At 72.9% G+C, this 109,750-nt stretch carries 107 protein-coding genes, 1 pseudogene and 1 riboswitch; of the genes and pseudogenes, 40 read left to right on the top strand and 68 right to left on the bottom strand.

Annotated features, from left to right (window positions below; all coding sequences use genetic code 11):
* Both L6E12_RS00790 and L6E12_RS00785 read right to left on the bottom strand, forming a co-directional pair.
* On the bottom strand, positions 1-734 hold a 734-nt coding region (locus L6E12_RS00790; RefSeq protein WP_374201817.1), incomplete at its 3' end, for a WXG100 family type VII secretion target.
* Between the two features lie 80 nt (positions 735-814).
* Complete coding sequence (locus L6E12_RS00785; RefSeq protein ID WP_236225904.1) at positions 815-3,139, bottom strand: helix-turn-helix domain-containing protein; 2,325 nt, start codon at positions 3,137-3,139, stop codon at positions 815-817.
* Positions 3,140-3,351: 212 nt separating this feature from the next.
* Here L6E12_RS00785 and L6E12_RS00780 point away from each other — a divergent pair, with 212 nt between their 5' ends.
* Positions 3,352-4,251, top strand: coding sequence for a dienelactone hydrolase family protein (locus tag L6E12_RS00780; RefSeq protein WP_236225903.1), 900 nt, complete (start codon positions 3,352-3,354; stop codon positions 4,249-4,251).
* A gap of 1 nt (position 4,252) precedes the next feature.
* Here the strand turns inward: L6E12_RS00780 and L6E12_RS00775 are convergent, their stop codons facing one another.
* Together L6E12_RS00775 and L6E12_RS00770 are read right to left on the bottom strand one after the other, a co-directional pair.
* Positions 4,253-4,993, bottom strand: coding sequence for a dienelactone hydrolase family protein (locus L6E12_RS00775; protein WP_236225902.1), 741 nt, complete (start codon positions 4,991-4,993; stop codon positions 4,253-4,255).
* Between the two features lie 148 nt (positions 4,994-5,141).
* On the bottom strand, positions 5,142-5,729 hold the full coding sequence (locus L6E12_RS00770; RefSeq protein ID WP_236225901.1) for a short chain dehydrogenase: 588 nt from the start codon (positions 5,727-5,729) through the stop codon (positions 5,142-5,144).
* Positions 5,730-5,884: 155 nt separating this feature from the next.
* On the opposite strand from L6E12_RS00770, the gene L6E12_RS00765 reads away from it, so the two are divergent.
* Positions 5,885-6,787 carry a helix-turn-helix transcriptional regulator gene (locus L6E12_RS00765; RefSeq protein WP_236225900.1) on the top strand — a complete coding sequence of 301 codons (903 nt, stop codon included), beginning with the start codon at positions 5,885-5,887 and terminating at the stop codon, positions 6,785-6,787.
* A 111-nt stretch (positions 6,788-6,898) separates the two neighbouring features.
* Here the strand turns inward: L6E12_RS00765 and L6E12_RS00760 are convergent, their stop codons facing one another.
* The gene (locus tag L6E12_RS00760; RefSeq protein WP_236225899.1) at positions 6,899-7,471 is read right to left on the bottom strand and encodes a MarR family winged helix-turn-helix transcriptional regulator; all 573 of its coding nucleotides are present in this window, start codon (positions 7,469-7,471) and stop codon (positions 6,899-6,901) included.
* A gap of 417 nt (positions 7,472-7,888) precedes the next feature.
* On the bottom strand, positions 7,889-8,029 hold the full coding sequence (locus L6E12_RS00755; RefSeq protein WP_236225898.1) for a hypothetical protein: 141 nt from the start codon (positions 8,027-8,029) through the stop codon (positions 7,889-7,891).
* A 174-nt stretch (positions 8,030-8,203) separates the two neighbouring features.
* Between L6E12_RS00755 and L6E12_RS00750 the strand changes: the two genes are divergently transcribed.
* The gene (locus L6E12_RS00750; protein WP_236225897.1) at positions 8,204-8,509 is read left to right on the top strand and encodes a GNAT family N-acetyltransferase; all 306 of its coding nucleotides are present in this window, start codon (positions 8,204-8,206) and stop codon (positions 8,507-8,509) included.
* Positions 8,510-8,659: 150 nt separating this feature from the next.
* On the opposite strand, the gene L6E12_RS00745 is transcribed toward L6E12_RS00750, so the two are convergent.
* A complete protein-coding gene (locus L6E12_RS00745) occupies positions 8,660-8,800 on the bottom strand; it encodes a hypothetical protein (protein WP_236225896.1) in 141 nt (46 codons plus the stop codon).
* 136 nt (positions 8,801-8,936) lie between these two features.
* On the opposite strand from L6E12_RS00745, the gene L6E12_RS00740 reads away from it, so the two are divergent.
* The gene (locus tag L6E12_RS00740; RefSeq protein WP_236225895.1) at positions 8,937-9,128 is read left to right on the top strand and encodes a hypothetical protein; all 192 of its coding nucleotides are present in this window, start codon (positions 8,937-8,939) and stop codon (positions 9,126-9,128) included.
* A 51-nt stretch (positions 9,129-9,179) separates the two neighbouring features.
* Here the strand turns inward: L6E12_RS00740 and L6E12_RS00735 are convergent, their stop codons facing one another.
* A complete protein-coding gene (locus L6E12_RS00735; RefSeq protein ID WP_308073911.1) occupies positions 9,180-11,276 on the bottom strand; it encodes a catalase in 2,097 nt (698 codons plus the stop codon).
* 342 nt (positions 11,277-11,618) lie between these two features.
* Between L6E12_RS00735 and L6E12_RS00730 the strand changes: the two genes are divergently transcribed.
* Positions 11,619-12,236, top strand: coding sequence for an HSP18 transcriptional regulator (locus tag L6E12_RS00730; protein WP_236225894.1), 618 nt, complete (start codon positions 11,619-11,621; stop codon positions 12,234-12,236).
* Between the two features lie 38 nt (positions 12,237-12,274).
* Here the strand turns inward: L6E12_RS00730 and L6E12_RS00725 are convergent, their stop codons facing one another.
* From L6E12_RS00725 to L6E12_RS00675, 11 genes are all read right to left on the bottom strand, one after another.
* A complete protein-coding gene (locus tag L6E12_RS00725; RefSeq protein WP_236225893.1) occupies positions 12,275-12,457 on the bottom strand; it encodes a hypothetical protein in 183 nt (60 codons plus the stop codon).
* Between the two features lie 128 nt (positions 12,458-12,585).
* A complete protein-coding gene (locus tag L6E12_RS00720) occupies positions 12,586-12,930 on the bottom strand; it encodes a MerR family transcriptional regulator (RefSeq protein WP_236225892.1) in 345 nt (114 codons plus the stop codon).
* 638 nt (positions 12,931-13,568) lie between these two features.
* Positions 13,569-14,453 (bottom strand): alpha/beta fold hydrolase, encoded by an 885-nt coding sequence (locus tag L6E12_RS00715; protein WP_236225891.1) that lies wholly within the window; start codon positions 14,451-14,453, stop codon positions 13,569-13,571.
* Positions 14,454-14,564: 111 nt separating this feature from the next.
* Positions 14,565-15,527 (bottom strand): TAXI family TRAP transporter solute-binding subunit, encoded by a 963-nt coding sequence (locus L6E12_RS00710; protein WP_236225890.1) that lies wholly within the window; start codon positions 15,525-15,527, stop codon positions 14,565-14,567.
* Complete coding sequence (locus L6E12_RS00705) at positions 15,524-16,921, bottom strand: HAMP domain-containing sensor histidine kinase (protein ID WP_236225889.1); 1,398 nt, start codon at positions 16,919-16,921, stop codon at positions 15,524-15,526. Before L6E12_RS00705 ends, L6E12_RS00710 begins: the two co-directional genes overlap by 4 nt.
* A gap of 74 nt (positions 16,922-16,995) precedes the next feature.
* Positions 16,996-18,336, bottom strand: coding sequence for an Nramp family divalent metal transporter (locus L6E12_RS00700; protein WP_236225888.1), 1,341 nt, complete (start codon positions 18,334-18,336; stop codon positions 16,996-16,998).
* Between the two features lie 651 nt (positions 18,337-18,987).
* Positions 18,988-19,644: a response regulator transcription factor gene (locus L6E12_RS00695; protein ID WP_236225887.1), complete on the bottom strand. Its 657-nt coding sequence runs from the start codon at positions 19,642-19,644 to the stop codon at positions 18,988-18,990.
* A 63-nt stretch (positions 19,645-19,707) separates the two neighbouring features.
* A complete protein-coding gene (locus L6E12_RS00690) occupies positions 19,708-22,800 on the bottom strand; it encodes an ATP-binding protein (RefSeq protein WP_236225886.1) in 3,093 nt (1,030 codons plus the stop codon).
* Entirely contained in the window at positions 22,800-23,432 is a 633-nt protein-coding gene (locus L6E12_RS00685; RefSeq protein WP_236225885.1) for a hypothetical protein, read from the bottom strand. The genes L6E12_RS00690 and L6E12_RS00685 overlap by 1 nt, the downstream gene beginning before the upstream one ends.
* A 33-nt stretch (positions 23,433-23,465) precedes the next feature.
* Positions 23,466-25,109, bottom strand: coding sequence for a CATRA system-associated protein (locus L6E12_RS00680; protein ID WP_236225884.1), 1,644 nt, complete (start codon positions 25,107-25,109; stop codon positions 23,466-23,468).
* Between the two features lie 4 nt (positions 25,110-25,113).
* The gene (locus L6E12_RS00675; protein WP_236225883.1) at positions 25,114-25,725 is read right to left on the bottom strand and encodes a TIR domain-containing protein; all 612 of its coding nucleotides are present in this window, start codon (positions 25,723-25,725) and stop codon (positions 25,114-25,116) included.
* 260 nt (positions 25,726-25,985) lie between these two features.
* On the opposite strand from L6E12_RS00675, the gene L6E12_RS00670 reads away from it, so the two are divergent.
* Complete coding sequence (locus L6E12_RS00670; RefSeq protein WP_236225882.1) at positions 25,986-27,041, top strand: SEFIR domain-containing protein; 1,056 nt, start codon at positions 25,986-25,988, stop codon at positions 27,039-27,041.
* A gap of 90 nt (positions 27,042-27,131) precedes the next feature.
* On the opposite strand, the gene L6E12_RS00665 is transcribed toward L6E12_RS00670, so the two are convergent.
* From L6E12_RS00665 to L6E12_RS00655, 3 genes are all read right to left on the bottom strand, one after another.
* Positions 27,132-27,455 (bottom strand): putative quinol monooxygenase, encoded by a 324-nt coding sequence (locus tag L6E12_RS00665; RefSeq protein ID WP_236225881.1) that lies wholly within the window; start codon positions 27,453-27,455, stop codon positions 27,132-27,134.
* Between the two features lie 78 nt (positions 27,456-27,533).
* A complete protein-coding gene (locus L6E12_RS00660) occupies positions 27,534-28,658 on the bottom strand; it encodes a HAMP domain-containing sensor histidine kinase (RefSeq protein WP_236225880.1) in 1,125 nt (374 codons plus the stop codon).
* Positions 28,655-29,326 carry a response regulator transcription factor gene (locus L6E12_RS00655; RefSeq protein ID WP_236225879.1) on the bottom strand — a complete coding sequence of 224 codons (672 nt, stop codon included), beginning with the start codon at positions 29,324-29,326 and terminating at the stop codon, positions 28,655-28,657. Before L6E12_RS00655 ends, L6E12_RS00660 begins: the two co-directional genes overlap by 4 nt.
* A 116-nt stretch (positions 29,327-29,442) precedes the next feature.
* On the opposite strand from L6E12_RS00655, the gene L6E12_RS00650 reads away from it, so the two are divergent.
* Genes L6E12_RS00650 through L6E12_RS00635 form a run of 4 tightly spaced genes read left to right on the top strand, consistent with a single transcriptional unit; the run spans position 29,443 to position 32,913 of the window.
* On the top strand, positions 29,443-29,991 hold the full coding sequence (locus L6E12_RS00650) for a hypothetical protein (protein WP_236225878.1): 549 nt from the start codon (positions 29,443-29,445) through the stop codon (positions 29,989-29,991).
* The gene (locus L6E12_RS34195; RefSeq protein WP_236225877.1) at positions 29,988-31,034 is read left to right on the top strand and encodes a peptidoglycan-binding protein; all 1,047 of its coding nucleotides are present in this window, start codon (positions 29,988-29,990) and stop codon (positions 31,032-31,034) included. The genes L6E12_RS00650 and L6E12_RS34195 overlap by 4 nt, the downstream gene beginning before the upstream one ends.
* Positions 31,031-31,705 (top strand): ABC transporter ATP-binding protein, encoded by a 675-nt coding sequence (locus L6E12_RS00640; protein WP_236225876.1) that lies wholly within the window; start codon positions 31,031-31,033, stop codon positions 31,703-31,705. The genes L6E12_RS34195 and L6E12_RS00640 overlap by 4 nt, the downstream gene beginning before the upstream one ends.
* Positions 31,702-32,913 carry an ABC transporter permease gene (locus tag L6E12_RS00635; protein ID WP_236225875.1) on the top strand — a complete coding sequence of 404 codons (1,212 nt, stop codon included), beginning with the start codon at positions 31,702-31,704 and terminating at the stop codon, positions 32,911-32,913. Before L6E12_RS00640 ends, L6E12_RS00635 begins: the two co-directional genes overlap by 4 nt.
* 60 nt (positions 32,914-32,973) lie before the next feature.
* On the opposite strand, the gene L6E12_RS00630 is transcribed toward L6E12_RS00635, so the two are convergent.
* Positions 32,974-33,303 (bottom strand): hypothetical protein, encoded by a 330-nt coding sequence (locus L6E12_RS00630; protein WP_236225874.1) that lies wholly within the window; start codon positions 33,301-33,303, stop codon positions 32,974-32,976.
* Between the two features lie 362 nt (positions 33,304-33,665).
* Here L6E12_RS00630 and L6E12_RS00625 point away from each other — a divergent pair, with 362 nt between their 5' ends.
* The 3 genes from L6E12_RS00625 to yidC all read left to right on the top strand — a co-directional run bounded on the left by L6E12_RS00625 (position 33,666) and on the right by yidC (position 35,949).
* Positions 33,666-34,328, top strand: coding sequence for a MerR family transcriptional regulator (locus L6E12_RS00625; protein WP_236225873.1), 663 nt, complete (start codon positions 33,666-33,668; stop codon positions 34,326-34,328).
* Positions 34,329-34,721: 393 nt separating this feature from the next.
* Complete coding sequence (locus L6E12_RS00620) at positions 34,722-35,027, top strand: DUF6412 domain-containing protein (RefSeq protein WP_236225872.1); 306 nt, start codon at positions 34,722-34,724, stop codon at positions 35,025-35,027.
* Positions 35,028-35,097: 70 nt separating this feature from the next.
* Positions 35,098-35,949, top strand: a complete 852-nt coding sequence (gene yidC, locus L6E12_RS00615) for a membrane protein insertase YidC (RefSeq protein ID WP_236225871.1) — start codon at positions 35,098-35,100, stop codon at positions 35,947-35,949.
* A gap of 54 nt (positions 35,950-36,003) precedes the next feature.
* On the opposite strand, the gene L6E12_RS00610 is transcribed toward yidC, so the two are convergent.
* From L6E12_RS00610 to L6E12_RS00545, 14 genes are all read right to left on the bottom strand, one after another.
* Complete coding sequence (locus L6E12_RS00610) at positions 36,004-36,183, bottom strand: DUF5302 family protein (protein ID WP_236225870.1); 180 nt, start codon at positions 36,181-36,183, stop codon at positions 36,004-36,006.
* 352 nt (positions 36,184-36,535) lie between these two features.
* Positions 36,536-37,525 carry a P1 family peptidase gene (locus tag L6E12_RS00605; RefSeq protein WP_236225869.1) on the bottom strand — a complete coding sequence of 330 codons (990 nt, stop codon included), beginning with the start codon at positions 37,523-37,525 and terminating at the stop codon, positions 36,536-36,538.
* A 4-nt stretch (positions 37,526-37,529) separates the two neighbouring features.
* On the bottom strand, positions 37,530-38,303 hold the full coding sequence (locus tag L6E12_RS00600; protein WP_236225868.1) for an ABC transporter ATP-binding protein: 774 nt from the start codon (positions 38,301-38,303) through the stop codon (positions 37,530-37,532).
* A complete protein-coding gene (locus L6E12_RS00595) occupies positions 38,303-39,088 on the bottom strand; it encodes an ABC transporter ATP-binding protein (RefSeq protein WP_236225867.1) in 786 nt (261 codons plus the stop codon). Before L6E12_RS00595 ends, L6E12_RS00600 begins: the two co-directional genes overlap by 1 nt.
* Positions 39,085-39,930: an ABC transporter permease gene (locus L6E12_RS00590; RefSeq protein WP_236225866.1), complete on the bottom strand. Its 846-nt coding sequence runs from the start codon at positions 39,928-39,930 to the stop codon at positions 39,085-39,087. Before L6E12_RS00590 ends, L6E12_RS00595 begins: the two co-directional genes overlap by 4 nt.
* Positions 39,927-40,877, bottom strand: a complete 951-nt coding sequence (locus tag L6E12_RS00585) for an ABC transporter permease (protein ID WP_236225865.1) — start codon at positions 40,875-40,877, stop codon at positions 39,927-39,929. Before L6E12_RS00585 ends, L6E12_RS00590 begins: the two co-directional genes overlap by 4 nt.
* A complete protein-coding gene (locus tag L6E12_RS00580; protein WP_236225864.1) occupies positions 40,874-42,421 on the bottom strand; it encodes an ABC transporter substrate-binding protein in 1,548 nt (515 codons plus the stop codon). The genes L6E12_RS00585 and L6E12_RS00580 overlap by 4 nt, the downstream gene beginning before the upstream one ends.
* Positions 42,422-42,435: 14 nt before the next feature.
* The gene (locus tag L6E12_RS00575; RefSeq protein WP_236225863.1) at positions 42,436-43,737 is read right to left on the bottom strand and encodes a PLP-dependent transferase; all 1,302 of its coding nucleotides are present in this window, start codon (positions 43,735-43,737) and stop codon (positions 42,436-42,438) included.
* Positions 43,707-44,723 carry an isopenicillin N synthase family oxygenase gene (locus L6E12_RS00570; protein WP_236225862.1) on the bottom strand — a complete coding sequence of 339 codons (1,017 nt, stop codon included), beginning with the start codon at positions 44,721-44,723 and terminating at the stop codon, positions 43,707-43,709. The genes L6E12_RS00575 and L6E12_RS00570 overlap by 31 nt, the downstream gene beginning before the upstream one ends.
* Before the next feature lie 133 nt (positions 44,724-44,856).
* Entirely contained in the window at positions 44,857-45,969 is a 1,113-nt protein-coding gene (locus L6E12_RS00565; RefSeq protein ID WP_236225861.1) for a DNA alkylation repair protein, read from the bottom strand.
* A gap of 60 nt (positions 45,970-46,029) precedes the next feature.
* A complete protein-coding gene (locus tag L6E12_RS00560) occupies positions 46,030-46,650 on the bottom strand; it encodes a TetR/AcrR family transcriptional regulator (protein ID WP_236225860.1) in 621 nt (206 codons plus the stop codon).
* Positions 46,651-46,784: 134 nt separating this feature from the next.
* Positions 46,785-46,997 (bottom strand): 50S ribosomal protein L31, encoded by a 213-nt coding sequence (gene rpmE, locus L6E12_RS00555; RefSeq protein ID WP_035285903.1) that lies wholly within the window; start codon positions 46,995-46,997, stop codon positions 46,785-46,787.
* Between the two features lie 13 nt (positions 46,998-47,010).
* Complete coding sequence (locus L6E12_RS00550) at positions 47,011-48,381, bottom strand: MFS transporter (RefSeq protein WP_236225859.1); 1,371 nt, start codon at positions 48,379-48,381, stop codon at positions 47,011-47,013.
* Positions 48,382-48,507: 126 nt separating this feature from the next.
* Complete coding sequence (locus L6E12_RS00545; RefSeq protein ID WP_236225858.1) at positions 48,508-48,888, bottom strand: YchJ family metal-binding protein; 381 nt, start codon at positions 48,886-48,888, stop codon at positions 48,508-48,510.
* A 693-nt stretch (positions 48,889-49,581) separates the two neighbouring features.
* Here L6E12_RS00545 and L6E12_RS00540 point away from each other — a divergent pair.
* Positions 49,582-50,433, top strand: coding sequence for an MEDS domain-containing protein (locus L6E12_RS00540; RefSeq protein WP_236225857.1), 852 nt, complete (start codon positions 49,582-49,584; stop codon positions 50,431-50,433).
* Entirely contained in the window at positions 50,430-51,362 is a 933-nt protein-coding gene (locus L6E12_RS00535; protein WP_236225856.1) for an anti-sigma factor RsbA family regulatory protein, read from the top strand. Before L6E12_RS00540 ends, L6E12_RS00535 begins: the two co-directional genes overlap by 4 nt.
* Positions 51,363-51,374: 12 nt before the next feature.
* Here the strand turns inward: L6E12_RS00535 and L6E12_RS00530 are convergent, their stop codons facing one another.
* Positions 51,375-52,511, bottom strand: a complete 1,137-nt coding sequence (locus L6E12_RS00530; protein WP_236225855.1) for a CdaR family transcriptional regulator — start codon at positions 52,509-52,511, stop codon at positions 51,375-51,377.
* A gap of 94 nt (positions 52,512-52,605) precedes the next feature.
* Positions 52,606-53,511 (bottom strand): dienelactone hydrolase family protein, encoded by a 906-nt coding sequence (locus L6E12_RS00525; RefSeq protein ID WP_236225854.1) that lies wholly within the window; start codon positions 53,509-53,511, stop codon positions 52,606-52,608.
* A gap of 357 nt (positions 53,512-53,868) precedes the next feature.
* Here L6E12_RS00525 and L6E12_RS00520 point away from each other — a divergent pair, with 357 nt between their 5' ends.
* From L6E12_RS00520 to L6E12_RS00495, 6 genes are all read left to right on the top strand, one after another.
* On the top strand, positions 53,869-54,849 hold the full coding sequence (locus L6E12_RS00520) for a DNA polymerase domain-containing protein (RefSeq protein ID WP_236225853.1): 981 nt from the start codon (positions 53,869-53,871) through the stop codon (positions 54,847-54,849).
* A gap of 173 nt (positions 54,850-55,022) precedes the next feature.
* Positions 55,023-56,282 carry a family 16 glycosylhydrolase gene (locus L6E12_RS00515; protein ID WP_374201816.1) on the top strand — a complete coding sequence of 420 codons (1,260 nt, stop codon included), beginning with the start codon at positions 55,023-55,025 and terminating at the stop codon, positions 56,280-56,282.
* A gap of 357 nt (positions 56,283-56,639) precedes the next feature.
* Positions 56,640-58,484: a DNA helicase RecQ gene (recQ, locus tag L6E12_RS00510; RefSeq protein ID WP_236225908.1), complete on the top strand. Its 1,845-nt coding sequence runs from the start codon at positions 56,640-56,642 to the stop codon at positions 58,482-58,484.
* Positions 58,485-58,562: 78 nt separating this feature from the next.
* Positions 58,563-59,312, top strand: a complete 750-nt coding sequence (locus L6E12_RS00505; protein ID WP_236225852.1) for a MerR family transcriptional regulator — start codon at positions 58,563-58,565, stop codon at positions 59,310-59,312.
* Positions 59,313-59,397: 85 nt separating this feature from the next.
* Complete coding sequence (locus L6E12_RS00500; protein ID WP_236225851.1) at positions 59,398-59,694, top strand: helix-turn-helix transcriptional regulator; 297 nt, start codon at positions 59,398-59,400, stop codon at positions 59,692-59,694.
* Positions 59,691-60,080 (top strand): VOC family protein, encoded by a 390-nt coding sequence (locus tag L6E12_RS00495; RefSeq protein WP_308073887.1) that lies wholly within the window; start codon positions 59,691-59,693, stop codon positions 60,078-60,080. The genes L6E12_RS00500 and L6E12_RS00495 overlap by 4 nt, the downstream gene beginning before the upstream one ends.
* 52 nt (positions 60,081-60,132) lie before the next feature.
* Here L6E12_RS00495 and L6E12_RS00490 read toward each other — a convergent pair whose 3' ends face one another.
* The 3 genes from L6E12_RS00490 to L6E12_RS00480 form a co-directional block, all read right to left on the bottom strand.
* Entirely contained in the window at positions 60,133-60,537 is a 405-nt protein-coding gene (locus L6E12_RS00490; protein ID WP_236225850.1) for an SRPBCC family protein, read from the bottom strand.
* 28 nt (positions 60,538-60,565) lie between these two features.
* On the bottom strand, positions 60,566-61,033 hold the full coding sequence (locus L6E12_RS00485; RefSeq protein ID WP_236225849.1) for a hypothetical protein: 468 nt from the start codon (positions 61,031-61,033) through the stop codon (positions 60,566-60,568).
* Positions 61,034-61,104: 71 nt separating this feature from the next.
* On the bottom strand, positions 61,105-62,055 hold the full coding sequence (locus L6E12_RS00480; RefSeq protein ID WP_236225848.1) for a sensor histidine kinase: 951 nt from the start codon (positions 62,053-62,055) through the stop codon (positions 61,105-61,107).
* Between the two features lie 140 nt (positions 62,056-62,195).
* On the opposite strand from L6E12_RS00480, the gene L6E12_RS00475 reads away from it, so the two are divergent.
* Entirely contained in the window at positions 62,196-65,945 is a 3,750-nt protein-coding gene (locus L6E12_RS00475) for a SpoIIE family protein phosphatase (RefSeq protein ID WP_236225847.1), read from the top strand.
* Between the two features lie 496 nt (positions 65,946-66,441).
* Here L6E12_RS00475 and L6E12_RS00470 read toward each other — a convergent pair whose 3' ends face one another.
* Complete coding sequence (locus L6E12_RS00470) at positions 66,442-66,810, bottom strand: STAS domain-containing protein (protein ID WP_236225846.1); 369 nt, start codon at positions 66,808-66,810, stop codon at positions 66,442-66,444.
* A gap of 207 nt (positions 66,811-67,017) precedes the next feature.
* Between L6E12_RS00470 and L6E12_RS00465 the strand changes: the two genes are divergently transcribed.
* The 3 genes from L6E12_RS00465 (at position 67,018) to L6E12_RS00455 (ending at position 70,271) form a co-directional block, all read left to right on the top strand.
* Positions 67,018-67,407, top strand: coding sequence for an ATP-binding protein (locus tag L6E12_RS00465; RefSeq protein WP_236225845.1), 390 nt, complete (start codon positions 67,018-67,020; stop codon positions 67,405-67,407).
* Positions 67,408-67,601: 194 nt separating this feature from the next.
* The gene (locus tag L6E12_RS00460) at positions 67,602-69,800 is read left to right on the top strand and encodes a xanthine dehydrogenase family protein molybdopterin-binding subunit (protein ID WP_236225844.1); all 2,199 of its coding nucleotides are present in this window, start codon (positions 67,602-67,604) and stop codon (positions 69,798-69,800) included.
* Positions 69,801-69,806: 6 nt separating this feature from the next.
* The gene (locus L6E12_RS00455) at positions 69,807-70,271 is read left to right on the top strand and encodes a (2Fe-2S)-binding protein (protein WP_236225843.1); all 465 of its coding nucleotides are present in this window, start codon (positions 69,807-69,809) and stop codon (positions 70,269-70,271) included.
* Between the two features lie 315 nt (positions 70,272-70,586).
* On the opposite strand, the gene L6E12_RS00450 is transcribed toward L6E12_RS00455, so the two are convergent.
* On the bottom strand, positions 70,587-71,285 hold the full coding sequence (locus L6E12_RS00450; protein WP_236225842.1) for an alpha/beta fold hydrolase: 699 nt from the start codon (positions 71,283-71,285) through the stop codon (positions 70,587-70,589).
* Between the two features lie 118 nt (positions 71,286-71,403).
* Here L6E12_RS00450 and L6E12_RS34645 point away from each other — a divergent pair, with 118 nt between their 5' ends.
* The 5 genes from L6E12_RS34645 to L6E12_RS00425 all read left to right on the top strand — a co-directional run bounded on the left by L6E12_RS34645 (position 71,404) and on the right by L6E12_RS00425 (position 76,752).
* Positions 71,404-71,742: a winged helix-turn-helix transcriptional regulator gene (locus L6E12_RS34645; RefSeq protein WP_374201819.1), complete on the top strand. Its 339-nt coding sequence runs from the start codon at positions 71,404-71,406 to the stop codon at positions 71,740-71,742.
* A 107-nt stretch (positions 71,743-71,849) separates the two neighbouring features.
* The gene (locus L6E12_RS00440; RefSeq protein ID WP_236225906.1) at positions 71,850-72,674 is read left to right on the top strand and encodes a metallophosphoesterase; all 825 of its coding nucleotides are present in this window, start codon (positions 71,850-71,852) and stop codon (positions 72,672-72,674) included.
* A gap of 179 nt (positions 72,675-72,853) precedes the next feature.
* On the top strand, positions 72,854-73,312 hold the full coding sequence (locus tag L6E12_RS00435) for a hypothetical protein (protein ID WP_236225840.1): 459 nt from the start codon (positions 72,854-72,856) through the stop codon (positions 73,310-73,312).
* Between the two features lie 88 nt (positions 73,313-73,400).
* Positions 73,401-75,902 (top strand): RNA helicase, encoded by a 2,502-nt coding sequence (locus tag L6E12_RS00430; RefSeq protein WP_236225839.1) that lies wholly within the window; start codon positions 73,401-73,403, stop codon positions 75,900-75,902.
* Between the two features lie 4 nt (positions 75,903-75,906).
* Positions 75,907-76,752, top strand: coding sequence for an NUDIX domain-containing protein (locus L6E12_RS00425; RefSeq protein WP_236225838.1), 846 nt, complete (start codon positions 75,907-75,909; stop codon positions 76,750-76,752).
* A 137-nt stretch (positions 76,753-76,889) separates the two neighbouring features.
* On the opposite strand, the gene L6E12_RS00420 is transcribed toward L6E12_RS00425, so the two are convergent.
* Positions 76,890-77,420: a superoxide dismutase gene (locus tag L6E12_RS00420; RefSeq protein WP_236225837.1), complete on the bottom strand. Its 531-nt coding sequence runs from the start codon at positions 77,418-77,420 to the stop codon at positions 76,890-76,892.
* Positions 77,421-77,491: 71 nt separating this feature from the next.
* On the bottom strand, positions 77,492-77,989 hold the full coding sequence (locus L6E12_RS00415; protein ID WP_236225836.1) for an FxsA family protein: 498 nt from the start codon (positions 77,987-77,989) through the stop codon (positions 77,492-77,494).
* Between the two features lie 514 nt (positions 77,990-78,503).
* On the opposite strand from L6E12_RS00415, the gene gltB reads away from it, so the two are divergent.
* The 4 genes from gltB to L6E12_RS34975 all read left to right on the top strand — a co-directional run bounded on the left by gltB (position 78,504) and on the right by L6E12_RS34975 (position 86,950).
* Entirely contained in the window at positions 78,504-83,048 is a 4,545-nt protein-coding gene (gene gltB / locus L6E12_RS00410; protein WP_374201815.1) for a glutamate synthase large subunit, read from the top strand.
* Positions 83,041-84,510 (top strand): glutamate synthase subunit beta, encoded by a 1,470-nt coding sequence (locus tag L6E12_RS00405; protein ID WP_236225834.1) that lies wholly within the window; start codon positions 83,041-83,043, stop codon positions 84,508-84,510. Before gltB ends, L6E12_RS00405 begins: the two co-directional genes overlap by 8 nt.
* 93 nt (positions 84,511-84,603) lie before the next feature.
* Complete coding sequence (locus L6E12_RS00400) at positions 84,604-85,413, top strand: alpha/beta fold hydrolase (RefSeq protein ID WP_236225833.1); 810 nt, start codon at positions 84,604-84,606, stop codon at positions 85,411-85,413.
* 589 nt (positions 85,414-86,002) lie between these two features.
* Positions 86,003-86,950, top strand: a complete 948-nt coding sequence (locus L6E12_RS34975; RefSeq protein WP_304523838.1) for a cold shock domain-containing protein — start codon at positions 86,003-86,005, stop codon at positions 86,948-86,950.
* A 180-nt stretch (positions 86,951-87,130) separates the two neighbouring features.
* Here L6E12_RS34975 and L6E12_RS00380 read toward each other — a convergent pair.
* From L6E12_RS00380 to L6E12_RS00355, 6 genes and pseudogenes are all read right to left on the bottom strand, one after another.
* Positions 87,131-87,361, bottom strand: a pseudogene (locus L6E12_RS00380) (transposase); the annotation flags it as partial.
* Positions 87,362-87,431: 70 nt separating this feature from the next.
* Positions 87,432-87,884, bottom strand: a complete 453-nt coding sequence (locus L6E12_RS00375; RefSeq protein ID WP_236225832.1) for a MarR family winged helix-turn-helix transcriptional regulator — start codon at positions 87,882-87,884, stop codon at positions 87,432-87,434.
* Positions 87,885-87,897: 13 nt separating this feature from the next.
* On the bottom strand, positions 87,898-88,317 hold the full coding sequence (locus L6E12_RS00370) for an organic hydroperoxide resistance protein (protein WP_236225831.1): 420 nt from the start codon (positions 88,315-88,317) through the stop codon (positions 87,898-87,900).
* Positions 88,318-88,456: 139 nt separating this feature from the next.
* Complete coding sequence (lpdA, locus tag L6E12_RS00365; RefSeq protein ID WP_236225830.1) at positions 88,457-89,857, bottom strand: dihydrolipoyl dehydrogenase; 1,401 nt, start codon at positions 89,855-89,857, stop codon at positions 88,457-88,459.
* 45 nt (positions 89,858-89,902) lie between these two features.
* Positions 89,903-90,463 carry a hypothetical protein gene (locus L6E12_RS00360; protein ID WP_236225829.1) on the bottom strand — a complete coding sequence of 187 codons (561 nt, stop codon included), beginning with the start codon at positions 90,461-90,463 and terminating at the stop codon, positions 89,903-89,905.
* Between the two features lie 112 nt (positions 90,464-90,575).
* Positions 90,576-90,881, bottom strand: a complete 306-nt coding sequence (locus tag L6E12_RS00355) for a hypothetical protein (protein ID WP_035283112.1) — start codon at positions 90,879-90,881, stop codon at positions 90,576-90,578.
* Positions 90,882-91,305: 424 nt separating this feature from the next.
* Between L6E12_RS00355 and L6E12_RS00350 the strand changes: the two genes are divergently transcribed.
* From L6E12_RS00350 to L6E12_RS00340, 3 genes are all read left to right on the top strand, one after another.
* Positions 91,306-91,782, top strand: a complete 477-nt coding sequence (locus L6E12_RS00350; RefSeq protein WP_236225828.1) for an ANTAR domain-containing protein — start codon at positions 91,306-91,308, stop codon at positions 91,780-91,782.
* Between the two features lie 104 nt (positions 91,783-91,886).
* Entirely contained in the window at positions 91,887-92,366 is a 480-nt protein-coding gene (locus L6E12_RS00345) for an ATP-binding protein (RefSeq protein ID WP_236225827.1), read from the top strand.
* Positions 92,363-93,169, top strand: coding sequence for a SigB/SigF/SigG family RNA polymerase sigma factor (locus L6E12_RS00340; RefSeq protein WP_236225826.1), 807 nt, complete (start codon positions 92,363-92,365; stop codon positions 93,167-93,169). The genes L6E12_RS00345 and L6E12_RS00340 overlap by 4 nt, the downstream gene beginning before the upstream one ends.
* A gap of 66 nt (positions 93,170-93,235) precedes the next feature.
* Here L6E12_RS00340 and L6E12_RS00335 read toward each other — a convergent pair whose 3' ends face one another.
* On the bottom strand, positions 93,236-93,541 hold the full coding sequence (locus tag L6E12_RS00335; RefSeq protein WP_236225825.1) for a WhiB family transcriptional regulator: 306 nt from the start codon (positions 93,539-93,541) through the stop codon (positions 93,236-93,238).
* A gap of 160 nt (positions 93,542-93,701) precedes the next feature.
* On the opposite strand from L6E12_RS00335, the gene L6E12_RS00330 reads away from it, so the two are divergent.
* Positions 93,702-94,679, top strand: a complete 978-nt coding sequence (locus tag L6E12_RS00330) for a Ku protein (RefSeq protein ID WP_236225824.1) — start codon at positions 93,702-93,704, stop codon at positions 94,677-94,679.
* A 33-nt stretch (positions 94,680-94,712) separates the two neighbouring features.
* Here the strand turns inward: L6E12_RS00330 and L6E12_RS00325 are convergent, their stop codons facing one another.
* From L6E12_RS00325 to L6E12_RS00290, 8 genes are all read right to left on the bottom strand, one after another.
* Entirely contained in the window at positions 94,713-96,086 is a 1,374-nt protein-coding gene (locus L6E12_RS00325) for an L-serine ammonia-lyase (protein ID WP_236225823.1), read from the bottom strand.
* A 238-nt stretch (positions 96,087-96,324) separates the two neighbouring features.
* Positions 96,325-97,596, bottom strand: a complete 1,272-nt coding sequence (gene glyA / locus L6E12_RS00320) for a serine hydroxymethyltransferase (protein ID WP_236225822.1) — start codon at positions 97,594-97,596, stop codon at positions 96,325-96,327.
* An 11-nt stretch (positions 97,597-97,607) separates the two neighbouring features.
* Entirely contained in the window at positions 97,608-97,985 is a 378-nt protein-coding gene (gene gcvH, locus L6E12_RS00315) for a glycine cleavage system protein GcvH (RefSeq protein ID WP_236225821.1), read from the bottom strand.
* Positions 97,986-98,003: 18 nt separating this feature from the next.
* Entirely contained in the window at positions 98,004-99,101 is a 1,098-nt protein-coding gene (gene gcvT, locus L6E12_RS00310; RefSeq protein ID WP_236225820.1) for a glycine cleavage system aminomethyltransferase GcvT, read from the bottom strand.
* A 213-nt stretch (positions 99,102-99,314) separates the two neighbouring features.
* Positions 99,315-99,412, bottom strand: a riboswitch (glycine riboswitch).
* 142 nt (positions 99,413-99,554) lie between these two features.
* Positions 99,555-100,331: an energy-coupling factor ABC transporter ATP-binding protein gene (locus tag L6E12_RS00305; protein ID WP_236225819.1), complete on the bottom strand. Its 777-nt coding sequence runs from the start codon at positions 100,329-100,331 to the stop codon at positions 99,555-99,557.
* Positions 100,331-101,089 carry a cobalt ECF transporter T component CbiQ gene (gene cbiQ, locus L6E12_RS00300; protein WP_236225818.1) on the bottom strand — a complete coding sequence of 253 codons (759 nt, stop codon included), beginning with the start codon at positions 101,087-101,089 and terminating at the stop codon, positions 100,331-100,333. Before cbiQ ends, L6E12_RS00305 begins: the two co-directional genes overlap by 1 nt.
* A 2-nt stretch (positions 101,090-101,091) precedes the next feature.
* The gene (locus L6E12_RS00295; protein ID WP_236225817.1) at positions 101,092-101,442 is read right to left on the bottom strand and encodes a PDGLE domain-containing protein; all 351 of its coding nucleotides are present in this window, start codon (positions 101,440-101,442) and stop codon (positions 101,092-101,094) included.
* The gene (locus L6E12_RS00290) at positions 101,439-102,140 is read right to left on the bottom strand and encodes an energy-coupling factor ABC transporter permease (RefSeq protein ID WP_236225816.1); all 702 of its coding nucleotides are present in this window, start codon (positions 102,138-102,140) and stop codon (positions 101,439-101,441) included. Before L6E12_RS00290 ends, L6E12_RS00295 begins: the two co-directional genes overlap by 4 nt.
* A 144-nt stretch (positions 102,141-102,284) precedes the next feature.
* Between L6E12_RS00290 and L6E12_RS00285 the strand changes: the two genes are divergently transcribed.
* On the top strand, positions 102,285-103,391 hold the full coding sequence (locus L6E12_RS00285; protein WP_236225815.1) for an oxygenase MpaB family protein: 1,107 nt from the start codon (positions 102,285-102,287) through the stop codon (positions 103,389-103,391).
* Between the two features lie 45 nt (positions 103,392-103,436).
* Here L6E12_RS00285 and L6E12_RS00280 read toward each other — a convergent pair whose 3' ends face one another.
* The 3 genes from L6E12_RS00280 to L6E12_RS00270 form a co-directional block, all read right to left on the bottom strand.
* Positions 103,437-104,516 (bottom strand): zinc-binding dehydrogenase, encoded by a 1,080-nt coding sequence (locus L6E12_RS00280; protein ID WP_236225814.1) that lies wholly within the window; start codon positions 104,514-104,516, stop codon positions 103,437-103,439.
* A gap of 86 nt (positions 104,517-104,602) precedes the next feature.
* The gene (locus L6E12_RS00275) at positions 104,603-105,772 is read right to left on the bottom strand and encodes an acyl-CoA dehydrogenase family protein (protein WP_236225813.1); all 1,170 of its coding nucleotides are present in this window, start codon (positions 105,770-105,772) and stop codon (positions 104,603-104,605) included.
* Positions 105,773-105,782: 10 nt separating this feature from the next.
* Entirely contained in the window at positions 105,783-106,934 is a 1,152-nt protein-coding gene (locus tag L6E12_RS00270; RefSeq protein WP_035288592.1) for an acyl-CoA dehydrogenase family protein, read from the bottom strand.
* A 105-nt stretch (positions 106,935-107,039) separates the two neighbouring features.
* Here L6E12_RS00270 and L6E12_RS00265 point away from each other — a divergent pair, with 105 nt between their 5' ends.
* Entirely contained in the window at positions 107,040-107,666 is a 627-nt protein-coding gene (locus tag L6E12_RS00265) for a TetR/AcrR family transcriptional regulator (protein ID WP_236225812.1), read from the top strand.
* Positions 107,667-107,743: 77 nt separating this feature from the next.
* Here the strand turns inward: L6E12_RS00265 and L6E12_RS00260 are convergent, their stop codons facing one another.
* The 4 genes from L6E12_RS00260 to L6E12_RS00245 all read right to left on the bottom strand — a co-directional run.
* On the bottom strand, positions 107,744-108,346 hold the full coding sequence (locus L6E12_RS00260; RefSeq protein WP_236225811.1) for an ATP/GTP-binding protein: 603 nt from the start codon (positions 108,344-108,346) through the stop codon (positions 107,744-107,746).
* On the bottom strand, positions 108,327-108,878 hold the full coding sequence (locus tag L6E12_RS00255; protein WP_236225810.1) for a DUF742 domain-containing protein: 552 nt from the start codon (positions 108,876-108,878) through the stop codon (positions 108,327-108,329). The genes L6E12_RS00260 and L6E12_RS00255 overlap by 20 nt, the downstream gene beginning before the upstream one ends.
* 7 nt (positions 108,879-108,885) lie before the next feature.
* Positions 108,886-109,326, bottom strand: a complete 441-nt coding sequence (locus L6E12_RS00250; protein ID WP_035288587.1) for a roadblock/LC7 domain-containing protein — start codon at positions 109,324-109,326, stop codon at positions 108,886-108,888.
* Positions 109,327-109,371: 45 nt separating this feature from the next.
* Positions 109,372-109,750, bottom strand: a 379-nt coding sequence (locus L6E12_RS00245; RefSeq protein ID WP_236225809.1) for a hypothetical protein, incomplete at its 5' end; no start/stop codon positions are given.

Here is a 109,750-nt window from a genome sequence, read left to right as displayed (position 1 = left end):
CCCACCGGCTCGTCCGCGCCCGTCCCCGCCACCCCGCTCACCTCGTACGACCTGGGCGTGGTGGCGCCGGAGCCCGCGGGCACGACCTGGCTGCCGCTGTGGCGCAGGCTCGCCTCGTAGTCGCGCATGACCCCCACCGCCTGGGTCTTGGCGACCCCGGCCACGGCGTCGGCGGTGAAGATCCGGGCACCGCCGATCAGCACCGCGTGCAGCGGGTTCAGCGGGCCTGCGCCGACCGCGCTGGCCATCAGGGTCATCGGGTCGGGCGGCGGCGGGGGCATGGTGTTGCGCGCGGTGGCCAGCGCGGCGCCCGCGTCGTCGGCCGCCTTCTGGACCGTGCTCGCCCTGGCGCCCGCGTTCCACACCCGGTCCGACAGCTCGGCGAGCCGGTCGGCGGCCTGCCCGGCGGCCGGGCCCTGCCAGTTGGCGCGCAGCGCGTCCGCCTCGCGGCGCAGCGCGTCGGCGAACCCGCTCAGCGCGCTGCCGTGGCGCCCCCACTCGGCGGCCACCGCCCCCACGTCACCGACGTCGGCGTCCTCCCAGAGCATCCGGTGCAGTTGCTCGTGGCTGTAGGCGTTCCAGTTGGTGCCGCCCGGGGGGACCGGGGTCCCGAAGAACTCCGCCCACACGCTGTCCAGCGCGTCGGTCAGGGCCCGGGCCAACGTCCCGAGCGGTCCGCTCGGGCTCAGCACCGAGGTGACCGCCCCCGCCAGGTCCTCGACAGTTTCGAACACGGGCGCAACAGTGCCGCGACCCCGGCTGAGCCCACCAGGACATCAACCGGCCATCTATGTCCGCAGGCGGAAACCGCAGGTCAGGTGTTGCCCAGGTGGGCCTGGAGGCGGGCGTGGCGGAACTGGTGGACCGCACCGACCTGGCGCAGCACCCCGCGCCTGCACGCGTCGTCGAGGAAGGCCGCCACCGACCACGGCAGCCGCCCGGTCAGCGGCAGCCACACCCTGGCGAACACCAGCCACTGCCCCCACGCGGTGACGCACGTGCTGATCGCGAGCCCGATCAGCGGACCGATCATGAGGTCGAACGGCAGGGTGGCCGGGTCGAGGTGCCCGACCGCGAAGGCGACCATGAGCACGTGCGCGAGCCCGAGGACGAGCCCCCACCCGAGGAACCCGGTGACCACCATCCTGCGGTTGGTGCGCAGCAGGTCGGCGGGGCCCACCGCGGACCTGATGTCCATCGGCGCCTCCAGCCCGGCCAGCAGGCCCCAGCCGAGGCCGGTCAGCGCCCCCATGCCGAGGCCGGTCGCGAGGCCGCCGGGGAACCCGGACCCGACGATGCCCAGCGGGTTGTGCCCGGCCGCGTTCCCCAGCCCCAGGATCAGCCCGGCGCCGACGCCACCCGCCAGCCCGGCCAGGAGCCTGGGCGCGAACCGGGCCCGCAGCCGCCGGACCCCGCCCCGGGTGCGCAGCCGGATGCGCGCGGGCGCGAACGGGCCGCCCTCGATCGCCAGCCCGACGCCGTGGCCGAGCGCGAAGGCCAGCCCGAAGCCGACCCAGTTCTCCACCGCGATCAGCAGCGGGTTCACCGGCTCCTGCCCGGTCGAGGGCGGGCCCACCAGCCAGAACAGCAGACCGCTGACCAGCCCGACGACCAGGCCGGACAGCGCGCCGAGGATCACCATGCGCCTGCCGCGGCGGATGCTGCCGCCCAGTTCCCACCAGGCGAGGTCGTGGGTGCCGAGCCGGTCGAGGTGCCGGGCGAGGTGGCCGAGCCAGCGGCGCACCCGCTCGGGGTCCCACCGGGTGTCCGGGTCGCGGTAGACCGTGGGGATGAAGCTGCCGAGCAGGTGGTCCTCCAGCGCGTGCTGGCTGCCGAACCGCTCGGTGTCCAGCAGCACCGACGGGTCGGGTCCGGTCGGGGCGCTGTGGGTGGCGCGGGCCAGGCCCACCATCAGCGGGGTGGTCAGGACGGTGCGCAGGTTCGCGCTGGCCGGGCGCTCCGGGTGGTCGCGCAGCTCGGCCAGGACCGGGTCCCACGCGGTGGCGTCGCCGTCGCGGCGGGTGGTCCGCGGCAGGTAGTCGATCAGGTCGGTCACGGTGAGGTCGGTCAGCCGGACCGCCGCGGCGGCGGTCAGCGCGTCGGCCCCGGCCACGGCCGCGTACTCACCGGGGCGGCTGGTCACCAGCAGCGGCAGCGTCGTGGCGTTGAGCGCGTCGAGCGCGGCCCGGTGCAGGCCCGCGGCGAGTTCGTCGAACCCGTCGAGCACCGGCAGGACGCGCCCGGCCTCGACCAGCGTGGTCGCCAGGTCGGCCTCGTCACGACCGGCCGCCGCCAGCCCCGGGTGGTCGCGCAGCAGCTGACCGGCGAGCCAGTCGCGGAAGCCGGTGGTGGTCGGGTTCCAGGACCCGAGGCCGAACACCACCGGCACGGCCTCCCCGCGCTCGCGGGTGCGCAGCACGTCGAGGACGAACCGCGCGGCCAGCACCGACTTGCCCGACCCCGCCCGGCCCAGCACCACCAGCCGCCCGGACGGGACGCGCCGGTAGACCTCGGTGATCTGCGGCAGGCGCCCGGCCAGGTCCAGCGGCCCGGCCGAGGCGCCGGGCGAGGCCCGGCGGATGTTCTCCCAGTGGTCCATCACGCTCTCGGGCGCGGCCTGCCAGCGGACCGGCAGCGGGAACGGGTCGTGGATGCGCCGCAGTTCCTCCTCCCGCCCCAGGCGCGCGCCGACCGCGTGCGCGAGGTCGTCGGCCGCTTCCGCCAGCCTGCGCTCGAACGCCGACTCCGGCGGGGCACCGGTGACCGCGGGGGGCTCCGAGCGGGGTTCGGGCACCCCCGGGGGCTCCGGACGAGGCCCGGGCACCGCGGGCGACTCCGGGCGGGGCTCGGGCACCTCGGGAGGCTCCGGGCGGGGCCCGGGGGGCTCCGCCGGAGTGGCGCTGTCGAGCACCGGCTCCTGGCCGTCGGCGACGGCGAGCAGCCCGGCCCGCCTGCCCGGGTCGAGGTGGAGCGCGTCGGCGAGCAGCCGCACCGTGGCCACCTGCGGGTTCGCGCGCTCACCGGTCTCCAGCCTGCGCACGGTCCGCACCGACAAGCCGGAGCGCTGGGCGAGTTCCTCCTGCGTCAATCCCGCCTGCGACCGCAGTTGCCGGAGCAGGGAGCTGAACTGGCTCGTCACGGCTCGCACCCTAGTCAGCGCGAGCTGCCACCCCGGGCGGGTTGGTGATTTTCGGGCGGGAAAGTGCCGACCGGTGCTCGTGCGGCGAAAACCCGCACCCGCGGACAACCACCCACTCACCTCCGGCGAGGAACCGGCGCACACCTTCCTCAGCGCCCCGGCAGTGCCTACGGTTCACCCCACAGCCACACCGGATGCCGTCGGGAGCCCCAGTGCGTCGTCAGATCGTGAAGAGGTCGGCGGTGCTGACCGCAGCGCTGGCCGTGGGCGCGTCGGCCTTCCTCGGCCCCCAGGCGTTCGCCGGGCAGGCCGCGCCAGCGGCGGCCGTGGCGAGCGCGAACGCGTTCGCCAAGGGCCCGGACCCGACCGAGCAGTCGATCCAGGCGCAGCGGGGTCCGTTCGCCACCGCGCAGCGGACGGTTCCACCGGAGGGTGGCCGGGCGTTCAACCGGGGCACCGTCCACTACCCCACCGACACCTCGCACGGCACCTACGGCGCGGTGGTCGTCAGCCCCGGCTTCTTCGGCCCGGAGTTCAGCGTGGCCTGGTACGGCTCCACGCTGGCCTCGCACGGCTTCGTCGTGCTGACCCTGGAGACCAACTTCCTGTTCGACCAGCCCGACGCCCGCGCCACCCAGCTCCTGGCGGGCCTGGACTGGCTGGCCGGGCGGTCCCCGGTCAAGGACCGGGTCGACCCGAACCGCCTCGCGGTCATGGGCCACTCCATGGGCGGTGGCGGCAGCCTCATCGCCGCGAGCAGGAACCCGGCGCTGAAAGCCGCCATCCCCCTGACGCCGTGGAACACCTCCCCGGACTTCAGCACCGTCACCGTCCCCACCCTGATCCTCGGCACGGACAACGACACCATCGCCCCCGCCACCCGCCACGCCGACCCGATGTACGACTCCCTGCGCGACAAGCCCGACGAGGGCTACGTCAAGCTCAGGGGCGACCACCTCACCCCCATCCGCTACACCGCCGCGGCCACCCGGTTCATCGTCCCCTGGCTCAAGCGCTACGTGGACGAGGACACCCGCTACTCCCGGTTCCTCTGCCCGCTGCCCGCCCCGGACGCGACCGTCGTCAGCTTCGAACTCCGCTGCCCGATCTGAGTCAGCCGCGGGGCAGGGTCGAGTAGAGCGCGGCGAGGGCTTCCCAGTGGCGGTTCTCGGCGTCGACGTCGTGGGTGGAGTTGTCGGGGACGGCAAAACCGTGGTGGGCGGGGTAGAACTCGACGGTGTGCGCGACGTCGGCCATGGTCAGGGCGTGGTCGAGGAGCTGGGCCTGGTCGGCGGTGAAGGAGCTGTCGTCGGCGGCACCGGCGACGTAGACGGTGGCCTTGATGCCGTCCGCGGCCAGGTGGGGGCTGTCCGGGTCGTCCTCGACGGCGAGGCGACCCCCGTGGAAGGAGGCCGCGGCGGCGACCTTCTCACCCAGGGCGGTGGCGGCCAGCAGCGACATCCGGCCACCCATGCAATAGCCGGTGGTGCCCACGCCCGGGCCGACCACATCCGGCCGGGCCAGCAGGAAGTCGGCGTAGGCGCCCGCGTCGGCGATGATCCGCTCGTTGGTCAGCTCGCCCATGAGGCCGAAGAGGCGGGCGCGCTCGCCCGGGTCGCTGAAGGCGGTGGCCATGTCGAACGGCTCCCAGTGGCCCGCCCGGTGGTACACGTCCGGCAGCAGCACCGCGAACCCGGTCTCGGCGAGGCGGTCGGCCATGTCGCGGAACGTCTCCCGGGGGCCACCGGCGTCCGGGAACATGACCACGCCGGGCCAGGGACCGTCGCCCTCGGGCAGGTGGAGGGTGGCCTCGGCGGTGCCGTCGGGGGTGTCGATCTGGACGTCCTGTCGCATTCTGCTGTCTCCCTGGGGCCTCGGCGCCCCCGTCCGGGGGGCCGGGTCCATTCTGGCGCAGCCGGGACCGCACCCGCTCGCCGAGAAGCGGCGGACCGATCCAAGTGGACTGTCGCGCGGGCGTCGGCACCGCCTCCCGCACGCGGTTCTACGCCGGGAAGAGGTTCCGTCCGGTGAACCCGCCTTCCACGCACTCGACGTAGGACCGGGCCACGACGCGCGCAGGCACACCGGACGTATCGGTCATCCCCAGCGCGACCTGGGTCTCCCGCACCCAGCCCGGACTGACCACGTTGACGCGGAGCCCCCTCGGCAAGTCCGCCGCGGCGGCGCGGACGAAACCCCGCAACCCCTCGTTCACCAGCACGCCGACCGCACTGCCCGGGGTCGGCCGACCGAAGTCGCCCGCGGTCAGCGTGACGGAACCGCCGTCCCGCAGGTGCGCGGTGGACCGCGCCACCAGCACCGCCTGACCGATCAGCTTGCCCCGCAGCGCTTCCCCGAGGTGTTCCGCGGTCATCTCCCCGAGCGCCGCCAAGCGCGCGTGCGCCGCCGCGCACACCACCGCGTCCACCTCGCCGACGACGTCGAACATCCGGTCGAGGGACGCGGGATCCCCGATGTCCACCGGGACGTCGCTCCCCCGGGACGCGCGCACCACCTCGTGCCGGGCTCCCAACGCCTCGACCACCGCCGCACCGATCGTGCCCGAAGCACCGATCACCACCACTCGCACCTGCACCCCTCCCTCGACGAGCGAACCGCCCGCCCGATGAGCACCACTTTCGCAGTGCGGCGAAGGCGCCGACCAGACCCGGTCAGGAGTGGTTCCGCCGTGGGTACACCTGGCAGGGGCAGGCGGGAACCAGCGGGCGAAGGCATGATCGAGGCGTGGACCCGCGATCGGAACTCGGTGAATTCCTGCGGTCGAGGAGGGCGCGGACCAAGCCCGAGGACCTCGGCCTCCCCGGGTACGGGCACAGGCGGGTCCCCGGCCTGCGGCGCGAGGAACTGGCCCGGTTGGCGGGGATCAGCGTCGGCTACTACACCAGGTTGGAGCAGGGGCACGGCGCCGCCGTGTCCGACTCGGTCCTGGACTCGCTCGCGGGCGCGCTGCGGCTGGCCCCGGACGAGCGCGCCCACCTGCGCAGCCTGACCCGCCCCAGGCGGAAGTCGCCCACCCGAGCCGGGCCCGAGCACGTGCGCGACGGCGTGCGGCTGCTGGTCGACTCCCTCGGCCACCTCCCCGCGCTCGTGCTCGGCCGGTCCGGCGACGTGCTGACCTGGAACCGCCTCGCCCACGCCCTCCTCGCCGGGCACCTCCCCCTGGAAGCACCCGAACGCGTCGACAACCGTCCCAATTGGACGAAGCTCTTCTTCCTCGACCCGCGCATGCGCGAGCTGTTCGCCGACTGGCTGGGGAAGGCCAGGGACACCGTGGCGGACGTCCGACTGGCACTGGGCGGACACCCCGACGACGGCAACCTCACCGAACTCGTGGGCGAACTCCTGGTGGAGAGCACCGAGTTCCGCGCACTGTGGTCCGAGCACCCCATCCGGCGCTGCACCTCCCACGACCGCGGGTACCACCACCCGGTCGTCGGCGACCTGACCCTGTCCGACGAGCTGCTGACCCTGCCGGACGACGACGGCCAGCGGCTGGTCGTGTTCAACGCGACCCCGGCATCCCCGTCCGCGGCGGCGCTGGGCCTGCTGGCCGAGCTGACGGCCGGAGACCCCGGGAAACCCCGCCCTGCCCGGCGCAGCGGTCGCGGGCAGCGCCGGATCGGCTGAGGACCACCGCGGACACCCACACCTCGACGAGCGCCAGTCCGGCGAGAACCGGCACAGCGCCCGGCGGCTCGTTCGGCGGTCCGGTCGCGCAGCACGCGGGCGGTCGTGGCGCTATCCGGTGCTCGTCGCCGGGGTGGTCGCGGGGTCGGGGTCGAGACTGAGGAGCAGGTCGCGCAGGAGGGTGGAGAGGCGCTCCCGGGACCGGGGGCCGATCCGGTCGACGAGGTCGGCGGTCGCGGCGGAGTGGGCCCGGACGGCGGACTCAGCCAGGGATCGGCCCTGGGCCGTGAGTGCCACCAGGAGTGAGCGGCGGTCGCCGGGAGCGAGCCTGCGGGTGACCAGGTCGCGCTCCTCCAGGCGGGTCAGGCGCTTGGTCAGGCCGCCGCCGGAGATCATCAGCCAGCGGCTGCTGCTGGCGTCCCTCGGCCTGTTCGCCGCGACCGCGTACCCCTGCCCGCCCACCCACCAGTCCCGGCTGGTGGCCGCCGTCCCCGCCGAGAGCGGGTCGGTGCCGGCCTGGAACAGCTTCGCCATGTACCTGGGCACCTCGGTCGGCACCGCGGTGGGGGGCGCGCTGCTGTCCTCGGTGGGGTTCCGCTGGATCCCGGTCGCGGGGGCGGCGGTCGTCGGCGCGGTGGTCCACCACCGCTGGTTGCCGACCTCCCAGCCGTTGACCTGCGCCAAGCGCGGATCGCGGCGGGTGGGTGGTCGTGCGCGCCGGGGGCGGCGCGGGGTCGGGGCGCGGCTGCCCGACCGGGTGGAGCGGCCGGGATGCGGGCTGGAGGTGGTCCAGCAGCACCGCGAAGTCGTCGGGGTGCACGCGCCGGGTGCCGAGTCGTTCGGCGCTCTCGGCCTTCCCGCCGGAGGACCGGCCATCGGTCACCAGCAGGGCGGTCCGGCGGGACACGGTGCCCATGACCCGGACGCCGAGTTCCTCCGCGCGCTGTTCCAACCGCAGGCGCCAGCGGTCGTCGCAACCTGTGAAGACGACCTTGTCGCCGACCCGCAGCGGGTCGCCGAGGTGCCAGTTCGACGGCAGGGGCTTCGAGCCCGCGGACAGGCGGACCAGGCGGGCGGCCTCGGCGGCCTCCAGGACGGTGGTCAGTTCCCCGGCCGGGCGTCGAGCAGTTCGGCGGTGGCGGCCAGTTCGGCCTTCTCCGCCCGGAGGAAGCCGAGGTCGAAGCGGACGTTGTGCCCGGCGATCGCCGCACCGGCCAACCGGCCACTGACCTCGGGCAGCACCTCCGCGGGGCGCCCGGGTTACCCGATCCGCTGCCGAACCCGACCGGGTCGCGCTCCGGACGCCGGTGCGACAGCCGTGCGGGTTCGCTTCCAGCACAGTCGGGACGGCCCGTGGGGCGCGTGATCCGGCGGGGATCGGCGTCCCGGGTGTCCGGGGCGGGGTATCTTCGCGGGGTGGCTGATGTAGAGGTTCGGGACGTGGTGGAGTCGAAGCGGTTCGAGGCCGTGGTGGACGGGCAGGTGGCCGGGTTCGCGGAGTACATCCGCGGCGAGGGGCTGGTCGTGTTCCCGCACACCGAGGTCGACACCGCTTTCGAGGGGCGGGGGGTAGGCAGCGCGTTGGCGCGGGCCGCGCTCGACGACGCCAGGGGGCGCGGGGCGGCGGTGTTGGCGACGTGCCCGTTCATCGCCGGGTGGATGCGGCGGCACCCGGAGTACCTGGAGTTGGCCTACCAGAACCGGAGTTCGGTCAGCGACTGACGTCGTGACCGACCCGCGCGGGCGGACCGTCGTCGCGTTCGGCGGCGACCGCCTGCGCGGGGCAGCCCTGGCCCGTCACCCCAGGGGCAGGCCCAGGGAGTGGTCCTCGGCGACGATGCGGGCGACCGAGAGGTCCATTGTGGACTTGCGTCAGGCCAGGGCCGCGGTGCAGCGGAGGTCCCCGGCCAGCGGGACGATCAGGACGCCCGCCCTGGCGTGGTGCTGGTCCGTGCTCTCGGAGAACAGCGCGCACCCCGCTCTCGCGGCGACCAGTTCGAGCGTTTCCCCCACCGAACCGGACTCGACGACGTCCCGGACGCCTTGGACGCCGACGGAGGCGGGGTGGCGGAACCGGCGCGCACTCCGAGGTCATCGTGACCGGCGGCGGCCCCGTCCTGGTTGGGATCAGCGCCCGGCTCAACGGTTGGTGGCCGACGTCGTCAGCGGCGCGCTGAGCAGGCGGGTTTCCGAGCGGGTCGTGGCGGGTCTGATCGGTGTTCCTGCCGCTGTCTGCGGTCCTCGACGCCCCGGTCTCGTGGGGATGGCGGCGATCGCCGCGCTGAGCGCGATGAGGGGCATGTGGACGGGCGACGAGCCCGCCGTCGCGGGTGGGAGGTGAGGCGCACCGGTGCTCGCCCGGACCTGGGGGTCCGGGCGAGCACCGGTGGTCTCAGGAGGACATCACCAGTTCGGCGCGCTCCCACACGCGGTGCAGGCCCACCGACTTGATCAGGTCCGCGGTGAACGTCTTCACCGGCTTGTCCCCGAGCACGATGCCGGGCGCGGTGGTGTCGATGCCCGCCGCGGTCAGCACCTGCTCGCCGTCGCCCCACGCGGCGATGGTCTTGCAGTGGCGGAAGGCCTCCTGCAGCAGGATGGTGAGCTTGATGTCGCGGAAGGCTCCCAGGCCCGCGGCGACCACCACCGCGTCGAACTCGATCGAGCGGGTGGTGAGCAGGGTGCGCTCGACGATCCGGGTGGTCTTGCCCTTGGCGATGACGCCGCCGGTGGGGGCGATCACCCTGGCGATGGCACCCGCGGACTCGATGGCGCTCGCCAGCTTCTCCACCCCGCCCAGGTCGGCACCCGGTCCGGCGAAGATGCCGATGACCCGGCCGGTGATCGGGCCCGGGCCGGGCGGGATCTGCGACAGGGCCGGGGAGGGCACGACCTCGGCGGCGGGCTTGCCCTTCGGGGCGGGCAGGCCGAGGCCCGCGGCGACCGCGACGCACAGGTCCTCGTCGACGTTGGCCAGCACGGAGAGAGCGCGTTCCTTGATCGCCTGCTCGTAGCACTTGCCCAATTCGAAGGTGAACGCCTCGATGACGTGCACCTGCTCGACCTTCGACAGGCTGCGGTAGAACAGGGTGGCCTGGGAGAAGTGGTCGTCGAACGACACCGGGTTGGCGCGGACCGCCTCGCCCTCGATGTGGCGGGGGCGGTGCACGTAGGCGCCCTCCGCCTCCGTCGCCACCCGGGGCAGGCCCTCGTCCACGCTGTTGGGCAGGTAGGGGGCCTGGCCCTGGTGGATCGCGGTCTGGTGCATGCCGTCGCGCAGCATGTCGTTGACCGGGGCGTGCGGGCGGTTGACCGGAAGCTGGGTGAAGTTCGGGCCGCCGAGGCGGGTGAGCTGCGTGTCCAGGTAGGAGAACAGCCGCGCCTGCATCAGCGGGTCGTTCGTGACGTCGATGCCCGGGACGAGGTTGCCGGTGTGGAAGGCGACCTGCTCGGTCTCGGCGAAGTAGTTGGTGGGGTTGCGGTCGAGGGTCAGCCGCCCGATGATCTGGACCGGCGCCAGCTCCTCCGGGACGATCTTGGTCGGGTCGAGCAGGTCGATGCCCTCGAAGGTCTCGTCCTCGGTGTCGGGCATGACCTGGATGCCCAGGTCGTACTCCAGCGGCGCCCCGGCCTCGATGCCGTCGGCCATGTCGCGGCGGTGGAAGTCCGGGTCGGCGCCCGCGGCGATCTGCGCCTCCTCCCACACCAGCGAGTGCACCCCGGCGACCGGCTTCCAGTGGAACTTCACCAGCGCGGTCTCGCCGTCGGCGTTGACCAGGCGGAAGGTGTGGACGCCGAAGCCCTCCATGGTCCGGTACGAGCGCGGGATGGCGCGGTCGGACATGGCCCACAGCACGTGGTGGGTGGCCTCGGTGTGCAGGGTGACGAAGTCCCAGAAGGTGTCGTGCGCGGACTGCGCCTGCGGGATCTCCCGGTCCGGGTGCGGCTTCCCGGCGTGGATGATGTCGGGGAACTTGATGCCGTCCTGGATGAAGAACACCGGGATGTTGTTGCCGACCAGGTCGACGTTGCCCTCGGCGGTGTAGAACTTGACCGCGAACCCGCGCGTGTCGCGCACCGTGTCGGCCGACCCGCGCGACCCCAGGACCGTGGAGAACCGGGTGAAGACCGGGGTCTCGCGGCCCTTCTCCGCCAGGAACGGGGCCTTGGTGACCGACGCGGCCCGCCCGTTGGCGACGAACGTGCCGTGCGCGGCGGCGCCGCGGGCGTGCACGACCCGCTCGGGGATGCGCTCGTGGTCGAAGTGGGTGATCTTCTCCCGCAGGTGGAAGTCCTCCAGCAGGGTGGGTCCGCGGCGCCCGGCCTTCAGCGAGTGGTCGGTGTCCGGGAGCCGCACGCCCTGCGCGGTGGTGAGGAACTCCCCCGCCTGGGCGCGGCTGTCCTCGCCGATCGTGCCGAGGAGTTCGGTCTTCCCGGTGGGGCTGGTGGGCTTGGGAGCCGCTTGGTCACGCTGGCGCTTCGGGGGCACAGTTGCACTCCAACATCGGTGTTCGGTTCGGGATGCGGGTGGCCCCGTGACCGTCGGGGCTCGTGCTCCCCGGGCGGGCGGCGGCACCACCCGGGATTGCGGTCGGTGCGGGCGCGGAAAATCGTGGGCTGGCGGTGGGAACGTCCTCGGGGCGCCTGCCTTGCGACCCGGCGTCCCGTGCCATCCGGGTACCCGTGGTCCGATACGCCAAACGGCGTGATCGAGACCGCCCGGGGGTCACCCGGCCGTGGTGGTGCCGCGCGGGGTTGGCGAGCCGCGGCGCACCGCTTACACTGTCGTCATCTTGACGACAACTGGCGAGTCATCGAGAGGACGACCAACATGGCACAGGGTGCGGACGCGGTGCTCCGGGCGCTGCTGCGCGACCTCGACGACGCCAGGGCGGGCACGGCCGACGCCGAGTCGCTGCTGGGGGCGTTGACCGCGCTGCGGAACCTGCGCGAGCGGATGGCCGGGTGGGAGCCCGAGCTGATCGGGGCCGCGCGGGCGGCGGGGACGAGCTGGGCGGACCTGGCGCCCGCGCTGGGCGTGACCAGCAGGCAGGCCGCCGAGCGGCGCTACCTGCGGTTGCAGCCGACCGGGGGCGAGGAGACCACCGGTGAGGAACGGGTCCACGCCCGCCGGGACCAGCGGGCGGGCGACCGGGCGGTGTCGCGGTGGGCGCAGGACAACGCCGGGGTGCTGCGCGCGCTGGCCGCGCACATCCACGGCCTCGACGACCTGGGCGGCACCGCCAGGGAATACGCCGACCGCCTCGGCACGGCCTTGGGGGACAACGACCCGGAGCGGCTGCTGGCCCCGCTCAGCGATGCCCGCACGCACCTCGGGGACCACCCGGAACTGGCCAGCCGGTTGGACTCGATCACCGAGCAGACCGCGCGGCTACGCCGGGAGGCCGCCGCAGCACGGCGTGGTGGCAGCACGCGAGCTCAATCCTGAGGAACGCCCGCGCGGCGCGGCGAATTCGGTGGCGGCGGTCAGCGGGAGGTGTCGTCGACCGGTGCTCCGATGATTTCCAACCGGTCGGTGAGGTCGAGGAGGGCCGCGAGCAGACCCAGGCCCAAGCGCTGCTCGACCGGTGAGTCGTATCCGATCTCCTCGTAGAGGGCGCACAACTGATCGCGGGCGATCTCCCGGGGCGAGGGGCGTTTCCTGAGCACGCCGGGTATTTTGGCACCGCCACCCCGCGCAGACCAGGCTTGCGCGGAATCGGCAGGATCACATGTTCCGGCGGTCCGATGTCAGGTGGCGGAATCCACGACTTCGTGAATACCGCCACCTTCGGCTTTCAGGGGGACTCGGGGCGCTGTTCGCGCAGGCTTTCGTTGAGGCGCTGGGCTTCGTGCAACTGGTCTTCCAGTGCGATGATGCGGCAGGCGGCGTCGAGGCCGGTGCCCTGGTCGACGAGTTCCCGGACGCGGGCCGCCACCCGTAGCTGGTGCCGGGAGAACCGCCGGTGGCCGCCGGTGGACCGCTGCGGTTCGATCAGGCCCGCCTCGCCCAGGCTGCGCAGGAAACCGGGGGACGCCCCGATCATCTCCGCCGCCCGGCCCATGGTGTAGGCGGGGTAGTGCTCGTCGTCGAATCTGTCGGCCGCGCCGGGGGCGGCCGAGTCTCGCTGGTCTGGGATCATCGAGCCTCCGCACGGGTAAAGGGCCCCGGCGCTGTGCGCCGGGGCCCGTAAGGAATCAGGTTTCACCATTGACAACCGGTCTTGCGACCGGACTGAAGTACCCGTGCCCGTCCAGAGGACGGCATTTCCGGGGATCGCTTGTTGATAACCGAGAACCACCTGCCAATCTGATGGGACTGCGGTACCCGCTCGGCGTGGGACAACCGTCGCGGGCGATCCAATGATGCTACCTTTCCTTTCTTTCACATTACCTGGACATCACTTGCTGGTACTGCCACTGCACTATCACTTGCTGGTACTGCAAACTGCCACTTACACTACTGCAACTGCTCTGGTACTGCTACTTCGGTACTGCATCACTGCGATACTGCGCTATCACTATCGGTACTGCGTCTTGCGGTGTTCAACTGCACTTTCGCACTGCAACTGCTGATATTGCGACTTCCGGTGTTCCCACTTCTGCACTGCTTGTCTCACTTCACGGGCAGTTCCGTCATCTCCCGTGCCGGTCAGACCTTGTCTCTCTGGCTACGAGAAGAACACTACACCGGACCGCCAGCAATGTCTACTCCAGCCAGCATAGATTTTGTGGCACGGCTGGCTGATGCACGCTGACCAGGCACGATGCCCGGCGCAGGTCACCCGTCTGAGTGGCCCGGGCCCAGGAAGCCCAGCAGGACGCGGGCCAGCTGCTCCGGCGCCTCCTCCGCCACGTGGTGCCCGGACTCCACGGCCGCCCCGCGCACGTCCGGCGCCCACGGCCGCCACACCCCCACCACGTCCCCGTACAGGTCGACCATGTCGTCGCGGGTCGACCAGGCGACCAGCACCGGGCAGGCGACGACGCGGCCTGCCGCCCGGTCGGCGTCGTCGGCGGCGCGGTCGACGCCCAGGCCCGCGCGGTAGTCCTCCAGCATCGCCCGGACCGTGGCGGGGTCGTGGACCGCGCGGCGGAAGTCCGCGAAGTTCTCCGCGCCCATGGCCTCCGGGGTGGCCCGGTCGCCGACGCCGTACCAGCGGTCGGGGTCGGCGAGGATCGCCCGCTCCGGGATGTCGGGCTGGGCGAAGAAGAACCAGTGGTACCAGTCGCGGGCGAACTCCGCGTCGCAGCGGGCCAGGGCCTCCCCGATGGGGACGCTGTCGAGGACGGCCAGGGCCGTGACGGCCGCCGGGTGGTCCATGGCGAGCCGGAACGCCACGTACGACCCCCGGTCGTGGCCGACGACCGCGAACCGCTCGTGCCCCAGCGCCGTCATCAGCGCCCGCACGTCGCCCGCCATGGCGCGCTTGCCGTACGGCGCGTGGTCGGCGGTGGTCGGCGGCTTGTCGGACTCGCCGTAGCCGCGCAGGTCGGGGCAGACCACGGTGTACCGCTCGGCGAGCAGCGGGGCCACGCGGTGCCAGGTCGTGTGGGTGCGCGGGTGGCCGTGCAGCAGCACCACGGGCGGCCCGTGGCCGCCGTGGCGCACGCGCAGCACGACCCCGCCGACATCGATGCGCTCCAGCGCGAACCCGTCGAACACGCCGTCGAGTGTGGCCCACCGATCACCTCGGGACCAGGTGGAGCGCGCGCGGCGGTCCAGCGCCCGGGTCCGGGTCGATCGCGGAGCCGGGCGGTCGCCGTCCCGACCCGGTCAGCCGTGCAGGTCGCGGTAGGCCGCCGCCGCGCCCGGGTGCAGGGGGACGGGGGCGGTGGTGATGAGCGAGCGCAGGTCGAGGTACTGCGTGCCCGCCGCCGACGGCGGGATGAGGTCCGGGGCGGCGCGCACCAGGACCCGGGCGACCGCTGCGGCCACGTCGTCGGGCAGGGCCGGGGAGGTGAGCAGGAAGTTGGCGACGCCGATGGTGGCCACGGCGGCGTGGTGGCCGTAGGTGCCCGGCGGCACCACCACCCGCTGGTACACCGGCCCGTGCGCCGACCGCAGCGCTGCCAGCGCGCCGGTCAGGTCGAGCAGCCGGATCGGGCGGGCGGCGGCGAGGGCGACCAGGGCCGGGGTGGGCACGCCACCGGACCACAGCAGGGCGTCCAGCCTGCCCGCGGCGAGGTCGGCGGCGGCCTCGGTCAGCGAGCGGTGGTCGACCACGGCGGTGACGCCGCTCGCGGCGAGCAACCGGTCGCCGAACAGGGCCGCGCCGGAACCGGGGGCGCCCAGGGAGATCCGCCGACCGGCCAGGTCCGCCACCGCCAGGGCCGGGTCCTCCTCGGCCACCACGAGCTGCATGTAGTTCTCGTACACCCGGCCGATCGCGCGCAGCGGCAGGGGCGCGGGGAACGGCGGCCCTCCCCCGGCCGCCGTGGCCGCGCTGTCGGCGAGGACCAGGCCCAGGTCGGCGCGGCGGTCGTGGACGAGCTCGAGGTTGCTCCGGGAGCCGTCGGTCGGCCACACGGACGCGCCGAGGTCGGCGTCGAGCCGGGCGGCCAGCAGCGAGGCGAACTCCACGTAGAAGCCGCCGGGTTCGCCAGCGGCGATCACGAGCGACCGGGCCGGGCCGCGGTGCTCGCCCGCCGCGCGACCGGTGAGCCCGGCCGCGCCCGCGCCGACCGCGCCCAGTCCCAGGGCGGCCAGACCCAGTCGCAGGGCGGAACGCCGGTTCACCCGGTCACCGCCGGGAGGTCGAGCAGCACCACGAGACCGGGGTGTCCCGAGTGGACGCCCAGGTGGCCGCCGCGGGCGGTCACCAGGCGTTCGGCGATGGCCAGGCCCAGGCCGGACCCGGAGCCGGAACCCGAGCGCCAGAAGCGGTCGGTGAGCCTGGGCAGGTCGGCCTCGGCCACCCCGGGACCGTCGTCGGCGACCCGCAGCCGGACCCGGTCGGCGTCCAGCGAGCCCGTCCATCGGACCGCCGCACCCGCGCCCGCGTACTTAATCCCGTTGTCCAGCAGCACGTCGAGCACCTGCGCCAGTTCGGACTCCGCGCAGCGGACCGGGAGCGCCCCGACCGGTTCGGCGGGACCGGCGAGGGTGACCCCCGCGTCGGCCGCCGCGGCGTGCCAGGCCTCCACGCGGTCGGCGAACACCAGGGCGGCGTCGCAGTGCGCGTCGGTGGCCGCCGCGGCGAGGTCGGTGGCGGCGCTGTCCGCCGAGGCCAGTGCGAGCAGGCCGTCGAGCAGGGCCTGGAGCCGGTCCACCTCGGCCACCACCGACGCGTGCGCGCCACCCGGGTCGGTGTCGGTGAGCGCGTCCAGGCGCAACCGCAGCGCGGTCATCGGGTTGCGCAACTGGTGGGAGGTGTCGGCGACCAAGGCGCGCTGCCGGGCGGCGGACTCGGCCAGCGCGTCGGACATCCGGTTGAACCCCTCCGCCAGCCCGCGCAGCTCCGGCGGGCCCGCCACGACGTCGACGTGCGCGCGCTCCCGGCCCGCGGCGACCGCGCGCACCCCGTCGGCGAGCTGCGCCACCGGCCGCAGCACCCAGCGCGCCAGCCGCACCGCCAGCAGCGCGCACGCGGCCGCCGCCGCCAGCGCGGCCCCGAGGACCACCGCCCACCGCGCGGTGATGTCCGCGACCGCCGGACCCACCGCCGAACGCAGCACCACCGCGCCGGACACCCGGTTGCCGGTGCCGACGGCCTGGCCGAACAGCAGGTCGCCGCCGGACCACGGGCGCAGGTCGTCCGGCGCGGGCCGGGGCTGGTTGCGCAGCGCGGCGTCCACCGCGGCCACCACCCCCGGCTCGGTCGCGCCCATCCCCGCCTCCACGACCACCTGCCTGCGGGCGTCGACGACCACCACGCCGTCACCGAACACCGCGGTGTGCGCGAACACCTCCGCGCGGAGCCGGTCCGCCGCCTCCGCCGCGCGCAGCACGTCCGTCGACCCCTCGACGACGGCCTGCTGGGCGAGGGTGGCGAAGCGGGCCAGGTCCGCGGTCCGGGAGCGGGTGAACTCGCCGGTCCGGTTCGCCGCGGTGCTGTCCAGCAGCGGCACCGCGAACCCGGCCACCGCGAGCACCGAGAACGCCAGCAGCACCAGCAGCAGTCGCCGCCGCATCAGCCGTCAGCCACGTCGGGCACACCAGGCTCCCCTGTCCGGACCGGTTCGGGCACCAGCATGGCAGGCCCGGCTCAGCCGAAGCGCTCCACCAGGTCCGACACCAGCAGCGCCAGGAACAGCGCCGACGACGCGCCGAGCATCAGGTTCGACAACCAGCCGGAGCGGCCGTCGCGGTCGATCCGCTTGGAGTTGAGCAGCAGCATCAGGGTGATGGCCAGGAACGGCATGAACACCGACCCGAGCAGGCCGTAGACGAGGGTCAACCCGAACGGCTTGTTCAAGAACAGCAGCGCCATCGGCGGGAACGTCAGCCACAGCAGGTAGCCGCGGAAGGGCAGCGACCGCTCGACCGCCGACGCCCGGTACCCGGCGGCCCGCTCCGGCTCCACCTCCACGACGGCCTCCTCACCGGCGACCACGGCGGTGGCGCCGACGTCGGCCTTGCGCCCGTGCGGCAGCCGGATCGTGCGCGTCAGGTCGGCGAACAGCAGGCTCACGCCGTTCCACACCCCCAGCAGCGACGACGAGGTCACCGCCAGGAACCCGATGAGGAACAGCAGCCGCGCCCAGTCGCCGTAGCGCTCCCCCAGCGCCGTGCCCAGCACCAGCAGCCCGCTGTCGGACTGCGTCAGGTTCTGCCCGAACAGGACGGTCGAACCGACGATCAGCATGGCCACCACGAAGATGCCGGTCATGACGTAGCCGACCGCGTTGTCCAACCGCATCATCGACAGCCAGCCGGTGCCGCGCCAGCCCTTGGCGAACATCCAGTACCCGTAGGCGGCCATGGTGATGGTGCCGCCGACCCCGCCGATGAGCCCCAGCACGTACACCGTCGAGCCCTCTGGCAGCCGCGGCACCAGCCCGTTCGCCAGGTTCCCCAGGTCCGGGGCGACCAGCACCGCGATGGACACCACGGACACGAACTTGAACAGCACCAGCACGGTCATGAACTTCTCGAACACGTGGTAGCGCTGCAACCACACCAGCACCAGCCCCACCACGCCCGCGATCATCGCCCAACCGCGCACCGGCAGACCGCCGAACAGCGCGTTCAGCGGCAACCCGACCGCGGACATGGCGGTGGCGCCGTAGACGAACCCCCAGATCACGATGTAGGCGGCGAAGAACCCGGTGGCCCAGCGGCCCAACCTGCGCCAGCCGTCGAGCAGGGTGGACCCGGAGGCGAGGTGCCAGCGGCCCACGCCCTCGCCGAGGGCCAGCTTGAGCCCGGTGCCCAGGACAGCGGCCCACAGCAGCAGCGTGCCGTACTCGGCACCGGCAACCATGGTGGCGATGAGGTCCCCGGCGCCGACGCCGGTGGCCGCGGCGAGCAGCCCCGGGCCGAGGCCGCGGAACCGGGCCCGCCCGGTCGGTGGGGTGGGTGGGGCTGGGTGCGGGGACGTGTCCATGGCTCCTGCTCCTCGTTGCGCCGGAGTTGCCGTGCCGACGACCGTAGGTGGGGGCGCGGGGGCGCCAGGCCGATCTTCACAGTTTCTTAGGACTCTCGCTGCGGCTGTTCCCGGGTGGCCTGTGTCTGTGCTTCGAGCCCGGGACTTTGTCGTGGGCGCCCGGCTGGGTGGATGTGCTTGGCCGGGGCCCCTACGGCGATCATGCGCCCAGTGTGACCGAGTGGGGCTGAAGAGATGCCCCACAGCCCAAGCAGGCTTGCACATGATCGCCACCCCCGGCCAAACACATCCACCCACCCGGGCATTTGCGTAGCCGGACCGCCGGTTTTCGAGGTGGCTGGCGGCTGCGCCGGTGGGGTCGGGGTGGCCGGTTACCGGGCCTGCGGCTGGTGGCCGGGCCAGCGGCGTGGTGGGTGGTCAGCGGCTGTGCCTGTGGGGTTCGAGATGGCCGACAGGCGGCCTGCGGCTGGTGGGGTGGCCGACCGCTGCGCCGGTGGGGTTCGTGGTTGCCGGGTCTGCGGCTGGTGGCCGGGCCGGCGGAGTGGTGGGTGGTCGGCCGCTGCGCCTGTGGGATTCGGGGTGGCCGACAGGTGGGTCTGCGGCTGGTGGGGTGGCGGTCGTGGAGTTGCGGTGGGTCGGGGCTGCGGTGGGTCAGCGGCCGAGCCGGTAGCCGAAGCCCCGGACGGTGGACAGCAGCCCGGGCCGGGCGAGCTTGGTGCGCAGGGAGGCCAGGTGGACGTCCAGTGCCCGCGACACCGCCACGGTCGCGTCCCCCCACACCTCGTCCAGCACCTGCTGCCTGCTCACCGCCACCCCCGCCTGCCGGGCCAGGGCGGCGAGGATGTCGTACTCCTTGCCGGTCAGCGTCAGCTCGGCACCGGCGACGGTGACCCTCCGGGCCGCCAGGTCGACCCGCAGGTCCTCCACCTCGACCACCTCCGGGGCACCGCCCCGGGCGGCGGCGCGGCGGGTCACCGCGTCGATCCTGGCCAGCAGTTCGGCCAGGCGGACCGGTTTGACCAGGTAGTCGTCCGCGCCCGAGCGCAGGCCGCGCACCACGTCCCGTTCCGCCGAGCGCGCGGTCAGCACCAGGACCGGGACGTCGGAGGCGCGGCGCAGGTCCCGCAGCACCTCCAGGCCGTCACCGTCGGGGAGGGTCAGGTCGAGCAGGACCAGTTCCGCGCCGGGGCGGAGTCCGGGCACCTCCGCCGCCCTGGCCGCGCGCACCACCCCGTGCCCGCGGGCCACCAGGGCGTCGACCACCGCCGCCGCGACACCGTCGTCGTCCTCCACCACCAGGATGCGCATCGAACCTCCGGGGCACAGGATGCCCCAGCCCGGCCGCCGCCGGGGGCGGTTCCCCGCTGCGCGTCAGGCGCGGGCGCGGTCGAGCACCTCGTCCGGGGTGAGCGGGCTGGCGGGGTGGTGGGAGAGGCACAGCGGCGTGGTGACCCGGCGGAACCCGAAGGCCTCCCCGGACACGTAGAACTGCGCCCGCTCCAGCCGGGAGATGTCGGCGACCGGGCTTCCCTTGGCCCTGGCCATGTCGTTCGCGGCGGCGATCTGGGCCGGGCTGTTGAGCCTGCCGAAGAACTGCGTCATGGTGTTGCCGACGACCTGGTTGTGCAGGCCCTTGGGCGCCTGGGTGGCGAACAGCAGCCCGAGGCCGAACTTGCGGGCCTGGGAGGCGAGCACGATCGTGCTGCGGGTGCTGGCGGTGAGCGCGCCGGACGCGGCGAGCACCTGGGCCTCGTCCATCACGAACAACCCGCCCAGCGGCCGGTCGCCCGCCGGGTTGCGCTTGATCCAGGAGAACAGCTCCATCTGCAACTGGTTGACGAAGTTCTGCCGCTGCGCCTCCGACGGCAGGCCGACGAAGCTGATCACCGACACCCTGGCCCGCCTGCCCGGCGCGGGCGCCAGCAGTTCCCCCGGGTCGATGGGCTCGCTCCCACCGGCGAACAGCGGGTCGTTCACCATCGCGGCCTTGAGCGCCTCGGCCAGCCCGGCGGCGATCCTGCGGGCGTCGTTGAGGGCGCTCGCCCCCTCGGGCAGGTCGGCGAGAACGTCGATCAACCCGGGCAGGCTCCGCGACCCGGTGCGAGCGTGGTGCACGACCGCCTCCCGCAGCACCGCCGACCCGATGCTGACCCTGGTTGTGCCGCCGGTCAGCCCGACCTGCGGGGCCAGGGTGGCCACCGCCACCTCCACGGCCGCCCGGAACTCGTCCTCGTCGTCGAGCACCCCGGCGAAGTCGGGCAGCGGCCGGAACGCCAGTGGCCGCCCGGACGCCCGCCCCGGCGTCCAGACCACCACGTCGGTCTCGGCGAGGTAGCGCCGCGCCGCCTCCACGTCCCCCTGGCCCCAGGCGTCGGGCGCCTGCGGCCAGGGATCGCCGAGCCGGGCCAGATCGTTGTTCGGGTCCAGGACGATCGCGGACACGCCCAGCAGGGCGCACTCCTCCACGACCCGCCGGAGCAGGACCGTCTTGCCCGACCCGGACCCGGCGAAGACGGCGGTGTGCTTGCGCAGTGCGGAAAGCGCGACCCGCACCGGCTCACCGGAGTCGATTTCGACGCCCAGGGTGATTTCCCCGTCCCCGGTGACTTCCGCTGTCACAGCGGTCTTCCCGCTCGTCGGCGGCGGGTGGGTGCCATCGGCGCGCTGCCCCGACGGCTTCTCCGGGAGCACCGCCGACAACAGCATCGACTGCCCGGCGGGCCTGCGGTGCACCAGCCACTCGTGCAACTCCTTGCCGCCCTTGGCGAACATCTCCTTGAGCGCCCAGAACGTCCGGACGTCCTCGGCGGGTAGTTCCAGCCGCAAGCCTCCCGCAGCATCGAACTCCTTGATCTCGGCCTGTGTCTTGGTTCCGGGCGACCAGTCATCATTGCGGAGCAGGATGAGGTGCCGGTTCTCCGCACCCTGACGCAATCCCATTGCGGACCGAGCCACCCGAAAACGCTTGAGCACAGCGACGGGGTGCGATGCGGAGATGACCCGGAACGCCCAGTGCTCCTCCAGGTCGGAAGCCTCGTCGATGGTGCGGGTGAGCCAGGCGTGCAGTTCGCCGTTGCGGGCCTCGCACACCCACTCCATGTTGTCGTCGCCCACCTCGGTGATCCACGCCCGCAACGCGGCGGACAGCAGTTCGGGCACGACCGTGTCCTCGTTGTCCTTGGTGACCGACACCGCCGCCTGCTTGGACGACCGCAGCCGCTCGAACCGGACGTCCAGCTCCGCGAACCGGCTCGGCTTCCGGGTGGGCCGCGCGACCTCGGGCGGGCGGGGTGCGTGCTCGTCGAACGTGGTCAGCTCCCACACCTCACCGGCGCGCAGGCAGGCGTCGATGTGGGCGCCGATCCGCTTGAGCAGCTCGCGCGGGGTGACCTCATCCCACTCCCCCTCGAACGCCACCGGGGACACCGGCCAGGTGGGGTGCGGCGGCTGGTGGCCCAGCGCCTTGAAGCCCATGCCCAACCGCTGCTCGACCAGCGCCCGGCCGAGCGCGGCGTCGGTGACCCGGCCCAGCGTCAGCGACTCGCGGAAGCGGTCCGGGACGGTGTCGGCCGCCTGGTTCTTGATCAGCGTCCAGGTGTTGGGCAGGCAGGCGAGCACCGTCATGGTCTTGCGGGTCACCTCGCGCAGCCGCATCAGCCCGTCGGCGATCTGCGCCACCAGCATGGCCCCGTCCCCGCCGCCCGGGTGGCGGGAGTCGGTCCGCGCCACCAGGGTGTCGAGCTGGTCGACGGCGATCACGATGGGGCCGGTGAGCGCCAGCAGGCGGGTGATGTCGCGCACCAGGTCCAGGGCGGACTTGGGTTTGGCGGCGATGCCCCACTTCCGCCGCTCACCCGCCTTCTCCTCCTCGAACCCGCCCAGGTAGTAGTCGCCGATGTTGCTCTTGGTGGGTTCCGTGCAGGCGTAGAGCACCAGTGCCCGCGCGGTGTCGGCGCACTCGACGGCGAGCTGCCGGTCCACCGACCGCAAGCCGTCGACGAACGCGTCCAGGACCCGGGTGGTGACACCGCGACCGTCCACGATCGCGGCGGTGGCGGACAGCGGCACCCCGGCCCGCGCGCACAGCCGCCGCAGGAAGCTGGTGACCTGCGGGTCGCCGGTCTGGTCCGGCCGGTAGAGGCCCCGGCGCAAGGACTCGGCCGTGTTCTCCCAGAACGCGTCCCCGGCGGTCAGGTCGTCGAGGAAGAAGTAGCCGCCCGCGCGGTGGGTCTGCGACCGCACGCGGCCGAGCAGGTGCGTCTTGCCGATCCCCTTCAACCCCTGCAGCACCAGCCCGATCGGGCTCGGCCCGAAGCTGGCCTCGGCGTCGCGGATGCCGACGTCGATCGCCCCCGCCACGTCCGCGTGCAGGCCGTCGACGTGGTACGGGGAGTCGCGCCACACGTGGTCGGGGGTGTCGGCCCAGTCGAAGCGCAGCCCCGCCAGGGCCGCCAGCGGCTCCATCACGACGCCTCGACCAGCAGCAGGTGGTTGTCCAGGCCACCGATGCGGATGGCCGCCTCGTGGTCGGCGGCGGTCAGCGCCTTGCGGTCGGAGTCCGGCGCCAACTGCACCCGCCGCGCGCGGCTGAGCCGCTTGAGCACCGTGTCGACGAACGCGGCGGGCGCCTCGCCGAGCAGCGGCCGGACGTCGGCCAACCCCACCCAGTCCCCCGGGGACCTGGCCAGCTTCCGGTAGGCGGTCCGGATGCGGCTCTCGACCTCCTCCTCGGTCAGCTCGACCTCGGCGGGGAAGACGTCACCCAGGGCCAGGTTCTCCCGACGCAGGTAGCGTTCGAGCCCGCCGAGGAAGATGTAGAGCGACGCCACCATGGTGCTGCGCGGGGCCGGGGGCGGCGGTGTCCCGGCCGCCAGCTCGTCCTCGCACCAGGCCCGGCCGTTGTCGGTCAGCCGGTGGAAGAAGGGGCGCCCCCGCTTCACGCTCTCGACGAGTTGCAAGTCGTTGAGCTGCTTACGCTCCTTGCCGTCGAGCGTGAAGCCGACGGCGGCCTCCAGCTCCGGGTTGGACACCTCCCTGGCCAGGCCCATGAGCGCGAACATCGCCGCCGTCTGCTTGTGCCCCAGTCGATTCGCCATCCGAGATCCTCCCACGCCGTGGTGTTGTGTCGCCTACTCGTGCAGAAACCCGTTGAACCGGTGCCGAACCCCGTCCCGCTCCTGGACCCGGACGTCGAGCACCCGCGCCACCAGGTCGATCGCCGACCGGGTGCCCGGCGGCGCGGGCACCCGCTCGTCCGCCGCGAACGCCGACCGCTGCTTGATCGCCACGGCGAGGTCGGCGGCGACGTCCTGGGCCCGCACGTCGTCCCCCGCGCCCGCCGCCTCGTGCAGGGCCTCGACCAGTTCGTCGACCAGGCCCCACAGCACCGGGCGCAGCCGCGCCCGCCCGGCCTCCCGCAGCACGCCCACGAGGTCGACGTCACCGGGGTCGACCAGCGCGGTCACCCCGTTGAGCTGGTCGGCCAACCCGCGAGCGACCTCCGCCGGGCCGCGCGAGGGACCGAGCCGCAGGTACCGCAGGTTGCCGACGTAACCGGGCAGCCCGTTGGGCTCGGTGTCCGCCGTGATCACCGGGATGACCCTGCGGTCCTGGCCCACGGTCCGGTGCACGAACAGCTCGACCTCCGCCTCCTGCCACCGGCTGACCTTCCGGTCGACCAACAGGCACAGGTGCCGGGCGTCGTCCTCGGTCTTGGTGAGGATGGACCGCTCGCCGGACATCGACAGCTCCGCGCGCACCCCGAACCCGCCCAGTTCGGCGATGAGCTTGTGCGCGACGTCCAACGTGGAGCGCGGGGTGCTCACCCGGACGTCGTGGGAGAACTGGCGCTTCTCCGTGCGGACGGCCGCCACGTAGGCGTCCCGGTTCTCCGCCAGCAGGCTCGTGCGGTCGAAGTCGTGGGCGACCAGGGCGGCCACCGTTTCCAGCGCGTAGCTGATCTGGTCGGCGCTGGGGTTGGCCTCGGACAGGACGGGGAGCTGCTCGCCGAAGGTCCAGTAGGAGACGTAGGGCAGGGTCAGGTGGCGGAACATCACCTCGGGCTTGACCGAGCGGTCGAGCCAGTTGCTGAACAGGCCTTCGCTCTCGCGCAGGCAGGTGCGCCGCCACACCTCGGCCCGGTCGTACTCGTCACGGGTGTCGAACCGGGACAGCACCGGGATGACGGTGAGCTGCGGCCGGTCGTAGGGCAGGGCTCTGCGGGCGACCTTGGCGCGTCTTGCGATGTCCATCGCGCCCCCGACGCTCTGCATGTTGGCGGTGAACAGCACCACGAGGCGGTCCGGGAGGTGGGCGGTGCAGATGCTGCCGATGTCGGAGGCCCCGGTGCGGCTGTCGAGCAGCACGTAGTCGTAGTCGGTGGTCCACTGCGCGCGGCACTTCTCCAGGTAGTCGCCGAACCCCAGTTCGTACAGCTCCGCCCAGTCGATCTCCTGGACCTTGCGCACGAGGTCGGGGTCGTCGCGGCCCGCAGCGATGAAGTCGAGCGTTCCAGCGCCGGTCAGCCGGGTCGCGTGCGCGGTGGGCCGCACCCGGTCGGCGCGGAAGTCCTCGACCAGGTCCACCACCCCGCCCGTCGGGGCGGTGCCCATCATGGGGCGGAAGTAGTCCCGCAGGCCGGGGGCTTCGAGGTCCCAATCGAGGCACAGCACCCGGTGGCCCCAGCGGGCCAGCAGGACGGCGGTGTTGGCCAGCGCGAAGCTGCGGCCGACCCCGCCCTTGTAGGAGTAGAACGTGACCACGGTTCCCGTCATGGCCTCAGAACCTCGGCAGCTTCGAGGTGGGAGGCGGCCCCGGGACCGGGGGTGGCTCCGGGTCAGGCCCGTCGTCGGGCCAGTCGTCGCTCCACTCGGGCGCCTGCCGGATCAGCTCCACCAATTCCTGCGCCGTCTCCCCCACCTCGTTGTTGAACCGGAGGTAGTCCACAGTGTCCTGGAACTGCGGGAGCGACTGGTTCCAGTCGTTGAAGTCCCGCATTCGCCTGGCTTTGGCGTAGTCCGGGAAGTTCTGGGAGTCGCAGAAGATCACCGGATAGATCAGGCTGGGGGGATTTCCCGGCAGGGCCCCGTGCAGGCGTCGTTCCCGGTGCCACATGGAATGCCACTCCCGCAGGCACCACTCATCCCAGAAGTAACGGGGCGAGCACACCGGGAGCAGGATGCGGGTGCGCTTCAGCGCCGCCTGCGATTGCAGCACCCGGTCGGCGCCGGTCGCGATGTTCCCGTCGAAGAAGATGTCCACGTCCCGCTCGAAGTTCTCGTTCAGCATCTCCCGCAGGCGCGGGTAGAAGTGGGTGCGGACCCAGGCGGGCACGTCGTTGCCGTGGCGGCGGTAGCTGATGAACACGTCGTACTGGTACACGCGTGTCATCGCTCCTTCGAACCTGTCGGCGGGCGGGACCGAGAGTAGGCGGACGCGGGGGTTCCGAAGAAGGCGCGGGACACGACAAAAACTGGACACTTTCCCGCCGACTCCGATTACTCGGGTTCGCCGGAAAACCCCTGACCGCCACGGGGAAGACGACGAAAACATGACACGTGGTGGACAGGGGTCGCTTTCGGCGGTTCCATCGCCGAGAATGCGTTTCGGCCGGGGTGCCCCGGCCACGCCACACTCACCAGGGAGCGGCGATGTCCGACCTCGAAACGCCGCCACGGGTGTTCGTCAGCTATTCGCACGACTCGCCGGAGCACAAGGAACAGGTGCGCCTGTTCGCGGATTTCCTGCGCCGGGACATCGGCTTGGACGTGCAGGTCGACCAGTGGGACGACAACCAGCGCCGGGATTGGTCGGCCTGGGCGATCGAGCACCTGAACACCGCCGACTACATCCTGATCATCGCCTCCCCCGACTACAAGCGCCGGGCCGACGGCACCGCGCCGCCGCACGAGGGCCGGGGCGCGCAGTTCGAGGCGACGATCATCCGCGACCAGTTGACGCGGAACCTGCGCGAGGCGACCAAGCGGTTGCTGCCCGTCGTCCTGCCCGGGAGGTCGGTCGACGACATTCCGACGTTCCTCGCCCCCCACTCCGCCACGCACTTCACCGTCGACGAGTTCACCGCCGAGGGCGTCGACTACCTGCTGACCGCGATCACCGGGGTCGGCGACCACCCGATGCCTCCGCGCGGCACGTGGCGGGGTCGGACCCCGAAGTCAGCGGTGCGGGCGAACGCCCCGGCCGGGCCGCCCGCGGGGGCGAGCGCACCGGCCGGGGTGGTGGCCGCGCCGCCGCGGGATCGGGTGAGGTTGGCGGGGGACCTGCCCTGGCTCGTCGCCGGTGCGGAGGTCCGCCACGCGGGCGCGCGGATCAACGGTGTGCACTACGACCACAGCGTGGTCCTGCGGCCCTCCGACGCGGCCGAGGCGTTGGGGTTCGTCGAGGTGGACCTGGCGGGGGCGTACCGGCGGCTGACCACCGTGATCGGGGTGCTCGACGACGCCGCCGAGCACTTCCAGATCGGCCACTTCCGGGTCTACCTCGACGGTCGGCCGCAGCCGGAGCGCCGGGCGTCCTGGGGGATGCCGGGGGCGGTCGAGGTGGACGTCAGCGGGGTGCGGCACCTGCGGTTGGAGATGTACCGCCCGACCACCGCGTCCGCGCCCCTGCTCCCGGGGGTCCTGGCGACCGGTGGGCGGTCGTCCAGGTTGCCGGAGTTGGCCTGGGGCAACCCGACGCTCCTCTAGGCCGTGTCCTCAAAGCCCGGGATTTTGCCGGTGTGCCCGGCTGGGCCTGCGGTTTTCAGGTGGTCGGCTTTGAGGACAGGCCCTAGCGGCTCAGTCGACGGCCATCTCGCCGAGGAGGGACCACTCGGTGCCGGGGGCTTCGACGTTGACGATGCGCGGGGTGGCGGCCAGGTAGGGCGGGAGGGTTTCCTGGGCGGCCTTGAAGTGCGGGGAGTTGACGTGGGCGCCGCCCGCGTCACCGTCGCGGAAGGCCTCGACGAGGACGTACTCGGTGGGGTCGTCGAGGGAGCGGGACCAGTCGAACCAGAGGCAGCCGGGTTCGGCGCGGGTGGCCTCGGTGAACTCGCGGGAGAGTTCGGGCCACCGGTCGGCGTGCTCGGGCTTGACCGCGAACCTGGCGGTGATGAAGATCATCGGACACCCTTCCGTTGCGGGGAACGGTTCCAGCATGGCACCGCGCCGCCTGGGGTGCCGCGCAGGACCGCGGTGTCCTCAGAGGATCGAGCCGTTCCGGGTCGGGGGCAGGGTGACGCGCACGTCCAGGCCGCCGCCGTTCCTCGGTTCGGTGGTGAGGCGGCCACCGTGGGCGGTGACCACGGACGCGACGATGGACAGGCCCAGGCCGACGCCGCGGCGGGCGCCCACCCGGTCGCGCGGGAGGCGGACGAACGGTTCGACGAGGCGGGGGACGTCCTCGGCGGGCACCGGGGGGCCGGTGTTGCTGACGGCCACCGCCGGGTCCTCGCCCACCCGGACCCACACCGCGCCGCCGTCGTTGTACTTGATGGCGTTCTCCACCAGGTTGGTGACGAGCCGCTCCAACAGGACGGGGTCGCCGCGGACGGTGCGGGGGGTGATGTCGGCGACCAGGGTGACGCGGGCTTCGCGGGCCGCCTGCCGGTGGTGGGTGAGGACCTGCTCGGTGATCCGGTCGAGGGGCACGTCCTGCTTGGTCGACAGGCCGCGGTCGCTGCTGGCGAGGGTGAGCAGGCCCTCGATCATGGCTTCGCTGCGGTCGTTCACGGCCAGCAGCCGGGTGCCCAGGTCGCGCAGGTCACCGGGGGCGCCGGGGCGGGCCATGGCGACCTCGACCATGGTGCGCTGGGTGGCCAGGGGGGTGCGCAGTTCGTGCGAGGCGTTGGCGACGAAGCGCCGCTGGCTGTCGAAGGAGGTGGAGAGCCGGTCGAGCATCTCGTCGAAGGTGTCGGCCAGTTCGGTCATCTCGTCGCGGGGGCCGCGCATGCGGATGCGCTCGTCGAGGCGGTCGGCGCTGAGCCGCCGCGCCGTGGCCGCGACCGCGTGCACCGGGCGCAGCATCCGGTTGGCCGCGAACCGGCCCAGGACCAGGGCCAGCACCGCGGTCAGCAGCAGCGTCACCCCGGACTGCACGAGCAGCGTGTTGAGCACCGCCGCCCGGTACCCGGTCTGGTCGACGGCCTCGACCGCGCCCTGGGCGTCCGGGTTCACCTCGGTGACCACGTCGAGGTCCGCCCCGGTCACGAACGAGGGCGTCGCGACGGGCAGGGTGGCGCTCATCAGCAGGTAGTTGGTGGCGAGCAGGAGCGCGCCCGAGAGCAGCAGCAGCCCGGTGAACACCAGGGCCAGCCTGGTCTTCACCGAGAAGCGGCGTCCCCCATCTGGTAGCCGACGCCGGGCACCGTGTGGATCACCGCGGGTGGCCCCAGCTTCCTGCGCAGCGTCATCATCGTCACCCGCACCGCGTTGGTGAACGGATCGATGTGCTCGTCCCATGCCTGCTCCAGCAGTTCCTCGGCGCTGACCACCGCGCCGTCGGCGCGCATCAGCACCTCCAACACGGCGAACTCCTTGCGGGACAGCACGATGAAGCGGTCGTCGCGCAGGACCTGGTGGCGGGAGACGTCCAGCTCCACCCCGTCGCGGCGCAGCACCGGGGGCAGCGCGGGCCGGGCGCGGCGCCCCAGCGCCTGCACCCTGGCCACCAGCTCGGCCAGCGCGAACGGCTTGGTCAGGTAGTCGTCCGCGCCGATCCCCAGGCCGTGCACCCGGTCGACGACGTCGCGGGCGGCGGTCAGCATGATCACCCGGGTGTCGCCGCCGGACTTCACGATGCCCCGGCACACCTCGTCGCCGTGCACGCTGGGCAGGTCCCGGTCGAGCACCACGACCTCGTAGCGGTTCACCGACACGCGCTCCTGCGCGTCGGCCCCGTCGAAGCACACGTCGACCGCCATCGCCTGCTGCCGCAGGCCCTCGGCGATCGCCTCGGCCAGCATTTCCTCGTCCTCGACGACCAGCACCCGCACCGCGCCCAGTGTGCCGACAACCCCATAAGCACGCCATAAGCGTCACCCTTACGGCCCGGAGATCACCCCGTCCGTAGAACTTGACGCCACCGAGGGAAACCGGACGGGAGAACACGATGACGACGAGACTGGGCGCACTGGTGGCCGCGGGAGCGCTGGCGGTGCTGCTGGCGGGGTGCTCGGCCGAGAGCGGGCCGGGGGTCGCCTCGGCGGGCGGTGCGCCGTCCTCGACGGCCGCGCCGCGGGACGCGAACGGCCTGGACGGCGACTTCGCCGAGTGCATGCGCGCCAACGGCGCCGACCTGGAGGACTCCAAGGTCGAAGTGGACGACACCGGCGGCGAGGAGCGGTACGACACCTCCCGGTCGCCGCAGGAGCAGCGCGCGCAGCAGGAGGCGCTGGAGAAGTGCAAGGGCCTGGTGCGCGACGGCGGCGCACCGGAGAAGATGGACGCGGAGGCGCTGGAGAAGGCCCGGGCGTTCGCCAAGTGCGTGCGCGAGCAGGGCGTCGACTACCCGGACCCCTCACCGGACGCCGGGGACTACGGCGGCAACGTGACCCAGCTTCCCGAGGGCGTCGACGGCAACGACCCGAGGGTCCAGGCGGCCCTGCGCACCTGCGGGACCTCGCCGAACCTGGTGCCGCTGCCCGGCGGCACCAGGTGAGCGGCCCGGCCGCGCCGCGCAGGCGCCGCCGGTGGCCGCTGGCGCTGGCCGCGGTGCTGGCGGTCGCGGGCACGGCGGGGGTCGTGGTGTTCACCGGGGTCGTGGCCCGCCCGGCCACCGCCCGGTCCACCGCCCCGGCGCCCGCGGTCGTCGCGGTCACCCGGTCCGACCTGGTGGACCGGATCAAGGTCGACGGCACGGTGGGCCACGGCGAGGCGGTGCCGCTCACCGGGCGCCGCCCGGGGACGGTCACCGCGCTGCCGCAGCCGGGTGCCGTGGTCGACCGCGGCCAGTCCCTCTACTCCGTCGACGAGGTGGGGGTCCCGGTGCTGTTCGGCACGACGCCGATGTACCGGGAGCTCGCCGAGGGCGCCAAACCGGGAGCTGACGTGAAGATGGTGCAGGAGAACCTGCTCGCCCTGGGCTACCGCGAGACCGGGAGCCCGGACGGGGTGTTCGGGGCGGGCACGACCCGCGCGCTCAAGCGGTGGCAGAGGGCACGCGGGGTCGAGCAGACCGGCAGGCTGGGCCCGGGTGACGTGGTCGTGGTGGAGGGCCCGGTCCGCGTCGAGGGCGTCACCGCGCGCCTGGGTGCCGCCGCCGAGGGCGACCTGATGACGGTCAGCGGCACGGCGCGGCTGGTCTCCGCCGAACTGGAGGAGGCGCAGCGCCGCTACGCCGCGCCGGGGGCGGTGGTCCGGGTGGTGCCGCCGGACGGGCGGGTGCTCACCGGCCGGGTGCGCGACGTGGGCACGCGCACCGTGGAGGGCAAGCCGAAGCTGGTCGCGGCCGTCGTGCCGGACGACCCGGCGGCGCTGCCCGACGTCGACCGGGTGACCGTCACCCTCGACGGGGAGCGGCGGGCCGGGGTGCTGGCCGTGCCGGTGCGGGCGCTGGTCGCGCTGCGGGAGGGCGGGTACGCCGTGGAGGCGGTCGAGCCGAGGCGGTTCGTGCCGGTCACCCTGGGCCTGTTCGCCGACGGCCTGGTCGAGGTGTCGGGGCCGGGGGTCACCGAGGGCCTGACGGTGGTGACGACGTCGTGAGCGCGGTGCTGGAGCTGGACGGGGTGTCCAAGACCTACCCCGGTGGGGTGACCGCGCTGCGCGGGGCGTCGATGCGCCTGGAGGAGGGGGAGCTGGCCGCGATCGTCGGCCCGTCCGGGTCGGGCAAGTCGACCATGCTGCACCTGATGGGCGCCCTGGACCGGCCCACGACCGGGCGCGTCCTGGTCAACGGCCACGACGTGGGGTCGCTGTCGGACCGTCGGCTGTCGGCGGTGCGGGCGTGGTGGATCGGGTTCGTGTTCCAGCAGTTCCACCTCTCCGACGGGCTCACCGCCCTGGACAACGTCATGGCCGCGCAGGTCTACCGCGGTGTGCCCGCGCGCAGGCGCCGGGGCGAGGCCGAGGCGGCGCTGGAGCGGGTGGGGCTGGCGCACCGCGCGGACCACCTGCCCACGGAGCTGTCCGGTGGGGAGAAGCAGCGGGTGGCCATCGCCAGGGCGGTGGTCACCCGGCCGGTACTGGTGCTCGCCGACGAACCGACCGGGAACCTGGACTCGGGCTCGGGCGCGCGGGTGCTGTCGCTGCTGCGCGAGTTGAACGCCGAGGGCGCCACCGTCGTGCTGATCACCCACGACGCGGCGATCGCGGCCTCGGTGCCGCGCAGGCTGGAGATGCTCGACGGCCGCGTCCGCCGGGACGTGACCGCGTGAGCAGGCCGCTGCCGAAGCCGACCAGGTTGCCCCCGGCCGACGTCGCCCGGCTCGGGGTGGTGGGCGTGCGCACCCGGCCGCTGCGCACCGTGCTCGCCGCGCTGGGGATCGCCATCGGCATCGCCGCGCTGGTGGCCGTGGTGGGCATCCCGGCGTCGAACCAGGCCGCGCTCAACGCCGAGATCGCCGCGCTGGGGCCGAACCTGCTCACCGTCGCCCCCGGCGCCGACCTCGCCGCGGGCGCCAGGGCGCGGCTGCCCGCGGAGTCGGTGGCGATGGTCCGGCGGATCGCCCCGGTGCGGGCGGTGAGCGCGACCGGGACGGTGACCGCGTCGGTGCGCCGCAACGACCTGGTGCCCGCCGCGGAGACCGGCGGGGTGCGGGTGGCCGCGGCCCGGCTGGACCTGCTGGAGGTGCTGCGGGCCCAGCTCAGGGTCGGGGTGTTCCTGGACGCGGCGACCGACCGGTACCCGGTGGTGGTGCTGGGTTCGCGGGCGGCGCAGATCCTCGGGGTCGAGCCGCTGCCGGGTCAGCCGCCGCCGCTGGTGTGGATCCAGGACCGGTCCTACGCGGTCGCGGGGGTGCTGGAGCCGACCCCGCTGGCCGAGGAGATCGACTACACCGCGCTGGTGGGCTGGCCCGCCGCGCAGCGCTACCTCGGGTTCGACGGCACCCCGGGCACGGTCTACGTGCGCGCCGACGACGCGGCGGTGGAGGCGGTGAAGGGCGTGCTGGGCCGGACGGTGAACCCGGAGCGGCCCAACGAGGTGATGGTCAGCAGGCCCTCGGACGTGCTCGCCGCGCAGCAGTTGACCGACCGCGCGTTCTCGGCGCTGTTCCTCGGGCTGGGCGCGGTGGCCCTGCTGGTCGGCGGGATCGGGGTGGCCAACACGATGGTGATCTCGGTGCTCGAACGGCGACGGGAGATCGGGCTGCGGCGGGCGCTCGGGGCGAGCGCGCGGCAGGTGTGCGGGCAGTTCCTCGCCGAGTCGGTGGTGCTGGCGGGCATCGGCGGCGGGCTGGGCCTGCTGCTGGGCAGCGCGGTGACCGCCGGGTACGCCGCGTCGCAGGGCTGGCCCGCGGTGCTGCCCGTGCCGGTGCTGCTCGGCGGGGTGGGCGCGGCGGTGGCGGTCGGGGTGCTCGCCGGGGTGTACCCGGCGATCCGCGCGGCGCGGCTGGCGCCGACGGTGGCGCTCTCGGCGCAGTGACGCGGGTGGCGGAACAGGAGAGGCCCCGGCAGGGCGGGGCCTCTCCTGTTCCGGGGAGGATCAGTTGATCGAGTAGAACCCGCGGCCCACGCGGACCGATCCGGACGGGCAGACCAGGGTGATGTTCCAGCTACCCGGGCCCAGCCAGGTGCTGCCACCGGGCACGATGTAGCGGTAGCCGTCGCTGCAGTCGAGGTAGGCCTTGATCGCGCCGGAGTGCACCGTGCACGGGCTGTAGACCACCCCGTTGGAGTACAGCGTGGTGCTGCACGTCCAGCTCGCCTGGATCGTGGCGGGTGCGGCCGGGGCGGCCTGGGCCGCGGGTGCGGCACCCAGCACGCTCGCGGCCAGGGCACCACCCATCAGCACGGTCTTGAGTGCCTTCTTCATCGTCGATTCCCTTCACCAACGCGGTTGCAACCGGACAGCGAGAAGAATGACCACCGGGTTCTGCCCGGACTCAGCAATGGAAAGAAGCGCTTCCATGCGGTAACTGACAAAGAAGGGACACACCCACCGCCCACCACCGGCCGGTGGGCGCGAAGTGGAAGAACCTGCTTCCACCCCCGAAACATTCTCCAACTGCTCTGTTCGGGAATCGCTTATGGTCCGCTTATACCGGCGCCGGCAGACTTCACCGCTGTCGGGAATGCGGTAGGCGGCCAGAGGGGGAACCGACTCGTGGGGCACGGCTGGCAGAGGGCGGAACACGGCGGGCGAAGACACCGGCGCGGGTGGGAGCGGTGTCGCGGATGAACGTCGACAGCGGCGCCAGACCCCGCCGGGCACCGGCCCGGCACACCCCGACCGACCCACCGGACGCGTCGTTCCTCACCGTCGACCAGTTCGCCGCCCGGATCGGCTGCACGACCAGGACGGTGCGCTCCTACCACTCCAGGGGCCTGCTCCAGCCGCCCGTCCGGGTCGGCCGCACCCCGTACTACCTGCGGCGGCACCTGGCCCGCATCCGCCGGGTGCTGGGGTTGCAGAGCCGCGGCCTGCCGCTGGAGGCGATCCGCGCCCTGCTCGACCCGGACCTGGTGCTCGACGAGTCGTTCCTGGTGACCAAGGCGGTCGACGGCGCCGTGCGCGGTAAGCCCCGCCTGCTGGCGGTCCTGGTCGACGCGGGCGTGCTCACCCTGCACCCGGACGGCACGCTGCACGTGCACGGCGTCCGGGCCATCCTCGCCGCCCGCACCGCCGTGGCCCCCGCCGCGCCGCTCACCCCGGCGCTGCGCCTGCTGACCGAGTGCGTGCGCCGGGTCCGCCCGCACGCCGGGCCCGCCGCGGACGAACTGCGCGACCTGCTGGGTGCGCGGCCCACGCACGAGGAACTGGTCGAACTCCTCGTCGAGTCGTTCCGGTTGAGCCTGCTGCACCCGGGAATCGCCGACGCGGACCCGCGGACGAGCTGATCCGCTTTCCCGAAGACCACCCCGCCGTGAACAGCGGTTGAAACCGCAGCCGCCGATCGACGCGAATTCCCAGGGTCTTTCGACCCCGAAGGCAAATCCGGACGGCACCACACGGACAATTCCACCGAGCGGTCACCGAATCACCGCCGGATCGCGGTGGAGAGCACCGGGAAAACGAGCCGGCCCAAGGGCGCGGGGTTCGCCGGAGCACAAGGCGGCAGGAGGCGGACTGGGCGTCCGATCGAGGCGTTCAGCCAGAGGCGGCGATTCCCCGAGCCCCCTGCACCAGGATGGATTCACGTGTTGCCGAAGTCGCTGCCGGTGATCGGTGAACCCCCGAACCACAGCACCGCGTCAGCTCCCGGCTCCAGCCAGGTCGGGTACGCTCGCGGCATGGTCTCGGTGGGGATGCGCCTGCGGTTGCTGCTCGCGCTGTTCCTGCCTGCGCTCTTCGTGGTACTGCCGACGACCGGGGGTTCCGGGGCGGTGGCTTCCGCCGTGGGCCTCGGGGTGATGGCCGCCGCGGTGGTGTGCGCCGTGGTCGTGGTGGGGATCGTGGTGCCGGTGGCGCCCGCCGGGGTGCGGGCGATCAGCCTGCGCGAACGGGCACGACTGGTCTCCGCGGTGCGGTTGCGGGACCCGGATGCGCGGGGGCGGACTCGGCCCAGGGCTCCGTCACGGGGTGGCGCGGCCGCCTGAGCAGTGCGTCGAAGTCGGGCGTGGGCGGTCGGTGTCCGCTTCCCGACTCTTCCGACGGAGTGAATCCCCGATGTTCGACGTCTTCCTCTACCCCGTTTCCGGCGTGCTCTGGTTCTGGCACCGGCTCTTCGGCGCCCTCTTCGGCCCCGGCAGCGGGGCCGCCTGGGTGCTGGCGATCGTGTTCCTGGTCTTCACCGTGCGGGTGCTGCTGATCCGGCCCGCGCTCGGTCAACTGCGCGCCGCGCGCCGCGCCCGGGAGTTGGCGCCCGCCCTGGCCCGCATCCGGGAGAAGCACCGCGGCGACCGGGTGCGGATGGGGCAGGAGGTGCAGAAGCTCCACGCCGACAACGGGACCAGCCCGTTCGGCACGATCCTGCCCGCGCTGCTGCAGATCCCGGTGTTCCTGAGCCTGTACTGGGTGCTGCGCGACTTCACCCCGACCGCGCAGTCGAACCACGTGTTCGACCGGGCCGGGGTGGAGTCGTTCCTGCGGGCCGACCTGTTCGGCGCGCGGTTGGGCAACTGGGTGAGCCAGTCCGCCGGCGACCTGGCCGCGTTCGCCACCGACCGGGCGCACATGCTCGCGGTGGGGCTGCCGCTGATGCTGCTGGCGGGGGCGGCGACGTTCCTGTCGCTGCGGGCGGGGCAGAAGAAGCAGCCCGCGGACAACCCTCAGTTCGCCACCATCGGCAAGGTGATGGCGTTCCTCGCGCCCGCGGGGATGCTGGTGTCCGGGTTGCTGTTCCCGGTGCCGATCGGCGTGCTGCTGTACTTCCTCGCCAACAACGTGTGGACGTTCGGACAGCAGCACGTCCTGTTGACCAGAGTGGACAGTCAGTCGACCGGCGGTGGGGCACCCGCGGTGGTCAAGCCGCGGATGACCACGCCGCGCCCGGGGCAGAAGCCGCGGCGCGGTCGGTAGTGGACAGACCGCTTGCCCCGCGACGGTTTCGTTGCGGGGCAAGCAGTCCACGGGTCACCCGGTCTTGCGGCGCAGCGTGTGCTTGCGCGGGACCGGGATGTTGGCGCCGCCGCGGATGGTCTGCGCGCGGTGCGACTCGTGCGGGTGCGGGCCGGTGCCCTTCTGGGCCAGGGCCTGCGAGAAGCGGTTCTTGATGTCGTCCATCGACGGGGTGCGGGACTTCTTGGCAGCCAAGGTGGCCTCCTGGAAAGGGGTGGTGCGAAGTCGCTCGGAGGGGTCGCCGACCGCGGTCGCGGCGGTGCCGGACCGTGGGCGTGGCGGCTACCCGGTCCGACGAGCGGGTGCGGACCGGTCAGTGGGCATGCGTGATCGCCTGCCGTGCGGCAGGGTGACCTGCCTGGGCGGGGTGTCGACGGGAGTCCCCGGAACCCACTCGGCCGGGCTGGTTCAGCCTGCGGCGGGTGGTCCGTCAGTGGGGATCAGGTCCCGGAATCTCAAAGGCGCATGGGGAGATAGTGCCAGTCGTGCGGCGGTGGGGTCAAGGGGAAAGATTTGCCGAGTCCTCTGTGGAGTCGGGAGAACCCGCTCAGGGCTGCGGGTAGAGGTCCCGGTGGGCGAGCAGTTCACCCCAGTCGGTGGTGATCGACGTGGCGGCGAGGATGGCGTGGGCGATGGCGCGGGCGAACACACCGGGAGCGGCGGAGAGCGCGGTCGCGGCGGTGCCGGAGGTCCCGGTGGCGGCGGCGAAGATCGTGTCGCCGTCGGCCAGGCCGTGCGAGGGGCGGATGGCCAGGGACAAGCCGTTGTGCCCGGCGTCGGCGAGGCGGTGGGCCTGGCCGGGGGTGAGCGGGGCGGTGGTGGCCACGACGCCGATGACGGTGTTGAGCGGCGCGCGGAACCGCCGGGCCTCGAACGTGGCCCGCAGCCGCTCCCGGCCCGCGGCGATCACCTCGGGGGCGACGGGGACGAGCGGGAACTCGCCGGGCAGGCCGAACGCGACGCCGAGCGGGAGGCCGGTGGCCGGGTCGACCGCGGGGTGGTGGGAGTTCATGCCGACCACGGCGGCGACGGTGGTGCCGTCGGGGAAGGTGGCGCTGGCGGTGCCCAGGCCGCCCTTCATCTGCGCGGTCAGCGCCCCGGTCCCGGCGCCGACGTTGCCCTGCGCGACCGGCCCGGCCGCCGCGGCCGACGCCGCCTCGTGGCCGACCTCGGGGCGCGGGTGGGCGGTGAAGTCGCCGCCGCGGCCCAGGTCGAACAGGGCGGCGGTGGGGACGACCGGGTCGGCCCAGGGCCGGTGCTCGCTGACCCAGTCGAGGACGCCGTGGGCGGTGCCCAGGCCGTAGGAGCTGCCGCCGGTGAGCACCAGGGCGGCGACGGCGCGGCGGTCCTCGCGCGGGTCGAGGGCGAGGGTGTCGCGGGTGCTGGGGCCGCCGCCGCGCACGTCGACGGCGGTGACCGTGCCCTCGGGCAGCAGGACAGCGGTGGTGCCGGTGAGGGCGCCGCCGCCGATGCGGGTGGCGTGGCCGAGGAGGACCCCGGGGACGTCGGTGAGGGCGTTGTGCGGTCCGGGTCGCACGGGATCAGACCTCCGGGAGCCGGGGCACGGCGTCGAGCAGGGCCCGGGTGTACGGGTGCGACGGCGCGCGCAGGACGTCGGCGGTGGCCCCGGATTCCACCGCGACGCCGTCCTTGAGCACCAGCAGCCGGTCGCAGAGCTGTTGGACCACGCCGATGTCGTGCGAGACCAGGACCAGCGCCAGCCCGAGCCGGTCCACCAGGTCCTGCACCAGCGCGGTGACCTGGAGGCGGACGGCCACGTCCAGGGCGGAGAACGGTTCGTCGGCGAGCAGCACCGCGGGTTCCGGGCCGAGCGCGCGGGCGATGGCGATGCGCTGGCGCTGCCCGCCGGAGAACTCGTGCGGGTACCGCCCGGCGGCGTCGGCGTCGAGGCCCACGGCGGCGAGCAGCTCGGCGACGCGGGCCCGGTGGTCCCCGGGCACCCGCAGGCACTCCAGCGGTTCGCGGACGCTGTCGCCGACGCGCATCCTCGGGTCCAGCGAGCCGTACGGGTCCTGCGGCACCATCTGCACCTCGCGGCGGAACCAGCGCAGGTCCCCGGTGGGGTGCACGGCCCGGCCGCGGAAGGTGACCGCGCCGGAGTCCGGCCGGTCCAGGGCCAGCAGCAGCCGCAGCAGCGTCGACTTGCCCGACCCGGACTCGCCCACGACGCCCAGCCGCTCCCCCGGTGCCAGCGCCAGGCTGACGTCGCGCACGGCGTGCCGCTCCCCCGGCGCCCCGAACAGCGACCGCCGCGGCAGGCGGTAGGTGCGGTTGAGCCCCTCGGCGGTGAGCATCAGGTCTCCCGGGTGAACGAGGTGGCGCGGGCGGCGGCGAGCAGCGTGCGGGTGTAGTCGTGGGTCGGGGCGCGCAGGACGTCGGTGAGGGTGCCCTCCTCCAGCACCCGCCCGCCGCCGAGCACCAGCACCCGGCGGGCGACCCTGGCCAGGACGGCGAGGTCGTGGGTGATGAACAGCAGGGCGGTGCCGTGCTCGTCCACGAGCCGGTCGAGCAGGGCGAGGACGTCGGCCTGCACGGTGACGTCGAGGGCGGTGGTGGGTTCGTCGGCGAGCAGCAGGGCCGGGTCGCAGGCCAGCGCGGTGGCGATGCCGACGCGCTGGAGCTGGCCGCCGGAGAGCTGGTGCGGGTAGGCGCGGGCGGCGCGCTCGGGGTCGGGCAGGCCGACGCTGTGGATCAGTTCGACCGCGCGGGCAGCGGCGGCCCGGTTGGACAGGCCGCGGTGGCGGCGCAGCGGCTCGGCCACCTGCCTGCCCACGCGCATCAGCGGGTTCAGCGCGGTGCGCGGCTCCTGGAAGACCATGGCGATCCGCTCGCCGCGCACCCGCGACATCCGCCGGTCGTCGAGGCCGAGCAGTTCGGTGCCGTCGAGCCGGACGCTGCCCCCGACCTCGGCGCCGTCGGGCAGCAGCCCCAGGACCGCCAGCGCGGTGAGCGACTTGCCGGAACCGGACTCGCCGATCAGCCCCAGCCGCTCCCCCGCGCCCAGGTCGAGGTCGATGCCGTCGAGCAGGGTCTTGCCGCCCAGGCGCACGGTCAGGCCGCGCACGGTCAGCAGGCTCATCGGGTCCGCACCAGCCTCGGGTCGGTGGCCTCGCGCAGCGCGTCGCCGAGCAGGTTGAACGCCAGCACGGTCAGCGCCACGGCCAGGCCGGGCCAGATGACCAGCAGCGGCCGGGCGGCGATGTGCGCCTGCTGCTCGTGCAGCATCCCGCCCCAGGACGGCGAGGACGGCGCGCTGCCGTAGCCGAGGTAGGTCAGCGCGGCCTCCACCAGCACCGCCAGCGCCATGACCAGCGATAGCTGCACGATCAGCGTCGGGGCGATGTTGGGCAGCAGGTGGCGGCGGATGATCCGCCCGGTCCCGGCGCCGCCGACCCTGGCGGCGAGCACGTAGTCGGTGCCCCGCACGGCGGTGATCTCCGCGCGGGCGACCCTGGCGACCGCCACACCGAACCCGATGCCGATGGCGACGACGACCGTGCCCAGCGAGCTGCCGTAGACCGCGGCGAGCACCATGGCCAGCAGCAGCGTCGGGAACGCCACCAGGATGTCGATCAGCGCCACGGCCGAGAACCCGACCCAGCGCGGCCCCAGGGCGGCGACCAGCCCCAGCACCAGCCCCACGACGGCGGCCACCAGCGCCGAGCAGACCGCCACGACCAGCGTCTCCCGCGCGCCGACCAGCAACTGGCTGAACTGGTCGTGCCCGATCCGGTCGGTGCCCAGCACGTGCCCGTCGGTGAACGGCAGCAGCCACGCGCTGCCCGGGTCGGTCTGCTGCGGGTCGAACGGCGTCCAGAACAGCGACAGCACCCCGCCGACCGCGAGCAGCCCCAACCAGACCAGCCCGAACGCCCCGGTCGGGCGGCGCGCGACCAGCCGCAGGACCCGCAGGGCGGTCACCGGACCTCCCGCAGCCGCGGGTCGATCAGCCGGTGCGCGACGTCCACCAGCAGGCTGATCACCAGTACGGCGGCCACCACCAGGAACACCTCCCCCTGCACCTTCACCAGGTCGCGGTTGCCCACGTCGACCACCAGCATGCTGCCCACCCCCGGCAGCGTGAACACCCGCTCCACCACGACCGCGCCCACGATCAGCGTCGCCAGTTGCACGCCCAGCACCGACACCACCGGCAGCGCGGCGTTGCGGAACCCGTGCGCGCGCAGCGCCTGCCCCTTGGTCAACCCCTTGGCCCTGGCGGCGCGCAGGAAGTCCGAGTGCAGCACGCCGAGCACCGCCGAGCGCACGAACCGCAGCAGCACCGCCCCCTCCGTCAGCCCCAGCGCCACCCACGGCAGCACCAGGCTCCGCGCGGCCGACCCCGGGTCGGCCCAGCCGTCGACCGGGAAGCCCTGCGCGGGCAGCGCGCCGAGCTGCACCGAGAACACCAGCACCAGGACCAGGCCCAGCCACAGCGTCGGCACCGCGATCCCGACCTGCGACACCGCGCTGATCCCGGTGCCAACGAACGTCCGGTTGCGCACCGCGGCGAGCACCCCGAACGGCAGCGCGACCAGCACCGCCAGCAGGGCGCCGCCGAGCACGAGCGGCGCGGTCACCGACAGCTTGCGCCCCAGCTCCGCGCTCACCGAGGCGCCGTTGAGCTGCGAGGTGCCGAAGTCGCCGCGCAGCACCCCCGCCAGCCACGAGCCGTACTGGGCGGGCAGCGACCGGTCCAGGCCCAGTTCGGCGCGGATGGCCGCCAGCCGCTGCGGGGTCGCGTCGGTGCCCGCGATGGTGGCCGCCACGTCGCCGGGCAGCAGCCGCAGCAGGGCGAACACCAGCACGCTCGCCACCAGCAGCGAGACGGCGAACAGCGCGACCCGGCGCAGCAGCCAGAAGGTCACTTGCCGACCGCGATGCCGCTGAGCGGGAACCGGTTGGTGGTCTCCGCCGACGGCACGCCGTAGACGCCGGTGCGCACGACGGTGTGCGTCTGGTTGACGAACAACCAGTCGGTGGCGGCGTCGTCGGAGGCCTGCTTGGCCACCTTGCGCAGCAGCTCGTCGCGCTCGCCGTCGGAGGCGGCGGCGCGGGCGGCGGCGTAGTCGGCCTGGACCTGCTTGTTGTCGTAGCCGAAGTAGTAGTCGGGCTTGGCGTAGTTGCCGATGTCGCGGGCCTCGGCGTGGTCGACGATGCTCAGCTCGTAGTCGTGGTTGGTGAACACCCGCGTCAGCCAGGTGGGGAACTCGACCTGGCGGACGGTGAGGGTGACGCCGACCTGCTTGAGGTTCGACACCAGCACGTCGGCGATGGCGCGCGGGTAGACGTTGGGGATGTCCAGGGTCACCGCCAGGCCGCCCGCGTGGCCCGCCTTGGCCAGCAGGGCCTTGGCTCCCTCGGGGTTGTGCGCGTCGGTTCCGGTGAGGTCGGTGTACCACGGGTCCTGCGGCGGAACCGGGCCGCCGATGGGGATGCCCGCGCCGTAGGCGGCGATGACGTCCTTCTTGTTGATCGCCTGGCGGAACGCGTGCCGGACGTCGGGGTTGTCGAACGGTGCCCGCTTGTTGTTCAGCGCCAGGGTGAACTTGTCGGTCGTCGTTCCCTTGAGGACGGCGAAGCCGGGGTTGGCGGTGAACGGTTGCAGCAGCGTCGCGTCGGCCGCGGTCTGCACGTCGGTCTGCCCGGTGGTCTGCGCGTTGTTCGCCGCACTGGGCTCGGGGATGTAGTGCAGCACCACCTTGGCGTTCTTCGGCTTCGCACCCCAGTAGGAGTCGTTGCGGGCCAGGGTGATGTCGGCACCGCGGTTCCAGTTCGCGATGGTGTACGGGCCGGAACCGTTGTCCTTCGCGTCGAGGGTGGCGAAGTCGGTGTCCTTCTTGTACACGATCCCGCCGCGCTGGGTGAGGTTCCACAGCAGGAAGGTGTCGCGCTGCTTGAGGTCGATCTTGACCGTGGTCGGGTCCGGCGCGGACACCGCGGCGACGGAGGCGAACTCGGCCGCGCGCAGCGCCTTGGAGCCGGGGGCGATCTGCTGCTGCAGCGACCAGACCACGTCGGCGGAGGTCAGCGCGGAGCCGTCGTGGAACTTGGCGTCCGGGGTGAGGGTGAACGTGTAGGACAGGCCGTCGGGTGAGACCTCGTGGGAGGTGGCCAGCCGGGGGACGATCTTGTCGCCGTCCGCGGTGTCGGCGCTGACCAGCCCCTCGTAGACGTTGTCGAGCAGGAGCTGGTCGACCGCGACACCGGAGGTGGAGAACGGGTTGAGGCTGACCGGTTCGAGGATCAGCCGCACGTCGACGGTGGCACCGAGGTCGAGCCGGTCGTCGGGCGGGGTGGCGGCCTGGGTGGCGGTCGTGGCCGGGCCGCCGGGGTCACCACCGGTGCCGCAGGCGACCGTGGTCGCGGCGAGCGCGACGACGGCGGCGGGGATCCAGAGCAGGGGGCGCATGGTGGTACTCCTCGTCACCGGGACAGGGCTTGGTTCAGGTCGGCCAGCAGGTCCTGGGTGCCCTCGATGCCGACGGACAACCGAACCAGCCCGGGGGTGACCCCGGCGGCGCGCTGCTGTTCCTCGTCGAGCTGGGCGTGCGTGGTGGACGCCGGGTGGATCACCAGGCTGCGCAGGTCGCCGATGTTGGCCAGGTGGCTGAACAGGGTCAGCCGGTCGACGAACCGGCGGCCCGCGTCGAAGTCGGGCAGCTCGAAGGCCAGCACCCCGCCCACGCCCAGCGGCAGGTACCGCTGCGCCGCGGCGTGCCACGGGCTGTCGGGCAGGCCCGCGTAGTGCACCGCCCGCACCTCGGGCCGCTCGTGCAGCCACCGGGCCACGGCGGTCGCGTTGGCCACGTGCCGCTCCAACCGCAGCGACAGCGTCTCGATGCCGTTGAGCAGCAGGAACGAGTTCAGCGGCGACACCGCCGGGCCCAGGTCGCGGACGAGGCGGGTGCGCAGCCGCAGGCAGTAGGCCAGCTCGCCGAAGTCGCCGAAGGCCAGGCCGTGGTAGGTCGGGTCGGGCCGGGAGAACTGCGGCCAGCGCTCGGGGTCGGCGGCGAACGGGAACCGGCCGCTGTCGACGACCGCGCCGCCGATGACCGTGCCGTGCCCGGCGAGGAACTTGGTGGTCGAGTGCACCACCACGTCGGCGCCGTGCTCGATCGGCCTGCACAGGTACGGCGTGGGCACGGTGTTGTCGACGACCAGCGGCACCCCGACCGCGTGCGCGGTGTCGGCGACGGCAGCGATGTCGAGGACGTTGCCGCGCGGGTTGCCCACGGTCTCGGCGTAGTAGGCGCGGGTGTTCGGGCGGGTCGCGGCCCGCCAGGCGGCCGGGTCGTCCTGGTCGTCGACGAAGGTGGTGGTGATCCCCAGGTCGTCGAGGGTGTGCGCGAGCAGGGTGTGCGTGCCGCCGTAGAGGGAGGAGGCGGCCACGACGTGCTCGCCAGCCCGCGCCAGGTTCAGCACCGCCAGGGCGGTCGCCGATTGCCCGCTGGCCACCGCGACCGCCGCCGCCCCGCCCTCCAGGTCGGCCAGGCGCGCCTCGGCCACGGCGGTCGTCGGGTTGGACAGCCGCGAGTAGGCGTGCGTCTCCAGGTCTTGCAGGGCGAACGCGGCGGCGGCGTGCTCGGCGTCGCGGAAGACGAAGGACGTGGACAGGTGCACCGGGGTCGCCCGCGCGCCCGTCGCGGGGTCGGGCTGGGCGCCCGCGTGGACCTGGCGGGTCTCGAACCGGTGGGTCACGCGCGGGCCGCCAGCACGTCGGACCACCAGCGCTGAGCCACCTTCGGGTGCGACCGCAGCCACCCCACCAGGGCGTTCTCCCCGAACGCGGCGTGCAGCGGGTTGTCGGCGTCCTCGCTGACCCCGCGGGCCTCCGCGGCGAGGTCGGCGGGCAGTTCGAGGGGCTCCACCACGGCGTCGAGGCGCGGGCCGAGGAAGAACGGCACGGAGAAGCGCTCGACACCGGCGGGCGGGCTGAGCACGCGGTGCCGGGTGGCGGTCAGGTAGCCGCCGGTGGCGATCTCCAGCATCTCGCCGATGTTGAACACGAAGCTGCCCGGCACGGGGGTGGCGTCGATCCAGGACCCGTCGGGGCCCTGCACCTGCAACCCGCCCACGTCGTCCTGCTGCAACAGGGCCAGGTAGCCGTAGTCCTTGTGCGCGCCCACGCCCTGCTCGGCGTCGCCGGCCGGGCGGCCGGGGTAGCGGACGACCTTGACGTGGGTCGAGGCCTCCTCGTCGAACCACCGGTCGAAGTAGCCCTCGTCGGCGCCCAGCGCGGCGGCCAGCGCCCGCAGCACCTCCCGGCTCACCCGCAGCGCCTCGTCCTGCCAGGCCAGGACGGTCCGCTTGAACTCGGGCAGGTCCTCCGGCCACTGGTTGGGCCCGACCAGCCGCTGCCAGTCGTGCTCCGGCGCGGCGACGGGGGTCCGCTCGGGGCCGATGTCGACCTGCTCGCGCCAGTCGCGGGTGCCGCCGGTGAACTCGTACCCGGTGCGGGTGTACCCCCGGAACTGTGGCGAGTGGATGTTCTCGATGGCCAGCCGCCGCTCCTGCGGCAGCGCGAAGAACTCCCGCGCCACCCGGAAGATCCCGTCCGTCACCGCCCCGGGCACCCCGTGCCCGACGACGTAGAAGAACCCGACCTCGTGCGCGGCCCACCGCAACTCCTCAAGGAACCCCTCCCGACCGGCACCCCGGAACCGCGAGATGTCGATCAGCGGAAGGGCCTCCACCCGCTCCACGCTGCTCATGCCCAGACCCTAGGACCCCCGTCCAGACCACCCGCACCGACTCCCACGATCCGGACGCGGAGACCATCCGGTCCAGCGGATATCCGGGGGCGGGGCTCGGTGCCCGCCGTCCACCGCTGGGGTTCGGTGCTGCTCAGGTTTCCCGCGGCGGCAGGAGGGTGAAGTCGGCTCGACCGGTGGAGTTGCCGTTGACGTGGAGTTCCAGGCCGTGTTCGCCCGGGTGGTAGCGGCGGGTGGTGATGGGGCGGAAGGAGTGGTCGCGGGTGATGTCCAGGCGTTCGCCGGGGGCGAGGGTGCGGGTGGTGAGCTTGAACGTCTTGCCGGTCTGGCCGCCGTTCGCCTTGCGGTGGTGGACCGTGTAGTCCACGGCGATGCGGACCGGGGTGGGTTCGGTGTTGACGATGGAGGCGCGGAAGGTGATCGTGCCGCCGAAGGGCACCGAGGACGCGGACAGCTCCGGTCCGGTGGTGTCGACGTCGACCGGGGCGAACCCCAGGAGCCGCAACGCTTCCGGGTGGCCTCGCTTGACCAGCGTGCGCAGCGCGTGGCGGACGAGGGCTGGGGTGTTGCCGTCCGGTTCCGCCAGCCACCCGGCTGCGGTGTCGACGACGAGGTCCGGGTGGTCCCTGCTGAGGTCGTTGAGGTGGTTGGCCACCGAGCGGCGGACGTACTCGCTGTCGTCGCGGTGGAGCGCGTGCAGGATCGGCAGGGTGATCCCGGGGCGGGCCAGCAGGGCGGGGACCCGTCTGGCCCACGGCAGGAACGGTCGGGTGCCCTCCGACGCCAGCCTGCGCACGTGGGGGTCGGGCGAGGTCGTCCAGGTGGTGATGGTGGCCAGGGCGCGGTCGGGGTGGTGGTCGAGCAGGGGGCGCAGGGCGAACTCGGAGGTGAGCCGCGGGGTCAGCTCCGCCAGCAGCGCCAGCGCGTCGTCGAACGCGGTGTCGGTCCGCTCGGCGACGGCCTTGGCCGCCACGGCGGAGGTGACCGGCCAGATCAGCCAGCCCGCGAACGGCTCGTCCCCGTCCCGGGCGGCGCGGATGGTGGCGGCGAAGGTGGCGTAGTCACCGGGCAGGTCCGCCAGCAGCGCGTCGCGCAGCAGGTCGCTGCGCTCGCGCAGGCTCAGCGCGTCGAACCGCCCTGGTGCGGCGCGCAGTGCGGTGAGCCGGGCGGTGGGGGCGGCGGCGCGGATGGCCGTGGTCAGGGCGCGGGCGGTCGGTGTGCCGATGAGTTCGTCGGCGAAGGGCATGGGGCCTCCTGGGGGATCGGGAGGAGTGTGCCGCGGGGGACCGACAGAACCGGCGGGCGATCAGCCCGCGAGGCAGTCGATGCCGGGGACCGGGGCGGGTTCGAAGAAGATCAACGCCGTCTGCACCAGTGGCTCCACCAGCTGGGGCAGGGCGCGGACGCCGTCGGTGTAGAGGGTTCGGCGGATGCGTTCGACGGCGCCGCCGACGTACAGCTCGAACACGTCGGGGGGAAGCCTGCGGATCGCCGGGTCGCGCTGCCGGGCTCTGCGGTGCAGCTCGGCGAACGCCTCGGCGAAGACCAGGTTGGCCGCCATCCCCCGCCGCGCCGCGGCTTCGCCCGCCCGCGGGCCCTCGACGTAGAGCGACCAGGCCACCGCGTGGCGGACCGACAGGGTGCCCAGGAAGGTCTGCCAGGCCACCCGCACCCGGCCCGCCCAGTCGTCGGCGGGCAGCGGCGCGACGGCGGCCCGCAGCCGGGCCCGCACCCGGGCCACCGCCCGGTCGTGCGCGGCGACGAAGCAGGACTCCTTGCCGTCGAAGTGCTGGTAGAAGGTCCGCTTCGACACCGCGGCCAACCCGACCACGTCTCCGACCGTCGCCGCCGCGTAGCCCTTGTCGGCCACCACGACCAGCACCGCGTCGAGCAACCGGTCGAGCTGGGACGGTTCCGCCCACGTCATGCCCGGCACCCCCTCACCCCCCGTCCAGTGGTCGGATCCGCGGGCGTCCCGGTTCCCGGTCGGACCCGCCGGACGGCGAACGGCGCCCGGCCTCGGTCGAGGCGGGCGCCGTTCGGTGAGTCTGGCGGAAGCGCTTACTTCTGGCGCTTGCCGTAGCGCTTCTCGAAGCGCGCGACCCGGCCGCCGGTGTCCATGATGCGCTGCTTGCCGGTGTAGAACGGGTGGCAGTTCGAGCACATGTCGACGTAGAGCGAGCCCGAGGTGTTGGTGCTGCGGGTGGTGAACTTGACGCCGCAGCTGCAGGTGACCTCGATGGGCGCGTACTCCGGGTGGATGCCGCTCTTCATGGTTCTCTCCTCGTCAGGTGGTCGTCGGGTCCCCGTCGCGGGGTGAACCGAAACCGGTGTTCGACCGACCATTGTGCCAGGTCCACCCGACGACCCCGGCGGCGACCGCCGCGAAGCAGCCCAGCAGCGCGCCGACCACCCGCAGCCCGCCGGTGCCGACCAGCGCCCCGCCACCGAGCGCGGCCAGCAGCGGGCCCACCGCGGCCAACGCCACCGTCTCCATGCCGAGCCGGGCCGCGTTGAACATGCCCGACGCCGCGCCCGCCTGCTCGCCGGGGACGGCGCCGAGCGCCAGCCCGTCCAGCAGGCCCGTCGTCAGCCCCACACCGGCGCCGACCAGCACGAACGCACCCATCCACGGTCCCGGGCGCGGGACCGCGGTGACCAGCAGCAGCGCGCCCGCGCCGGTCACCAGCAGCGACCCGACCACGACGGCGGGCACGGGCACGGCCCGCACCAGCAGCGCCCCGAGCGGGGGCAGCACCACCGTGGGCAGGGTGAGCAGCAGCAGCCACAGCCCGGCCTCGCCCGCGGTCATCCCCACCACGGAGATCAGGTACGACGGCAGGTACACCAGCAGCGGCACCAGCACGGCCATGAACGACCCGGCCGCTGCCGACAGCGCGGTGAACCGCCGGTTGCGCAGCAGCCCCAGGTCGAACAGCGGGTCGGGCCGGTGCCGCTCGACCCGGGCGAACACGGCGCCGAGCAGCGGGACCACCACGAGCCACCAGTACGCCGCCTCCGACACCGCGACGATCACCACCAGCAGCGCCGCGGTCGACAGCGCCGCCCCGGCCCAGTCGACGCGGCGGCGGGAGTCGCCGGGGAGGACCGGGAGCAGCGGGGCGCAGACGAGCACGAGGGCCGCCAGCGCCCCCGGCACGGCGAACACCGCCCGCCAGCCCAGGTGGTCGACGAGCAGGCCGCCGATCGTGGGGCCGAAGGCGAGACCGGCGCCAAGGACGGTCCCGAGCAGGCCGAAGGCCCGGGCCCGGGCGGCCCCGGTGAAGGTCTCGGCGAGGATCGAGCCGCCGCCGGTGACGGCCGCCGCGGCGCCGACCCCGCCCGCGAAGCGCAGGGCGTCGAGCACGACGACGTCGGTGGCGAGGGCACTGGCCAGGCCCGCGGCGGCGAAGAGGGCCACTCCCGCCAGGTGGCAGCGGCGCCTGCCGAGGACGTCGGCGAGGGAGCCGGTGAACACCAGGAACGCGGCGAACGCGGCGTTGTAGCCGGTCACCACCCAGCGCGTGGCGCCCGGCCCCGCGGACAGCGAGGTCGCGATGTCGGGCAGCGCGGCGGAGGAACCGGTGATGGTGAGGGGGAAGACGGCGGTCGAGAGCAGGACGACGGCGAGCACGGCCGTCGGACGTGGGCGGAACACGGATTTCCTTCCGGTGGGCGAGCAGGGCGAACCGGCCCGCCGGTTGTCACCGGCGGGCTGAGTCCGCGGAGCTACACCGCGTACTTGGCGGAAGGACGGCGTTCACGTGCCACGCCGGGGACCGTATCAGCGCACGGTTCCCCAGTAGACCCAATTCCCGTCGCTGCGGACGAAGCGGCTGTTCTCGTGCAGGACACCCTGGCCCGCGCCCTCGATGTAGTGCGCGCGGAACTCCACGGTGCCCTCGGCGTGCAACAGGCCGCCGCCGGTGCGCTCGAGGACCTCCAGCCGGACCCACCGCTGGTCGGGGTCGAGCTCGACCCGGCGCGGGCGGGTGTCGGGGTGCCAACTGCGCAGCAGGTAGTCGGCGTCGCCCTCGGCGAAGGCGGTGAAGCGGGAGCGCATGAGGGCCTCGGCGGTGGCCGCGGGGGCGGTGCCGGACAGGGCGCGACCGCAGCAGTCCGCGAGGGGCAGGCCGGTTCCGCAGGGGCAAGGAGTGGGGGGCACGGCGCCATTGTGCGCCACGGGGTGCGCCGCGGGGTGAACGCGCACCCCGTTGAGCACGGTGTCGCCCCGTGCGCTGATCCCGGTGAGTGTTTCGGGGGCGACCGGGTCGATTCGATCGCGGCGCGGGTGGCGGTCTTGCTGGAGCAGTCGCCGTCCCACGCGGCGGCGTTCCTGGCGGTGCCGCGCGCCGGGCTGGTCGCGGTGCCGCTGTTCCCGCCCGCCACAACGACACCCTGGTGGTCGCGCTGGTCGACTGCGCGCCGAAACTGGTGCCGACCACGTGGACCGGGCTGGAGGCGGTGGCGGGGTTCGTGGCCGGGCGCGGGCCGGGAACCGGTCCGGCCGAACCGGACCTCGACGCCGTGGCGTACCTGCGGTGTACCTCCGGCACCACCCACGCCCGCCGAGTGCGGGCTGCGCGCCGAGGCGACGGCGCTGGCGGCCGCGAGCCGGGCGGACCCCGCGGTCCGCCCGCACGCGGTCGCCGGTGGGCACGCGGCCCGGAACCGGGTGCGGCGACCGGAGTCGCTGCTGGGTGACCGGCTCAGCGCCCCGCCGTTCCGGTAGGAGGCGCGGGTGGTCCTGCGGCTGCGAGTGCTGCTGCGCACGGCGGGTGAGCCTGCGGGTCGGGGACGTGCCGATGCGGGTTCCCTGACCGGGGACGAGCCCGCCGGGGTGGCTTACGCTGTGCCCATGAGAGCAGCCGGGGTGGTCGAGGGCACCCGGGGCCTGGGGCCGCAGGCGCACGCGTGCTGGCGCTACCGCGACCCGGCCGAGTTCCGCCGCCACGCCCGCGACTTCCTCGCCGACGGCCTGCGGCTCGGGTTGCGCCCGATGTACGTGGTCTCCGCCGACGACGCGGCGCAGGCGGTCGAGGGGTTGCGCCGCTCGCCCCGGCTCGACAGCGCCCTGGACGAGGGGGACCTCCAGGTCACCTCCATCGGCTCCGCCTACGCCGAGAGCGCGGTGATCGAGCCCGACGAGCAGGTCCACCGGTACGCCACGGCCACCGACGAGGCGATCGCCGCCGGGTACGCGGGCCTGCGCGTCGCCGCGGAGGTGACCCCCCTGGTGCGGACCGCCCCGCAGGCGGCGGCGTTCACCCGGTACGAGCACCTCATCGACCGGTACATGACGACCCGGCCCTTCTCCGCCCTCTGCGGCTACGACCAGGGGATTCTCGGGGAGGACACCATCACCCGGCTGGCGGTCATGCACGCGCAGGCCAACTCCGACACCGCGGGCTTCCGCCTGCACGGGTCCGCGCTGCCGGACTGCGCCGCGGCCCTGGGCGGGCATCTGGACCTGTGCGGCGCCGACCACCTGGATCCCGTGCTCGACTTGGCCGACCTGCCGGTCCGCGACGGCGCCATCACCCTCGACGCCACCGGCCTGGAGTTCGTCGACCACCGCAACCTGATCACCCTCGCCGAGCACGCGCGGTCCCGGGGGGCGCGGCTCGTCCTGCGCACCGCCCACCCCGGGGTCGCCCGGATCACCGACCTGCTGGGACTGGACAACGTGCGCGTGGAGTTGCCCGCATGACCCGACACGCCTCCCCCGCGTTCACCCACCCCGCCTTCTTCTACGACGACGACGCGGACTACCTCGACACCCTGGTGCCCTTCGTCGTCGAGGGCGTGGAGGCGGGCGAGCCGGTCGCCGTCGCCGTGCCGACCCGGCGGCTGGAGCTGCTGCGCGACGCCCTGGGCGGGTACGTCGAACAGGTGTGGGCGCGGGACATGACGGTGGCGGGCGGCAACCCGGGCCGCATCCTGGCCACCGTGCTCGGCCACTTCGCCGACCGGCACCCGGGCAGGCGGGTGCGCATCGTCGGCGAACCGATCTGGCCGGGCCGCGACGCCACCGAGTACCCGGCCTGCGCCCGGCACGAGGCGCTGATCAACCTCGCGTTCGCCGACCGCGACGCCACCATCCTCTGCCCCTACGACGCCGCGGCCCTCGACCCGCACGTCCTGGCCGAGGCGCGCGCCACCCACCCGGAGGTCTGGGCCCGGGGGGCGCGCGGCGCCAGCGACCGCTACGCGCCCCACGACGTGCTGGTCACCCACAACCACCCGCTGCCCCACGTGCCGCACGCGACCGTCCACGCGGTCACCACCGCCGCGGAGATCCGCCCCCTGCGCGGGGTGATCACCCTCCTGGCGACCGACCTCGGCCTCCCCGGGGACCGGGTGCCCGACCTGGAACTGGTCTTCTCCGAACTCGTGGCCAACAGCCTCACCCACGGCGGCGGGCGGTGCACCCTCGCGGTGTGGCGGGAGGGGCACCGGCTCGTCTGCTCGGTCAGCGACACCGGCAGCTTCACCGACCCGCTCGCCGGGACCCGCCCGCTGACCGTGGACCAGCCGTCCGGGCGCGGGTTGTGGCTGGTGCACAGCATCGCCGACCTGGTCCGCGTCCACACCGGGAACGCGGGCACCACGATCCGCGCGTACTTCCGGCTGCCCTGAACCGGGGCCCGCTCAGCGCGCCGGGGCAGCGGTGACCATGGCCAGCCGCAGCAGGAAGCGCTGCTCGCCCTCCAACGCCGAGTCGCCGAGCAGGTCCCTGAGCTGCTGGAGGCGGTAGCGCACCGTCTGCGGGTGCAGCCCCACCCGCTCCGCCACCTCGCGCACGTCCCCGTCGTGGCGCAGCCACAGGGCGAGGGTGGTGAGCAGCTTGGCGCGGCGGCCCGGGGAGAGCGCGGCGAGCGGGGCGAGGGTGGCCGAGCGGATCCAGGGCAGCAGGCCGTCGTCCGCCGCGGTCAGGAGGGCGAGCAGGTGGTCGTCGGCCCGGGTGAGGCGCCGGGTGGGCAGGGTGCCCCGGTCGACGAGGTCGAGGAGGGTCCTGGCGTAGTGGGCCGAGCGGTGGGCCTCGGCGGTGCGCACCGGGGGACCTGCGGCGAAGCGGATGTCCCGGCGGGTGCTGGGGGCCTCGGGGAGCGGCTGGTCGGCGGGGACGAGCAGGCAGGTGCTCGCCCGGTCGGGGTCGGTGAGGGCCCCGGGGGGAACGCGGGCGGGGTCGGCGCGGAACGGGGTGTCGGCGACGAGCGCGGTGACCCGGTCCGGCAGCGGCCAGCCCGCCTCGGCCGCCCGGGTGGTCAGGTCGGGGACGGGTGCGGGTGCCAGGAGCAGGGCCAGCAGTTCGGCCCGGCCGGGGTCGGTGCTCTCCCCCGCGACCCGGTGGCCCGCGCGGGCGGCTTCGCACACGGTGTCGGTGAAGGCGAAGAGGGCGTCCACCGCCGCGACCGTGGTGGCGGGTGGTACCCGCAGCCTGCGGGCGAGCACGACCAGGTGGTGCCAGACCGCCCGGGTGGCGACCCGGGTGGCGGACTCGACCACCTCCAGGCCGCGGCCCGCCCGCCGCTCCGCCGCGCCCACCTCGCCCAGCAGCCGCAGGCACGCCGGTGGGGCGCAGCGGTCGTCGAACACCGCGTCCAGGCCCGCGTCGACGGCAGCGGTGACGGTGGCGGTGAGGTCGGTCAGGTCTGCGGGACCACGCGGGCCCGCGGGCCGGGTGATCGCCTCGACCGCGGTGCGGACCAGGTCCGACCGGCGGGCGCGGGCGGCGGCGGCCAGGCGCAGGGCCTCGGCGGGTGCGGTCGTGCGCGCCGCGGTCATGCCGGTGCCCCCCGCTGTCGTCGGTGCAGGACGAGGAACGAGGACGGGGGGCGGGGTGGACACCGCGGTCCGCCCCACCCCCCGCCGGTTCGGACTAGACCGGGCAGCCGATCTTGAAGCTGACGAAGGAGGCGTCCGGGGTGGGGGCCGGGCAGAGGAACTGCGAGTAGCGGGTGTCGTCGTCGACGAAGCGCTTGAGCCACGACACGGCGAACTTCGTCACCGTGGCCGTGTAGCCGTTGGTGGTGAAGTGGTCCGCGCCCTTGAGCTTGAGGTAGCCCTGGTTCTGGTTGCCCTTCAGCGACTCGTAGAACGGGTCGGCGTGCATGAACGTCGGGGCGATCACGTCGTTGTCCGCGCCGATGATCAGGGTGGGGACGGTGACGTCGCTGAAGTCGGAGGACATGTTCCACGGGGCCAGCGGGATCGCGGCCTTCAGCGCCGGGTTCTTGCTCGCCGCGAGCAGGGTGCCGCCGCCGCCCATGGAGTGGCCCATGACCGCGAGGCGGTTCGGGTCGACCCGGTCCTTGACCGGGGACTCGGTGGCCAGCCAGTCCACCGCGGCCAGGAGCTGGTTGCTGCGCGGCTCCGGGAAGTCGGTGATGGAGATGGGCTCCAGGGTGATGACCACGAACCCGTGGGAGGCCAGGGTGGGGCCGTACCAGGAGGTGGTGAACTCCGGCTCCAGGAACCCGGGGATCACCGCGACGGCGCCGTAGGTGCCCTGGGAGGTGTCGGTCGGGTAGTAGATCGTGCCCCGGTTGAACGCGCGGCCGGACTGGGCGGCGACGGCCTGCTGCTGGACCGCGAACGGGCCCTTCTGCGCCCGGATGGACTGGTCGGTCGGGTTCGGCCCCTTGGCGAAGGCGCTGACCTGGAGCGCGGCCGCGGTGGTGGTGTCGAGCTGCCCGGCGAACGCCTGCGGACCGAGGAACGCCGCGGCACCCACCGCCGCGGCGGCGGCCAGCACCGCCGACCTCTTCACGATGTTACGACGCACGATCGAACTCCTCGACGTTGGGCGGTTCCGGAGTTCGTACGCTAAGGCAGTGCTACGGGGAGGAAAACGGGTGCGGGAAAAGAGTGCACGAATGTCCGTGAATTGCCGACCCGACCACTCATCGACGTGAGCGTCTTGCGCCGCAATCCCCGCGTAGGTCCATTACCCCTGGTGGGAGGTGCCCAAACGGTCGACATCCTGGCGTGCGCACAATTGCTCGCGGAATTGTCACCAGCGGACAACTGTTCCTTTTCACCGCTGCATTGCGCATCCTGCGCAAAACCCCCGCGACGCCGCGGCGGATCGGTGGCGACCGGCGAGGTTGCCGGGGGTGCCCGGGGTGGGCAGGGTGGGGCGATGAGCGGCGACAAGGGCGAGACCAGGGACGGCGTGACCCTCACCAACCTGGACCAGGAGTTGTTCGACGGCGCGGGCGCGACGAAGCGCGACCTGGTCGACTACCTCGACGCCGTGGCCGACCGGTTCCTGCCCGTGCTGTCGGGCAGGCCGCTGTCCGTCGTGCGGGTGCTGCGCGGGCAGGACGCGTTCATGCAGAAGAACGTCCCCAAGTACACCCCGTCGTTCGTCAGGACGGTCCCGGTGTGGGCGGAGTCGTCGAAGCGGGAGATCTCCTACGCGCTGTGCGACGACCGCCGCACGCTGCTGTGGTTCGGCAACCAGCGGGCGATCGAGTACCACCCGACGCTGGCCACCGCCGCCCGCCCGGGCAGGCCGACGCACCTGGTCCTCGACGTCGACCCGCCCGAGGGCGGCGACTTCGCCGTGGCCGTCCGCGCGGCGCACCTGGTGCGCCGCGCGCTGCAGGACTGCGGGCTGACGGGCGTGGTGAAGACCAGCGGCGCCAAGGGGTTGCACGTCTTCGTCCCGGTGACCGCGGAGGAGGACGCCGACGACATGGCCGCGGCGATGCGCGCGCTGGCCGCCCGCGCCGAGCGGCTCGACCCCGACCTGGCGACGACGGCGTTCATCCGCGACGACCGGCACGGCAGGGTGTTCCTGGACTCCACCCGCGCGCACGGCGCGACCGTCGCCGCCGCCTACAGCCCGCGCAGGCGCCCCGGCGTCCCGGTCTCCTTCCCCCTGCCCTGGTCCGACCTCGACGACGCGCGCCCGGGCGACTTCACCATCACCACCGCGCCCGCGCTCCTCGGCGGCCGGGACCCGTGGGCCGACCTGATGCCCCGGCCGGTGGCGCTCCCCCGGGACCTCGTCGCCGAGGGGCACACCATCCCGGTGGCCAGGGTGCAGGCCATGCACGAGGGCAAGCGCCGCAAGCGGGCGGCCGAGCGGGCCGGTGGAGACAGCCCGGCGGGGTGAGCACCCGTGCACCGATCCCACACCACCGGGGCATTCGGGAAGAAGTCCCCCTTGCCTCCAGTGGTCTGGACCAGGCATAGTTTGTTGTCACCCCGCACAAACACCCACGACGCGTCTCACCGGCACCAACCGGGCAGACGTGCTGCGTGGCGTCCGCAAAAGAGGTGACACCGGTGACAGCGAAGTCGACCAGATCCCGTCTCCGCGGCGCGTTCTCCTGGGCCGCGGTGGCCGTGGCCGCCTTGGTGGTCCCGCTCTCCCCCGGCACCGACGCCCAGGCGGTCCCCGCCCCCGAGGTCAGCGCCGCGGCAGCCACCTTCACCGACGACTTCAACGGCCCCGCAGGGGCGCCGGTCGACGGTTCGAAGTGGCGGTTCGAGACCGGCGACAACGTCAACAACCACGAGCGCCAGTGGTACACCAGCGGCACGAACAACGCCGCCCTCGACGGCAACGGCAACCTGGTCATCACCGCGAAGCGGGAGAACCCGGGCAACTACCAGTGCTGGTACGGCCGCTGCGAGTACACCTCGGCGCGGCTGTCCACCGCGCAGACCTTCACCCAGACCTACGGCCACTACGAGGCCAGGATCAAGATGTCGCGCGGGCAGGGCATGTGGCCCGCGTTCTGGATGCTGGGCAGCGACATCGGCAGCGTCGGCTGGCCCAACTCCGGCGAGATCGACATCATGGAGAACGTCGGCTTCGAGCCCAACACCGTGCACGGCACCATCCACGGCCCCGGCTACTCCGGCGCAGGCGGCATCGGCGCGGGCTACAGCGGTCCCACCTTCGCCGACGGCTTCCACACCTTCGCCGTCGACTGGACCCCCGGCCGGATCGTCTGGTCGGTGGACGGCAACGCCTACAGCACCAAGACCACCGCCGACGTCGGCGGCAACCGCTGGGTCTTCGACCACCCCTTCTACCTGATCCTCAACCTCGCCGTGGGCGGCTACTGGCCGGGCGACCCCAACGGCTCGACCCCGTTCCCGAACCAGCTCGTGGTCGACTACGTGCACGTGACCAGCGGGGACGGCGGCACCGCGCCGCGCACCGGCCGGGTCACCGGCATCGCGGGCAAGTGCCTGGACGTGGCCGGGGCCGCCACCGCGGACGGCACCCCGGTGCAGATCGCGAACTGCTCGTCGAACCCCGCGCAGAGCTGGACCTTCGGCGCGGACGGCACGATCAAGGCGTTCGGCAAGTGCCTCGACGTCACCTCGGGGTCGACCGCGAACGGCGCCAGGGTCCAGCTCTGGACGTGCAACGGCACCGGTGCGCAGAAGTGGGCCGTGAGCCCGGCGCGGGACGTGGTCAACATCGCCGCGGACAAGTGCCTGGACGTGGTCGACGGCAGCTCGAACGACGGTGCCCGGACCCAGATCTGGACGTGCACCGGCGCCGCGCAGCAGAAGTGGACCACCCCGTGAGGCGGGTGCCCCGGCTCGCCGCCGCCACCCCGCCGACCGGGGACCGCACCCCGGGCTGACCGGCCGCGGACCGACCGCCGCGCCCTGACCTGGGGCTACTCCGAGCGGGCTCGGAGTTGTCCACAGGCGGGACGCGGCGGTCGCCGCCGTGTCGGCCGATCGCCGTAGTATCGCCGCGTGTCCGCCCACCACACCGAGTACAGCGTCGCCGACTTCGCCACCGACTACGCGGACCTCCCGCTGCCACCGGAGCCGGACGAGTTCGACGAACCCGAGTACTTCGACCCGGCCCCGACCACCGGAGCCACCCGGCCCGCGGCGACCGCCGAGGCCGCCGAATTCGCGGCCGAGGTCGCGGTGCCCGCGCGCCCGCGCGAACCGGAGTCGCCGCTGGAGGTGCTGCGGCGGGTCTTCGGCTACGACGCCTTCCGCGGCGAGCAGGCCGAGATCATCGACACCGTGGTCGGCGGCGGCGACGCGCTGGTGCTGATGCCCACCGGCGGCGGCAAGTCGCTGTGCTACCAGATCCCGTCGCTGGTCCGCGACGGCGTGGGCGTGGTGATCTCCCCGCTGATCGCGCTGATGCAGGACCAGGTCGACGCGCTGCGCAACGTCGGCGTGCGCGCCGGGTTCCTCAACTCGACCCAGGACCACAACCAGCGCCGCGAGGTCGAGCGGGACTTCCTCTCCGGTGAGCTGGACATGCTCTACCTGGCGCCGGAGCGGTTGCGCCTGGACTCCACGGTGGACCTGCTGGGTCGGGGCAAGGTGGCGCTGTTCGCCATCGACGAGGCGCACTGCGTGTCGCAGTGGGGCCACGACTTCCGCCCGGACTACCTGGCGCTGTCGGAGCTGCACCAGCGGTGGCCGGACGTGCCGCGCATCGCGCTGACCGCGACCGCCACCGAGGCCACGCACACCGAGATCGCCGAGCGCCTCGACCTGGTCCGGGCCCGGCACTTCGTGGCCAGCTTCGACCGGCCGAACATCCAGTACCGGATCGTGCCCAAGGCAAGCCCGCAGAAGCAGGTCCTCGACCTCATCCGCACCGAGCACGCGGGCGACGCGGGCATCGTCTACTGCCTCTCGCGCGCCACGGTGGAGAAGACCGCGGAATTCCTGTCGCAGAACGGGGTTCCGGCCGTGCCGTACCACGCGGGCCTCGACGCCGGGACCCGGGCGCGCAACCAGTCGCGGTTCCTGCGCGAGGACGGGCTGGTCGTGGTGGCCACCATCGCCTTCGGCATGGGCATCGACAAGCCGGACGTCCGCTTCGTCGCGCACCTCGACCTGCCCAAGTCGGTCGAGGGCTACTACCAGGAGACCGGTCGCGCGGGCCGCGACGGGCTGCCGTCCACCGCCTGGCTGGCCTACGGCCTCGCCGACGTGGTGCAGCAGCGCAAGATGATCGACCAGTCCGAGGGCGACCTGGCCCACCGCCGCAGGCTCAGCGCGCACCTGGACGCGATGCTGGCCCTGTGCGAGACGGTCGAGTGCCGCCGCGGCCAGTTGCTCAACTACTTCGGCCAGACCGCCGACAAGAAGTGCGACAACTGCGACACCTGCCTGACCCCGCCGGAGTCCTGGGACGGCACGGTCGCCGCGCAGAAGCTGCTGTCCGCGGTCTGGCGCCTGGACAAGGAGCGCAACCAGCACTTCGGCGCGGGCCAGATCATCGACATCCTGCTGGGCAAGCAGACCGACAAGATCACCCAGCACCGGCACGACCAGCTCGCCACCTTCGGCAAGGGCACCGAGCTCAAGGACCAGGAGTGGCGCGGGGTCGTCCGCCAGCTCCTGGCCCAGGGCCTGCTCGCGGTGCAGGGCGACTACGGCACGCTGCACCTGACCAAGGCCAGCACCGAGGTCCTCGGGCAGTCCCGCCAGGTCATGCTCCGCCGCGAACCCGAGCGCCCGGCGGGCAGCAGCGGCGGCGGCACCCGGTCGAAGCGGGCCGCCACCCCGGCCGTGGCGCTGTCCACCGAGGCCGCGCCGGTCTTCGAGCGGCTGCGCGCCTGGCGGGCCACCACCGCCAAGGAGCAGGGCGTCCCCGCGTACGTGATCTTCCACGACGCCACCCTGCGCACCATCGCTGCGCAGAACCCCGCCGACCTGGCGGCGCTGGGCACCATCAGCGGCGTCGGGGAGAACAAGCTCGCCAAGTACGGGCAGCAGATCCTCGACACCCTCGCGGAGGGCTGACCGGATTCGGCCTTGCACCTGACGCGACGTCAGGACCTAGCGTCGTCCGCGCCTGCCCGAACGGGCAGGCGGGAGGAGGTGAACGACGTGGTGGAGAAGCTCCACAAGGTCGGGCAGTTGGCCGAGGCGGCGGGTCTCACGGTGCGCACCCTGCACCACTACGACCGCCTGGGCCTGGTCAGCCCGTCGGCGCGGACCGAGGCGGGTCACCGCCTGTACGGGGAGGCGGACGTGGTCCGCCTGTACCGGGTGCTGGCCCTGCGCCAGATCGGGCTGTCCCTGGAGGCCATCGGCCAGGTCCTGGCGGGCGACGCTCCCTTGGAGCCACTGCTGGACCGGCACCGCGAGTACCTCGACGACCGGATCACGGCCCTGCGCACGCTGCGCGCGCAACTGGGCACCGTGCTGACGGCGGTACGGCGGGACCACCACGCCGACGTCACCGACTTCCTGGACCTGATCCGGAAGGTGACCACAGTGGACGAGACGATGCAGAAGTACTTCGACCGGACCCAGCTCGCCGCACTGGCCGAGCGCCGCGAACAACTGGGCGAGGACACCATCGCGGGTGCCGAGCGGGCCTGGCAGGTGCTCATCCCCCGCGTCCGGGCTGCGGTCGCGGCGGGCATGGACCCCGGCACGCCGGAGGCCCGCGAGATGGCCCGCGAGTGGATGGGCCTGCTGGAGCAGTTCCACGGCGGCGACAGCGGGCTGCGCGACTCGATGTACCGGATGTACGAGGAGAACGCGGCGCGGATCGAGCAGGAGTTCTGCGGCCCCGACCAGGAGCTGATCGACTTCATCACCCGCGCCAACGCCACCGCCTGAACGCACGACCAGGGGTGGGTCGGGGGTCGCTCCCCGGCCCGCCCCACCTTGACAGGCAAGTGATGGCTTGCGTATAACTGTGCCCGTGGACGCGAACCCCGAGCTGTTCAGGGCTCTCGGCGACGCGACGCGACGCACCATCCTGGACGAACTGACCGACAAGGACGGTCAGACGCTGTTCGAGATCTGCGGCAGGCTGACGATGAAGCACGGCCTGGGCTCCTCGCGCCAGGCCATCTCGCAACACCTCGCGGTACTCGAACAGGCAGGTCTGGTGCGCACCCGGCGGGAAGGCCGGTACAAGTTCCACCACATCGACACGGGCCCGCTGCGCTCCATCGCGGAGCGGTGGCCCACAGACCGAGGAGAACCGAACCCGTGATCCGCATCAACATCACCAGCGTGTTCGTCGACGACCAGGCCAAGGCTCTGGCCTTCTACACCGAGAAGCTGGGGTTCACCAAGAAGACCGACGTGCCCGCCGGTGAGGCCCGTTGGCTCACCCTGGTCTCCCCCGCCGACCCGGACGGTGTCGAACTGCTGCTGGAGCCGGACGGCCACCCGGCGGCGGGTCCGTTCAAGAAGGCGCTGGTCGCTGACGGCATCCCGTTCACCCAGTTCGCCGTGGACGACGTGCCCGCCGAGGTCGAGCGCCTCAAGGGGCTGGGCGTGCGGTTCACCCAGGACGCGACCGACCTGGGACCGGTGGTCGTCGCCGTCTTCGACGACACCTGCGGCAACCTGATCCAGCTCGCCGCCATGAAGTAGTCCCCGCGCCGCCGACCCGAACGCGTTCCACGACAAGGGGTTCAGGGTGGGATCAGGCGGCGGCGACGGCCTGGGTCAACTGGGCCACGGTCATCTCGATCCCCGACTGGACTTCCGGGTCGTCGGTGCGCGCGGTGTGCAGGGAGACCTCGATCGAGCACTCCCCGGCGCCGATGTCGGTCACCTGGAGGCAGCCGTGGTAGTCGTCGGGGCCGTCCGCGCCCCAGCGCAGCGAGCGGGTCTCCGGGTCGACCAGGAGCCAGGCCTTGGCGGCGACCCGTTCACCGTCCACATCGGTCTCGATCGCCACCTCCCGGTTCCCGGAGGACTGTTCCCCCAGGGGCTCCGCGCTGACCATCCTGGGGAAGTAGTCGGGCAGGTGGCGGACGTCGGAGAGGTAGGCGAAGACGTCGTCGGCGGGAACGGCGGCGGTGGCGGTGTGGCTGTAGTGGCACATGCGAACCGGGTACCCACGCCGACAACGGTTACACGAGCCAGCCCGGGGTGGGTGCGTCGTTCTCCTCGCACCACTCGATGGAGCCGACCGTCCACAGCAGAGCCAGGACCAGCACGTCGATCGGGTCGTAGCGCTCGTCCTCGCGCAGGGCCAGGCCCAGCTGGAAGTCGGTGTCCTCCGGCCTGCCGTTCAGCTCGGCGAGCAGGGCGCGCACCAGCGCGCGGACCGGCGGGTCGAGCTGGTCGACGACGACGGGCTGGCCGTCCTCGTCGCGCAGGTCGAGCACGAACGCCTTGTCCGCCACGGGGGTGTCGGCGCGCAGCAGCATCATGTCGGCGGTGGCGACCACCAGTTCGTGCAGCACCGCGGTCAGGCGCTCGCGGTGGTCGGGACCGGTCAACACGTCGAGCGCACCGTCGGTGCCGCGCGGGTCGGCACCGCCACCGCGGGTGACGGCGACGAGCCTGCGGGCCATGCCGCGGGGGTGCTCGGTCATCTCCTCGTCCTCCAGGTCGCGATCAGGATCTGGCTGTCACTGCCTGGGGACGTACCCGGTCTCCCGGTGGGTCAAGCACCCGTTCTGCGGGCGAAGTGCGCGCGGATCGTCGTCCCGCCCGCACCGGTGTGCACCGCGACGAGGTCGGCGAGGGTGTTCACCAGCAGCAGACCGCGGCCGTTGGGCTGGTTGTGCGGGGCCGGGCGCAGGCCCGCGAGCTGGTCGACCAGCCTGCCCCGGTCGCGCACCTCGCACACCAGGCCGTCCGCGTCCGCCCACAGCCGCAGCACCGCCGCGCCGCCGCCGTGCTCGACGCTGTTGGTGAGCAGCTCGGTGACCACCAGCGCCACGTCACCGGCCTGCTCCTCGTCGAGGCCCACGTCGCGGGCGCGCTCGCCCGCGAGGCCGCGCGCGGTCGCCAGCCGCCCGCTGTCGACCTCCAGCTCGACCGCGGCCTCGGTCTCGGGGAAGGGCTGGTTGTAGGTCTCCAGCGCGACCTGCGGGGCGTAGCGGGGGCTGAGCCGCCGGGCGCCGTGCTCCAGCACCCCGGGGTGGGTGGCCAGCGCGTCGGCCAGCTCCCCCGGGCGCAGCCGCCGGGCGTCGTAGGGGCAGAGCACCCGCACGGCCCGGCCGTCGAGCAGGGAGTTCGTCAGCGCCTCGTGCCGCACGCAGGACCGGTAGGCCGCGGGCGTGCGCCCCGGCCAGACCACCTCGGTGACGACCCGGGCGCCCAGGTGCAGCACCGGGTGCAGCACGGCGGGGACGAGCCTGCCGGGGTTGCCGCCGACGTGGGCGATGTCGAGCCAGCGCACCCGCTCGCCGACGCCGTCGGCGGCGCAGCGGGCGCGCAGCGGGTCGAGGTTCGGGGCGGGCACGGCCACGGTCACCGACTCGCCGCCGAGGACGCCCTCGCGCACGAAGGCGGCGACGCAGTCGAGGTACTCGTCGTGGTCCCGGTAGAACAGCGCGGTGTGGTCGCGCGCGGTGGGCACCGGGTGCGCGCGGTCCGGCGGGTCCGTCAACCGTCCACGCCCCTCTCGGCCATCACGGGTTGAGTGCGCTCAATCTAGCCCGCCCCGCCCACCCCGGCCGGACACCGTGTGGTGCGGACACCCGGGTTGTGCCCGGATACTGTCCCCGGCGACGACGGGAGGCGGCTGGGTTGGCGGTCGAGCACGAGGGCGAGCGGATCGGCCAGCCGTTCACCGGGTCGGACCCGGTGACCGGGCTGCTGGCCGCGGTCGACTGGGCGGGCACCCCGCTCGGGCCTGCCGGGGACTGGCACCCGCAGCTGCGGTCGGTGGTGCGCACGATGATCTCCTCCCGCCAGCAGATGGTGCTGTTCTGGGGGCCGGAGCGGATCGCCGTCTACAACGACGCCTACGCCCCGACCATCGGCGACAAGCACCCCCGCGCGCTGGGGCGGCCCGCCGAGGAGAACTGGGGCGAGCTGTGGGAGGTGCTGGCGCCGCTGCTGGACCGGGTCCACCGCACCGGCACCCCGTTCTGGGCGCAGGACCACCCGTTCCCGATCGAGCGGCACGGCTTCTTGGAGCAGACCTACTTCGACGTCTCCTACGACCCGGTGTTCGTCGACGACCCCGTGGGCGGGGACGGGGCGGTGTACGTCGGCGGGGTGCTGTGCCTGGTCACCGAGACCACCGGCCGGGTGCTGGGCGAGCGGCGGATGCGCGCGCTGGGCAGGCTCGGCACGCTGCTGACCGGGCTGTCGGACACCGAGCGGATCGGCCGGGTCACCGCCACCGCGCTCGCCGACGACCCCGAGGACGTGCCGCGGGCGCTGCTGTACCTGCTCGACGGCGAGCAGTTGGTCCTGGCGGGTGCGGTCCACCGCGAGTCCGCGCCGCTGACCGTCAACCTGGTGGGGCCCGACCCGGTCGTCGAGGTGCTCCGCACGGTGTTCGCCGACGGGGAGGCGGCGTGGCTACCGGAACCGCCCGGCGGCGGGGCGCGCGCGCTGGCGCTGCCGCTGACCTCGCTGACCGGGGTGGGCGGGGTGCTCGTCGCGGTGCCGAACCCGATGCTGGACCTGTCGTCCGGGTACCGCGAGTTCCTCGACCTGGTGGCCGCCGCGGTGTCCGCGGCCCTGGCGAACGCGGCCACGCACGACGCCGAGCGCGCGCGGATCGAGTCGCTGGCCGAGCTGGACCGGGCCAAGACCGAGCTGTTCGCCAACGTCAGCCACGAGCTGCGCACCCCGCTGACGCTGATCGCCGGTCCCGCCGAGGACGCGCTGGCCGACGCGGACGAGCCGCTGCCGCCGACGCACCGCGAGCGGGTGGAGGTGATCCGCCGCAACGCCGCCCGGCTGGTGCGGATGGTGGAGAACATCCTCGACTTCACCCGGATCGAGAGCGGCTCGCTGCGGGCCGAGCCCGGTGCCACCGACCTGTCGGTGTTCACCGCCGCGATCGCCGACTCGTTCCGACCCGCGGTCGAGCGGGCGGGCCTGGAGCTGCGGGTGGACACCCCGCCGCTGCCCAGGGAGGTGGCGGTCGACCGGGACATGTGGCAGCGGGTGGTGCTGAACCTGCTGTCGAACGCGCTGAAGTTCACCCTCTCCGGCTCGATCGAGGTGGCTGTCGCCGACCTCGACGGCCGGGCCGTGCTCACCGTGGCCGACACCGGCCTGGGCATCCCGGCCCAGGAGCTGCCCCGGCTGTTCGACCGGTTCCACCGGGTCCGCGAGCCCGCCGCCCGCTCCCGCGAGGGCACCGGCATCGGGCTGGCCTTGGCCGCGGAGCTGGTGCACCTGCACTCCGGCGACATCCACGCGGCGAGCGAGCCGGGGGTGGGCACCACCTTCACCGTGACCCTGCCCTACGGCGAGGCCCCCGCGGCCACCGCCACCCCGGCGCGCGGCGCGGTCGCCGAGGCGTACCTGGACGAGGCGCTGGGCTGGAGCGGGGGCACGTCCTGGGTGGAGGCGCTGCCGCAGACCGACCCGCGCGCCACCGGCGGCTCCCGGGTGCTGGTGGTGGAGGACAACGCCGACCTGCGCGGGTTCCTGGTGCGGCTGCTGAGCAGGCACTGGGAGGTGGCGGTCGCGGCGAACGGCGACGAGGCCCTGACCGCGGTCCGCCGGGGCAGGCCGGACCTGGTGCTGACCGACGTGCTCATGCCCGGCCTGGACGGGTACGGGCTGCTGGCCGCGCTGCGCGGCAACCCCAGCACCGAGCACATCCCGGTGATCCTGCTGTCGGCCCGGGCGGGTGAGGAGGCCGCGATCGAGGGCCTGGCCGCGGGCGCGGACGACTACCTGTCGAAGCCGTTCTCCGCCCAGGAGCTGGTGGCCAGGGTGCGGTCGAACCTGGAGCTGGCCCGGCTGCGCAGCCACCAGGCGGCCTGGCGGGCGGCGCTGGTGGAGTCGCTGGACGACGGGTTCTTCATGATGGACGCGGCGGGCACGATCCTGGAGATGAACGCCGCCTGCGGGCAGATCCTCGGCTTCGACGCCCGCGGCCTGCCCTACCCGCGCCCCTACCCGTGGTGGCCGGTCAGCGAGGTCGACCCGCGCGCCGCGCAGCGCCTGGAGGACGCACTGGACCAAGCGCTGGCCGGGGGCGGCGGCCGGTTCGAGGTGCCCGCCCGGCGCGACACCGGGCGCCGGGTGTGGCTGGCGGTGAGCGTCAACGAGGTGCCGCCGCTGGGCACGGGTCCGAAGCTGTTCGTCGGCACCGTGCGCGACGTGACCTCCGACCGGGTGGCCGCCGAGCGCGACGCCGCGCTGGCCACCTTCGCCGCCGCGCTGGCCGACGCCACCGACGTGGGCGAGGTGCTGGCGGCGGGCAGCAGCGGCCTGGGCGGGGCGTGGTCGACCCGGCCCGCGGTGGCGGTCGCCTGGGTCCGGGGTTCGGAGGGGTCGGACACCCGCGGCGACCGGCCCGAGGTGGTCGCCGACGCCGACGGGCGCGGCTGGGACGACCTGCCCGCGCACGCCCGATCGGCGCTGGCCGCCGCCCAGCGCACCCGCACCCCGCAGGTGGTGCCCGAGCCGGGGGCGGACCGCCGCTCGCTGGGCATCGCCGCCCGGTTGGACGCCGCGGGCGAGGAGACGGCGGTCTGGTTGGAGCTGGACCCGCCGCAGCGGGTGTCCGACGTGGACCGGTTCCTGTTCGGTTCGCTGTGCGCCCAGCTCGGCCTGGCGCTGACCCGGGCCCGCTCGTTCGACGAGCAGCGAACCGTGGCGGTGACGCTGCAACGCTCCATCCTGGGCCCCACCGACCTGCCCGACGGCTTCGCCGTGCGCTACGAACCCGCCCTGGAGCCACTGGAGGTCGGCGGCGACTGGTACGACGTGGTGCGCCTCGACGAGCACCGGGTGGGCGTGGTGGTGGGCGACTGCGTGGGCCGCGGGCTGCGCGCGGCGTCGGTGATGGGCCAGCTCCGCAGCGCCTGCCGGGCGCTGCTGCAACAGGCGATCGACCCGGCGCAGGTGCTCACCGCGCTGGACGACTTCGCCGAGCTGCTGCCCGGGGCCACCTGCACCACGGTGTTCTGCGCGATCGTCGACGACCGGGCCGGGACCCTCGTCTACAGCAGCGCGGGACACCTGCCCGGCCTCGTCGCGGGTCGGGGCGGGCGCACCAGCAAGCTGGACGGGGCGAGTTCGGTGCCGCTGGCGGTGCGCGGCACCGGGGCGCGCCCGCAGGCCACGGTGGACCTGGAGGACGGCTGCACCGTCCTGCTCTACACCGACGGCCTGGTGGAACGGCGCGGGGAAGTCATCGACGACGGCATCGACCGGGCCGTGCGGGCGCTGGTGGAGGCCGGGGACGCCCCGACGCTGGACGAGGCGCTGCACCGGGTGATCACCGGCCTGGCACCCGAACACGGCCACGACGACGACGTCGCGGCACTGCTGTACCGGCACACCGCCGGGGGGATGTGAGCCCACCGGGGCCTGTCCGCAACGCAGGCCACCCCGAGAACGCCGACCCGGCTGCCTGCCACGCCGCCCCCACCGAGCGCAGCCGCCGACCACCCCGAAAACCACCTGCCCGGCTACCAACCGCCCGAACCGGCATCAGCGCAACACCCAACCACCCCACACAAACCGGCGGCCCGGCTACCAGCCACCCAAAACCTCACCGGCGCAGCGATAACCAGCCACCCCGAAAACCGCAGGCCCGGCTACCCAACTGCCCGGGTGGGTGGATGTGCTTGGCCGGGGGTGGCGATCATGTGCAAGCCTGCTCGGGCTGTGGGGCATCCCTTCAGCCCCACTCGGTCACACTGGGCACATGATCGCCATAGGGGCCCCGGCCAAGCACATCCACCCAGCCGGGCGTCCCTACACAAAGACCGGGGCTTTGGAGACGCGCACCCCGTCGGGCACCCCCATCAAAAATCGCGGGCTCGAAGACACGGCCCGCGGTGAGAACCGCTCAGCCCGAGGCGTGGTCGGCGGCCAGGGCGGCCTCCGCGGACGGGTAGACGGCGAGGACCTTGTCCAGGGAGCTGACCTGGATGGCGCGCAGCACCGGCCCGCCGTTGCTGACCACCCGCAGCGCCGCGCCCCGGTCGACCAGGTCGCGGTGGTACTCCACCAGCAGGGCGAGCCCGGCGGAGGCGAGGAAGCCGACCCCGCTGAGGTCGAGCACCACGGGGCGCTCGTCGGTGCGGCGGGCGGCGGCGTCGTCGAGGCCCCGGCGCAGGATGGGGGCGGTGCCCATGTCGATCTCACCGCGCACGCGCAACAGGATGGCCTCGGCGTTGTCGCCCGCTTCGACCGTCAACATCTCGGACGTACTCATGGCAGCCCTTCCGGAACGGAGCATGGGGACGAGGGCCGCTGGCTGCTCAACGTCCCGCGGCGATATTAGTCGGGACCGGGCGGGGCCCGCCGAACCGCGCCCGGGAAAGGCGTGTCGAACGTGATCGTCCGGGGTAGCCAGCCGGGGCGTGCGTCCGCCGGAGGGGACGGCCGCCGTGCTGAGCGTGGGGACTGAGGGAGCATGACCGTGTCGGAGACAGCGCACACCCGGGTGGAACTGCGGTTGCCCGCCGAGTTCGGCAGCCTGCCGGTCGTGCGCGGGGTCGCCGCGACCGTGGCGATGGGGGCCGACCTGACCGTCGACGCGATCGCCGACCTGCGCCTGGCGGTGGACGAGGCGTGCTCGCAGGTGATCGCCCTGGCCCGGCCGGGAGCCCAGTTGACCTGCGCGTTCCACTCCACCCCGGCGGGCATCCGGGTGAACGCGGCGGCGCCGTCGAAGGACGGCAGGCTGCCCTCGACGGACTCCTTCGGCTGGCACGTCCTGCGCACCCTGACCGACGAGGCGCGCACCTGGCTCGACGACGGCGACGACCACCCGCTGCACGTGGAGATTCTCAAGCGCAACGCGGGCTGACCGGCCCCCGCACCTCCGCCGCACGCCGCGCGCGCCCTGGGCCGTCCGGCCGCAGAGAGTGTGGTTGTACGCACAATCGGACGCACGCGTGCCGCACAGTGTGAGCAGAAGTCGCTCAGGCGACTACGCACCGTTGCCCCCGCCCTCCCTGCCCGCATAGGGTCGTGATCCGGTCCCGGTTCGAGGAGGCGCTGATGACCAGCTCGCGAATCGGCAGGCGGACCGTGCTCGCGCTGCTGGTGGCCGCCCCCACGCTCACCGTGGCGGGCACCCTGCTCGACTCCCCCGCCGCGGACGCCGCCATCCCCACCCTGCCCGCCCCGGCCGACATCCTGGACCTGGGCGACGTGCTGATCCTGGCGGGCACCCCGACCGCGCACATGCTCGTCCTGCGGGTCGACCCCGACGGCACGGCCACCCTGCGGCTGCCGCGCGCCGAGGTCGGCCAGGGCATCACCACCGCCGCCGCCATGCTGGTCGCCGAGGAGCTGGACCTGCCGGTCGACCGGGTCCGGGTGGAACTCGACGACGCCCGGCCGGAGCTGCTGTTCAACCAGCTCACCGGCAGCTCCAACACCATCCGCTCGGTCTACGGCCCGATCCGCAACGCCGCCGCCCTGGCCAGGGCCCGGCTCCTGGCCGCGGCGGCGGCGCGGCTGCGGGTGCCGACCGGCGCGCTCACCACCCGCGCGGGCGTCATCACCGCCACCGACGGCCGCACCGCCCGCTACGGCGACCTGGCCGCCGCCGCGGCGGACCCGAAGCTGTTCGTCGGCCTGGTCCTGCCCAAGCCCGAGCGCGACTTCACCGTCGTGGGCACGCCGACCTCCCGGATCGACGCGCGGGCGATGGTCACCGGGAAGCAGCGCTACACCCTCGACCTCGACGTGCCCGGCGCGCTGCCGACGATGGTGCGCCGGGCACCCACGATCAACGGCACGGTCCGCTCGGTGGACAACGAGGCCGTCGTGCGCGCCATGCCCGGCGTGCTCGCCCTGGCGGTGATCCCCACCGGCGTGGCCGTGGTCGCGGAGACCTTCGGCCAGGCGCTCGACGCGAAGGAAGCCCTGGCCGTCACCTGGAACGGCGGCACGGTCGACGGCGAGTCCGACGACACGATCACGGCGAAGCTGCACGCGGCCACCGCCGGGTTCGGCGGACCGCCACTGCTGGGCAAGGCGGTCGACGCGGAGTTCGACTTCGCCTTCGTCAGCCACGCCCCGATGGAGACCAACTCCGCCGTCGCCGACGTGCGCGCCGACCGGGCCGAGATCTGGGCCGGGCTCAAGTCGCCGATCAACGCCAAGGAGGGCATCGCCGAGGCCCTCGGGCTGCCGGTGGACAAGGTCACCGTGCACGTGACCCAGGGCGGCGGCTCCTTCGGCCGCAGGCTCTTCGCCGACGCCGCCCTGGAAGCCGCCCAGGTCTCCAGGGCGGTGGGCAGGCCGGTCAAGCTGATGTGGTCGCGGGTGGACGACATGCGCCACGGCCGGGCCCGCGCCGCCAGCCACCACAAGATCCGCGCCGTGCACGCCCTGGGCAACGTGGTCAGCTTCGAGCACCGCGTGGCCAGCGTGGAGACCGACTTCGGCCACGGGGTGGGCGACGCGATCACCGCCGAGGCCGCCCAGCTACCGGTCGCGGGCGGTCTCGCCTTCGCCCAGGTCGTCTTCCTGACCACGATCAAGTCCCCGTACAACCTCGGGCTCACCGGCCAGTCGCTGACCGAGGTCCCGCTCAAGATGCACACCGGAAGCTGGCGGTCGGTCTACTCGGCCAACACCCGCGGCGCCGAGGAGATCGTCGTCGACGAACTCGCCCGGTCGATGGGCCGAGACCCGGTCGCCTTCCGCCGGGAGTTCCTCAAGACCGACCGGCAGCGCGCCGTGCTCGCCAAGGCCGCCGCCGAGGGCCAGTGGGGCCGGGCGATGCCCGCCGGGTTCGCCCAGGGCATCGCCTTCCACGAGGAGTACAAGTCCTGCGTGGTCTACCTGGTGGAGCTCGACGCCCACGACCCGGCCGCCCCCCGGGTGGTCCGGGCGACCATCGCCGTGGACACCGGCCGCGTGATCAACCCGCGCGGCCTGGAGTCACAACTGCTGGGCGCCCTCACCGACGGCATCTCCACCACGCTGCGCGCGGGCCTGCACATCGACCGGGGCCTGCCCCTGGAGGGCAGCTACTCGCAGTTCCACTACGCCCGCCAGGAGGACTCCCCCACCGACGTCCGCATCTTCACCATGCCCACCACCGGCTCCCCGGGCGGCGCGGGCGAACTGGGCGTCCCCGCCGCGGTGGGGGCGATCGCCAACGCCTACGCCCGGGCCACCGGCCGCAAACCCCGCCGCTTCCCGCTGAACTTCCCCGTCGACTTCGACCCGTTCCCGAGGTAGGCCGCCATGCCCCAGCACACCTTCACGGTCAACGGCGAGACGGTCACCGTCGAAGCCCCCGCCGACCTGCCCACCCTCTGGGCCCTGCGCGACAAACTGGGCGTCACCGGCCCGAAGTACGGCTGCGGCATCAACGTCTGCAAGGCCTGCACCAGCCACCTCGACGGCGAGGCGTTCAACCCCTGCGTCACCCCGGTCTCCGAGGTCGCGGGCCACTCGGTCACCACCATCGAGGGCCTGGCCGACGGCGAGGTGCTGCACCCGGTCCAACAGGCCTGGCTCGAACAGGACGTCGCCCAGTGCGGCTACTGCCAACCGGGCCAGATCATGGCCGCGGCAGCCCTCCTCCGCCACACCCCGAATCCCACCGACGCCGACATCGACGCGATCGAGAACGTCTGCCGCTGCGGCTCCTACTTCCGCGTCCGCACAGCGATCAAACGAGCCGCCGAACTGATGCGCGACACCTGAGCCGCCCCCAAGGCCGCCCACCCACCAACCGCCAGCCAGGCGGCCAGCCACACCGAACCCATCGTGCGCAGCCGCCGACCGCCCAACAAACCGGCGGCCCGGCTAAGAAAATGCCCGGGTGGGTGGATGTGCTTGGGTGGGGGTAGCGATCATGTGCAAGCCTGCTCGGGCTGTGGGGCATCTCTTCAGCCCCACTCGGTCACACTGGGCGCATGATCGCTGTAGGGGCCCCGCCCGAGCAGATCCACCCACCCGGGCACCAGCGACAAACGACCGGGCTTTGAAAACCCAGCCACGGCCGAGCGAATCCCAGGCTCAGGCCGCCTCAAGCAGCAACCCCGCCAACTCCCCAGGCATCGTGATCATGCAGTCGTGCCCGGTCGGCAACTCCCGCACCCGCTCCCCCACCGGCACCGCACGCCGAGTAATACCCACCTGCGGAACCCCAACGCAGTGCACATGCGTCCGCGCAATCGCCAACCCAGCCGGGTCATCCATCCGAACCGCCTCCCGCAGACACCGCACCGGCTGGTCCGACAACATCGACCGCAACCAAGCGACATCACCAGGATCGGTGACCCCGAACAACCCGAGCGGCGCGGGCTGCTCCGGCATCGGCGGAACCCGCCACCCGTCCACAGCCGCAGCGATCAACTGCTCGGTGACAGGCAGCACGTCAACCGCCGCCTCACCGTCCTCGGGCACCATCGCGTCCAAGAACACCAGGTGCGCGATCCGCCCGGGAACCCGGTCGGCCACCCCGGAGATGACCATCCCGGCGTAGCTGTGCCCGACGAGCACGACGCCCTCCAAGCGCTCGTCCTCGATCAACCCCACGACGTCGTCGACGTGGGTGCCGAGCCCGACCTCGGGACCCAGCAGGTGCGCCTTGTCGCCGTACCCGGTCAGCGACGGCGCGTACACCCGGTGCCCGGCTGATTCCAGCAGCGGGACCACCCGATCCCAGCTCCGCCCGCTGTGCCAGGCGCCGTGCACCAGCAGAAATGTGGCCATGGGAATGCGGTTCTCCTTCGTGCCTCGGTACCATTCGGTAACCGGGAACATCGTCATCCCCACGACGCACACCGGGCAATACGGCACTTTCGAGTGCCCCGGTTCCCAGGAGGTGACCGTGCAGGACCCGTGCCAGGCCCGCGAGGTGCTCGGGATCGTCGGGGACAAGTGGGCGCTGCTGGTCGTGCGCACGCTCAAGGACGGGCCGCGGCGCTTCACCGAGCTCAAGCGGGCCGTCGACGGCATCAGCCAGCGCATGCTCACCGTGACGCTGCGCGACCTGGAGCGCGACGGGCTCCTGACGCGCACGGTCCGCGAGGTCATGCCGCCGCACGTCAGCTACGAGCTGACCGCGATGGGCCACACCCTGCGCGAGGCCACCGCACCGCTGCTGGAGTGGAGCATCGCCCACCTGCCGCACATCGACGCCGCCCGCGCGGCCTACGACAACCGCTAGGCCACCTCACGGCACCGGGCTCGCGCGAACCCCGAACCCGGCCCGGGTGTCCCCCACCACAGCGGGGACGGGCGGCGGGATGCGAAGATCGGTCGGTGGGCACCCTCATGGCGATCAGCGATCTGCACATCTCCTACGAGGAGAACCGCGAGATCGTGCGCGGACTGCGACCCGAGACCCCGGACGACTGGCTGATCGTGGCCGGTGACGTGGCCGAGACCGTCGCCGACGTGCGGTGGGCGCTCGGGCTGCTCGCCGAGCGGTTCGCCAAGGTCGTCTGGGTCCCGGGCAACCACGAGCTGTGGACGATGAAGGACGACCCGGTGCAGGCGCGCGGGGTGGCCCGCTACGAGGCGCTGGTGGCGCTGTGCCGGGAGCTGGGCGTGGTCAGCCCGGAGGACGAGTACCCGGTCTGGACCGGCGAGGGCGGCCCGGTCCGGATCACCCCGCTGTTCCTCGGTTACGACTACACCTGGTACGCCCCGGGCACCTCCACCAAGGAGGAGTCACTGGCCTACGCCCACAACACCGGCGTGGTCTGCACCGACGAGTACTACCTGCACCACGACCCGTACCCGAGCCGCGACGACTGGTGCCGGGCGCGGGTGGCGGAGACCGAGCGCAGGCTGCTGGGCTGCGACCAGTCGGTCCCGTTCCTGTTCGTCAACCACTACCCCCTGGTCCGCGAGCCCACCCGGGTCCTGCACTACCCGGAGTTCGCGCAGTGGTGCGGGACCGAGCTGACCGCCGACTGGCACACCCGGTTCAACACCGCCGGGATGATCTACGGGCACCTGCACATCCCGCGGATCACCCACCACGACGGCGTCAAGTTCCAGGAGGTCTCACTCGGCTACCCGCGCGAGTGGCGCAGGCACGGCCACCCGCACGGCGTGCTGCGCCGGATCCTTCCCACCCCGTCGCGGGTGTGAACACCGCCTGACCTGCGGCAACCGCTGTCAATGTGGTTGCCATCACGCCATGTTATGCCCAGGTGGGATGTCACCGCGGTGATCAATCCCGGCCATCCTGGCGTGCATCGGTCGACCGGCCGCCCAGGCCGCCCGAGGTCTGGGTTCCCCCGGTCACCCTGTGCGAGAGGTGGCGGGCCATGACCGCGGCGGAGCTGTCCACACCCCTGATCGGCGGGGGCACCCCGGCGTTCGACCTGCACGACTACCGGCGGGTCCTGGGCTGGCCCGCCGACGGCGACCGGTTCGGCGTCTACCTCGAACTCGGCCGCGACGTGGGCGGGCTGCGGATGCGCGCCGGGCTGGGCGCGGAGGTGCAGTGGTGGCTGCGGTTGCGGATGCTGGCCGGACCGGTGCTGGCCACCCCGGGCAAGCGCACCGAGTGGACGTTCCTGGTGCACCCCTCCCCCGACGGCGCCCGCCGCCCGCTGCCGCCCGGGGTGGAGCCGGTCGAGGCCCTGGTGCTGCTGCCCACCGCGGGGACCCCGGAGGACGTCACCCACTGGGCCACCGCGCCCACCCCGGAGCACGCGGTGCTGCCGCAGGCGGGCTCGGTGATCGGCGCCGTCCGCAGCGTCCTCTACGGCCACCGCTTCTGACCGGCGCGCGCGGGGCCCGGTGACGTGACCGGCGGGCCGGTGACGTGACGGGCAGCCCCGGCGGACCGTCTGGCACGATCGGCTCACCATGACGCTGACCGCGCGGATCCCCGCCTCCCCCGACCCAGACAGCCTGTTCGACGCCTTCTCCGAGTGGGCGGGCGAGCAGGGGCTGAGCCTCTACCCCGCGCAGGAGGAGGCGCTGCTCGAGATCGTATCGGGGGCCAACGTCATCCTCAACACGCCCACCGGTTCGGGCAAGAGCCTGGTGGCCACCGGCGCGCACTTCACCGCGCTGGCCGAGGGGCGGCGCACCTTCTACACCGCGCCGATCAAGGCGCTGGTCTCGGAGAAGTTCTTCGCGCTGATCGAGACCTTCGGCGCGGAGAACGTCGGCATGATGACCGGCGACTCCAGCGTCAACGGTGGGGCGCCGATCATCTGCTGCACCGCGGAGATCCTGGCCAACATCGCCCTGCGCGACGGGGCCGAGGCCGACGTGGGCCAGGTCGTGATGGACGAGTTCCACTTCTACGCCGAGCCCGACCGCGGCTGGGCGTGGCAGGTGCCGATCATCGAGCTGCCCAGGGCGCAGTTCATCCTCATGTCGGCGACCCTGGGTGACGTCAGCCGGTTCGAGGAGGACCTGACCCGGCTCACCGGCCGCCCGACCGTGGTGGTCACCTCCGCCGAGCGCCCGGTGCCGCTGTTCTACTCCTTCGGCATGACCCCGCTGACCGAGGCGCTGGAGGAGTTGCTCTCCACGAACCAGTCGCCGGTCTACGTCGTGCACTTCACCCAGGCCGCCGCGCTGGAGCGGGCGCAGGCGCTGATGAGCGTGAACGTGTGCACCCGCGAGGAGAAGGACGCGATCGCCAAGCTGATCGGGAACTTCCGGTTCTCCTCCGGCTTCGGCAAGACCCTGTCGCGGTTGGTGCGCCACGGCATCGGCGTGCACCACGCGGGGATGCTGCCCAAGTACCGCAGGCTGGTGGAGCGGCTGGCCCAGGCCGGGCTGATGAAGATCGTCTGCGGCACCGACACCCTGGGCGTCGGCATCAACGTGCCGATCCGCACGGTGGTGTTCACCTCGCTGTCGAAGTACGACGGGGTGCGCACCCGGCTGCTCAAGGCGCGCGAGTTCCACCAGATCGCGGGCCGGGCGGGCCGGGCGGGCTTCGACACCCTGGGCACCGTGCTGGTGCAGGCGCCCGAGCACGTGATCGAGAACGAGAAGTCGCTGGCCAAGATCGGCGACGACCCGAAGAAGCGGCGCAAGTTCGTCCGCAAGAAGCCGCCGGAGGGCATGGTCTCCTGGGGGCTGCCGACGTTCGAGCGGCTGGTGGCGGCCGAGCCGGAGCCGCTGACGTCGAGCTTCAAGGTCAGCCACTCCATGCTGCTCAACGTGATCGGCCGCCCCGGCGACGCGTTCACCGCGATGCGGCACCTGCTGGAGGACAACCACGAGGACCGGGCCGCGCAGCGCAGGCACATCCTGCGGGCCATCGCCATCTACCGCGGCCTGCGCGAGTCCGGTGTGGTCGAGGAGCTGCCGGAGCCCGACGAGCAGGGCCGCCGGGTGCGGCTGACGATGGACCTGCAACTGGACTTCGCGCTCAACCAGCCGCTGTCGCCGTTCGCGCTGGCCGCCTTCGAGCTGCTGGACCGGGAGGCGCCCGGCTACGCGCTGGACGTGCTGTCGGTGGTGGAGTCCACACTGGACGACCCGAGGCAGGTGCTCTCGGCGCAGCAGCACAAGGCGCGCGGCGAGGCCGTGCAGGCGATGAAGTCCGAGGGCATCGAGTACGACCAGCGGATGGAGCTGCTGGAGCAGGTCACCCACCCCAAGCCGCTGGCCGAGCTGCTGGGTGCGGCGTTCGAGACCTACCGGCGCGGGCACCCGTGGGTCGGCGACCACCGGCTGTCGCCGAAGTCGGTGGTGCGCGACATGTTCGAGCGCGCGATGACCTTCACCGAGTACGTCTCGTTCTACCAGCTCGCCCGGTCCGAGGGGCTGGTGCTGCGGTACCTGGCCGACGCCTACCGGGCGGTGCGCCAGACGGTGCCGGACGAGATGAAGACCGAGGAGCTGACCGACCTGGTCGAGTGGCTCGGCGAGCTGGTCCGCCAGGTCGACTCCAGCCTGCTCGACGAGTGGGAGAAGCTGAGCAACCCCGACGACGAGGACCCCACCGAGCCGGTCGACGACACCCCGCCCGCGATCACCGCCAACCCGAGGGCGTTCCGGGTGCTGGTGCGCAACGCGCTGTTCCAGCGGGTGCAGCTCGCCGCCCGGCGCGACTGGTACGGCCTGGGGCAGCTCGACGGCGACACCGGGTGGGACGCCGAGGCGTGGGAGGACGCGGTCTCCCCGTACTTCGAGGTGCACAGCCAGATCTCGGTGGGCCCGGACGCGCGTGGCCCGGGGCTGCTGGCGATCGAGGTCGAGCCGGAGCGCTGGCTGGTCCGGCAGGTCTTCGACGACCCGAACGGCGACCACGACTGGGGCTTCACCGCCGAGGTCGACCTCGCCGCCTCCGACGAGGCGGGCACGGCGGTGCTCTACATCACCGCCGCGGGCGAGCTGTAGGCCCGTGCGCGGCGACGGCGACCGCGTGGTCCGCTGCGGCCTCGGGCACGTGCACTGGGGCCGCCACGGGGCGGCGGGCCTGCTCCCGGTCCACCGCCCCGACGGGGGCGAGGCGCACGTGCTGTTGCAGCAACGCGCCCTGTGGACCCCCGGCGGCGGCACGTGGGGGACCTTCGGCGGTGCGCGGGACAGCCACGAGGACGCGGTGACCGCTGCGCTGCGGGAGACCGCGGAGGAGAGCACCCTGGACCTGGACCTGGTGCGGCCGTTCGGGACGCGGGTGGTCGACCACGGCGGGTGGGCCTACACGACGGTGCTGGCGGTGGCCTCGGCGATGCCGCGGGTGCGCCCCGGGTCGAACGAGACGAGGGCCGCCGCCTGGGTGCCGGTGCCCGGGGTCACCGCGCGGAAGCTGTTCGCCCCCTTCGCCGCGAGCTGGACGGAACTCATGGACGAGCTGGTCCCACCCGTGTTGATCGTCGACTGCGCCAACGTCATGGGGTCGCGCCCGGACGGCTGGTGGCGCGACCGCGCGGGCGCCGCCACCCGGCTGCGCGACGGGCTGGCGGAGGTGGTGCGCGCGGGCGTGGCCGACTTCGCGGGCCTGGACACCGCGTACCCGGAGGCGGTCCTGGTGGTCGAGGGCCGCGCCCGCGGCATCGGGTCGGTCGACGGGGTCACCGTGGTCGACTCCCCCGGCGAGGGCGACGACACGATCGTCGAGCAGGCCAGGGCGCACGCGGGCGGACCGTGCTTCATGGTGACCGCCGACCGGGAACTGCGGGCCCGCTGCGCGGCGGAGGGGGCCGAGGTCCTCGGCCCCCGCTGGCTGCTCGACCGCCTGGGCTGACCGCCCATCCCGGTCGACGCTGTCTCGGCTTCGCGCCGAACCCATTCAGCGGGAACGCTTTCCCGCACGGGAACCCGCTGCACCGGTTCAGCGACAGCGGGTGTCCACTCGACGACCCTCGGCGAAGAGTCGCCCGACTACTGGCGGGTCAGCGGCAGGCAGGCGAGGCGCGCACCCGCCGTGCCCGCCTGGCCTGCCTCGGTGTGGGTGTGCTGGGCGTGCAGCACCACCGAGTTCGCCAGGCGCGAGGACAGCGGCCAGTCCACCTCGGCACTGGTGACGGCGTTGCCGCCCACGTCCGTGGTGAAGTCGAGCCACACCTCGTTCTCCGGGTTGGCGTAGGCCGGGTCGACCGAGGGCTGCACGGGGTCGGGCCGGTTCTGGGTGTGCGGGCCCGCGGCGGCGGGGTCCGCGCCGCAGGTGCCGGTGTGCACGTGCGCGCCGTAGTGGTGGGCGGGCAGCAGGCCGCGCACCCGCAGCAGTACCACCGTCCGGTGTCCCGATTCGACTGGGACGACGTCCAGGGGGTCACCGGTCTCGATCGGTACAGCGACGGCGGACGCGCCCACGGGAACCGCGGCGGTGTCGTAGGTGTAGAGCGGGCCGGTCGGGGAGAACTGCGCCGTGGGAGACAACAGCAGCAGGAAGAGGGCGCCGAGGACATGCATGTCCGGAACAATTCCACCACCGGCGTCCCTCCCAAGCGGACACCCCGGGTGATTCAGCTCATCGAGTGATGTCACTCGCCCCGACGGGGTGGGATGACGATCACCCGGGGCTCGCCGCGCCGCGCCTCGTCCGACTCCACGACCACCGAGTCGACCACCACCGAGTCGACCACCTGCGGCTCCACGACCTGGGAGTCCACGACGAACGGCCGCGCCCCGGCGCGGTCGGCGCGGCGCAGCGCCCAACCGCGCACCACCGCGCGCGTGGGCGGCAGCAGCAGGAGGAAGCCCAGGACGTCGCTGATGAAGCCGGGCAGGAACACCAGCACACCCGCGGCGGCGATCAGCACCCCGTCGACCAACTCCTTCTGCGGCGGCCTGCGCCGCAGGACCGACTCCTGGAGGGCGGCCAGGGTCCTGCGGCCCTCGCGGCGCAGCAGGGCGGCGCCGAGCACGGTTCCGGCCACCAGCAACAAGATCGTCGGCAGCACACCGAGGAGACCACCCACGGTGACCACGACGGTGAACTCCGCGACGACAGCGAGGAACATCATGAGCAGGATGGGCACGGCGTAGGCTCCTCTGTCAGCACCCGGTGGGGTCCTGGACCGCTTCGTTGGTCGGATGTCTTTACAACGCACGAGGCCGCGGAAACGCTCCCGACACCGAAAAACGCCAGGTCAGCGGCAAAATCACCCGATCGGGGAGCGCGTCAAGACCACGTGGCGTTTCCCACGGGGGCCAAACGGTGTATCCCGATAACGCCGAGTTCACACTATTGTCATGAGAACGCCCGGATGACCCCGGGCCCGACGCTACGCTCGGCGACGGCCCCGCCCGCACCGGATCCCGGTGCCGCCGCCCGCGATCGGCATCCAGCACACGCTGGGACCTGCACGACAACTCGAAGCACAGCGCGGTGCTTCACCCACTCCCGCACGATGAGGTGCGCTCCACCGCCCGAGCCCGGGCAAACCCGTCGCCGGGACTTCACCGACCGCGACACCGGGCCGAGTCGCCGGTGAAGGTGCTCATCCGGCCTTCCCGCTGCTCGAGCGACCGCCCGCGTGTGCGCTCCAGACCATGGGAGGGCCGCTAGCTGTGACGACCCGCCAAGACCACCTCCGCGGTGGTCTCTACGACGAGAACTTCGAGCACGACGCCTGCGGTGTCGCCTTCGTGGCCGACCTCGCGGGCCGCAGGGACCACGCGATCGTGGCGAAAGCTCTCGTCGCCCTGCGCAACCTGGAGCACCGCGGTGCCAGAGGCGCCGAACCCGACACCGGTGACGGGGCAGGCATCCTGATCCAGGTCCCGGACGCGTTCTACCGCGACGTCGTGGACTTCGCGCTGCCCGAGCCCGGCGCCTACGCCGTGGGCACCGCGTTCCTGCCCACCGACCCCGGCGCGCGCGCCGAGGCCGTCGCCGGGATCGAGGCGGTGGCCGGGGAAGAGGGCGCCGTCGTCCTGGGCTGGCGCGAACTGCCGGTCGTGGCCGAGCACACCGGGGCCACCGCGCGGGCGGTCATGCCCGCCTTCGCCCAGCTCTTCCTGGCCGCCGCCGACGGCTGCGCCGGGATGGCGCTGGAGCGCCTGGCCTTCTGCGTGCGCAAGCGCGCCGAGCACGCCGGGGCCGACCACGGCGTGTACTTCGCCAGCCTCTCCGCGCGCACGATCGTCTACAAGGGAATGCTGACCGAGCCCCAGGTCGAGGCGTTCTTCCCGGACCTGTCCGACGAGCGGGTCACCAGCTCCATCGGCCTGGTGCACTCCCGGTTCTCCACGAACACCTTCCCGGCCTGGCCGCTGGCGCACCCGTACCGGTACGTGGCGCACAACGGCGAGATCAACACCCTGCGCGGCAACCGGAACTGGATGGACGCGCGCGAGTCGATGCTCGCCAGCGACCTGGTGCCCGGCGACCTCAAGCGCATCTTCCCGGTCATCACCCGCGGCGCCAGCGACTCCGCCTCCTTCGACGAGGTGCTGGAGCTGCTGCACCTGGGCGGGCGCAGCCTGCCGCACGCGGTGCTGATGATGATCCCGGAGGCCTGGGAGAACCACACCGAGATGGACCCGGCCCGCCGGGCGTTCTACGAGTTCCACTCCACCCTGATGGAGCCCTGGGACGGCCCCGCCCTGGTGTCGTTCACCGACGGCACCCAGATCGGCGCCGTGCTCGACCGCAACGGCCTGCGCCCGGCCCGCTACTGGGTGACCGAGGACGGGCTGGTCGTGCTGGCCTCCGAGGTGGGCGTGCTGGACATCGACCCGACCACGATCGTCCGCAAGGGACGGCTGGAGCCGGGCCGGATGTTCCTCGTCGACACCGCCGAGGGGCGGATCATCGACGACGAGGAGATCAAGGGCTCGCTGGCCGCGGAGCACCCGTACGGCGAGTGGGTCCGCCAGGGCCTGCTGCCGCTGGAGACGCTGCCCGCCCGGGAGCGCGAGGTGCCCACGCACTCGTCCCTGGTGACCCGCCAGCAGGCCTTCGGCTACACCGAGGAGGAGCTGGCGCTGCTGCTGGAGCCGATGGCCCGCACCGGCGCGGAGCCGATCGGCTCGATGGGCAACGACGCCCCGCTGGCGCCGCTGTCGAGCAGGCAGCGACCGCTGTTCGACTACTTCAGCCAGCTCTTCGCCCAGGTGACCAACCCGCCGCTGGACGCCATCCGCGAGGAGCTGGTGACCTCGCTGGGCACGCTGATCGGCGCCGAGCCGAACCTGCTGGCCGCGGGCGCGGACTCCTGCCGCCGCATCTCGCTGCCCTACCCGGTGATCGACAACGACGAGCTGGCCAAGCTGGCGCACGCCAACGACGACGGCGACCTGCCGGAGTTCCAGTCGGTCACCATCCACGGCCGGTTCGACGTGCGCGGCGGCGGCGACGCCCTGCGCGAGCAGCTCGACGAGATCCGCTCGGAGGTGTCCTGGGCGATCCGGCACGGCGCCAAGGTCATCGTGCTGTCCGACCGCGGCGTGCAGGAGCACCAGGCGCCGATCCCGTCGCTGCTGCTCGTCGGCGCGGTGCACCAGCACCTGGTCCGGGAGAAGACCCGCAGCCAGGTCAGCCTGGTCGTGGAGTCCGGCGACGCCCGCGAGGTGCACCACGTGGCGCTGCTGATCGGCTACGGCGCGTCCGCGGTCAACCCGTACCTGGCGATGGCCACGGTCGAGGACATGGCGAACCGGGGCCTGATCAAGGGCACCGACGCCGCCACCGCGACCCGCAACCTGATCAAGGCGCTGGGCAAGGGCGTGCGCAAGACCATGTCGAAGATGGGCGTGTCCACCGTGGCCTCCTACCACGGCGCGCAGATCTTCGAGGCGCTCGGCCTTGGCCCGGAGGTCATCGCGGCCTGCTTCACCGGCACCACCTCGCGGCTGGGCGGCATCGGCTTCGACGTGCTGGCCGAGGAGGTCGCGCAGCGGCACGCCACCCCGTTCCCACCGGGCGACCTGCACCCCACCCACCGCGAGCTGAACGTCGGCGGCGACTACCAGTGGCGCCGCGAGGGCGAGCCGCACCTGTTCAACCCGCAGACGGTGTTCAAGCTCCAGCACTCGACGCGCTCCGGGCAGTACGAGGTCTTCAAGGACTACACCCGGCTCGTCGACGACCAGTCGGTGGCGCTGAAGACGCTGCGCGGGCTGTTCGCCTTCCGCGAGGGCCTGCGCCCGCCGGTGCCGATCGAGGAGGTCGAGCCGGTCTCGTCCATCGTGAAGCGGTTCGGCACGGGCGCGATCTCCTACGGCTCGATCTCCAGGGAGATGCACGAGACGCTGGCCATCGCGATGAACCGCCTGGGCGGCAAGTCGAACACCGGCGAGGGCGGCGAGGACCCCGAGCGCCTCTACGACCCGGCCCGCCGCTCGGCGGTCAAGCAGGTGGCCTCCGGTCGCTTCGGCGTCACCAGCGAGTACCTGGTCAACGCCGACGACATCCAGATCAAGATGGCCCAGGGCGCCAAGCCCGGCGAGGGCGGGCAACTGCCCGGGGCGAAGGTGCACCCGTGGATCGCCCGCACCCGGCACTCCACCCCGGGCGTCGGGCTCATCTCCCCGCCGCCGCACCACGACATCTACTCCATCGAGGACCTCGCCCAGCTCATCCACGACCTGAAGAACGCCAACCCGGCCGCCCGCATCCACGTGAAGCTGGTGTCCGAGGTCGGTGTGGGCACGGTCGCGGCCGGGGTGTCCAAGGCCCACGCCGACGTGGTGCTCATCTCCGGGCACGACGGCGGCACCGGCGCCTCGCCGCTGTCGTCGATCAAGCACGCGGGCGGGCCGTGGGAGCTGGGCCTGGCCGAGACGCAGCAGACGCTGCTGGCCAACCGGCTGCGCGACCGGATCGTGGTGCAGACCGACGGGCAGCTCAAGACCGGCCGCGACGTGGTCATCGCGGCGCTGCTGGGCGCCGAGGAGTTCGGCTTCGCCACCGCGCCGCTGGTGGTGTCGGGCTGCGTGATGATGCGGGTGTGCCACCTCGACACCTGCCCGGTGGGCGTGGCCACGCAGAACCCGGCGCTGCGGGCGAAGTTCTCCGGCAAGCCGGAGTTCGTGGTGAACTTCTTCGAGTTCATCGCCCAGGAGGTGCGCGAGTACCTGGCGGCGCTGGGCTTCCGCTCGATCGAGGAGGCCGTCGGGCACGCCGAGGTGCTCGACACCCGCACCGCGGTCGACCACTGGAAGGCCGCCGGGCTCGACCTGACGCCGATCTTCCACGTGCCGGAGCTGGAGCCGCGCGCGGCCCGGCACCGGACCACCACCCAGGACCACGGCCTGGACAAGGCGCTGGACAACACGCTGATCCAGCTCGCCGAGGGGTCGCTGAACTCCGGCGACAAGGTGCGCCTGGAGCTGCCGGTGCGCAACGTCAACCGGACCGTGGGCACCATGCTCGGCTCGGAGCTGACCAAGCGCTGGGGCGGCGAGGGCCTGCCCGACGACACCATCGACGTGACCTTCACCGGCACGGCGGGCCAGTCGTTCGGCGCGTTCGTCCCCAAGGGCATCACGCTGCGGCTGATCGGTGACGGCAACGACTACGTCGGCAAGGGCCTGTCCGGCGGGCGGATCACGGTGCGCCCGCACCCGGGGTCGCAGTTCGCCGCCGAGGCGCACGTGATCGCGGGCAACGTGATCGGCTACGGCGCCACCGGCGGGGAGATCTTCCTGCGCGGCAAGGTGGGCGAGCGGTTCTGCGTGCGCAACTCCGGCGCGCTGGCCGTCGTCGAGGGCGTCGGCGACCACGCCTGCGAGTACATGACCGGTGGCCGGGTGGTGGTGCTCGGGCCGACCGGGCGCAACTTCGCGGCGGGCATGTCCGGCGGCGTCGCCTACGTGCTGAACCTGTCGAAGGCGCGGATCAACCCGGAGATGGTCGACCTCGACCCGCTCGACGCCGACGACCACGACTTCCTGCGGCAGACGATCGCCAAGCACCTCGCCGAGACCGATTCGGCGGTGGCGCGGGCACTCCTGGCGGACTGGGACGACTCGGTCACCCGGTTCACCAAGGTGATGCCGAAGGACTACAAGCGGGTGCTCGCCGCCCAGGCCGCCGCCGTGCGCGACGGCCGCGACATCGACCAGGCGATCATGGAGGCCTCGCATGGCTGACCCCAAGGGCTTTCTCACCACCCGCCGCGCCACCCCCGCCAGCCGCCCGGTGTTCCTGCGGCTGCGGGACTGGCGCGAGGTGTACGAGGCCGACAGCGTCGCCGAGTTCACCAAGGGCGGCAAGGGCTCCGAGCAGGCCGGGCGCTGCATGGACTGCGGCATCCCGTTCTGCCACCAGGGCTGCCCGCTGGGCAACCTGGTCCCGGAGTGGAACACGCTGGTGTGGCGGGACGACTGGCGCGCGGCGAGCGAGCGGCTGCACGCGACGAACAACTTCCCGGAGTTCACCGGCACGCTGTGCCCGGCGCCGTGCGAAGCCGCGTGCGTGCTGGGCATCAACGACGACCCGGTGAGCATCAAGCGCGTCGAGATCTCGATCATCGACCGCGCCTGGGACGAGGGCTGGGTGACCCCGCAGGCGCCGACGGTCAAGACCGGCAAGAAGGTCGCCGTCGTCGGCTCCGGCCCGGCCGGGCTGGCCGCCGCCCAGCAGCTCACCCGCGCGGGCCACGACGTGGTGGTCTACGAGCGGGCCGACGCCATCGGCGGGCTGCTGCGCTACGGCATCCCCGAGTTCAAGATGGAGAAGTTCCGCCTCGACCGCCGCCTGGCGCAGATGCGCGCGGAGGGCACGCTGTTCCAGACGGGGGTCGACATCGGCGTCGACATCTCGGTGGAGCAACTGCGCGCCGACCACGACGCGGTCGTGCTGGCGGGCGGGGCCACCGCGTGGCGCGACCTGCCGGTGCCCGGCCGCGACCTGGCGGGCATCCACCAGGCGATGGAGTACCTGCCTCCCGCGAACAAGGTGGCGGCGGGGTCGCTGGACCGCTCCCCCATCCACGCCGAGGGCAAGCACGTGGTGGTCATCGGCGGCGGCGACACCGGCGCGGACTGCGTCGGCACCGCCCACCGCCAGGGCGCCAAGTCGGTCACCCAGCTGGAGATCATGCCCCGGCCCGCCGAGACCCGCTCCGAGCTGCACCCGTGGCCGACCTACCCGATGCTCTACCGGGTCACCTCGGCGCACGAGGAGGGCGGCGAGCGCGTCTACGCCGTGTCCACCACCGAGTTCGTCGGCGACGAGCAGGGCAACGTCCGCGCCCTGCGGCTCACCGAGGTGGTCAACGAGGGCGGCCGGTTCGTCCCCGTCGAGGGCAGCGAGCGCGAGATCCCGGCCGAGCTGGTCACCCTGGCGATGGGCTTCGTCGGCCCGGAGAAGGGCCCGCTGCTCGACGGCCTCGGCGTCGACCTGGACCCGCGCGGCAACGTGGCCAGGGCCCGCGACTACCAGACCAACGTCCCGGGCGTGTTCACCGCCGGGGACATGGGCCGGGGCCAGTCGCTGATCGTGTGGGCCATCGCGGAGGGCCGCGCGGCCGCCGCGGGCGTCGACACCTACCTCACGGGCCGCACGGTGCTGCCCCGCCCCATCGAGCCGACGGACCGCCCCCTGGTCTGACGCTCCCGAGGACGAACGACCCGCGAGCAACGGCGCTCGCGGGTCGTTCCCGTTCGGTACCGTGTCCCCCGACCCAGCGCGAGGGAGCGGCCCGTGGCGATCGACAGGCGGTTCACCGGCAAGGCCCGGGTACCCGGCGGGGAACTCGCCTTCGAACTGCGGGGCACGGGCACCCCGGTGGTCCTGCTGCACGGCGGCGCCCTGGACCGGAGCACGTGGGACGCGGAGTCAGCGCTCCTGGCCCCGAACCACACGGTCATCCGCTACGACGCCCGAGGCCACGGGAACTCCTCGACCCCCACCACCCCCTTCGCCCACCACGAGGACCTGCACACCCTGCTGCGCGCCCTGGAACTGCCGAGCGCAACGCTGGTGGGCCTCTCCCTGGGGGCGCGCACCGCCATCGACTTCACCCTGACCCACCCGGACCAGGTGGAGCGCCTGGTGCTGGTCGCCCCCGGCATCAGCGGGATGGCGTTCCAGGACCCGTTCGTGCTGGAGCACCTGCGCCGCATCGGCGAATCCGGCGGGGATCCCGCGGTGATCGCGAAGTGCTTCCTGCGCATGTGGGTGGACGGCCCCCACCGCTCCCCCACCGAGGTCGACCCGGCTGTCCGCACCCGGTGCGCCACGATCGCCACGGCGAACTTCACCCACCACGCCCCCGGCGGGGGGCGATTCGCCACCGAGGTCGGCGCCTGGGACCGACTCGCCGACCTGGCAGCACCCACCCTGCTGGTGGTCGGCGACCAGGACTCGACCGACATCCACGGCGCCGCCGACCGCATCGCCGCAGCCGCACCCGCAGCGCGGGCGGAGGTCGTCCCCGGCGCGGGCCACATGGTGAACCTGGAACGCCCAGCGGACTTCCACCACCTGCTGCTCGACTTCCTCGGCCAGTAGCGGCCGGGCCCGGCTCACCAGGGCGTGGGCAGCACCATCACGAGGAGAGCCAGACCCCACACCACGGTCAGCCTGCTCAAGATTCGCATACCGACGAACTTACGCCGAAGGCCCGCCCCCAACCAGGGGCGGGCCTCCCGCCGACAGCCAAAAGTGAGCACAACCAGCCATATGGTCGAGACCCAGCCGGCCCGGCCACCGGCCGGGCGGCCGGCCACACCTAACCCATTGGGCGCAGCTACCGACCACCCCGCCAACCGCCGACCCGGCTACGGAAATGCCCGGGTGGGTGGATGTGCTTGGGTGGGGGTAGCGATCATGTGCAAGCCTGCCTGGGCTGTGAGGCATCTCTTCAGCCCCACCCGGGCACCACCACCCAAACGACCGGCGCCTTTGGAGCTGGGAACGGCCAAGCGGATGCGGGGCCACCAGAAAGCGCCAAAACCCGGTCTCAACTCGGCGTGTCGCCAGGTGAACCGACGGCCCGCCCCTGGCTCCGCACCGCCCGCCTGTGGACCCGGCCCGACGGACCGGAAGCCCGTCAGAGAGACTGGGGGCCAGTACCCGCCCTCTCGACCTGGAGCCTTCGATGCCGCAAGGGACCGTCCGTTGGTTCGACGCCGAACGGGGTTTCGGCTTCCTCGCGCCCGAGGACGGCTCGCCGGACGTGTTCGTGCACGCCTCCGAGATCGTCGAGGACGGCGGCGCGAAAATGCTCCGCGAGGGTCAGGCCGTCGTGTTCGAGGTCGGCGAGAACGACCGCGGGCCCCAGGCGCTGCGCGTTCGCGTCACCGCCGATGCGGCCACCGGCAGCGCCGTGGGCCTGCTCGGCACCATCAACTGGTACGAGCCGGGCAAGGGGTACGGCTTCGCGTCGCCGGACGGCGGCGGCGCCGACATCTTCGTGCACAGCTCCGCCATCGTGACCGGCGGCGTGGTCACCGAGGGGCAGCGGGTGGCCTTCCTGATCGTCGAAGGCGAGCGCGGCCCGCAGGCCGGGCACGTGATCCCGCTGGGAGCAGGGGCAGGCTCACCCGCTGCGGCCGGTAGCGCAGACGGTGCCGACGGCACGGTGGCCTGGTACGACGAGGACAAGGGCTTCGGCTTCATCAACCCCGACTCCGGCGCCGGGGACATCTTCGTTCACGCCCGGGCCCTGGCCGAGGGGCTGACGTGGCTCGCGGAGGGCGACCGCGTCGCCTACGAGGTGGCCAGTGGAGACAAGGGCCCGCAGGCCCGCGACGTGCACCTGGTCCGGGGCGCCGAGCCCCAGACGGCGCCGCAGCGGTCGGCACCTGCCGCGGCCGCAGGGCAGGCCGCGCGGGACGTGCCCGCACGAGGCGGCGAGGGCGTCGTCGCGCGCTACGACGGCGACCGCGGCTTCGGCTTCATCACCCCGGACGCAGGCGGCAACGATCTCTTCGCCCACGCGTCCGTGATCATGGGGTCGGAGCCGCTGCAGAAGGGCGACCGGGTCCGGTACGCGGTGCGTCAGAGCGACCGGGGCCCGCAGGCCGACCGCGTCGAACGCCTCTGAAGAGGCTGCCCCACCGATGGCTGATCACTTCCCGACGAGAGTGCTCGATCTTTATGAGCCTGCGGACCTCGATCATGGTGCAGGCCGGCGTGAGTAGCGCCAGTGTGGTGCGTTCGGTCCGGTCGTAGCGCAGCCCGAGGCGTTTGAACCGCAGCAGCCAGGAGATGGTGCGTCCGACGACTCACGTAACCGCCGCCACGCGGTGTGCCCGGAACCGCATCCGAGCTGCTCGGGTAGGTCTCGCAGGCGGCAGCCTGTGTCGAGCACCAACAAGATCCCCTCCAGCGCGGCACGGTCATCGATCCGGGGCCGCCCACCCGGACCGCGCGGCGCTGGTCGGGACGGGATCAGGGGTTCGATCAGCTCCCAGAGCCGGTCGTCGACCCGCCGCTGCTGCGTCGTCTTCGCCATGACTGCCCACGATCGACGACCAGGACCGGCAGGCTACGCAGTGACACACCCTTGAGGTTTGAGACCAGGTCTAAGAAGGCTCCTCGGCAACGCGCTCCATCCGAGCCAGGAACGCCGTCACATCAGCCTGCAACGCCATGATCTGCTCCAGCGAACTCCCCGAAGCCGCCAGGACCCCGGCAGGCACCTCAGCGATCCGCTCCCGCAACGCCTCCCCCGCCTCGGTCAGCGACACGACCACGCTCCGCTCGTCGGCCGCGCTGCGCGACCGGGTCAGCAACCCCGCCGCCGCCATCCGCTTGAGCAGCGGCGACAGGGTGCCTGAGTCCAGGCGCAGCACGGCGCCGAGGTCCTTGACCGTCACCGGGTCGCGTTCGAGGAGGGCCAGCATCACCAGGTACTGCGGGTAGGTGAGCCCCAGGTCCTCCAGCAGCGGCCGGTAGCAGGTGGTCATCGCACGTGACGCCGAGTACAGCGCGAAGCAGAGCTGCTGCTCCAGCCGAACGGCGTCACGCTCGGTCATCACATGCTCCTGTTCAGGCCACGGTCAGCTGAACGTCGATGTTCCCACGGGTGGCGTTGGAGTACGGGCACACCTGGTGCGCCTTCTCCACCAGCTCCCGGGCGGTGTCCTTGTCCAGACCGGGGATGGTCACCTCCAGGGCGACCTCAAGGCCGAACCCACCGGTGTCGAGGGACCCGATGCCCACCTTCGCAGCGACCTGCGACCCGTCGATCTTCTGCTTCGCCTGACGCGCCACGACCTGCAGCGCGCCGTGGAAGCAGGCGGCGTACCCGGCGGCGAACAGTTGCTCCGGGTTGGTCTTGTCCCCACCGGGACCGCCCAGCCCCTTGGGCACCGACAGGTCGGTGTCGACCACGCCGTCGGACGAGCGCACGTGCCCGCCTCGGCCGTCACCGGTCGCCGTCGCCTGCGCCTCGTACAGAGCCTTCACAGCTACCTCCTCGTTTCGGGTACGAGAAGAACAGTAGCCCTCGATTGAGTTGTGCGCAACTCAATCGAGCACAAGAAAACCGAACGACCCCCGGGCGCACTGCTCCCCGGGGGTCGTTGGACGCGTCGAGCCGGTCGGACTACATGTTGATCATGTGCCCGGCCAGGCCGTGGACGGCCTCCTTCACGGCCTCGCCCAGGGTGGGGTGGGCGTGGACGTTGCGGGCCACCTCGTGCACCGTGAGGTCCCACTGCTGGGCCAGGGTCAGCTCCGGCAGCAGCTCGGTCACCTCCGGGCCGATCAGGTGCCCGCCGAGGAGTTCGCCGTACTTCTTGTCGCTGATCAGCTTGACGAAGCCGACCGGGTCGGCGAGGCCGTGGGCCTTGCCGTTGGCCGTGAAGGGGAACTTCGCGACCTGGACGTCGTAGCCCTTCTCCCTGGCCTGGGCCTCGGTGTAGCCGAAGCTGGCGATCTGCGGCTGGCAGTAGGTGGCGCGCGGGATCATGGCGTAGTCCAGCTCCATGGTCTCCGCGTCGGCGATGGTCTCGGCGGCGATGACGCCCATGGACTCCGCGGCGTGGGCCAGCATGAGCTTGGCGGTGACGTCGCCGATGGCGAAGATGTGCGGGACGGAGGTGCGGCAGCGGCCGTCGACGGCGATGGCGCCGCGCTCGGTCAGCTCCACCCCGGTCTTGTCCAGGCCGTAGCCCTCGACCCGGGGCTGGAAGCCGATGGCCTGCATGACCTTGTCGGTCTCCAGGACCTCCTCGGTGCCGTTCTTCGACACCGTGACCCGGACCTTGTCGCCGGAGTCGTCGATCTTCTCCACGCGGGTGCCGACGCGGATGTCGATGCCCAGCTTCTTGTAGCGGCGGGCCAGCTCCTTCGACACCTCCACGTCCTCCAGCGGGACGACGCGGTCGAGGAACTCGACGATGGTGACCTTGACGCCGTAGTTGTGCAGGACGTAGGCGAACTCGACGCCGATCGCGCCCGCACCGGCGATGACGATGCTCTCCGGCAGGGAGTCGGCGAGGATCTGCTCCTCGTAGGTCACCACCCGCTCCGACAGCGACGTGCCGGGCAGCAGCCTGGTGGTGGCGCCCGCGGCGATGATCGCGTGGTCGAAGGTGACCGTCTCGGTGCCGCCGTCGCCCAACGCCACCTCGATGGTGTTGGCGTCGGTGAAGGTGCCCCGGCCCTCGAACTGCTTGATGCCGTTCTTCTTCATCAGGTAGTGCACGCCCTTGACCCGGCCCTCGGCGACCGAGCGGCTGCGGCGGTACGCGGCGCCGTAGTCGAAGCGGACCCCGCCGGCGTTCTCGATGCCGAACGCCTCGGCTTCGTGCTGCACCAGGTGGGCGAGTTCGGCGTTGCGCAGCAGGGCCTTCGACGGGATGCAGCCGACGTTGAGGCAGACCCCGCCCCAGTACTTCTCCTCGATGACGGCCGCGGACAGCCCCAGCTGGGTGGCGCGGATCGCCGCGACGTACCCGCCGGGTCCCGCGCCGAGGACGACCACGTCGAAGTGTGTGCTCATGCCCCCACGATATTGCCCGCGCCGGTCCGGCGCGGGCGGGGCGCCTCAGCCGCGGGCGGCCGTCGACGGTGCGTACGGGCTCGTGAGCACAGAGGCAGCACCGGACCGGGCGAACGGCACGTTCAGCCGCAGGTGCGGGGGCTCGACGTCGTCCCCGGCCTCCAGCGCCCGCCGGACCTCGCGGACCACGGCCGCGTCGGACAGGTCCGCCGCACCGGCGGCCACGCGGCGCACCGGGACCCCGGTCGGCCCGGGCTCGGGGCCCGAGCCGACCAGGACGATCCCGCGCACGGTGCCGGGGAACTCCGCGACCAGGCGGACGGCGACGTCCACCAGCGCGGCGTGCGCCACGACGTGCGTGCGGGTGTTGCGGTCGGCGAGCGTCTCCAGCACGTCCTCGACCCGGTGCAGCAGCTCCACCTCGTCGGGGACCGCGCACCAGGCGAGCTGGTAGCGCTGCTCCAGCGGCTGCCACGCCGACGGGACCTCGGGCTCCCCGTCCCGGGGTGCCAGCACCACGATGCCGGGGCCGTAGTCCAGCCCGCGCCACAACGGGGTCGCGGGGATGGTCGCCGTGGAAGTACTCGCCGACAGTTCGTGCAGCACATCAGCCTCCTGGTCTCGCCCACCCTGACGGGGGAAATACCCAGGACGGGTGGATTCAATCACCCGACCGTGCGATGGTGGCCTATCTCGCACTGCGGCACCGCGCGGAACTTCAGCCCGTCGCGGGCTGTTCCAGCACCGCGAAGTTCAGGTGCCCCTCGTCGTCCTGCTGGACGTCGAGCACCTTGTCCGACAACAGGTCGGCCGCTCCCGGCTCCAGGAACACGTTGGCCTGGGGTTTCGGGCTCACCACCTGGTCGCCGTCGGTGGGCGCCGGGGCCAGGGCCACCGCGAGCGGCGCACCGTCGGGCTGCTCGGGTTCCACGAGGGTGAAGCGCAGACCGCCCTCGTCGGCGATCCCGTCCTGCTGGGTCAGGGCGCTGATCGCGTCCGCTGCCGCTTCCGTCACCGCCAGCATGTACTGGCTCCTTTCCGTGTCGACCGGGGCCGGGGTTCGCCCTCCGGTCGCGTTCTCGTCTCGTCGTGCGGCTTGCGCAACCCACCGTAGAGGGGCTCCGGGCGCCCCGCAGGCCGGGCGGCGGGACCCTGCCTTGTGCCCGCCTCGGCGTGATCTTTAGAGTGGTGCGGAGCGGTTGAGCAAGCAGCCGCAGCGCGTCGGGGACGACACCAGTGGCGGATCCGGCGCTCGCGTGAAGCGAGTAGCTGCGTGTTGCCCGGCCCGCACCCGCGTCGGCGCTGTCCGACGCGTCCTCCTCGCCCGCGCGAACCCACGGCAACAGACCGGGATTCGAGCCAGGAGGAGCGAGGATGGGCAGTGCGGCGCGAAGATCGCCGGTGCGCGGCCCAGAGCGCGGCGGTCCGGAACGCGGTGGTGCGCGCCGATGACCGACGGGAATGACGGTGCCGTCGACCAGTTGCGGTCTGAACTGGACGGTCTGCGGCGGGCCCTGCGCACCAGGGCCACCATCGAGCAGGCCATGGGCGTGCTGGTGGTGTTGCGCCGCTGCTCGCCGGACGAGGCGTTCGAGGCGCTGGTCCGGCTGTCGCAGCAGTACAACACCAAGCTGCACCGGGTGGCCCACCTGGTGGTGGGCATGTTCGCCGAGCCGGGCGCCGAGCCGCTGGAGGCGTACCTGCGGCGCAAGACCGGCGCGGACGAGACCGGGCCGGAGGCCGACGCGGACGCGGACGCGATGCGCGCCGACCCCGGGCTGCTCGCCGCGGTGCGGGCGCTGGTGGCCGCCGAGGACGACGCGGCCAGGTCCCGGGCCGTGCACGAGCTGTACCGGCTGCTGCTCGACCGGGGCTGGGTCCCGCCGTACGAGGTGCTCGGCCCGATCGCGGGCGAGCGCCGGTGAGCCCTGCGGGCGCCCCCTTGGGGGGCGGGGGTCGGGGTGGGCCTGCGACGATGGAGCGGCCGCCCGGCAGGGTGAGCCGAGCAGAGGATGGGAGTTCGAGCACGATGACCGACAGCGATCGCGGGGTGTACGAGGGCGGGGTGCCCGACAACCGGGCGGGAACGGCGGCGCAGGCCGGTTTCACGCCCGCGGTCGACGACCGGATCAGGCTGCGGTTCGCTGCCGACCTGCTGAACCTGCCGGTCGTGCGGTCCGTGGCGGGCACCGTGGCCGCGCTGCAGGACCACGACATCGACGCGATCTCCGACTTCAAGCTCGCCGTCGACGAGGTGTGCTCGACCCTGATCACCCGGGCGGTGCCGGGCAGCGAGCTGGAGTGCTCGTTCGTCCGCGACGGCGACCTGGTGTGCTTCGAGGCGGTGGCCACCACCGCCGCCGAGGTCGTGGTCGACACCTCCTCCTTCGGCTGGCGGGTGCTCACCACGCTGACCGACCGGGTGGACTCCTGGGCGGGCCCGGGACCCGACGGCCAACCGACCCTGCACATCTACATAGCCAGAGGCCGGACGGGGGGTACCGCATGAGTGCCGCCCCCACCGCGCCCGAGGGATCGGGCACCCACGAGTACACCCACCTGGCGCCGAAGTTCGCCGAGCTGGCCGAGCTGCCCCCGGGTGACCCGCGCCGCGAGGCGGTGCGCGACGCCCTGGTCACCGGGCACCTGCCGCTGGCCGAGCACATCGCCACCCGCTTCTCCCACCGCGGCGTCGCCCGCGAGGACCTGGTGCAGGTGGGGACCGTGGGGCTGATCAACGCCGTGGACCGGTTCGACCCCGCGCGCGGGATCGACTTCCTGTCCTACGCGGTGCCCACGATCATGGGCGAGGTGCGCCGGTACTTCCGCGACACCGCCTGGTCGGTGCGGGTGCCCCGGCGGCTCAAGGAGCTGCACCTGACGATCTCCGCGGCGGGCAACGAGCTGTCGCAGCGGCTGGGCCGGGCGCCGACGCCGAGCGAGATCGCCGCCCACCTGGACATCCCCAAGGAGGACGTCTACGAGGGGCTGGAGGCCGGGCAGGTCTACCAGTCGGTCTCGCTGGACGAGGCGCTGTCGGCGGGCGAGCCGGGCTCGGACCCGCTGGCGGACACGCTCGGCGAGGACGATGCCGGGCTGCTGGGCATCGAGGACCACGAGTCGCTGCGCCCGCTGATCGAGCGGCTGCCCGAGCGCGAGCGCACGATCCTGCTGCTGCGGTTCTTCAAGAACATGACCCAGACGCAGATCGCCGAGCGGATCGGCGTGTCGCAGATGCACGTGTCGAGGCTGCTGACCAAGACGCTGGAGACGCTGCGCACCGGTCTGGTCGAGGAGCCCGGCAAGGGTTAGGCCGTCGTCCGGGGGCCGCGCGGAGGAGCCGGGACCGATGTCGGTCCCGGCTCCCGTGTCCTCGGGTCAGACCCGGGCGCCCGCTTTGCTCACGCGGGTGCGGGCGGCGTACGCGGCGCGGCGCTCGGCCTCGTCCAGGCCGCCCCAGATGCCGTAGGGCTCCACCACGGTCAGCGCGTGCTCGCGGCACTGCGCCAGCACCGGGCAGCCCTGGCAGATCTCCTTGGCCGTGCGGACCCTGGCGGCCCTGGCCTGGCCGCGCTCGGAGTCCGGGTGGAAGAAGCGGGCGCTGTCCATGCCCCGGCACGACCCGTGCCGCTGCCAGTCCCACGTGTCCGCGATCGGACCGGGCAGGCGTGAGACGTCGCTCATGGCGGGGCTCCCCTCGTTGCTGGTTGAGCCCGAGTTACCCAACCGGTTGCGGCGTCAAACGAACTGTGCGTTGTTTTTCCGGCAGGCCGTTGAACAGGACTTTCCCGGTGGTCGTGGGTCACACTGGAGCCGACAACCGGAGCGGCCCCGGGAGGGTGACGTGGCGCGACCCATATGGCACGGAGCGATCAACTTCGGGCTGGTGACGGTCCCGGTCGACATGTTCGGTGCGACCGAGGACCACACCGTCAGCTTCCGGCAGTTCGAGCGGGGCACCTCGGACCGGATCCGGTACAGGCGGGTCAACGAGCGCACCGGCGCGGAGGTCGCCTACGCCGACATCGTCAAGGGCGCGGAGGTCGGCGGCGGCGAGTACGTGATCGTCGAACCGGACGAGCTGGACCAGATCGCACCCGGCCGCTCGCGCACGATCGACATCACCGCGTTCGTCGACCTCGACGAGATCGACCCGATCCACTTCCAGAAGACCTACTGGCTGGCCCCGGCCAAGGACGAGTACGGCAAGGCCTACAGCCTGCTGCTGCAGGCGATGCGCAAGACCAACCGGGCCGGGATCGCCGGTTTTGTCATGCGCGGCAAGGAGTACCTGACCGCGGTGCGCGCGGGCGGCGACCTGCTGATGCTGACCACGCTGCTGTTCCCCGAGGACATCCGCGACCCGGCCGACGAGCTCAAGTCGATGCCGGAGATCACCCCGGCGCGCGGCCGGGAGCTGGACATGGCGGTCACCCTGATCGAGTCGATGACCGAGGAGTGGTCGCCGGAGGACTACCACGACACCTACACCCAGCGGGTCGAGCAGCTCATCGAGGACAAGCGCCAGGGCCGCGAGATCGTCACCGAGGAGGCGCCGAGCAGCCCGACGAAGGTGGTCGACCTGTTCGAGGCGCTGAGCAAGAGCGTGGAGAGCCGCAAGAAGCGCCGGGAGGGCGGGGGCCCGGCCAAGCCGTCGGCGGGGTCGTCGGAGGAGCCGTCGGTGGACCTGGACGGGCTGAGCAAGGCGGAGCTGGAGAAGATGGCCCGCGAGCTGGACGTCAAGGGCCGCTCCAAGATGACCCGCGACGAGCTGCGGGACGCGGTGGCCGCGGCCGGGTCGGGCAGGCGGGAGGCGTCCTGACCGACTCCGCCCGCGGTGGGCGACCGGGTGGGCTCAGCACTCGATGACGTTCAGGGCCAGGCCCCCGCGCGCTGTCTCCTTGTACTTGGTGTGCATGTCCGCGCCGGTCTGGCGCATGGTCTTGATCACCTTGTCCAGGTGGACGATGTGCGTGCCGTCGCCGCGCAGCGCCATCCGGGAGGCGTTGATGGCCTTGGTCGACCCGACCGCATTGCGCTCGATGCACGGGATCTGCACCAGCCCGCCGACCGGGTCGCAGGTCAGGCCGAGGTGGTGCTCCAGGCCGATCTCGGCGGCGTTCTCGACCTGGGCGACGGTGCCGCCGAGCACGGCGGTGAGGCCCGCCGCGGCCATGGCGCAGGCGGAACCGACCTCCCCCTGGCAGCCCACCTCGGCACCGGAGATGGACCCGGTCTCCTTGAGCACCACGCCGATCGCGGCGGCGGTGAGCAGGAAGTCGACCACGCCGTCGAGCGTGGCGGTGGGGATGAACCGGGTGTAGTAGTGCAGGACGGCGGGGATGATGCCCGCGGCGCCGTTGGTGGGCGCGGTGACGACCCGGCCGCCGGAGGCGTTCTCCTCGTTGACCGCGAGCGCGTAGAGGCTCACCCAGTCCATGACGTAGAGCGGGTCGCCCGCGCCGTCCTCGGCGAGCAGCTTCTCGTGCAGCGCCCTGGCGCGGCGCGGGACCTTGAGGCCGCCGGGCAGGACGCCGTCGCGCGCGCACCCGGCCTCCACGCAGTCGCGCATGACCTGCCAGATGTCGAGCAGGCCCGCGCGGACCTCGGCCTCGGTGCGCCACACCAGTTCGTTGGCCAGCATCACCTCGGCGACGGTCAGCCCGTGCGCGGCGCAGTGCGCGAGCAGGTCGGCGCCGGTGCGGAACGGGTACGGCACCGGGGTGGTGTCGGCGGAGATCACCGGCCCGTCGGCGGCCTCCTGGTCGAGCACGAAGCCGCCGCCCACCGAGTAGTAGGTGCGCTCGGCCAGCCGCTCCCCCGCCGCGTCGAAGGCGGCGAAGGTCATGCCGTTGGGGTGCAGCGGCAACGCCTTGCGGCGGTGCATCACCAGGTCGGTGTCCTCGGTGAAGGCGATCGGGTGGGTGCCCAGCAGCCGCAGCTCGGCCGCGGCCCGGATCGCCGCGACCCGGGTGGGCACCGCGCCGGTGTCGACGTCCTCGGGCCGTTCGCCCTCCAGGCCGAGCAGCACCGCCTTGTCGCTGCCGTGGCCGTGCCCGGTGGCGCCGAGCGAGCCGAACAGCTCGGCGCGGACCCGGGCGACCCGGTCGAGCAGCCCGGCGGCGCGCAGGCCGTCGGCGAAGATCAGGGCGGCGCGCATCGGGCCCACAGTGTGCGAGCTGGACGGCCCGATGCCGACGCTGAACAGGTCGAAGACGCTGACCGCCACGACGTTTCTCCTCGGTGTGTCATGACGGCGCGGCGGCGGGACCGGGTCGCGGTCCCGCCGCTGTCCGTCGGCTGGGCTTGTCCTGTGAGTCTCGTTCGATGAGAGTCGTGATCGGGGTGGTTCCTGGTGGTGCGGGACGAGGGCGCCGATACCGGGGTTGTATCGGTGTCCTCGTCCCGTGCCGCCAGGGGCCGCATCCGGCGCGGCTATCGCGAACACGGGCTCGCAGGACAAGCCCCTAGCCCAGCTCGGGGTAGAGCGGGCGGCGCTTGACCAGCAGGGCCACGCGGTCGCGCAGCGCGGAGCTGGTCTCCTCGTCGAAGTCGGGCCGCAGCGCGACGGCGATGATGTCGGCGACCTCGGCGAAGTCCTCGGCATCGAAGCCGCGGGTGGCCAGCGCCGGGGTGCCGATCCGCAGGCCCGAGGTCACCATCGGCGGCCGGGGGTCGAACGGGACGGCGTTGCGGTTGACGGTGATGCCGATGCCGTGCAGGCGGTCCTCGGCCTGCTGGCCGTCGAGCTCGGAGTCCACCAGGTCGACCAGGACCAGGTGCACGTCGGTGCCCCCGGAGGACACCTTGACGCCCGCCGCGGTGGCGTCGGGCGCGGAGAGCCGGTCGGCCAGGATGCGCGCGCCTTCCAGCACGCGGCGCTGCCGCTCGGCGAACTCCTCGGTGGCGGCGATCTTGAAGGCCACCGCCTTGGCCGCGATCACGTGCTCCAGCGGGCCGCCCTGCTGGCCGGGGAACACCGCCGAGTTGACCTTCTTGGCCAGCTCCCGGGTGGACAGGATCACCCCACCGCGCGGACCGCCGAGGGTCTTGTGCGTGGTGGTGGTGACCAGGTCGGCGTGCGGCACCGGGCTCGGGTGCAGGCCCGCGGCGACCAGACCGGCGAAGTGCGCCATGTCGACCATGAGCTTGGCGCCCACCGAGTCGGCGATGCGGCGGAACTCGGCGAAGTCGAGCTGGCGCGGGTAGGCCGACCAGCCCGCGATGACCAGTTGCGGCCTGTGCTCCTGGGCCAGGCGCTCGACCTCGGCCATGTCGACCAGGCCGGTCTCCTTGTCGACGTGGTAGGCGGCGACGTTGTAGAGCTTGCCGGAGAAGTTGATCTTCATGCCGTGCGTGAGGTGACCGCCGTGGGCCAGGTCCAGCCCGAGGATGGTGTCACCGGGCTTGAGCACCGAGACCATCGCCGCGGCGTTGGCCTGCGCGCCCGAGTGCGGCTGCACGTTGGCGTGCTCGGCGCCGAAGAGCGCCTTCACCCGGTCGATGGCGAGCTGCTCGATCACGTCGACGTGCTCGCAGCCGCCGTAGTAGCGCTTGCCGGGGTAGCCCTCGGCGTACTTGTTGGTCAGGACCGAGCCCTGGGCCTGGAGCACCCCGAGCGGGGCGAAGTTCTCGGAGGCAATCATCTCCAGGGTGTCCTGCTGGCGGCGCAGCTCGGCGTCGACGGCGGCGGAGACCTCCGGGTCGACCTCGGCCAGCGGCTGTGCGAACGTGCTCATCGTGGTCTCCCTCAGTCCGTCTCGGCGATCAGCGCGGCGTACTCGGTGGCGGTGAGCAGCTCGGGGGTGCCGGTCACCTGCACCCGGAACAGCCAGCCGTCGCCGAACGGGTCGAGGTTGACGTGCTCGGGGCTGTCCACCACCGCGTCGTTGACCTCGACGACCTCGCCGGAGACCGGCGCGTACAGCTCGCTGACGGACTTGGTCGACTCGATCTCGCCGCACGCCTCGCCCACCTCGACGGTGGCGCCGACCTCGGGTAGCTGCACGAAGACGACGTCGCCGAGGGAGTCGGCGGCGTACTTCGTCACCCCCACCGTGGCGGTGGGGCCGCCCAGGTCGACCCACTCGTGCTCCTCGGTGTAGCCGAGGTTCTCCGGGATGCTCATCTCGTTCTCGATCTCCTGCTAGGCGGGACGCTGGTAGAAGGGCAGCTCGACGACCTCGACCGGGAGGGCCGTACCCCGGACGTCGACCGACAGCGCGGTGCCCGGTGCACTGGCGGCCGCCGGGACGTAGGCCAGCGCGACCGGGTGGCCGAGGGTCGGCGAGAGGGCGCCGCTGGTGACCGTACCGACCCGGTTCCCGGCCGCGTCGAGCACCGCGTACCCGGGCCGGGGGGCGCGCTTGCCGGTGGTGACCAGGCCCACCAGCACCTTGTCCTCCACGTCGGCGTCGCGCCTGCGCTCCAGCGCCGCCCGCCCGACGAAGTCCCCCTTGTCGAACTTCACGACCCGGCCCAGGGCGGCGTCGAACGGCGTCAGCTCCGCGTTCAGCTCGTTGCCGTAGAGCGGCATCCCGGCCTCCAGCCGCAGCGTGTCGCGACAGGCCAGCCCGGCCGGGACGAGCCCGCGACCCTCCCCGGCCGCGGTCAGCGCCCGCCACACGTCGGTGGCCAGGGCGCCGTCGACGTAGAGCTCGAAGCCGTCCTCGCCGGTGTAGCCGGTGCGGGCCAGCAGCACGTCGTGCCCGGCCGCGGTCGCCGCGACGCTGGCGTAGTACGGCAGCGCGTCCAGGTCGGCGCCGGTGACCTCGCGCACGATCGCCGCCGAGTTCGGCCCCTGCACGGCGATCAGCGCGGTCTCGGCGGAGCGGTCGACGACCTCGACGTCGAAGGCCGCGGCCCGCGAGAGGAGCTCGGCGGCCACCACGGCGGTGTTGGAGGCGTTCGCCACGACCAGGTACCGGTCCGCGGCGAGCCGGTAGACCACCAGGTCGTCGAGGACGCCGCCGGACTCGGCGCAGATCATGGTGTAGCGCGCGCGGCCCGGCTTCACCGCGGACAGCTTGCCCACCAGGGCGTAGTCCAGGGCGGCGGCGGCCTCCGGGCCGGTCAGCTCGATCTCGCCCATGTGGCTGAGGTCGAACAGGCCCGCAGCCGTGCGCACCGCCTTGTGCTCGGCCAGTTCGCTGCCGTAGCGCAGGGGCATCGCCCAGCCTGCGAAGTCGGTGAACGAGGCGCCGAGGGCCTCGTGCACCGCGTGCAGCGGGGAGGGTGTGCTCATGGAAGTCCGTTCTCCTTCGGCCGGGCGGGGGTGCTCGACCGTCCACAAGCAGCGTGGCACGGACGGCGCGAGTTCGGGAGGACAGGTGCGCGGCCTGTGGACAACTCCGCCCGCTGTCGCCCGGGTCCTGTGGACAACCGGGGGCGGGGCGGCGCGGGGGCCGAGGTGGGGACGAGCGCGGGCATGCAGGAGTTCCTCCGCTTCCGGATCGGGAACTCCCCCTCTGTCATGTGACCTGAGAGCTTCACCGCCCGGGGGCGGCTTGCACCGTGGGTGAGGCGCGGAAGCGCCTGCTTTCCAGAGTGGCCTGGCCTGAGGACGGTAGCTGTACCTGAGAGATTCCGGGGAGTTTGCTCCTTCGGTGCCCCAGCTCGCGCTGGAGGCTCTCCCGCCCTGGCTCGTGACGGCCCGATATTCGCTTGTGTGGGGTCAACCTAACCGGCGGACGGGCGGTCAGTCCAGCCTGAAGCCGAACGGCAGCTCCAGCCGGTGCGCCGCGAGCAGCGCGGTGTCGGCCAGCAGCTCCCGGGTGGGGCCGTCCGCGACCACCACGCCCTCGTCGACGAGCACGCTGCGCGGGCACAGCTGCAACGCGTAGGGCAGGTCGTGGGTGACCATGAGCGTGGTGCGGCCCAGGCCCAGGAGCACCTCGGCGAGTTCGCGCCGGGCGACCGGCTCCAGGTTCGCCGAGGGCTCGTCGAGGACGAGGACCTCCGGGTCGCAGGCCAGCACCGTGGCCAGCGCCACCCGCCGCCGCTGCCCGCCGGACAGGTGCATCGGCGAGCGGTCGGCGTGCTCGGCCATGCCGACCGCGGCCAGCGCCGCGGCCACCCTGGCGTCGAGTTCGGCGCCGCGCAGGCCGAAGTTGGCCGGCCCGAACGCCACGTCCTCGCGGACGGTCGGCATGAACAGCTGGTCGTCGGGGTCCTGGAAGACGATGCCGACCCGGCGGCGGATCTCGCGCAGGTTCGCCTTGGCCACCGGCAGCCCGGCGACCGCCACCCGCCCGGCCCCCGCGGTGTGCACGCCGTTGAGGTGCAGCACCAGCGTGGTCTTCCCCGCGCCGTTGGGGCCGAGCACGGCGACCCGCTCCCCCGGCTCGACCCGCAGGTCGATGCCGAACAGCGCCTGGTGCCCGTCGGGGTAGGCGTAGGCCAGGCCCTCCACCAGCAGCGCGGGCGGGCGGTCGGTCGGGGTCGCGGCGTCACCGTCCGCGGCGGTCTCCGGCATCACACCCACAGTGTGGTCCCCAGGACGAGGACGGCGCCCACCGCGGGGACCAGGCCCGCGAGCCAGACCCGGGGTGCGGCGGCCCGCCCGGCGTCGGGCATGGTGCCGGTCCAGCCGCGCGAGACCATCGCCAGGTGGACCCGTTCGCCGCGCTCGTAGCTGCGGATGAACAGGGTGCCGACGGCGCGGGCGGTGGCCCCGGCCTGCCAGAGGAAGCGCGGGTCGTGGCCGCGGCAGATGCGGGCGACCCGCATCCGGCCCGCCTCGGCGGAGATGACCTCCAGGTAGCGCAGCATGAGCGTGGCGATGGTGATGACCAGGGCGGGCACCCGCAGGCGCTGCAACCCGACGAGCAGGTCCCTGGGCGAGGTGGTGGCCGACAGGGTCAGCGACACCAGCACGCCGAGGGTGCCCTTGACGAGGATGTTCCAGCCCGCCAGCAGCCCGGTCTCCGACAGCCGCAACCCCAGCAGCCCCACGGTCGGCCCGCCCGCGGTGAACGGCAGCACCACGGCCAGCACGACGAACGGCGCCTCGATCAGCGCCCGCTTCGCCAACCACCCCGGCGGGATGCGGGCGAGCACCCACACGCAGGCCAGCAGCAGCAGGTACAGCCCGAACGCCGGGAACTCCCCGCGCGGGGTGGACACCACGCACAGCACCACGGCGAGCGCGGCGACGACCTTGACCTGCGCGGGCAGCCGGTGCACGGCGGTGTCACCGGGGCGGTGCAGCAGGTGCGCGTGACCCGCACCCACCGCTACTGCTCCGCGGACCGCTTGCGCAGCACCCAGAACAGGCCACCGGCGAGCACCAGCGTCACCACCACGCCGAACACCCCGGCCAGGCCGGAGAGCCCCTCGTCGCCGTTGACGGCGTAGTCGGCGAACGGGCTGCCTGCGAGCTTGTGGTCCTGGGCGTTCTGCGCGATGCAGTCGCCGAGGAGTTCCTCGCCCTCGGGCGTCTCCCGCACCTCGCAGCCCTGGAGGGTGGCGTGGTCGAGGCCGTCGGGGTCGGAGTCGGCGAAGTAGGACACCCCGCCCGCGAGCACGAGCGCGATCAGCAGGAAACCGAGCAGGAAACCGGTGTTGCGCCTGGACTTCGTGGTCACGCCGCCGCCTTCCCGCGCAGCTCCAGCGGCTTCTGGGTGCCGCGCAACAGGTACACCAGGTCCGGCCGCACCGCCGCGACCGCGCCGACGGTCAGCGCGGTGATCACGCCCTCGCCGATGCCGATCAGCACGTGCACGCCGAGGATCGTCGCGGCCACGGTGCCCAGGTCGAACGCCGCGTCGCCGCCGATGGCGAACTCCAGCACGAACCCGAGCGAGGCGACCACGGTGTTGACCAGCGCGGCCACGAACGCCACCGCGACCAGCCCGGTCCGGCCGCGCGCGGCGAACCGCTTGAGCCCCAGCGCGACGAGGAAGCCCGCCGCGGTGCCGATCAGGGCCATGTTGGTGATGTTGGCGCCGATCGCGCTCAGCCCGCCGTCGGAGAACACCAGCGCCTGCACGACCAGCACGATCGACACGCACAGCGCGCCGACCCACGGCCCGACCAGGATCGCCGCGAGCGCCCCGCCGAGCAGGTGCCCGGACACGCCCGCGAGCACCGGGAAGTTGAGCATCTGGGTGGCGAAGACGAACGCGGCGACCAGCCCGGCCATCGGGGCGGTCCGGTCGTCGAGGTCGGCGCGGGCACGCACGGCCGCGAACCCGACCCCGACCACGGCGACGCCGATGAACAGCAGGGTGGTCGGCGAGTTCAGCAGGCCGTCGCTCATGTGCATGGCGACCGAGGTGGTCATGGCACCTCCAGGGCGGGGACGGGACCGGCCGAGCCTATTGCGCAGGAGGTGCTAACGCCATTGCTTGGCAACAGCGACACGCACGCAGTGGCTCACTCGATAGAGGGAACGTGCAGTCCGTCACAGTGCGCCTACACTCCGCACGTGCTCACCACTGAACGATTGAACGCGCTACGCCACGAGGGTGATCCGCTCGCCGACTCCGTCATCGAGGACCTGATGACCACCGGCGAGATCGACCGGGTCAACGCGGTCCTGTCCGAGTTCCGCGGCAACGCCCAGGCCATCCCGGAGAACCTGCCGCCGCGGGTGCGCGAGTACCTGGTGGCCACCGACGTGCCGCCCGCCTGGCTGGACGCGGACCGGGTGGCCGGGGCGCGGGAGTTCTTCGTCGACGACGGCGCGCACGTGGCGTCGGTGCTGTCCTACGGGGCGATGGTCGAGTGCTACGCCCAGGAGGTGCCCGCGAAGGTGCTGACCGCCACCCACCGGCTCAACCAGCCGCACCGCAGGCTCGCCGAGACCTCGCAGTTCGTGCTGAACATGATGGCCGTGGACCCGTTCGGCGACGGCGGCGCCTTCGTGCCGACGATCCAGAAGACCCGCCTCATCCACGCCGCGGTCCGGTACATGGTCTCCCGCTCCCCGGACTGGGACGCGGCGGCGGACGGCACGCCGGTCTGCCAGCGCGACCTGCTCGGCGCGCTGCTGATCTTCTCCGTGCGGGTGGTGCACGGGATGCGCCGGATCGGGGTGTCGGTCACCGAGCAGGAGGCCGAGGACTACTGGCACGTGTGGCGGGTGGCCGGGGCGATGCTGGGCATCCGCGAGGACGTGCTGCCGGAGACCTTCGCCGAGGCGGACGAGCTGAACGCGGTGCTGCTCGACGGCGGGTTCAGCCCGTCGCCGGAGGGCACCGAGCTGACCGCGCAGATCCTCGCGCTGTACCAGGACTTCGTGCCGGGGCGGGCGTTCGACGGGGTGGTGCCCGCGATGGTGCGCCAGACCATCGGCCACGAGATCGCCGACATGGTGGGCGTCCCGAACTCCCCCGGCTGGAACCGGGTGGTCGGCGGCGGCGTGCGGGCGCTGCGGGCGCTGGAGCGGGCCGAGGACAACAACCGGGTGGCCCGGGCGGTGCTGGACAAGGCGGGCGGTGTGCTGTTGAAGACCAGCGCCCGGATGCTGACCGGCGGTCGCGCCACCCCGCTGGCCATCCCGGCGGGGCTGCGCGGCTGCCCGATGGGCTGAGGGCCGCGTCCTCGGAGCCGGGCACCCGGCTCCGAGGACGGGTGTTCAGAAGCGGATCAGCGTCCGGCCGCCCTTGCCCTGGCGCATGTCCTCGAAGGCCTGCTCCACGCCGTCGAGGTCGGTCGTGGTGGTGACCAGGCTGCCCAGGTCGAGCTTGCCCTCGGCGACGAGGTCGAGCAGCAGCGCGACGTCGACGTCGGGGTCGGTGGAGCCGAACAGGCAGCCGGTGAGGCTGCGGCCCTGCCAGTACAGCTCCAGGGCGCTGAACTCGACCACGGCCTTGGCGCTGCCCACGCCGACCACCACCACGTGCCCGCCGCGGCGGCTGGCCGACCAGGCGGTGCGGATGGTGGCGGGGATGCCGACGCACTCGAAGGAGACGTCGGCGCCGCGGCCGCCGGTGAGCTTGCGGACCGCCTTCACCGTGGTCTCGTCGGACACCAGGAAGTGCGTCGCGCCCTGGGCCGTGGCCAACTCGGCCTTCTCGGCGTGCACGTCGACGGCGATGATCGGGTCCGCGCCCGCGATCCGCGCCGCCTGGAGCACGGACAGGCCGATGCCGCCCACACCGACGACGACCACGGCCTGGCCCGGCCGCACCTTGGCGGTGTTGAAGACCGCGCCCGCCCCGGTGAGGACCGCGCAGCCCAGGACGGCCGCCTGCTCCAGCGGCACGTCGTCGGGGATCTTCACCGCGCCGCGCTCGGGGACGATGGTCTCCTCGGCGAAGGCGCCCGCGCCCAGGCCGGGGTAGAGGTCGGTGCCGTCGGCGAGGGTGCCGTGCGGGACCGCCGCGGCATCGGAGTTGTGCGCGCACAGCCACGGCTCGCCGTTGTCGCAGAACCAGCACTCGCGGCACGGCGGCGCCCAGTTGAGCAGCACGTGGTCGCCGGGGGCCACCCGGGTGACGCCCTCGCCGACGGCGGTGACGACGCCCGCGCCCTCGTGGCCGAGGACCGCGGGGACCTGCTGGCGCAGCGTTCCGTTGGACAGCGACAGGTCCGAGTGGCACACCCCCGCGGCGACGACCTTCACCCGCACCCGGCCGGGCCCCGGCTCGGGCAGCACGATGTCGGTGACCTCCAGCGGTTTGCCCTGCTCGGACAAAACGGCTGCCCTGACCATGTCACTCCTCGGATCCGTTGCTGCTGTGGGGGTGTCGCCGCCCCATGCTCCACCACACCGGCGGAGCGCGGGGGGTGAGCTGCGTCTTAGCCCAGGGTGCCGGAAATACTGGCGTGGCCCTTGAGGATGTTGCGGGCGATGGTGCGGCGCTGGATCTCGTCGGTGCCCTCGTAGATGCGCAGCAGCCGCAGCTCCCGGTACCAGCGCTCGACCGGCAGTTCCCGGGTGTAGCCCATCCCGCCGTGGATCTGCAGGACGCGGTCGACGATCTCGTTGGCCTTCTGCCCGCCGTAGAGCTTGGCGATGGACTGCACGTGCCGGGAGTCCTTGCCCTGGTCGACCACCCAGGCCGCGTGCAGCACCAGCCAGCGCAGGGCCTCGATCTCCACGGCGGAGTCCGCGATCATCCACTGGATGGCCTGGCGGTTGGCGATCGGCTCGCCGAAGGTGACCCGGGTGTTGGCGTGCTCCACCGCCATCTGCACCAGGCGCTCGCAGGCGCCCAGGGCGCGGGCGGGCAGCATGTACCGGCCGCGGCCGATCCACTTCATCGCCAGCTCGAAGCCGCGGCCGACCTCGCCGAGGACGTTCTCCTTCGGCACCCGGACGTCCTCGAAGACCAGCGCGGCCGGACCCCACTCGCCCATGGTGTCGATGTACTCCGAGCGCCACCCCTGGTCCCGGTCGACCAGGAAGCAGGTCACACCGCCGTTGGCACCCTTTTCCCGATCCGTGACCGCGAAGACCATGGTGAAGTCGGCCTCGTTGCCGCCGGTGATGAAGGTCTTCTCGCCGTTGATGATCCAGTCGGTGCCGTCCTGGCGGGCGCTGGTGCGGATCGCCCTGGCGTCGGAGCCCGCGCCGGGTTCGGTGATGGCGAAGCAGGAGCGGCGCTCACCGGAGAGCGTGGGCAGCAGGTAGCGCTGCTTCTGCTCGTCGTTGGCGTAGTAGAGGATGTTGTCGGCGTGGCCGCCGAAGCGGAACTGGACGAACGAGCGGCCCAGCTCGGCCTCCAGCAGCGCCGACATCACCGCGCCCAGGCCCATGCCGCCGTACTCCTCGGGCGTCTGCACGCCCCAGAAGCCCGACGCCTTGGCCTTGTCCTGCAACTCCACCAGGACGTCGTGGGTCAGGCCGGGCTGGTTGGCGCGTTCGCGGCGCAGCACCTCCTGCTCCAGCGGCTGGATCTCCTTGCGCACGAAGGTGCGCACCCAGTCGCGGACCGACTGCTCTTCCCCGCTCAGGGAGAAATCCACGGCTCACTCCTCACACGAAGGCGTTGATGCCGGTCAGCGCGCGGCCGATCAGCAGCTTCTGGATCTGGGTGGTGCCCTCGTAGAGGGTCATCACGCGGGCGTCGCGCAGGTACTTCGCCACCGGGTACTCGTCGAGGTAGCCGTAGCCGCCGAAGACCTGGATGGCGAGGTTGGCGGCGGTGACGGCGTTCTCGCTGGCGTAGAGCTTGGCCATCGAGGCGGCGGTGCCGAAGGGCAGGCCGCGCTCGATCAGGTCGGCGACCCGCCACACCAGCAGCCGGGCGGCGTCGGTGTTGACCGCCATGTCGGCCAGCATCTCCTGCACCAGTTGGTAACCGGCGATGGGCTTGCCGAACTGGGTGCGCTCCAGGGCGTACTTGACGCTGGCCTCCAGCGCGCCCTTGGCCAGCCCGACGCACCCGGCGGCCACGGACATGCGGCCCTTGTCCAGCGCGGTCATGGCGATCTTGAACCCGACCCCCTCGTCGCCGAGGCGGGCGGAGGCGGGGACGCGCACACCGTCGAGGATCAGCTCACCGGTCGACTGGCCGCGCAGGCCGAGCTTGCCCTTGATCTCGCGGTGCTCGAAACCGGGGGCGTCGGTCGGCACCAGGAAGGCGCTGACCCCCTTGGCGCCGGGACCGCCGGTGCGGGCGAAGACGAGGGCGACGTCGGCCCAGGTGCCGTTGGTGATGAACATCTTCGAGCCGGTGATGACGTAGTCGTCACCCTCGCGGACGGCCTTGGTGGACAGGTTGCCCGCGTCGGAGCCGGTGTCGGGCTCGGTCAGGCCGAAGCAGGCCAGCGACTCGCCGGAGGAGATGCGCGGCAGCCAGTGCCGCTTCTGCTCCTCGGTGCCCCACTTGTCGATGGACTTGCCGACCAGGCCGAGGGAGACGCTGACGATGCCCCGGATCGCCGAGTCGCCGCGGCCCAGCTCCTCCATCATCAGGCAGTAGCTGAGGTTGTCGCCGCCGGAGCCGCCGTACTCCTCCGGGATCGTCATGCCCAGGAAACCGACCGCGCCCAGCTTGCCGACGATGTCGCGGTCGACCGCCTCGCGCCGGTCCCACTCGCGGGAGTGGGGCACGACCTCGCGGTCGATGAAGTCCCTGGCGAGGTCCCACAGCGCCTGCTGCTCGCCGGTGAGGGCCAGATCCATCACGTCTCCCGTCGCTAAACCATACGGTGTTAGGTTTAGTCAGGATAGGATGCCGCCAACCCCGGTGCAACAGGGCGCGGGCGTGATCGGGGAGACAGCGAACCAGTGCCACGGCCGACCACACCGCTGCTGAGCCGCACGCGCATCCGCGAGCACGCCCTCGAGGTCGTCGACGCCGCAGGCCTCGACGGCCTGTCGATGCGCAAGCTGGCGAGCGGGCTCGGCGTGCAGGCGGCGTCGCTCTACAGCCACTACCGCACCAAGGACGAACTCCTGCAGGACGTCGCCGACTCGGTGATGTCCACGGTGGACGTCTCCGACTTCGCCGGGACGGACTGGCAGGCGGGCCTGCGCACCTGGGCCCGCTCCTACCGCGCGGCCCTCGCCGCCCACCCGAACCTCGTCCCGGTCCTCGCCGCGGGCCCCGCCCGCCGCGAAACCGCCCTGCAACGCGCCGACGCCGTCCACGGCGGCCTGGTCCGCGCGGGCTGGCCACCCCGCTACGCGACGATGATCGGCGCCTCCACCAAGTACCTCGTCCTGGGCGCGGCCATGTCGTCGTTCTCCCGCGGCTTCGAGGACGACGTGCAGGTCTACGTGGACCGCTACCCCCACCTCGACCAGGCCCACCGCCTCCGCGACCACGCCGACGAGATCGACGCGGAGAGCTTCGAACTGGCCCTGGAGGCGTTCATCACCGGCCTGGTCGCCCTGCGCTCCCGCGTGTCGTGACCCCGGGTCCACGCGGTGGACCCGGTGGCAGGCCGCGGATGAGCGGGACCGCTCCCCCGGCCCGCCGGGTCACCCGGTCAGGAGACGCCCGCGCCGTGGAGGGTGACCCAGCGCTGCATGGCGTACTCGACCATGGTGATGAGGGTCTGCTTGACGCTCGCCCGGTCCCGCGCGTCGCAGGCGATGATGGGGACCTCCGGGGAGATGGCGAGGGCGTCGCGGACCTCTTCGAGGTCGTGGTTGAGGACGCCGTCGAAGCAGTTGAGGCCGATGACGTAGGGCAGTTCGCGCTCCTCGAAGAAGTCGATCGGGGAGAAGGAGTCCGCCAGCCGCCGGGTGTCGGCCAGGACCACCGCGCCGATGGCACCGCGGACCAGGTCGTCCCACATGAACCAGAAGCGCTGCTGACCGGGGGTGCCGAACAGGTACAGGATGAGGTCGGAGTCCAGCGAGACGCGGCCGAAGTCCATGGCCACCGTGGTGGTGGTCTTCTCCGGGGTGGCCGTGGTGTCGTCGATGTCGGTGCTGGCGCTGGTCATCACCGCCTCGGTGGTGAGGGGGACGATCTCCGACACCGCACCGACGAAGGTGGTCTTGCCCGCGCCGAAGCCACCGGCGACGACGATCTTGACCGAGGTCAGCGTCGGGGCCGCCGTGTCCTCATAGCCGACGGAGTCCACTGAGTACCCTTTCCATCAACACCAGGTGCGCGCGGTTGGCGCCACCGGTGGCTGTCTTGTGCACGGTGACCAGCCCGAGCTGGGCCATGTCGCCCAGCAGGACCTTGGCGACGCCCAGGGGGGCGCCCATCAGGGTGGCGACCTCGGCGACCGACCGCGGCTCGTGGCACAGCCTGGCGATCGCCCGGTGCTCGGACTCGGCGAACGCGGCCGCGTCGGCGGCCCGGTCGCTGGTGGAGACCATGGTCTCCACCCGCAGCTCGAAGGTGGAGCGGGTGCGGCCCCTGGTCCAGGCGTAGGGCCGCACGATCGACGACTGCTCCTGCGGCTCCGGGGTGAACTCCGGTTCCGGGACGAACGCCGGTTCCGGCTCGGTGCCCGGCCACTGCGGCTCCACCGCGCCGCGCTCGGGGACCGGCGGCGGGTCGGGTGGGGTCGCCACCTCGGTGCGGGGCGGTCTGCGCCGGTCCTGGCCGCCGAACGTGAAGCCGTTCAGCAGCTCGGCGAAGCCCACGTCGGGGATGTCGTTCATGCCGGCCTCACGCAGGCTGCCGGACCATCCGACCGGAGGAGCCCTGCAGCGCGGCCCGCAGCTCCGGGGTGAGGATCTGCCCGACCCGGTCGACCAGCAGGGTCATCTCGTAGGCGACCTGCCCGATGTCGCAGGTGGGGGCGGCCAGGATGGCCAGGCAGGAGCCGTCGCTGATCGCCATCAGGAGCATGATGCCGCGCTCCATCTCCACCACGGTCTCCTTGACCGCGCCCGCCTCGAAGCAGCGGGCCGCGCCCTGGGTCAGGCTGATCACCCCGGAGGCGACCGCCGCCAACTGGTCGGCGCGGTCGATCGGGAGCCGCGACGAGGACGTCAGCAGCAACCCGTCCGCGGAGACCACCACCGCGTGCGCGACACCGGTGACCCGCTCGGCGAAGTCGTTCACCAGCCACCCGAACTGGCTCGGCTTGGACTGCGTGGTCGTCATCGTGCTCCATTCCTCGTCTTCACTGTGTTCTGGGTGCGCACCGGGTCAGGTCCACCCACGTCCGGGTTCCGGGTCCTCGGGCCCGCCGCGCCGGGCGAGGCTCTCCCGGCCGCGGCCGATGCCCCGCTGCAGGCTGCCCAGCCGGGAGCGCAGCGCCGCGGCGTCGCGCTCCATCAGCGGGCCGCCCGACTGCGCGCGGGCCTCGTCGAGGCTGCCGGGCAGCAGCCGTTCGCGCGGGGTGCGCCGGGGCAGCCCGCCGTCGGCGACCTCGGCGGGGTCGGTGTCGGCGGAGATCCGCCAGTTCGCGCCGCGCAGGTCGGGGCCCGTCGGTTCGGGTGCGGCGGGCGCGTGGGCGCCGCGCGCCCGGTGGATGCCGCGCTGGTAGCTGGAGAGCCGCTCGCGCAGCTCGGCCGCGTCGCGAGAG

Origin of the sequence: Actinokineospora sp. PR83 (assembly GCF_021056305.1) — a bacterium.
Taxonomy (GTDB): domain Bacteria; phylum Actinomycetota; class Actinomycetes; order Mycobacteriales; family Pseudonocardiaceae; genus Actinokineospora; species Actinokineospora spheciospongiae.
Note: the sequence above shows the minus strand (reverse complement) of the source record. Positions and strands in the feature narration are given on the sequence as shown.

Excerpts from the sequence above, each read along its gene's own strand:
- L6E12_RS00775 (WP_236225902.1), bottom strand. The coding sequence starts at position 4,993 with ATGCGACAGGACGTCCAGATCGACACCCCCGACGGCACCGCCGAGGCC.
- L6E12_RS00730 (WP_236225894.1), top strand. The coding sequence starts at position 11,619 with ATGGCACAGGGTGCGGACGCGGTGCTCCGGGCGCTGCTGCGCGACCTC.
- L6E12_RS00720 (WP_236225892.1), bottom strand. The coding sequence starts at position 12,930 with ATGATCCCAGACCAGCGAGACTCGGCCGCCCCCGGCGCGGCCGACAGA.
- L6E12_RS00705 (WP_236225889.1), bottom strand. The coding sequence starts at position 16,921 with ATGCGGCGGCGACTGCTGCTGGTGCTGCTGGCGTTCTCGGTGCTCGCG.
- L6E12_RS00700 (WP_236225888.1), bottom strand. The coding sequence starts at position 18,336 with ATGGACACGTCCCCGCACCCAGCCCCACCCACCCCACCGACCGGGCGG.
- L6E12_RS00695 (WP_236225887.1), bottom strand. The coding sequence starts at position 19,644 with ATGCGCATCCTGGTGGTGGAGGACGACGACGGTGTCGCGGCGGCGGTG.
- L6E12_RS00690 (WP_236225886.1), bottom strand. The coding sequence starts at position 22,800 with ATGGAGCCGCTGGCGGCCCTGGCGGGGCTGCGCTTCGACTGGGCCGAC.
- L6E12_RS00685 (WP_236225885.1), bottom strand. The coding sequence starts at position 23,432 with ATGGCGAATCGACTGGGGCACAAGCAGACGGCGGCGATGTTCGCGCTC.
- L6E12_RS00680 (WP_236225884.1), bottom strand. The coding sequence starts at position 25,109 with ATGACGGGAACCGTGGTCACGTTCTACTCCTACAAGGGCGGGGTCGGC.
- L6E12_RS00675 (WP_236225883.1), bottom strand. The coding sequence starts at position 25,725 with ATGACACGCGTGTACCAGTACGACGTGTTCATCAGCTACCGCCGCCAC.
- L6E12_RS00670 (WP_236225882.1), top strand. The coding sequence starts at position 25,986 with ATGTCCGACCTCGAAACGCCGCCACGGGTGTTCGTCAGCTATTCGCAC.
- L6E12_RS00665 (WP_236225881.1), bottom strand. The coding sequence starts at position 27,455 with ATGATCTTCATCACCGCCAGGTTCGCGGTCAAGCCCGAGCACGCCGAC.
- L6E12_RS00650 (WP_236225878.1), top strand. The coding sequence starts at position 29,443 with ATGACGACGAGACTGGGCGCACTGGTGGCCGCGGGAGCGCTGGCGGTG.
- L6E12_RS00630 (WP_236225874.1), bottom strand. The coding sequence starts at position 33,303 with ATGAAGAAGGCACTCAAGACCGTGCTGATGGGTGGTGCCCTGGCCGCG.
- L6E12_RS00625 (WP_236225873.1), top strand. The coding sequence starts at position 33,666 with ATGAACGTCGACAGCGGCGCCAGACCCCGCCGGGCACCGGCCCGGCAC.
- L6E12_RS00620 (WP_236225872.1), top strand. The coding sequence starts at position 34,722 with ATGGTCTCGGTGGGGATGCGCCTGCGGTTGCTGCTCGCGCTGTTCCTG.
- yidC (WP_236225871.1), top strand. The coding sequence starts at position 35,098 with ATGTTCGACGTCTTCCTCTACCCCGTTTCCGGCGTGCTCTGGTTCTGG.
- L6E12_RS00600 (WP_236225868.1), bottom strand. The coding sequence starts at position 38,303 with ATGCTCACCGCCGAGGGGCTCAACCGCACCTACCGCCTGCCGCGGCGG.
- L6E12_RS00595 (WP_236225867.1), bottom strand. The coding sequence starts at position 39,088 with ATGAGCCTGCTGACCGTGCGCGGCCTGACCGTGCGCCTGGGCGGCAAG.
- L6E12_RS00580 (WP_236225864.1), bottom strand. The coding sequence starts at position 42,421 with ATGCGCCCCCTGCTCTGGATCCCCGCCGCCGTCGTCGCGCTCGCCGCG.
- L6E12_RS00570 (WP_236225862.1), bottom strand. The coding sequence starts at position 44,723 with ATGAGCAGCGTGGAGCGGGTGGAGGCCCTTCCGCTGATCGACATCTCG.
- L6E12_RS00565 (WP_236225861.1), bottom strand. The coding sequence starts at position 45,969 with ATGCCCTTCGCCGACGAACTCATCGGCACACCGACCGCCCGCGCCCTG.
- L6E12_RS00560 (WP_236225860.1), bottom strand. The coding sequence starts at position 46,650 with ATGACGTGGGCGGAACCGTCCCAGCTCGACCGGTTGCTCGACGCGGTG.
- rpmE (WP_035285903.1), bottom strand. The coding sequence starts at position 46,997 with ATGAAGAGCGGCATCCACCCGGAGTACGCGCCCATCGAGGTCACCTGC.
- L6E12_RS00540 (WP_236225857.1), top strand. The coding sequence starts at position 49,582 with ATGAGAGCAGCCGGGGTGGTCGAGGGCACCCGGGGCCTGGGGCCGCAG.
- L6E12_RS00535 (WP_236225856.1), top strand. The coding sequence starts at position 50,430 with ATGACCCGACACGCCTCCCCCGCGTTCACCCACCCCGCCTTCTTCTAC.
- L6E12_RS00530 (WP_236225855.1), bottom strand. The coding sequence starts at position 52,511 with ATGACCGCGGCGCGCACGACCGCACCCGCCGAGGCCCTGCGCCTGGCC.
- L6E12_RS00520 (WP_236225853.1), top strand. The coding sequence starts at position 53,869 with ATGAGCGGCGACAAGGGCGAGACCAGGGACGGCGTGACCCTCACCAAC.
- L6E12_RS00490 (WP_236225850.1), bottom strand. The coding sequence starts at position 60,537 with ATGTGCCACTACAGCCACACCGCCACCGCCGCCGTTCCCGCCGACGAC.
- L6E12_RS00485 (WP_236225849.1), bottom strand. The coding sequence starts at position 61,033 with ATGACCGAGCACCCCCGCGGCATGGCCCGCAGGCTCGTCGCCGTCACC.
- L6E12_RS00470 (WP_236225846.1), bottom strand. The coding sequence starts at position 66,810 with ATGAGTACGTCCGAGATGTTGACGGTCGAAGCGGGCGACAACGCCGAG.
- L6E12_RS00460 (WP_236225844.1), top strand. The coding sequence starts at position 67,602 with ATGACCAGCTCGCGAATCGGCAGGCGGACCGTGCTCGCGCTGCTGGTG.
- L6E12_RS00455 (WP_236225843.1), top strand. The coding sequence starts at position 69,807 with ATGCCCCAGCACACCTTCACGGTCAACGGCGAGACGGTCACCGTCGAA.
- L6E12_RS00450 (WP_236225842.1), bottom strand. The coding sequence starts at position 71,285 with ATGGCCACATTTCTGCTGGTGCACGGCGCCTGGCACAGCGGGCGGAGC.
- L6E12_RS00440 (WP_236225906.1), top strand. The coding sequence starts at position 71,850 with ATGGCGATCAGCGATCTGCACATCTCCTACGAGGAGAACCGCGAGATC.
- L6E12_RS00435 (WP_236225840.1), top strand. The coding sequence starts at position 72,854 with ATGACCGCGGCGGAGCTGTCCACACCCCTGATCGGCGGGGGCACCCCG.
- L6E12_RS00430 (WP_236225839.1), top strand. The coding sequence starts at position 73,401 with ATGACGCTGACCGCGCGGATCCCCGCCTCCCCCGACCCAGACAGCCTG.
- L6E12_RS00420 (WP_236225837.1), bottom strand. The coding sequence starts at position 77,420 with ATGCATGTCCTCGGCGCCCTCTTCCTGCTGCTGTTGTCTCCCACGGCG.
- gltB (WP_374201815.1), top strand. The coding sequence starts at position 78,504 with ATGGGAGGGCCGCTAGCTGTGACGACCCGCCAAGACCACCTCCGCGGT.
- L6E12_RS00405 (WP_236225834.1), top strand. The coding sequence starts at position 83,041 with ATGGCTGACCCCAAGGGCTTTCTCACCACCCGCCGCGCCACCCCCGCC.
- L6E12_RS34975 (WP_304523838.1), top strand. The coding sequence starts at position 86,003 with ATGCCGCAAGGGACCGTCCGTTGGTTCGACGCCGAACGGGGTTTCGGC.
- L6E12_RS00375 (WP_236225832.1), bottom strand. The coding sequence starts at position 87,884 with ATGACCGAGCGTGACGCCGTTCGGCTGGAGCAGCAGCTCTGCTTCGCG.
- lpdA (WP_236225830.1), bottom strand. The coding sequence starts at position 89,857 with ATGAGCACACACTTCGACGTGGTCGTCCTCGGCGCGGGACCCGGCGGG.
- L6E12_RS00355 (WP_035283112.1), bottom strand. The coding sequence starts at position 90,881 with ATGCTGGCGGTGACGGAAGCGGCAGCGGACGCGATCAGCGCCCTGACC.
- L6E12_RS00350 (WP_236225828.1), top strand. The coding sequence starts at position 91,306 with ATGACCGACGGGAATGACGGTGCCGTCGACCAGTTGCGGTCTGAACTG.
- L6E12_RS00345 (WP_236225827.1), top strand. The coding sequence starts at position 91,887 with ATGACCGACAGCGATCGCGGGGTGTACGAGGGCGGGGTGCCCGACAAC.
- L6E12_RS00340 (WP_236225826.1), top strand. The coding sequence starts at position 92,363 with ATGAGTGCCGCCCCCACCGCGCCCGAGGGATCGGGCACCCACGAGTAC.
- L6E12_RS00335 (WP_236225825.1), bottom strand. The coding sequence starts at position 93,541 with ATGAGCGACGTCTCACGCCTGCCCGGTCCGATCGCGGACACGTGGGAC.
- glyA (WP_236225822.1), bottom strand. The coding sequence starts at position 97,596 with ATGAGCACGTTCGCACAGCCGCTGGCCGAGGTCGACCCGGAGGTCTCC.
- gcvH (WP_236225821.1), bottom strand. The coding sequence starts at position 97,985 with ATGAGCATCCCGGAGAACCTCGGCTACACCGAGGAGCACGAGTGGGTC.
- gcvT (WP_236225820.1), bottom strand. The coding sequence starts at position 99,101 with ATGAGCACACCCTCCCCGCTGCACGCGGTGCACGAGGCCCTCGGCGCC.
- L6E12_RS00305 (WP_236225819.1), bottom strand. The coding sequence starts at position 100,331 with ATGCCGGAGACCGCCGCGGACGGTGACGCCGCGACCCCGACCGACCGC.
- L6E12_RS00290 (WP_236225816.1), bottom strand. The coding sequence starts at position 102,140 with ATGACCACCTCGGTCGCCATGCACATGAGCGACGGCCTGCTGAACTCG.
- L6E12_RS00280 (WP_236225814.1), bottom strand. The coding sequence starts at position 104,516 with ATGGTCAGGGCAGCCGTTTTGTCCGAGCAGGGCAAACCGCTGGAGGTC.
- L6E12_RS00270 (WP_035288592.1), bottom strand. The coding sequence starts at position 106,934 with ATGGATCTGGCCCTCACCGGCGAGCAGCAGGCGCTGTGGGACCTCGCC.
- L6E12_RS00255 (WP_236225810.1), bottom strand. The coding sequence starts at position 108,878 with ATGAACGACATCCCCGACGTGGGCTTCGCCGAGCTGCTGAACGGCTTC.
- L6E12_RS00250 (WP_035288587.1), bottom strand. The coding sequence starts at position 109,326 with ATGACGACCACGCAGTCCAAGCCGAGCCAGTTCGGGTGGCTGGTGAAC.